Source organism: Streptomyces sp. CHD11 (genome assembly GCF_018638295.1).
Classification (GTDB): Bacteria; Actinomycetota; Actinomycetes; order Streptomycetales; family Streptomycetaceae; genus Streptomyces.
In genome coordinates this window covers 112,474-204,147 of the sequence record NZ_JABTTS010000027.1, presented here as the reverse complement: position 1 = coordinate 204,147, position 91,674 = coordinate 112,474, and the positions used below count along the sequence as shown (strand labels likewise).

The window sequence follows — 91,674 nt, the reverse complement described above, 5'->3', positions numbered from 1 at the left end:
GCAAGCACAGCCCGGTATCTCTGCTCGACAACCGACAACTCCACCAGAGCCAATCCCGGCCTCCTGCCACACGCCGCCACGACGTGCACAGAAAAGCCGATCACGGCCACCGTCAACCATCAGCTGGGATCGAAGTGTCAAGCATCTCCCGGGACCGGACACTCCCCTAGCGCGCCATCTCCTCCTTGAGCGCCGCCACGAAGGTGTCCACGTCGTCCTCTGTGGTGTCGAAGGCGCACATCCAGCGGACGTCGCCCGCCGCCTCGTCCCAGAAATAGAACCGGAACCGCTTCTGCAGGCGCTTGCTGACCTCGTGAGGCAGCCGCGCGAAGACGGCGTTGGCCTGCACGGGGTAGAGGATCTCCACGCCGTGGACGGCACGTACGCCCTCGGCCAGGCGCTGGGCCATCTCGCCCGCGTGCCGGGCGTTGCGCAGCCACAGGTCCCGGGCCAGCAGAGCCTCCAGCTGCACCGACACGAAGCGCATCTTGGACGCGAGCTGCATGGACAGCTTCCGCAGGTGCTTCATGTGCCGGATGCCGTCCGGGTTCAGGACGACGACCGCCTCGCCGAACAGCGCGCCGTTCTTCGTGCCGCCCAGAGAGAGCAGGTCGACGCCCGCCGCGGCGGTGAAGGTGCGCATCGGCACGTCCAGCGTGGCGGCGGCGTTGGCCAGCCGGGAGCCGTCGACGTGCACCTTCATGCCGTGCGCGTGGGCGTGCTCGCAGATGGCGCGGATCTCGTCCGGGGTGTAGACGGTACCCAGCTCGGTGGCCTGGGCTATGGACACGACCTGCGGCATCGCACGGTGCTCGTCGTCCCAGCCGTACGCCTGCCGGTCGATCAGCTCGGGGGTGAGCTTGCCGTCCGGGGTGGGCACGGTGAGCAGTTTGAGGCCTCCGACCCGCTCCGGCGCGCCGCCCTCGTCCACGTTGATGTGGGCGCTCTCGGCACAGATCACCGCACCCCAGCGGTCGACGACCGCCTGGAGCGCGACGACGTTGGCGCCGGTGCCGTTGAACACCGGGAACGCCTCGGCCGTGGGGCCGAAATGGCTGCGGATCACCTGCTGGAGGTTCTCCGTGTACGCGTCCTCGCCGTACGCGACCTGATGCCCGCCGTTGGCCACGGCCAGGGCTGCGAGCACCTCCGGATGGACTCCGGCGTAGTTGTCGCTGGCGAAACCGCGGACGTCCGGGTCGTGATGACGACGCGCGTCGGTCCTCGGCGGATTCACGGCTTCTCGGTCAGCCACAGACGGTTTCCGTTCACTTCCGCGGCGGGCTTGTCCCAGACTCCGACGATGGCCTCGGCCAGGTCCTTGACGTCCGTGAAGCCCGCGAACTTCGCGTTGGGGCGGTCGGCGCGCATCGCGTCGTGCACCAGCGCCTTCACCACCAGGATCGCAGCAGCCGACGTCGGCCCCCGCTCACCCCCCGCCTTGCGGAAGTAGTCGGCCATGGCGAGGGTCCACGCCTCGGCGGCGGCCTTGCCGGCCGCGTACGCGGCGTTGCCCGCGGTCGGCCTGGTGGCGCCGGCGGCGCTGATCAGGACGTAGCGGCCGCGGTCGCTGCGCTGGAGCGCCTCGTGGAAGGCGAGGCTGGTGTGCTGCACGGTACGCACCAGCAGCAGCTCCAGGAAGTCCCAGTCGTCCAGGCTGGTCTTGGTGAAGGTCTCGCTGCCGCGCCAGCCGCCGACGAGGTGGACCAGGCCGTCGACCCGGCCGAACTCCTTCTCGGTGCGGGCGGCCCACTCGCGGGTGGAGTCCGGATCCAGCAGGTCGACCGTGTCACCGGTGACGGTGGCGCCGCCGTGCGCGTAGCGCGCCGCGTCGACCGCTTCCGCCAGCCGCTCCGGGTCGTTGTCGGAGCCGACGACCGTCGCCCCCGCCTCGGCCAGCCTGAGCAGTGCCGCACGTCCCGCGGGTCCTCCCGCGCCGGCCACCGCGATCACCGCACCGTCGAGCGCCCCGTTCCCCATGATTCTCGCCTCCTGAGCAGTGTTGTGAACGAGATCGCTCACGCGGCGACCCGCTCGGCGCTGTCCGCGGTGATACCCCTGGTCGAGGCGATCACGTTCTTCAGCTTCTTGGACAGTGCCTCATAGAACATGCTCAGCGGAAACTCGTCCGGAAGCACGTCATCCACGAGTTTCCGCGGCGGCAGCGTCAGGTCGAGGGCGTCGGGACCCTTGGCCCACTTGGAGCCCGGGTGCGGGGAGAGGTAGGTGGAGACCAGCTCGTACCCGGCGAACCAGTGGACGATCTTGGGGCGGTCGATGCCGTCGCGGTACAGCGTCTCGATCTCGGCGCACAGCTGGTTGGTGACCCGCGGGGCGCGCTCCCAGTCGATGGACAGCTTGTTGTCGGTCCAGCGGACGACATCGTGTTTGTGCAGGTAGGCGAAGAGCAGCTGGCCGCCGAGGCCGTCGTAGTTCCGCTTGCGCTCACCGGTGACGGGGAAGCGGAACATCCGGTCGAAGAGCACCGCGACCTGTACGTCACGGGCCTGCGGGACGCCCTCGCCGGCGAGCTTCACGGCCTCCTTGAAGGCGGTGAGGTCGCAGCGCAGCTCCTCCAGGCCGTACATCCAGAACGGCTGGCGCTGCTTGATCATGAACGGGTCGAACGGCAGGTCGCCGTGGCTGTGGGTGCGGTCGTGGACCATGTCCCAGAGCACGAAGGCCTCCTCGCACCGCTTCTGGTCGTGCACCATGGCGGCGACGTCCTCGGGCAGTTCGAGTCCCAGGATGTCGACGGCGGCCTCGGTGACGCGGCGGAAGCGGGCGGCCTCGCGGTCGCAGAAGATGCCGCCCCAGGTGAAGCGCTCGGGCGCCTGGCGCACGGCGATGGTCTCGGGGAAGAGCACCGCGGAGTTGGTGTCGTAGCCCGAGGTGAAGTCCTCGAAGGTGATGCCGCAGAACAGCGGGTTGTCGTAGCGCGTGCGCTCGAGTTCGGCCAGCCAGTCGGGCCAGACCATGCGCAGCACGACCGCTTCGAGATTGCGGTCGGGGTTGCCGTTCTGCGTGTACATCGGAAAGACGACCAGGTGCTGGAGGCCGTCCGCGCGGCCCGCGGCGGGCTGGAAGGCCAGCAGCGAGTCGAGGAAGTCGGGCACCTCGAAGCCGCCCTCGGCCCAGCGGCCCAGGTCCTTGGCCAGCGCCTCATGGTAGGCCCGGTCGTGCGGCAGCAGCGGGGAGAGCTCCTCCACGGCGCCGATCACGGTCCGCACGGCCTGCTCGGCGTCCGCGCGGGCCGGGGCCCCGTCGGCGTCGAGATCGATCGACCCGTCCTTGGACTGCCAGGGCCTGATCCGCTCCACGGCATCCTTGAGCACAGGCCACGCCGGGTGCTCGACCACCCTGGTCACCGAAGAAACCTGCCCCTCGGCACCCACCTGCACAAGAATTTCCGTCATGCCCCATCCTCCACGGGAGAAACTAGCGTCTAGAGACCGTATACACAGAGGGATTCTCTCAGCAAGGGGCACCTCCGGAAAATATCCTGCCCCACCCCCGGCTTCGCCGCATTTTTTCCTGTGCGGTACCCCACCGAGCGACGCTCTGTGCGAGTCGATGTTCAGCCTCTGGACGCGGCGGGCAGAGGCGATACGGTCCAGGAGGGCCGTAGGGACGCGGCCCCCCGCCGCCGTCGACGGAAGCGAGTCGTCTCTTGAACTTCCTCACCATCGGTCACCGCGGAGTCATGGGTGTCGAACCCGAGAACACCCTCCGGTCCTTCGTCGCCGCGCAGGAGGCGGGTCTCGACGTCATCGAGCTCGATCTGCATCTGAGCAAGGACGGCGCGCTCGTCGTCATGCACGACAGGGAAGTGGACCGCACGACGGACGGCACCGGCGCCATCGCCGACAAGACACTCGCCGAACTGCGCGCCCTGGACGCCGGACGCGGTGAGCGCGTCCCGCTCTTCGAAGAGGTTCTGGACACCGTCCGAACCCCGCTCCAGGCCGAGATCAAGGACATCACCGCGGCCAGGGCGCTGGCCGCGGTGATGAACGAGCGGGGTCTGGCCGGCCGGGTCGAGGTCGCCTCGTTCCACGACGAGGCGCTCACCGAGATCGCCCGGCTGGTCCCCGGGGTGCGCACGGCCCTGGTCGCCGGCCGCTACGGCACCGACGTCGTGGACCGGGCGGTCGCGGCAGGAGCCTCGACCGTCTGCCTCAACATCCGCCGGCTCACGCTGGAGATCGTGGAGGGGGCACGGAAGGCGGACCTCACCGTCCTCGGCTGGGTGGTCAACACCCAGGATCACCTCAGACTCGTCCGCGCATTCGGACTCGACGGGGCGACCACCGACTACCCGGAGATCAAACGCACCGGCCGCTTCACCGCGTGACCTGCCCCGCGCCGCGCTGCCGTGGGGCCAGCTCCTTGACCAGCAGCTCGAACTGCAGATCGTCGCGCTGCGGGATCCCGAAGCGCTCGTCGCCGTACGGGAAGGGCGTCATCCTTCCCGTACGGCGGTAGCCTCGCCGCTCGTACCAGGCGATCAGGTCCTGCCGTACGGAGATCACGGTCATGTGCATCTCCTGCACGCCCCAGGTCTCGTGGACCCGGCGCTCCGCCTCGGCGATGATCGCCCTGCCGAGTCCCGCCCCCTGGAGCACCGGGCTGACCGCGAACATGCCGAAGTAGGCGTGCGGGCCACGGTGTTCGAGCTGGCAGCAGGCGACGATCCGGCCCTCGCGCTCCACCGTCAGCAGCGTGCTGTCCGGCGACTTGATGACCTCGAGCACCCCCTCCGGGTCGGTCCGCTGTCCCTGGAGGATGTCCGCCTCGGTGGTCCACCCGGCCCGGCTGGAATCCCCCCGGTACGCCGACTCGATCAGCACGACGAGCGCGTCCACATCGGCGTCGGTGGCGTCGCGGTAGGTCAGTGCGGAGTCGGTGGTGGATTCCATGGCCGGTCCCCTGGTTCGTGTGCGCCGCTTCGGGCGTGGTTCGGACGGGGACGAGATTAACCCGGGCACTACGCTCGGCCACATGGTGCATGTACTGAGCGGCCGTGTCCTGCTCCGCCCCACCGATCCCGACCGGTCCCGTGCCTTCTACGGCGAACAGCTCGGTCTCGCCGTCCACCGCGAGTTCGGTACCGGCCCGGAGCGCGGCACCGTCTACTTCCTCGGCGGCGGGTTCCTGGAACTCTCGGGCCGCTCCGGCTCCTCCCCGGCCGCGTCCCCGGACGTGCGGCTGTGGCTCCAGGTCGAGGACGTCGCGGCGGCGCACGGGGAGCTGGCGGCCAAGGGCGTGGACATCGTCCGCCCGCCGGTGCGGGAGCCGTGGGGACTGATCGAGATGTGGATCGCGGACCCGGACGGAACCCCGGTCGTCCTCGTCGAGGTCCCGGCCGGCCACCCGCTTCGGTACCGGCCGGGGATCTGAGCCCGGCCGGCCGGTCCGGGCCGCGCTCCCCGCCGCCGAGCGCCGGCCGCCGTCGCCCCGGATGGCCGGGCCCGGGGGCTGGGCTTAGCGTGCTGGAGGGACGGAAGGAGCGCCATGAGACTGTCCGCGCCGGTGACCGGCGGACCCTGCTGGACCGAACTGGGAACCACCGACCTGGAGTCCGCGAAACGGTTCTACACCCGGCTGTTCGGCTGGCGTCCCGAAACGGACCAGCGGCAGGAGGCGGGCGGCTACACGGTCGCGCACCTCGGGGACGCGCCGGTGGCCGCCCTGACGCCGCTGTACCAGGAGTCCCAGCCGGTCGCCTGGAACGTGTCGTTCGCGGTGACCGACTCCGACGCCGCTCTGCGCGCCGTGCGCACGGCGGGCGGGCAGCCGCTGCTCGGCTCCATGGACGTGTTCGACGTGGGCCGGTTCGCGGTGGCCGCCGATCCCACCGGCGCCGTCTTCCAGCTGTGGCAGGCGGGCACCTTCGCGGGTGCCGGAGTGTTCAACGTGCCCGGGTCGCTGGGCTGGGTGGAACTGCTGACTCGCGCGCCGCGGGAGGCGGTGTCCTTCTACACCACCGTGTTCGGCTGGACCGTGGACCCGTCCCTCCGCTCCCCCCAGTGGGCCGTCGACGGAGCGGCCTTCGGGGGCATGGTGGCGATGGACGACAAGTTCCCGCACGAGGTGCCGGCGCACTGGTTGCCCTACTTCGCCGTCGACGACGTGGACGCGGCGGCGGCGACGGCCACCACGGTGGGAGGCACGGTGCTGATGGAACCCGTCTCGCACCCGGACGGTCCGCGTATCGCGGTGCTCCGGGACCCGCAGGGAGCGATGTTCGGCGTGTACCGCGCGGCGGACGAGAAGTGAGCGCCGTCCACCCGCCGCGCCGTCAGGCACGCAGTGCGCCCAGGCGCCCTTCCAGCTGACCCAGCAGTTCCCCGAGCAGGGCGGCGAGCTCGCCGAGTTCCGGGCTGTCCAGGCCGGACAGTACGGCGTTCTCGTAGGCGAGCTGCGCGGGCAGGATGCCGTCGACCGTGTCGCGTCCGGCGTCGGTGAGGCGGACGTGGGCCACCCGGCGGTCGCGGGTGTCACCGCGGCGCTCCACCAGCCCCCGCTCGCTGAGGTGCTTGAGGCGTTTGGTGACGGCCGCGCCCGAGGAGAAGGTCTCCCGGGCCAGCTCGCTCGGCGTCAGCTCGTGTCCGGTGCGGCGCAGCGCGCCGAGCAGGTCGAACTCCGCCCGGGACAGTCCTGCCCGGCGCATCGGGGCGTCCTCCGCCTGCTGCAGGAGGGCGGCGCAGCGGTTGATGCGGCCGATGACCTCCATGGGGCCGGTGTCCAGGTCGGGATGGACGGCCCGCCACTGCCGGACGACGGCGGCGACGGTGTCACCCCGCCGCCCGGACGGCGCCCCGCCGGTGCCCCGGGGCCCCTCGTCGCCGGTCGCCGATGGTCCTTCGGTCGCCGTCATGGCCGTACGTCCTCCGTGTCCGTGCTCGCGCCGGGGAGCGGCCCCCTGCGTCGTACCGTCGCCGCGAGCGTACGGTGTCCCGCCTGCCCGGCGAGCACGACCCGCTCCCCGGCCGGCCGAGCCGGCCGGGGAGCGGTGGCCGGAACGGCGCGTGGGAGACGCCGGGCGGAGAGGGCGCTGCCCGTGGAGGACAGAGCCGACGGCTGCTTCGCTGGTGAAGCACGGGCCCTGACCTGCCTCGCTCCCCCGAACACTCCCCACGCACCCCTGTGCGCCCGCGTGCCCGCCGCCGCGGGCGGGCATCCCCTGACCGACCGCCGTACGGGGTCGAGGGGGGATTCGCGTGCACGGACCGGCATCGTCCGGCTGGCTGCTGGTCGCGCTTTGCGCGGCGACCGGCGCCTACTGTCTGCTGCGCATGCGCAGCCGCGTGGAGGAGCAGCGCCGTGCCGCGGGCGGCGAGGCGCTGATGGGGTTCGGCATGGCCGTGATGGCCGTACCCGCGACGGCGTTCGCCCCGCCCGCCTGGGCCTGGCCGGCCCAGGCGGCGGTCTTCGGCGCGGCGGGGCTGCACGCGCTGTGGGCGGCCCGCGCGGGCACGCGTCACCTGCACCATCTGATAGGGGCGGGGGCGATGGTGTACATGGCCGCGGCCATGGCCGTCTCCCCGGGAAGCGCGCATCGGCACGGCGGCTCGGGCATCCCTGCGCTGACCGGCGCCCTGCTGCTCTACTTCGTGGCGTACGTGCTGGTGACGGGGGTTCGCCTGGTGCCCGCGACCGCCGCCGTGCCGGGGGCCGGCCCGGTCCTCGGCTGGGGCGACCGGCCGGAGCTGGCCCGGGCCTGCCGGCTGTCCATGGCGATCGCCATGGTCGCGATGCTGCTCACGATGTGAGCGCCGCACCGGCCGGTACGCGTGGCCGCTCACCGGTCGCCCGCGGTGCCCGCTACCGTTGCCTGCGTCACTTCGGGCCCGAGGTGTGTGTCCCTGAGTGGCCCGCACTCCTAGGCTGAAGGCATGATCCTCCCCGCGGTCCTGCTGGTGCTCGGCCTTCTGACCGCTGTCGTGGGTCCCCGGCTGCTGGCCCGGGCGGACTGGCCCGACCGCGAACCGGTGGTGGCGCTGTGGGCGTGGCAGTGCGTGGTCGCGGCCGTGCTGCTGTGCTGCGCCCTGTCGATGACGTTCAGCGCGGCGGCCGCCTGGCACGCGGTGGGCGGGCGGGTGTTCGCCACCGCGCCCCGTGCGGTCGTGGAGGCGTACTCCCTCGGCACGGCAGGGCTCTGGGCGGCGACCACCGCGGTGGCGCTGGCATGCGGCGGGCTGTGGAGCGCGGCGATGCTGGTCCGGGAGATCGTACGGGCCCGCGCCCGGCGCCGGGCCCGCCGGGGCCAACTGCGCCTGCGGGCCCCGCTGCTGCCCGGGGAGGAGCCGGGCACCGACCGGCTGGTGGTCCTCGAGAGCGAGCGGCCCGACGCCTGGTGGCTGCCCGGCAGTCCGCCCCGACTGGTCGTCACCACGGCCGCGTTGCGAAGGCTGAAGGGACGGCAGCTGGATGCCGTCCTCGCTCACGAGCGGGGACACGCGCGGGCCCGGCACGACTGGCTGCTCAACTGTTCCTCGGCCCTGGCGGGCGGGTTCCCGCAGGTGCCGGTGTTCGCGGCGTTCCGCGACGAGATGCACCGGCTGGTGGAACTCGCCGCGGACGACACGGCCTCCCGGCGCTTCGGCCGGCTGACCACGGCCCTGGCGCTGGTCGGACTCAACGAAGGCCGCGGGGTGTTCGGCCCCTGTGCGGACTCACGGGCCGAGGTTCCGGCGCGGGTGCACCGGCTCCTGACCCCCGCGGACCGGCTCACCGCGGGGCGGCGGCTGCGGCTGACCGCCGTGGCGTCGCTGGTGCCGGTGATCCCGGTCCTGGTGGCGTTCGTACCCGGATTGCGGGCACTGGGATAGTCCGCGGACCGCAGAGGTCCGGCGGCGGGTGAGAGGACTGGCCCCGCGCATCGCCGGTCGGCAAGGATCACCCCATGCACACCCCCCGCACCGAGTCCCCGCACAGGCCCCCGCGGCAGCGTCCCGCCGCCCTGTCCACCGGCATGCTGGCGCTGTGCTCGGCGCTGCTGCTCGCGCTGGTCGCCACCGAGTGGGGGGCATTGCTCGCCCTGGACGGCGACATCTCCCGCGCCACCCACCGCTGGGCGGTGGCGGAGCCCACGCTGACCCGGACGGCCCGCATCCTGACGGACTGGGTCTGGGACCCGTGGACGATGCGGGTGCTGTGCGGCGTCGCGGCGGGACTGCTGGTGTGGCGGTACGCGGACCGGTGGACCGCGCTGTGGCTGGTGGTGACGGTGGCCGTCGCGACGGCTGTCCAGCAGGGGCTGAAGGCCGCGCTCGACCGTCCCCGCCCGGTCTGGCCCGACCCGGTCGACTCCGCCCACTACGCGGCCTTCCCGTCGGGTCACGCCATGACCGCGACGGTCGTCTGCGGCCTGCTGCTGTGGCTTCTGCACCGTCACGGCGTGCGCCGCGTCCTGTGGCGCACGGCGCTGATCACGGCGGTCGTCTCGGTGACCGGCGTCGGCCTCACCCGTGTCTGGCTGGGCGTCCACTGGCCGACGGACGTCCTGGGCGGCTGGATTCTCGGCGCGCTCGTGGTGAGGGCTGCGGTGGCCGTCCATCGACACCGTCATCCGGGCACCGCCGCACAGCCGCGGCCTTCCACACCGCGCCCGGGTATGCGGCGGGGCAGTGTGCACCGCCCGCGCGAGTGAGTCCGGCAGCGGGGAAGACACCCTGCGGACACCGGGCGGCGCGAACACCCTGGCCGCAGGCACCCAACGGCTGACGCCCATCGCCTCCGCCCCGTGGCGGGTCTACGAGTTCACCCCGTGCGCCGGCCTCCTTGGACGATCCCCCGCGTCGCCCAAGGAGGCCGGCAACCCGGGACGTGCCCAGGGCCCGTCCCGACGCGTTGAGTATAGTTGGCTGGCAGCCAGTCAACGCAGGAGTCCAGCATGTCCCCGCGCAGCGCCCTGGTCAATGAAGAGTTGCGGAGGCGTTCGAAGGAGCGGCTCCTGCACGCGGCGGTGGAGCTGGTCGACGAGCGCGGGTACGAGGCGACGACACTCGGCGACATCGCCGACCGGGCCGGTTCCGCGCGGGGCCTGGTGTCGTACTACTTCCCGGGAAAACGCCAGCTCGTACAGTCCGCGGTGCACCGGCTGATGCACCGCACCCTGGAGGAGGCCCTGGAGCGCGAACCGCGCGCGGAGGAGGGACGGGAGCGGATGGCGCGGGCCATCGACGCGATCCTCGGCCTGGCGCGGGAGCGGCCGGTACTGATGCGCCAGCACATGGCCGGACTGCTGCAGGCCGAGGGTTTCCTGCCCTGCCCCGAGCAGTGGCGCCTGGCCGAACTGCTGAGCGACACCGTCGCCCGGCACGGCTCCGACGACGTCGAGTCCGACTACCCCATGCTGCGCGCCCTGCTGATGGGCGCCGTGTACGCGGCGGTGATGCCCGGCGCGCCGCTGCCCGTGCCCGTACTGCGCGCGGAATTGTTCAAACGCTACCGGCTGGACTGGGAGATGGGTGTCCCGCCGGACACCGGAGCGCCCGGCGGGACGTGTGAGAAGGACCGGACGGACATGGCCCGGTTCTTCGCGACGGAGCCGGACGGTCAGTCGAAGTAGTCCGGCTGCGTCTGCACGTTGAGCTCGCGCATGTGGACCCAGCGGGCGGGGTCGGTGCGCCGGTCGTCGATCTTCAGGACGTCGAAGCCCTTGGCGATGTCGTTCGAGTAGATGTAGCCGTTGTAGTAGTACGCCGACCAGGAACCGCCGGTCACGATCCGGTCGGTGGTCAGCGGACCACGCTCGAAGTATGCGATCTCGCGGGGTTTCGAGGAGTTGGTGAAGTCCCAGACGGAGACGCCGCCCTGGTACCAGGCCTGGACCATCAGGTCCCGGCCCCGGACCGGGATGATCGAGCCGTTGTGGGCCACACAGTTCTCGGTGTCCGCCTGGTGGCGCGGGATCTTGAAGTAGCTGCGGAAGACCAGCTTGCTCCGCTCACCCTTGCCGACGATGTCGTAGATGCCGTCCGCGCCGCGGTCGGGGCCGATCTCCGCGTTGCAGGTGGCCGCGCCACCGCCGCCCAGCTCGTCGGTGAAGACGACCTTGCGGGCCGTCTGGTTGAAGGTCGCCGAGTGCCAGAACGCGAAGTTGACGTTGTCCTGCACCCGGTCGATCACCCGCGGACGCTCCGGGTTCTTGATGGAGAACAGGATCCCGTCGCCCATGCAGGCACCGGCGGCCAGGTCCCTGGAGGGCAGGACGGTGATGTCGTGGCAGCCGGTGGTCTTGGAGACACCCGGGTTGGTGGGCGCACCCGGGTTGCCGCCGCCGTCCGGACCCTCACCCGGGAACAGCACCGGGAAGCCCACGACCGCCGCCTTGTGCGGTGCCTTGCGCGGCACCTTGATCACGGAGATGCCGTCGTGCGGCGGCAGGCAGTCGGGGTACGCCGCGTTCGGCGAGTACGAGGAGACGTAGACGTAGACGTTTTTGCGCTCGGGCACCAGCGTGTGGGTGTGGGAGCCGCAGGCGGTCTCGACGGCGGCGACGTAGCGCGGGTTCCGCTTGTCGCTGATGTCGAAGACCTTCATGCCCTCCCACGAGGACTTCTCGGTCGCCGGCTGGGTGGTGCTGTTGCAACTGCTGTCGCTGCGCGAGGAGTCGGTGGACAGGAACAGCAGGTCACCGGAGACGGAGATGTCGTTCTGCGAGCCGGGGCACAGAACCTGGGCCACCGTCCTGGGGGCCCTGGGATTGCTGATGTCGAAGATGCGGAAGCCGTCGTAGTTGCCGGCGAAGGCGTACCGGCCCTGGAACGCCAGGTCCGAGTTGGTGCCGGCCAACACGTCCTTGGGGATGTTGGCCACGTGCCGGATGTTGCGAGAGTGGACGATCTCGTCCTGACCGGGTATCTCGCCACTCTCGATCGCCTTGCGGGCCTCGGCCTGGTCGCTGCGCGAGACCTCCTTCTGAGCGCTGGGCGCGTCCCCGGGGTCGGGGATCGCCGCGGCCGGCGAGGCGGTGAGCAGGGCGGCCAGCAGGCCGCCCGCCGCCGTGGCGACTCCCAGCCGTCTGCGCCGGGTTCGGGAACCTCTCAACAGGATCACTGTTTTCCTCCCTGGTTCCGTTCGCGTCGGAACGGTTTGGCTCCGGCAGTATCGTCTTCGACATGCACATACCAACAGAGGGCAACGCCGCCGCAACCAAGTTTTTCGATCAATGTCGCGCGGAAGCGTGCTAGGACGGTCGTCGACACTCACGAGGTGTCCCGTAACCCCCTGCCACAGGAGGTCCTTGTGCACTACCGCCGTGTGCCACCCCTGGCCGTCGCCGCCGCCGGGCTGACCGCCCTGGCCGTACTCGGACTGGTGGGCTGCGACTCCGGCACGGAGGACACCAAGTCCTCCGCGCGAAGCGGCCCTTCGGTCATCGCGCCCGGCGCGCCGGGCGAGGAGAACCGGACCCTGTCGGCCGAGGAGGCGTCGCGGCAGCGCGCGGAGGACGACTCCCCCAACTCGGCCGACGTGGACTACGCGCGGATGATGATCGGGCATCACGCGCAGGCCCTGGAGATGACCGCGCTCGTGCCGGACCGCGCCGAGTCGCCGAAGATCGTCAAACTGGCCGAACGCATCGCCGCCGCCCAGGGGCCGGAGATCCAGGCGATGAAGGGCTGGCTGAAGAGCCACGACAAACCGGAGCGGGACGGCGGGCACGGGCACGACCACGCGACGATGCCGGGGATGGCCACACCGGCCCAGCTGAAGCAACTGCGCGCGGCCGACGGCAAGGCCTTCGACCAGCTCTTCCTCACTCTGATGACGACTCATCACCAGGGGGCGGTCACCATGTCCACCGAGGTGAAGGGGCAGGGCAACAACATCTGGATCGAGGAGACGGCGGACGACGTGGTGGCCCAGCAGACGAGCGAGATCAACCGGATGCGCGACCTGCTGTGACGGCGCACCGCCCGGCGGGCGCGTCCGGCGGGCGCTCCGGCCGGCGGGCGGCGGGCGACGGGCGGCGCGGGGAGGACACCGGGCACCGGACCGCGGCGGCGCTCAGCGGCGGGCGTGCCGCGGGGACAGCAGGCCGGCGTCGCGCGTACGGCCGATGAGCCGGAGCGAGCCGCGCCTGCTGTACCCGGTCTCGTCCATCACGGCGAGGACCGGATCGGCCCCCCGCTCCTGCGCCTCGCGGTAGGCACGTGCCACGAGGCGCGCCTCCTGGGGCCCCCGCGGCCGGGCGGAGCCGTCACGGTGCGTGCCCGTACCGGCGTCCTCGCCGCCGGGATCCGGCTCGTCGCCGCAGGCCCGCGCCAGCGGGCCCTCGATCCAGTCGGCGAGCACGGCCAGGTCCTCCAGGGCGAGCGCCGGCCGGGCCTGTACGTCCTCCACACAGACCCACCCCTCGCACACCGTCGCGAGGGCGTCGATCCTGGCCCCGTCACCGAAGTCCAGTCGCACGTGGAGCCACCGGGTCGCCCGTTCCCCCTCCCGCACCTCCCATGCGGGCCACACGGACACCGCACCCTCCGCCGGAGAGCGATCGGAAAGATGAAGGAAAGATGCCTCGAGCACACACGCAACGTAACGGTGTGATCAGTTTCCCTCTGCGGGAACACGCGCCCCGCCCGGCGGACGGCACCCTGTCAGCGGAGCGCGGACCGTGCCGTCCGGGGGGACCTCAACGATCTCCGGCGGGCCCGGGGGTGAGAGAATCCGGCGCGCCGCGCCTCGAGGGGCGCCGGGCGGGAGCCGGCCGGAGCGCCCGTGTCCCGGCCGGGCAGCAGTACCCCGGCGCCCGGCCGCAGGAGGGAGCGGCTCACCCGCACCGGGGCGGAGGCGGCCTCTCGGCCCGGTGCGGGTGAGCACCCTCCGGCCGGGGACCGTCAGGGTGCGTCGTGGCGGCCGGCCTGGCGGATGGCCGCGGTGAGCAGGGCGTCGAGCAGGCCCGGGAAGAGGCCGTCCAGGTCGTCGCGGCGCAGAGCGTTCATCTTCGCGGTGCCCTCGTAGACCTGCCGGATCACACCGTTCTCGCGCAGCACCCGGAAGTGATGGGTGGAAGTGGACTTGGTGACCGGCAGATCGAAGTGCGAGCAGGAGAGCGCGGCCTCCTCGGCGGCGAGCTCGCGGACGATCCGCAGCCGGACGGGGTCGGAGAGCGCGTGCAGCACACCCTCCAGCCGGATCTCGTTCCGCGGGGGGTGCGGCAGATCACGGCTGCCGGGGACGGGTGCGGCGGTCGTCACGGCGGCGGCTCCACATTCGTTCCGGGAGGAATCTCCATTGTACGAGGGGCTTCGTAGTTTGACATGCGCCGTACTACGATGTTTATCGTACTACACGTCCAGTCCTCGCCGAATGGAGCCCACCGTGAGCACGCTGTTCCAGCCGTACACCCTGCGCGACGTGACGATCCCCAACCGGGTGTGGATGGCGCCGATGTGCCAGTACTCGGCCGCGCCCGACGGGCCCGGGGCCGGCGCCCCGGACGACTGGCACTTCGCGCACTACGCGGCTCGCGCCGCCGGCGGCACGGGGCTGATCGTCACCGAGGCCACCGCCGTGTCCCCGGAGGGCCGCATCTCGCCGTACGACCTCGGCATCTGGAACGACACCCAGGTCGAGGCCTTCCGCCGGATCACCCGTTTCCTCAGCTCACAGGGCACCGTTCCCGCCATCCAGCTCGCACACGCCGGCCGCAAGGCCTCGACCGAGCGCCCCTGGAAGGGCGGCGCGCCGATCGGTCCCGAGGCCCACGGCTGGCAGCCGGCCGCACCGAGCCCGCTCGCCTTCGCCGAGGGGCACCCCGTCCCCGACGAACTGACCGCCGAACAGATCCGGGAGATCGTCGGCCAGTTCCGCGACGCCGCCCGCCGGGCCCTCGCCGCCGGTTTCGAGATCGCCGAGATCCACGGCGCCCACGGCTATCTGATCAACGAGTTCCTCTCCCCGCACTCCAACCACCGCACGGACGCCTACGGCGGCTCGTACGAGAACCGGACGCGCTTCGCGCTCGAGGTCGTCGACGCCGTGCGTGAGGTCTGGCCGGACGACAAGCCGCTGTTCTTCCGCATCTCGGCCACGGAATGGCTGGAGGAATCGGGCTGGACCGCGGACGACACCGTCCGCTTCGCCTCCCCGCTGCATGACCACGGCGTCGACCTGCTCGACGTCTCCACCGGCGGCAACGCCACCGGTGTGCGTATCCCCTCCGAGCCGGGCTACCAGGTCCCCTTCGCCGCGCGGGTGCGCGCGGAGACGCCGATGCCGGTGGCCGCCGTGGGCCTGATCACCGAGGCCGGGCAGGCGGAGAAGATCCTCGCAGGCGGGGAGGCGGACGCGGTGCTCCTCGGCCGCGAGCTGCTCCGCGATCCCTCCTGGGCCCGGCATGCGGCCCGTGAGCTGGGCGCCGCGGTGCATGTGCCGGACCAGTACCACCGCTCCGTCTGACGCCGTCCGCCGCGCACCGTGATGGCGGCCCGGCTTCCCTGCCGGAGGTGCACCGGGAACGACTTGGCTGTTCTGTCCCGGGCGGCCCTGGCCCGACAGCACACGCTGTACGCGCACGCCGCCTGGCCTGTTCCACCGACAGCCCCGACGGGAACTGCCCTACGAGGCACCCCGCGCGGCGTCCCGTACGGCCGGCCGCTCCCCGCGCGGCCGCGCTGGCTCCTCGTCCCGCCCGCCCCGCCCGCCGTCACCGACGCCTTCCGCGCGACGCGGCTGGGCGGCGACCGGGGGCACTCCTCCGGCACGCTGCCCGCGGCGGCCGGGGTCGGCGGGATCGCGGGGCAGGTGCTGCCGGAGCGCGGCTGAACCCGTCACCGGGGCGGCCGCGCCCGGCGCGGGCGGCCCGCCGCCGGCCGCTTCGGCACACGGCACAGCCTGCGGCGCGGCCTGATCCACGGGTGACTGTCAGTGGTGGGGTACAGACTGGCCGGTGACCGAGACAAGGACGTCGAGGACGACGTCGCGGAGGTGATCGGCATGACCGAGGTACTGCTCGCCGTGGGCACCCGCAAGGGCCTGTTCATCGGGCGCCGACGAGGTGGCGCCTGGAAGTTCGACGAGAGTCCCCACTTCAACGCGCAGGCCGTGTACTCGGTCGCCATCGACACCCGGGGGCCGAACCCCCGGCTGCTGGCCGGCGGGGACAGCGCGCACTGGGGCCCGTCGGTGTTCCACTCCGACGACCTGGGCCGCACCTGGACCGAACCGGCCCAGCCGGCCGTCAGGTTCCCCAGGGACACGGGCGCGTCGCTGGAGCGGGTCTGGCAGTTGCACCCGGCCGCCGCCGAACCCGATGTGGTGTACGCGGGTACGGAACCGGCCGCGCTGTACCGATCGGAGGACCGTGGGGAGACCTTCGAACTGGTCCGACCGCTGTGGGAACACCCCACCCGCGACAAGTGGGTGCCGGGCGGCGGCGGTGAGGGGCTGCACACGGTACTGACCGACGAGCGCGATCCGCTGGCCGTGACGGTGGCCGTCTCCACCGCCGGGGTCTTCCGCACCCTGGACGGCGGCGCCGGCTGGGCGCCGTCCAACTCCGGGGTCTCCGCGGTCTTCCTCCCGGACCCGGACCCGGAGTTCGGGCAGTGCGTGCACAAGGTCGCCCGGGACGCGGTGAACCCTGACCGGCTGTACCTGCAGAACCACTGGGGGGTGTACCGCAGCGACGACGCGGGCGGACACTGGACGGACATCGGCGAGGGACTGCCGTCGACGTTCGGCTTCGCGGTGGTCGCGCACCCCCACCGGGCGGACACGGCCTACCTGTTCCCGATCACCGCCGACTCCGACCGGGTCCCGGCCGGCCGTCGCTGCCGGGTCTACCGGACGGCGGACGCGGGCGCGAGCTGGGAGCCGCTCACGGCCGGACTGCCGCAGGAGGACCACTACGGCACGGTGCTGCGCGACGCGATGTGCCACGACGGAGCGGACCCGGCCGGCGTCTACTTCGGCAACCGCAACGGCGAGGTGTACGCGTCGGCCGACGACGGCGACAGCTGGCGGCAACTGGCGTCGCACCTGCCGGACGTGCTGTGCGTACGGGCGGCGGTCGTCGGCTGATCCCGCCCGGGAGCCCCGCCTCGGGCGTTCGGGCGCACCGGACGCCCGAACCGCGTGCCCGCCCGGTGCCGCCACCGGCGGCCCGCCCGTCGAACCGCCCGCGGTGGACGGCCACGCCCCGGTGCCGAAACGGCCGACCGCCCCCGCATGCCCCGGCCGCCTCGCCGTCCGCGCGGGCTGGCGGGCCCGTTACGGCAGGCGCCATTCCACGGGTTGTGCGCCCTGGCGGGTCAGCAGGTCGTTGGTCCGGCTGAAGGGGCGTGAACCGAAGAAGCCCCGGTCGGCCGACATCGGTGACGGGTGGGCCGACTCGACGGCGGGGAGATCGCCGAGCAACGGACGGCAGTTGCGGGCGTCCCGTCCCCACAGAATGGAGACCAGGGGTTTGCCTCGCTCCGCCAGCGCGCGGATCGCCTGCTCGGTGACCTCCTCCCAGCCCTTGCCGCGATGGGCGGCGGGCTTGCGCGGAGCCGTCGTCAGCGCCCTGTTCAGCAGCAGCACACCCTGCTCGGTCCAGGGGGTCAGGTCGCCGTTCGACGGTCTGGGCAGCCCCAGGTCGGAGTTCATCTCCCGGAAGATGTTCTCCAGGCTCCCCGGCAGGGACCTCACCTCGGGCGCCACCGCGAAGCTCAGCCCGATCGCCATACCGGGCGTCGGGTAGGGGTCCTGGCCCACGATGAGGACACGGACGTCGTCGAACGGCTGCTGGAACGCCCGTAGGACATGAGGACCCGCGGGCAGGTACGTACGCCCTGCGGCTATTTCCGCCCGCAGGAAGTCGCCCATCGCCGCGACTCGGTCGGCCACCGGTTCCAGGGCCTTCGCCCAGCCCGCTTCCACCAGTTCATGCAAAGGTCTTGGTGCCACGCACGGACTCTAGCGACAACGGGGCCCGGACTCCTACCCGAGGCGTCCGCGGGCAGCGGCGCCGGGACGCTAGTGTTCGTCCTCGTCGTGAGCGGTCGGCCCACGACACCGTGCGGCCGGCCGGCAGAGGGTGAGGTGAAGCGCCGTGACGGGGCCCGCTTATCTCGCCGTGGACTCCGGAGGTTCCGGACTCCGGGTCGTCGTCGGGGCCGGCGGGCGGGGTCCGCTGGCCCGGTCCTCCTCGGGAGAACCGGTGCGGACCGGGGCGCGGGGCATCGACCCGGAGCACTTCATGGAGCAACTGGTGCCCATGGCACGGGCGCTGTGCGCGGAGGCCGGGACCGGGCAGCCGGCGGAGGCCGTCGTGGGCGCGGCCGGGATGGCCAGTCTGGGGGACGCGCTGCGGGCGGAGCTGCCGGACGCGCTGGGCCGTGAACTGGGGGTACGGCGGGTGGCGTTGGCAGCGGACGCGGTCACCGCGTACGTCGGCGCCCTCGGGCCGCGCCCCGGCGCGGTGGTCGCCGCCGGCACGGGACTCATCGCGACCGGCACCGATCTGACGGGCTGGCGCCGGGCGGACGGCTGGGGCCATCTGCTCGGGGACTGCGGGGGCGGCGCCTGGATCGGGCGGGCCGGCCTGGAAGCGGCACTGCGCGCGCACGACGGCCGGGAGGGCGGCTCGAAGCGGCTGCTGACGGCCGCCGAGGACGTGTTCGGACCCGTCACCGGGCTGCCGGGCCGGCTGTATCCGCGGGCCGACCGGCCGGCCGTGCTCGCGTCGTTCGCGCCGCGGGTGGGCGAGTGCGCGGCCGGCGGGGACCGGGTCGCCGTGGAGATCCTGCGGGCGGCGGCCCGGCACATGGCCGACACCGCGGCCGCGGTGTGCCCGGCGGAGGGCACGCCGTCGATCGCTCTCACCGGTGGCCTCTTCCGGATGGGAGCGCCCCTGCTCGGCCCCGTGGACGAGGAGCTGGCGAGGCGGCTGCCGGGGGCGCGGCGGGTGCGGGCCGAGGGGGACCCCCTGCACGGGGCGGTGCGGATGGCGGAGGACCTGACCAGCGGTTCGTTCACCCTTCCGGGCGACGCGACGCTGCTGTGCGTGACGGTCCCGGCAGGTGGGCAGGGCACACCCGCGGCGGACGCCCGTACGTAACTCATCCGACAAAACCGGACGGATACCGCTCACCTGCACCCTCCCCGAACAGGGGAGCCCAGGAAACCACTAACATGCCGCTACATGAGCACCCCCACTGGGCCCGCGTCCGGCCTGCCAGTACGAATGCCGCGCCCCCGTCAGCCCGGGCGGCACCGCCGTCCCGAGCCGCTGGTGGCTCCCGAGGACGCGCCCGCGCTCGTCCTCGCCGTGCCGGGTGCGCCCAGTAGTGCCACCCGCTCGCTCGCCGAAGAGGTCGTGAGCATCGCCCGTTCCGAGCTGCCCGGTCTGGACGCCCGGATCGGCTACCTCGACGGCGACGAGGAGCACCCCTCGCTGACGTCCCTGCTCGCGCACGCGGCCGAGGAGCGCACCGCCCGCTTCGAGCAGGCCCGTGCCGCCGGCGTGGACGTGAAGGAGCCCGACGGCCCCGTCGCCGTCGTCGTGCCGCTGCTCGCCGGTCCGGACAGCGCGCTGGTGCGCGCGATCCGCCAGGCCGTGATGGACAGCCGCGTCGCCGCCGAGCTGACCGATGTGCTGGGCCCGCACCCGCTGCTCGCCGAGGCGCTGCACGTGCGGCTGTCGGAGGCCGGTCTGGCCCGCGCCGACCGTGCCCGGCTGTTCACCGTGGCGACCGCCGCGGACGGCATCATCCTGGCCTCGGTGGGCGGTGACGAGGCCGTGCAGGCGGCCGGGATCACCGGCATGCTGCTCGCCGCGCGCCTCGCCGTGCCGGTGATCGCGGCGGCCCTGGACCAGGAGGGTTCCATCGCCTCCGTGGCCGAGCAGCTGCGCGGCGCCGGTGCGCAGCAGCTGGCGCTCGCGCCGTATCTGATCGGCCCGGAGATCGACGCGAGCCTCATCGAGGAGGCGGCTCGGGAGGCCGGCTGCTCCGCCGCCGAGGCGCTCGGCCCGTACCCGGCGATCGGGAAGCTGGCGCTGGCCAAGTACACGACCGCCCTCGGCATCGCCCCGCCGCAGGCGCAGAACACCCCGGCCCACTGACACGGCCGGCCGAGGCAGGACGCCGAGCGGGCCCGCTCCGGATTTCCGGGGCGGGCCCTTCGGCGTGTACGGGCCGGGCGCCCGGTCAGCGGGCGGCGAGCACCACGCAGGAGGCGGCGGGCACCGGGATCGACCCGCCGCGCCGCGGCACTCCCGTCTCCGGGTCGAGCGAGAACCAGGTCACGTCCCCGGAGCGCTCGTTGGCGACGTACAGGACGGCGTCCGAGGCGGTGATCGCCCGGGGCCAGTGGCCGCCGCACGGCACGGTGGTGAGCGGGGTCAGTCCCGCGCCCTGGCCCTCGGCCAGGAACACGGTCAGGACGTCCTCGCCGCGGGTCGCGGTCCAGACGAAGCGGCCGTCGGCCGAGACAGCCACACCGGACGGGAAGGCGTCGCCGGCCGGGGGGCCGGGCAGCACCGGGACCTCCGCGAGCGGCTTCAGCACACCGCCGGCGGCGTCCCAGCGGCAGACCACGAGGGTGGGGCTGAGCTCGTTGAGGACATAGGCGTACGAGCCGCCCGGGTGGAAGGCGATGTGCCGGGGGCCGGAGCCGGGGCGCAGCGCGATCTCCCGGTGCGGCACCAGGACACCGCCGGCCAGCGCGCACACCCGCACCGAGTCCGTGCCGAGGTCGACGCCGACCGCCCAGCGGCCGCTCGGGTCCGGCTGCACCTGGTGGGCGTGCGGGCCCTGCTGGCGCTGCGGGTGGGGGCCGGAGCCGCTGTGCCGGAGGACTCCGGAGACGGTCCGCGCGAGAGAGCCGTCCGCGCGGACCGGGACGGCGCTGACGCTGCCGGAACCGTAGTTCGCGGTGAGGAGATGCCCGGCGAAGAGGCTGAGGTGGGTCGGCCCGCTGCCGTCCACCGGCACCTCACGTCCGGCGGGTTCCGGACCGTCCGCGGTCACGCGGAACGCGGCGACGGCGCCCTCGGCCGTCTCACTGACCGCGTACAGCATGCGGCCGTCGGGTGACAGGGTCAGCCAGGACGGGTCGGCGACAGTGTTCACGGCGCCCAGGGGCGTCAGTGCGCCGCTGCCGGGCGTGACGGCGGCGGTGACGATACCCGGTCCTCCCGCCGCCGTGAACGACCCGATGAAAGCCCGCCGTCCGGCGTGCGTCACGACTGTCCCCTCTCGTCTGATCTCGTCCGATGCCGACCGGGTGACGGTAACAGCCGGTCACCCGGGGCCAGGTGCGCAGGACGCGCCGTGGCCGGCGGCTCGCGGGGTCAGGCCCCGACCAGCGGGGAACGGGAGGGGGTACGCAGCGGGGCGGCGAGCTCGGCGAGGGCCCGTTCCAGACCGTGGAGGTGGGCCAGGGCCGGTTCGGATGCCACCGCAGTCGTCCGTACGGCGATGTCGCGGCCGCCGGTGAGCGCCTCGACCGCGGCTTCCACCCGCCAGCAGGCGGCGGCGAGCCGGGCGTCGTGCGAGGCCTCCGGGTCGGCGGCGACGGCGACGAGACCGCGGATCTCCCGGGCGCAGTCGTCGAGCAGGGCGAGCACCTGGCGGGCGCGCCGCTTGCGCGCGCGCATGGGGTTCAGGGGGTGCACCAGCGGGGCCACCGCGAGGCGTACCCGGGCGAGCAACTGCTCCAGTTCGGCCACCATGGGCGCCGGGTCGGCGTCCACCGCTCCGGCCAGTCGCGCGGCCGCCTCCGCGGTGCAGGCGTGGACGCAGCGAAGGGCCCGCTGGATCCAGCCGTCGGTGACGCGGTGCGTGGTGACGGGCAGCACGAGCGCCACCGCCAGCACCGCGCCGAGCGCGCCGACGCCGGTCTCCACGGCCCGAAGCGCCAGCAGGCCGGGGGACAGCACCCCCAGCAGGCCGTAGAGCATGGCGGCGAGCAGGGTCACCCAGAGCATCATCCAGGTGTAGGACACGGCGGCGGTGTAGAAGATGCCGAAGACGGAGACGGCGACGACCAGGACCGTGACCGGCACCTGACCGTGCGCGGGGACGGCCACGAACAGCGCGAGCCCGATGCCGATGACCGTGCCCAGCACCCGTCGGAAACCGCGTACCAGGGTCTCGCCGCGCGAGGTGGTGTTGACGAAGACCCACCAGGTGGCACCGACCGCCCAGTACCAGCGCTCTCCCGACACCAGCTGGCCCACGACCAGGGCGAAGCCCGCGCCGGCGGTCGCCTGGACGGCCTGACGGGTGGTCACCCGGGCCAGTCCGGTACCGGCCGGCGGCGCCGGTGTCACGGGCGGAGGGAGACGGCGTTCGTAGCACCACAGTCCGAAGCGCGTGACGGCGGCGGCGAGCACGGACAGCACGACGGAGGCGTACAGCTCGGGCAGCTGCTCCGGCCGCGTGCGCAGGAACTGCGCCACGAAGTAGGTCATGAACGCGAAGACCCCGAGGCTGTGCCCGCGAGGTCCCCAGCGCCGGCTGTACACGCCCAGACCGACGACGGCGAGGAAGGTGAGGTCGCGGGCCACCGGCTGGTCCTGCAGAACAGCCGCCGCGGCCAGTACCGGCAGGCCGACGACGGGCAGCAGCGCGGTGGTGACGGCCTGTGCGCGGACCGTGGCGTCGGTGACGGTGAACAGCGCGAGGAGCGCGGCGAGCCCGCCGGTGACGACCCCGGTGAGCGAGTGTCCGGCCAGGCCGCAGACGACGACGGCCAGCCCGATACCGAGCACGGCGCGCGCCGCGAAGCGCAGCCGTGTCCGGCCCGGGTCCGGGGCCGTGAACACCCTCTTCAGCACCGCTTGCCCCCTGATCTCCCGTGTGGTGTACGCCGTGGGACGGGAAGTGCACGCCACGGCATGAGAAAGGCGCCGCGGAGGTCCGCAGCGCCATCGACATCCCCATATCAGCATCTCTTCCACCAGCGGCTCAACCGGCTCGATCCGGAGTGCGCCATTGGTACAGTATTCGCGGCACTTCTACGGCCATCGCCGTGCCAATGGCCGACACCGGGACCGGAGACCTCATGGCCGTGGACGAGCTGGACACCCGCATCCTGCGGTTGCTGCTGGAGCAGCCGCGCACCAGCGTGCGGGAGTACGCGCGGATTCTCGGGGTCGCCCGCGGCACCCTGCAGGCTCGGCTCGACCGCATGGAGCGCGAGGGCGTGATCACCGGCACCGGTCCCGCCCTCTCCCCTGCCGCGCTGGGCCACCCCGTGCTGGCGTTCGTGCACATCGAGGTCACCCAGGGACGGCTGGACGAGGTGGGCGACGCGCTGGCCGCCGTACCCGAGATCGTCGAGGCCTTCTCCATCACGGGCGGCGGCGATCTCCTGACCCGGGTGGTGGCGCGCGACAACGCCCACCTGGAGGACGTGGTCCAGAAGCTGATCAGTCTGCCCGGAGTGGTCCGCACCCGCAGCGAGGTGGCCCTGCGTGAGCGCGTCCCGCACCGGCTGCTGCCGCTGGTGGAGTCGATCGGCCGGACGGCTCGGACGTGAGCACTGACATGCTGGCCCCATGAGCACGCTCGGCACCCTCTCGGTCCTCTTCGATCTCGACGGAACACTCGTGGACAGCGAGCCGAACTACTACGAGGCCGGCCGGCGGACCCTCGCCGCGTACGAGGTCCCGGACTTCTCCTGGGCGGAGCACCAGCGGTACGTGGGAATCAGCACGCGCGAGACGATCGCCGACTGGCGGGAGCGCTACGGCCTGTCCGCGCCGGTGGAGGAACTGCTCGGGGTCAAGAACGGCCACTACCTGGAGCTGGCCGGCGCGTCGACCCGGGTGTACCCGCAGATGCGCGAGTTCGTCGGGCTGCTGGCGGCCGAGGGCGTCCCGATGGCCGTGGCCTCGGGTTCCTCACCCGAGGCGATCGGGGCGATCCTGGCGGGCACGGGCCTGGACAGGTATCTGCGCACCGTCGTCCCGGCCGACGAGGTCGCCCGCGGCAAGCCCGCTCCGGATGTGTTCCTGGAGGCGGCCCGCAGGCTCGGCGCGGACCCGGCCGACTGCGTGGTGGTCGAGGACGCCGCCCCGGGCGCCGCCGCCGCGCACACGGCCGGGATGCGCTGCATCGCGATCCCGTATGTGGCGGAGCAGGCCGACGCGCCTGAGTTCGCCACCGCCGGCCTGCTGCTGCGGGGCGGGCAGTCGGAGTTCACGTCCCGGGCGGCTTACACCTGGCTGGCGGACTCCGTCCGGCGCCCCTGACCGGAGCACCGCGCGCCCGCGCCCCTCGGGGCGCGGTGCGAAGATCACACCGCTCCCGGCCTCGTCGGCGCACGCCCTTCCGCGACACCCTTCCGCGACACCCGGAAGCGGTGTGATCTTCGACACGTCGCGCCGCCGGCGTCGGCGGCCCCGCCCGGGACGGCCGCGCCGCGCCGCTCGACGAGGACGCCTGGGCCGGTGCGCCCTCACACGGCGGGAGAACGCTGGTGACACGTGCGCGATCCGCGGTGGACGGCCGGGGGCAGGCCGGTTCGCAGGGCCGCGCCGACGGTGAGCGAGTGACGAGTACGGGCGCCACCCGCCTGGACCGTCCGAAAATTCTTTCCCGAACGGTGATTGTCTCGCGCCCGGCGTCCGTACTCCCTGCTGTTGGGCCGTTCATATCCCAGGAGGCACGATGCGCATCTCGCGCAGCACGGCAGGTACCGCGTTCGTGGGCGGAGCCATGATCCTCACCCTCACCGCGCTCGCCTATCCCACCATGCTGGGCGTACAGAACACATCGACCAAGCAGGACCGGGTGGTGGCCAACACGAACTACGGCCCGCTGACCGAGGCGGACCGCGACTTCGTGGTGAAGGTGCGCGCCGCCGGGCTGTGGGAGCACCCGCTGGGCCTGCTGGCGATGGAGCGGGGGACGACGCCGGAGATGAAGGAGGCGGGCGAGCACCTGGTCGTGGGGCACGGCCGGCTCGACGACTCGTGCCGCAGGATCTCGCTGGAGCTCGGCATCACGCTGCCGAACCAGGCGTCACCGCAGCAGCAGGGGTTCGTGGAGACCATCAAGTCCACCAACGGCAAGGAGTTCGACTCCTCGGCGGTGAACATCATGCGGGTGACGCACGGGCAGATCTTCCCGGCCATCGCCAAGATCCGTGCCAACACCAGGAACACCCTCGTCCGGCAGCTGGCGGACCAGGCCAACGACACCGTGCTCGACCACATCACGGTGCTGGAGGCGACAGGGCTGGTCAATCACGAGCAGGTCAACTTCCAGCAGACCAGCCCGCCGAAGATGCCGCGGGAAGCGGTGACGCCGCCGGCACCGCAGGCGGGTGCGCCGGTCGTCGCGCTGGAGATCCCCGAGGAGCTGAAGGACCTCAACACGGTCTCTCCGGCGCCGTCACCGTCCTCGACGGTCAAGTAACGCGGCGGAGGGGACGGTCACGACCCGCGGCGGGGCCTGCCCCGCCGCGGGTTCTTCGCCGTACCGCCCATGCCCGACCGGCGGCCCCGTCCGCCGGATCCGCCGCCCTGCCGGGTGCGCCGGGGGCCGGCGTCGGTCCGCTCGCGCTTCCTCTCCGGCGTCGGCTGCTGCTGGGTGCGGCCGCGGGTGCTGTTGACGGTCCGGCCCCGGACGATCCCGATGAAGTCCTCCACCCGGTCGGTCGTCGCCGCCTCCGGCCAGGCCAGCGCCACGCCCGACCCGGGAGCGGGTTCCAGCGGCCGGTGGGTGAGGTCCCTGCGGTGGTGCAGCCGGGCGAGCGACAGCGGCATCACCAGCACGCCGATCCCGGCCGCGACGAGTTCGACCGCGTCCGCGGTGGTGGCGGGCCGCTCCCGGGCGGGCCGCCCCGGCAGGCTCTCCCACTCGAGGACGTCGTCCAGGGGGTGCAGCAGGATCTCGTCGGCCAGGTCCTCCGGGGTGACCGCGTCGACGGCCGTGACGAGGTGGTCCCTGGGCACCACGACGACCGTCTGTTCGGTGTAGAGGGGAATCGCGCTGAGGACCGTACGGTCGACGGGCAGCCGGACGAGGCCCGCGTCCGCCTCGCCGCTCAGCAGCAGATCCTGCACCGCCGCCGCGGAGGCCTGGGCGAGGGCCAGCGGGACGGCGGGAAACCGCTCGTTCCAGATGCGTACCCATTTGCCGGGCATCACGCCGGGTACGTACGCGAGCCGGAACGAGGGGGGCACTGCCGAGCCTGTCACGCGGCCAGGTTACCGGCCGTGGTCGGCGGTCGCGCACACGCTCGATACCCTGGTCCCCATGACGCAACACCAGAGCACCCAGACGATGAAGCCCGCGACCGCGGCGAAGAAGCTGGGTGTGTACCTCGATGCCACCCCCGACGCGTTCCGGGAGGGTGTCGTCTCACGCGCCGAGCTGAACGCGCTCCAGGCGGACCCGCCGCAGTGGCTGCGGGACCTGCGGCGCGACGGCCCGCATCCCCGTCCGGTCGTCGCGGCGAAGCTCGGCGTCTCCATCGCCGGTCTGGCGCGCGGCGGAGTCACCGAGCCCCTGACCACCGAGGCGATCGAGGCGCTCAAGCAGGAGCGCCCCGAGTGGCTGGAGCGGGAGCGTGCCACCCAGGCCGAGGTCCGCAAGGAGACGGAACGGATCAAGAAGCGGGACGCGGAGCGCGCGGAGCGCGACGACTGATCCGTCCCGCCCAGCGCGTCGAACGCCCCCCCGACCGGTTCCCGATCCGGCTCCAGGGGGCGTTCTGGTTCCGGGGCGGTGCGGTCCCGGAAGCGGTGCGGTCCCGGAAGCGGTGCGGTCGCCGTGGCCGAAAACGCCAGCCCGCGCCACCCTTCCGGTGGATAGAAATATCTACGAGCATGACCCGTACCGCACGCGCCCGCAGCGGCGCACCGACCGCGCCCGGGGTGGGGACATGCACAGCGTCATGTGGAAGCAAGCCGTCGAGTGGCTGGCCGCATCGGCCACCGACCCGCAGGAGTGCAAGCGCGAGTGGGATCACGGCAAGGGGACGGCGCTGCTCGCAGCCGGCCGGTACTGGGACGTGCTCAGCGTGCCCGACCGGCTCGGGCTCCTCGCCCTGGACATCCTGTGGCGCGATCCCCTGAAGGCACCCGGGCCCACCCTGGTGGACATCACGGCCCGCAGAGTGGGGTTCTTCCTGCCGCCCGATCCGGTCACCGAGTGGGTCGGATTCGGGGTGCGGCACGTCGGCCGGGGGGCCTGGGTCGCCGTACCGCCGCCCTACCGGCCGGCGGGCCGGCTGGAGTGGCTCGTCCCCCCGGACGGCAGCGGCGCCCTGCACTCCCCCGGTCCGCTCGAGACGGCCCTGCGCAAGGCCACCGGCACGCTCGCCGTGCTGGCGCCGGTCAGCGCGGACCCGGCGGGGCCGGACGGCTGGTGAGCCGGCCGGCCCCGGCGGGCGGCCCCAGGAGGGGGAGCGGCACGAGGAAGGGCACCGGCGGGACCGTCGCGCGCTCGCTCACGGTCGGGGCGGCGAAAGTGGCCCACAGGCCGTCACGGTGCTCCGGCACCGTGTACCCCCTGGCCCGCCACTCCGCGACCAGCGCCGTGCAGATCGGCGTGTGGCCCCCGTACCCGCTGGTGAGTTCGGCGTACGGCCGGCGCGCGGCGTCGTGCCCGAGAAGGCGCCGCGCCGTCCCAGTGCTGTCCATGCCCGGCCAACGCGCCGCTGTGCGCCGGTGGTACGCCGTCGGCTCCGGGTCCGCCCGGTCGGATGAAGCCGTCACCCGCACGGCGCTGCGGGCCGGCTCGTGATCATGCATGATCCGGAGGACTTCTTGCTGATCATCGTGGGCGGGCTGCTCCCGGCGGGCGGCGTGTCCGGGTCCTCCGCCCTGTGGGGGGTGCTCCTCGGCTCGTTCCGGGCGGCCGCGTCGCGCACGGTCGGACCGGCCGTGTCCCGGGTCAGGACCCGCGGCCGGAACCGGGCGCGGTCACCGGCCGTCGTCCCGTCCCGGGCGGGGGTTGACCCTCGACCTTGTCGAGGGATCAGGGTCGTGGATGTGGAGAACGAGATGCGCAGCATTGGTGAGATGGCCCGGGACAGCGGGCTGGGTGTGAGTGCCCTGCGGTTCTACGACCGTGCCGGTGTCCTGGTTCCCGACCGGGTGGACCCGGTCAGCGGCTACCGCTGGTACGCGCCCGGACAGCTGGACGAGGCCCGGCTGCTGGCCCGGCTGCGGCGGGCCGGTATGCCGCTGGCGGACATCCGGCTGGTGCTGGCCGGCTGGGCGGGCGCCGACACCGATCTCGTGCGGCAGCTCCTTCAGGCGCATCTGCGCCGGCTGCAGCAGGGGCTGACCGACGCCCGTGACGAGTTCTCCGCACTCCTAGCCCTACTGGACCAGAGGGAGAACCTCATGACCTCACCCCGTACCGACACCACCGTCCGGCTGACCCTTCCCGGTCCCCGGCTGGCAGCCGCCCTGGACGCGGTCCGGTTCGCGGCCGGCACCGACCCGGAGCTGCCGATGCTCGGCGGGATCCATCTCGACCTCGACGACGGCCGACTGCGCGTGGTGGCCACCGACCGGTACCGGATGGCCGTGGCACACGTGCCCGCCGACGGGCACGACGGCCCCCGCGTACGGGGAACCGTTCCGCTGCCGCTCGCCGACGCGATGCGGGCGCTGCTGGACGGCGATCACGGCGCGCGGCTCGCCCTGGACGGCGACCGCGTGACCCTCGAGGCCGGGGACCGGCAGACGGCCGGCCAGTGCCTCGGCCACGACTTCCCGGACTACCGGCGCCTGGTCCGCCTCCCGGCCGGGCGGCGCGTCCCCGTGGACGTACCGGCGTTCCGGAAGGCGGTGCGCGGTGGTCCTGTACGTGAGCAGGACGCAGGAGCGGGCGACCTCAGCGTGCTGCGGGTGTCGGACGACGGCTCGGTCGCCGTCACCGGGGACGGGGCCACCGGCCAGGATCTCGTCGCCGTCAACCGGGCGTTCCTGCTGGAGGCGCTGGCCGCGGGTGCCCGCGACCGGCTGCTCCTCGAGTTCGGCGCCCCCACCGCGCCCCTCGCCGTCCGCCGCCCGGACGACGAGCACACGTTCTCCCTGCTGATGCCGGTCCGGCTGGAGAGCTAGGGACCGGACGGCGGCCTCTCGCTCCGCGGACGAGCCGTGTCCGGCGCGCGTCGACGCGGAGGAGGGCGCCGTCCGTTCCGCCGGACGGCGCCCTCCTCCGGGCGGTTCAGCGTTCGACTCCGCTGTCCTCCACCGGTTCCAGCGTCTCCGCGGCCGGCGCCGCGCTCGGGACGGGCACGGTGTCGGCCGACGCCGCTCGCAGTGCGGTCAGACGCAGGGCGATGGGCTCGGTGTAGCGGGCCGTGAGCGGTCCGAGGACGACCAGGACCAGGACGTACGCGGTGGCCAGCGGGCCGAGGTCGGGCTCGATACCGGCGGTGACCGCGAGTCCGGCGATGACGATGGAGAACTCGCCACGGGCCACCAGGGTGCCGCCCGCACGCCAGCGGCCCTTCACCGAGATCCCTGCCCGGCGGGCGGCCCAGTAACCGGTGGCGATCTTCGTCAGCACGGTGACGACGGCCAGCCCGAGGGCGGGGAGGATCACCGGCGGGATGGACTGCGGGTCGGTGTGCAGGCCGAAGAAGACGAAGAACACCGCGGCGAACAGGTCCCGCAGCGGCGCCAGCAGGTTGTGCGCCCCCTCGGCGACCTCACCGGACAGGGCGATACCCACCAGGAACGCGCCCACGGCCGCCGAGACCTGCAGCTGCTGCGCCAGACCCGCGACCAGCAGGGTGAGACCCAGCACGACCAGCAGCAGCTTCTCCGGGTCGTCGCTGGAGACGAACCGTGAGATGACCCGCCCGTAGCGGACGGCGACGAACAGCACCAGCCCGGCGACGCCCAGCGCGATGCCCAGGGTGACGCTGCCCGCGGCGATGGTGACGCCGGCCAGCAGAGCGGTGATGATCGGCAGGTAGACCGCCATCGCCAGGTCCTCGAGCACCAGGATGCTGAGGATCACCGGGGTCTCGCGATTGCCGAGCCGGCCGAGGTCGCCGAGCACCTTGGCGATGACACCGGAGGAGGAGATCCAGGTGACGCCGGCGAGTACCACCGCGGCGACCGGGCCCCAGCCGAGCAGCAGGGCCATGGCGGCGCCCGGCAGCGCGTTCAGCGTCATGTCCACGAGGCCGGCCGGGTACTGGGTCTTGAGATTGGAGACCAGGTCGCTGGCCGTGTACTCGAGGCCGAGCATGAGCAACAGCAGGATCACGCCGATCTCGGCGCCGATCGCCACGAACTCCTCACTCGCGCCGAGCGGCAGCAGCCCGCCCTCACCGAACGCGAGGCCGGCCAGGAGATAGAGGGGAATCGGGGAGAACTGCAGGCGTCCGGCGAGGCGGCCCAGCAGACCGAGCCCGAGGATGATCGCGCCGAACTCGATCAGGAAGATCGCGGAAGAATGCACGCGCTCACTCCCGACCCAGAATCGAAGCGGCGGTGTCGATGCCCTCGCGGGTGCCGATGAGGATCAGCGTGTCCCCTCCGGCCAGCCGGAAGTCCGGCGCGGGCGACGGGATGGCGTCGGCGCGCCGCAGCACGGCCACGATGGACACTCCCGTGTCGGTGCGCATCCGGGTCTCACCCAGCAGCCGGCCGTTCCAGTGTGAGACGGAGGACAGTTCGATGCGCTCGGCGACCAGCCCCAGGTCGGTGGTGTGCAGCAGGTTGGGGCTGTGGTGGGCAGGCATCAGCGCGTCGATGAGCGCCGCCGACTCGGCGACCGTCAGGCGCAGCGACCTGGCGCAGGCGTCCGGGTCGTCGGACCGGTAGACGTTGACCGTGCGGGCACCGTCGCGGTGCGCGATCACGGACAGGTGCTCGTGCTCACGCGTGGTGAGGTCGTATTTCACGCCGATGCCGGGCAGCGGCGTCGCGCTCATCCGTGGAGCAGGCACAGCCCGTCCCCTTCCCGATTCTTCTGATGTCATCCGGTGCGGGGTGTCGGACCGGCCGTTCCACGGCCCTGGTGGTCCACCCCCACGGGGGTAATGGTGCCATCCCGCCAAACGGCCGGAACATGGGTGTTGTCACGGATGGACAAGGCGCGCTGCGGCGGGAAAAGTTACGGGGAAACCGCGTGTCCGCAGCTCAGAGCGTTGCGGAACTACCGAGCACGCAGGGTGACGCGTACGCGGCGTCCGTCGTGGGTACTCGCACACCCGCTGCCGGTGACGGGAGTGTGACGTGGACAACACGGTGATCGTCGGAGTGGACGGTTCGCCGTCCAGCCTCGCCGCGGTGGATGTCGCGGCCCGGGAGGCCCGGCTGCGCGGCGCGCGGCTGCGGATCGTGCACGCCTTCAGCCGGCCGGCCGACCTGGACCCGATGGTCCACGGAGTGCTGGCGGAGGCGGAGCAGCGCGCCCACGACCGCTCGCCGGGTCTGGAGATCGGCCGGACCGTGGCGTCCGGCGACACACTGACGGTGCTGCGGAGCGAGGCGCGGCACGCGGTGCTGACGGTGGTCGGCGAGCGGGGACACGGCGGGTTCAGAGGACTGCTGCTGGGGTCGACCGCGGTCCAGCTGGCGGCGCACGGCCACGGTCCGTTGATGGTGGTCCGCGGCCGGGAGGACCCGCGGGGGTTCGTCCTGCTCGCCGTGGACGGCTCCCCGTCCGGTGACGCGGCGGCGTCCTTCGGTTTCGCCGAGGCAGCGCTGCGCGGGGCTCCGCTGGTCGCGCTGCACGTGTGGAACACCTGGGGCGAGCCGACGCCGTACGAGGCCCCGGCCGATCCGCTGAGCGTGGTGGTGGATCTCGACCAGCTCCAGGAGCGGCACCGGCGGCTGCTGGAGGAGGCGGTGGCACCGTGGCGGTCGGCGCATCCCGGGGTCCCGGTGGAGCTGCGCCTGGAGCGGGCCCGGGTGCGTCACACCCTGCTGGACGCGTCGCGGGAGGCGCAGTTGGTGGTGACCGGAGCCCGGGGACACGGCGGTTTCGCCGGAATGCTGCTCGGTTCGGTCAGTCAGGCGCTGCTCCATCATGCCGACTGTCCGGTCACCGTGGTCCGCGACTGAGGAGACCGCGCGTCCGCCTAGGTCTTCAGCCGAGGAGGACCGTGCGCCCGCTCCCGGATTCCGCGGCCGTTGAGTGCACGCCCTCGTGCGAGTCCGGCCCGGTGACGCCCACCGGTGCGGGGACGTGTGCGGCCCGCGTGCCGTCCGGCCCGTTCAGTGGGCGGGCCGCGCCGGACGCCGCCGGCCGCCGAGCGCCCGGCGGCCGGCACCGCGCCGGGTGGGGCGGGGCCGCCCCGGCATGCGTCAGCCGAGGAAGCTGAGCCTCACGCGACGGTCGGGGTTGTCCCTGTTCGTGTCGACCAGGCACACCGACTGCCAGGTGCCCAGCTCCAGGCGTCCGTCGACCACCGGGAGCGTCGCGTGGGGCGGCACGAAGGCGGGCAGGACGTGGTCGCGGCCGTGGCCGGGGGCGCCGTGCCGGTGCTGCCAGCGGTCGTCGGCGGGCAGCAGGGTGTGCAGGGCGGACAGCAGGTCGTCGTCGCTGCCGGCGCCGGTCTCGATGACGGCGATCCCGGCCGTGGCGTGCGGCACGAAGATGTTCAGCAGGCCGTCGCGGCCGGCCGCCGCCTCCCGCAGGAAGGACTCGCAGTCGCCGGTGAGGTCCACGACCCGCTCGTCGGAGCCGGTGGTGATGTTCAGGACTCGGGTGGTGAAGGCATCGGACATGCCCTCCATCCTGGCCGACCCGGCGGGCTTCGCGCGGCAGGGGCGGTGGGAAGATCCACGGCCTGGGCTCTGTTAGTAGAAGCGTGAACAACATGCGCGAGGTCGAGGTGGTCGTCGTGGGCGCGGGGCAGGCCGGGCTGGCGAGCGCCTATCACCTGCGGCGGACCGGCCTCGAGGCGGACCGCGACTTCGTGGTGCTGGACCACTCCCCCGGTCCCGGCGGCGCCTGGCAGTTCCGGTGGCCCTCGCTGACCTACGGCAAGGTGCACGGGATGCACGCGCTGCCCGGCATGGAACTCGTGGGTGCCGATCCGGCGCGGGCCTCGTCCGAGGTGATCAGTGAGTACTTCGACCGCTATGAGCGGACGTTCGACCTGCGGGTACTTCGGCCGGTGGACGTACGGGCGGTACGGGAGGGACCCGGCGGGCGTCTGCTGGTGGAGACCTCCGGCGGCGTCTGGGCCACCCGGGCGCTGATCAGCGCCACCGGCACCTGGGACCGGCCGTTCTGGCCGCGCTCTCCGGGTCAGGAGACGTTCCGCGGGCGCCAGTTGCACACCGTGCGGTATCCGGGGCCGGAGGCGTTCGCGGGGCAGCGGGTGGTCGTGGTGGGGGGCGGTGCCTCGGGCACCCAGCATCTGCTGGAGATCGCTCCGTACGCCGCGGCCACGACGTGGGTCACCCGGCGGCCCCCGGTGTTCCGTGAGGGCCCCTTCGACGAGGAGGCCGGGCGGGCGGCCGTGGCACTCGTCGAGGAGCGGGTACGGCAGGGGCTGCCGCCGCGCAGTGTCGTCTCGGTCACGGGGCTGCCGCTCAACGACGCGATCCGCGAGGGACTGGCCGCCGGCGTGCTCGACCGGCAGCCGATGTTCGACCGGATCACTCCGGACGGCGTGGAGTGGGGGGACGGACGGCGAGTGGCGGCCGACGTCATCCTGTGGGCCACGGGGTTCCGGCCCGCCGTCGGCCACCTCACGCCGCTGCGGCTGCGGGAGCCCGGCGGCGGCGTCCGGCTCGAGGGCACACGGGCGGCCGCCGATCCGCGCGTCCACCTGGTCGGTTACGGCCCCTCGGCGAGCACCATCGGGGCCAACCGGGCGGGACGCGCGGCGGTGCGGGACATCCGGCGGCTACTGGCCGGCCAGGAGCCGGCGGCGGCGTGACCGTGGGGACCGGCCGGTCGCGATGTGACCGTCGCGACGTGCCGGCCGCGGCATGACCCTCGGGGCCGGGCCGGGACGGGACGGGACCGCCCGTCCGGGTGGATCACTTCTTCGCCGCTTCGTCCGCCCTCTTCCGCTGGGCGTTGGACTCGGCCACGTCGCGCTCGTGTTCGGCGAAGTCCGCGGTGAAGCGGGTGTCGCCCGGCTTGACCGTGACGAAGTAGAGCCAGTCGCCCGGGGTGGGGCTGACGGCGGCCCGCACCGCGTCCTCGCCGGGGTTGTCGATCGGGGTCGGCGGCAGTCCCATGCGCTGGTAGGAGTTGTAGGGGCTGTCGATCTCGGTGTCCGCCGCCGTGCTCGGCGTCGAGCGGCCCAGCGCGTAGTCGACGGTCGAGTCCATCTGGAGCGGCATCCCGCGCTCCAGCCGGTTGAAGATCACGCGGGCCACCTTGCCCATGTCGCCCCTGGTGGGGGCCTCGGCCTGGACGATGCTGGCGACGGTGACCGCCTGATAGACGTTCATCGCGTTGCGCTGCGCACCGGCCGCGATCGGGGCTCCGTTGAACTTCTTGTCGGCCGTCTCGACCATCCGGGCCAGCAGTTTCTGCGGGGTGGCCTTCTCCGGAAGCGGATAGGTGGCCGGGAACAGATAGCCCTCCGGATTGCCCTCGGCCTCGTCCGGAAGCTTCAGGTCCGCCTTGGCGAGGGACTTCTTCGTGGAGCCCGCCGGCAGGTCGAGGGTCTTGTCGATGGCGGCGTACACCTGACTGGCCCGCCAGCCCTCCGGGACGATCAGGGTCCTGGGGCGGGACTCGTCGTCGCCGTTCACCATCAGCAGCGGCACCGCCACGGCGGTGCCGGCCACGACGGCCCCCAGCGCGGCGAGAGCGAGACGGCCCCGGCGCGTCAGTCGGATCGTGCTCCGTGACGGAGTGTTCGTCTGCATGCGGGCACGGTAACCCGCATAGCGCCGTAAACCCGGCATATCTTCATCTTGTCGGCTCCAGTCGGGCGTCCCGGCGCACAAGCGCCGCGTACCGCCCGTTCCGCTCCACCAGTTCCTCGTGCGTGCCGCGTTCGACCGCGCGGCCGGAGTCGAGGACCACGATCTGGTCGGCGCCGCGAACGGTGGACAGGCGGTGGGCGATGGTGAGCGTGGTGCGGTTGGCCGACAGTGCGTCCAGGGCCTGCTGGACGGCGGCCTCGGTCCGGGTGTCCAGGGCGCTGGTGGCCTCGTCGAGCACCAGGACGGGCGGGTCGCGCAGGATGGTGCGGGCGATCGCCAGGCGCTGCTTCTCGCCCCCGGAGAACCGGTGGCCGCGCTCGCCGACCACGGTGTCGTACCCGTCGGGCAGTGCGGCGATGTGGTCGTGGATCTGGGCGGCGGCGGCCGCCGCCCGCAGTTCCTCGTCGGTGGCGTCCGGCTTGGCGAACCGCAGGTTGTCCGCGATCGAGGCGTGGAAGAGGTAGGTCTCCTGGGAGACGACCCCGACCCCGCGGGCCAGCGTGCCGAAGTCGAGGTCCCGCACATCGACCCCGTCGAGGGTGACCCGGCCGCCCGTGACGTCGTACAGCCGGGGCACCAGATGACCGAGCGTCGACTTGCCCGCGCCGGTCGCGCCGACGACGGCGAGACCGCCTCCCGGCGGCACGGTGATGTCGATGCCGTCGAGCACGGGCCCGCTCTTGTCGCCGTAGCCGAAGGAGACGTTCTCGAAGCGGACCTCGCCCTTGATCCGGTCCAGGCGCACCGGGTCCTCGCGCTCGGTGATGTCGACGGGGAGGTCCAGGTACTCGAAGATGCGCTGGAAGAGCGCGAGCGAGCTCTGGATCTGGACACCGGTGGACAGCAGGCTCACGGCCGGGCGGAAGAGACCCTGCTGGAGCGAGACGAAGGCGACGATCGTGCCGATCGAGACCTCGGGACCGCCGGTCTGCAGGGCGATCCCGGCCGCCCAGTAGATGACGGCCGGCATCGCGGCCATGACGATGGTGATGACGGCCATCCGCCAGCGGCCGGCCATGTTCGACCGCACCTCGAGGTCGACCAGGCGCTCGGACTCGTCCGAGAAGGCACCGGCCAGTGAGTCGGAGCGGCCCATGGTGCGGCCGAGCAGGATGCCGCTGACCGAGAGCGACTCGGTGACCGTGGCGGCCATCGCCGCCATCTGTTTCTGGCGCTCGGTGGTGATCTTCCTGCGTTCGTTGCCGACGCGGCGGCTGATCCAGACGAAGACGGGCAGCAGCACCAGCGACACGACGGTCAGCCGCCAGTCGAGCACCAGCATCGCGACGACGGTGGCCACGACGCTGGTGAGATTGGAGACCAGGGAGGTCGCCGTCGAGGTCACGGTGGCCTGCATGCCGCCGATGTCGTCGGCGATGCGGCTCTGGACCTCGCCGGTGCGGGTGCGGGTGAAGAAGGCGAGCGACATGCTCTGGAGCCGCCCGTAGACGGCGGTACGCAGGTCGTGCATGACACGCTGGCCGACGGTCGTGGAGATCAGCGTCTGCAGGACGCCGAAGATGCTGGTGAGGACCGCGCTGAGGATCATGCCGAGCGCGAGCAGACTGAGCAGCCCGGTGCGGCCTTGCGGGATCGCGACGTCGAGAATCGCCTTCAGCAGGAACGGTGTGGCGACCGAGACCAGCGATGCGGCGCCGACCAGCAGGCCGACGATCGCGAGGCGCCCCCGGTAGGGGCGGAAGAGCCTCAGGATGCGCCGCACCTGCCGGGGTTGTTCCGTGGCGCCGGCGGGCGGGGTCCGGCCGGCTTCGTGATCGGGATGCATGGTCTCCTTCGGGACGGGCGCCCGGAGAGGGTGCCCCGGGGTGTACGGATGCCGGAACCCTGCTCATTGTTACCCATACTCACAATGAACGTCATCCTGATAATGTTCCCGCATGACCGTTCCCGATCCCGACGGCCAGCTGGCCGAGCAGCTGCTTCGGCTCACCCGCCGGGTCCATCGCATCCAGAAGCGCCATCTGGAACGGCGCGAACTCGGTATCACCCCTGCCCAGTCCCGGCTGCTGCGCACGCTCGCGCACTACGGCTCGCCGCCGCGCATGACCGATCTCGCCGAGCGGCTCGAGGTGGTCCCCCGGGCCGTCACCACGCTGGTCGACGGGCTGGAGACCGGCGGCAAGGTCCGCAGGGTGCCGGATCCGGCCAACCGACGGGTGATCCGGATCGAGCTCACCGACGACGGACGCGCGGCGCTGCGCGAACTGCGGGCGGCGCGCCGGACCGCGGCGGAGGAGATCCTGGCCCCGCTGGGTGAGGAGCAGCGCGAGGCACTGGGCGAGCTGCTGGACACCCTGGTCGACGGGAAGACCGCCCCGCAGTGCCGGGGTCCGTCCGTCTGAAACCCGTGGGGTGACGGGGGAGGGTGCGGCCGGGCGGACCGCCGGTTCCGCCCGGTGGCGTGGAAAACCGTTTGCCCTTCCGTCCCCGACGGCGTCAACCTGTCACGGTTTGCTGCTCGCCGTCCGCGGACGGTGCGCAGGCGTGCCGCGAACCCCCTCGCCGGCACCGCTCCTCCCCGCCGCGCCTCTCCCCACCGCCTCCACTGCCCCCTTCCGCCCTCCGCTCCCCCCGTCTCCCTTTCCGCCGCATCCTGATCCGAGCCACTGGGACGTCATGCAGATCCGAGACCTTCCGTATCCCGACCCGGGGGTGCCCGATGCGCGCTCGGGTCCCCGCTTCCTGTGGTGGCTCTTCCGCAACCAGCTCTCCGGGCAGCTCACGGCACTGGCCTGGGGCCTGTTGCACTTCGTCTCCGTCGCCTCGCTGCCGTTCTGCGTCGGTGTCGCCGTCCAGGCCGCGGTCGACGGCTCCGGCGGCCGGCTCGCCCTGGCGGGCGGACTGATGGCGCTGGCCTGCGCCGGCAACGCGGTCGGCGAGACCTTCCTGCACCGGGCCGCCGTCACCAACTGGATCACCGCCGCCGCCCGAGTGCAGCAACTGCTCGGCCGCAAGGCCGCGACACTGGGCTCCGCGCTGACCCGCCGGGTCGCCGCGGGGGAGGTCGTGGCCGTCTCCACCGGTGATGTCGAGAAGATCGGCTGGTTCGTGGAGGCCCTGTCGCGGTTCACCGCGGCGGCGGTCACGATCGTGCTGGTCTGCACCGGCCTGCTGATCTACCAGCCGGCGCTCGGAGTCGTCGTCAGCGTCGGACTGCCCCTGCTGGCGATCGCGGTGCTGCCGCTGCTGCCCCGCGCCACCCGGCGGGCGGACGTCCAGCGCGAGAAGGCGGGCCGGGCCACCGAGCTGGCCTCCGACACCGTGGCCGGGCTGCGTGTGCTCCGCGGCATCGGCGGCGAGGAACTCTTCCTCGACCGCTACCGCCGCGCCTCCCAGGAGGTACGCCACGCTGCCGTACGCAGTGCGCGCATGTGGTCGCTGATCGCCGCGATCCAGGTGCTGCTGCCCGGTCTGCTGCTGATCACCGTCGTCTGGTACGGGGTCCAGCTGGCCCGCGAGGGCCGGATCACCGTCGGTGAGCTGGTCACCGTCTACAGCTCGGTCATGCTGCTCACCTATCCGATCCGGCACTTCGAGGAGATCGCGATGGCGTACTCCTTCTCGCGCCCCTCGGCCAGGCGGGCCGCACGCGTGCTGGCGCTGGAACGGCCCACGGACACCGCGGGATCCCGTGCCGCCGGGGCCCCGTCCGGCGACCTGTACGACCCGGCGACCGGACTGCTCGCCCCCGCGGGCAGCCTCACCGCGGTGGTCTGCGGTGATCCCGACGCGGCGGGACGGCTGGCCGAACGGCTCGGCGGGCACGCCTCGGAGCAGGGAACGTCGGTGCTGCTCGGCGGAGTCCCCCTCGACGAGCTGCCGCTGGACTCCGCCCGCGAGGCCGTCCTGGTGCAGGACAAGGATCCGGTGCTGCTGTCCGGCACGCTGCTCGAGCTGCTCGACGTGCCCGCGTCCGGGGCGGTGGACCCCCGGGACGCGCTGCACGCCGCACAGTGCGGGGACGTGCTGACGGCGCTGGCACAGGGCGCGAAGGGCTCCGGGGACCCGATGGACGCCCGGATCACCGAACGCGGGCGGTCCCTGTCCGGCGGACAGCGCCAACGGCTCGCGCTGGCCAGGTCACTCGTCACGGACCCGCAGGTACTCGTCCTGGACGAGCCGACGTCGGCCGTCGACTCGCACACCGAGGCCAGGATCGCCGAGGGCGTGCGCGGACTGCGGGCGGGCCGCACCACGGTGGTGTTGACCTCGTCCCCCCTGCTGCTGGACCGCGCCGAGCGGGTGGTGTTCCTGCACGGCGACACCGTCGCGGCGGTCGGCGGCCACCGCGAGCTGCTGCGCACCGATCCCCGGTACCGGGCCGTGGTGACCCGCGAGACCGAGGACGACGGGGCGGCACCGGCCGGGGACCGGGTCCTGCACGCGGACGGGGTCCTGCTGAGACGGGAAGAACGGGAAGAGATCGAGGAGACGGCATGATCGGCGTCGCGCCACCGGCCTACGACCCGGCGGCACCCACGGCTGCCACCACCCTTCCCGTGGGCACGCCCGCCACCGTGCGCGCCTACGTCACGGAACTGCTGCGCCGGCACCGCCGGGCCTTCCTGCTGCTGGTCACGGTGAACACGGTCGCCGTGATCGCCTCGATGGTGGGGCCTTACCTGCTCGGCGGACTGGTGGAGGGGATGGCCGATCCCGGGCGGGAGCTGCGTCCGGGGCTCACCGCGGGGATCTTCGTGCTCGCGCTGGCCGTCCAGGCGGCTTTCGTCCGGCAGGTCCGGCTGCGCGGGGCGATGCTCGGTGAACGGATGCTGGCCGATCTGCGCGAGGATTTCCTGGTGCGGTCGGTCGGGCTGCCGCCGGGCGTGCTGGAGCGGGCCGGCACGGGTGATCTGCTGTCGCGGATCACGACCGACATCGACCGGCTCGGCAACGCGATGCGCGAGGCGGTGCCGCAGCTGGCCATCGGCGCGGTGTGGGTGGTGCTGCTGCTGGGCGGACTCGTCGTCACCGCGCCCGAGCTGGCACCGGCGGTGCTGGTGGCCGTGCCGCTGCTGGTGGCCGGCTGCCGCTGGTACTTCCGGCGAGCGCCGGCCGCCTACCGCTCGGAGGCCGCGGGGTACGCGGCCGTGGCCGCCGCGCTGGCGGAGACCGTGGACGCGGGGCGGACCGTGGAGGCGCACCGCCTCGGCACGCGCCGCGTGGCGCTGACGGACCAGCGGGTCGGGGAGTGGACGGCCTGGGAGCGCTACACGCTCTGGCTGCGGTCGGTGCTCTTCCCCGTCGTCAGCGTCACCCATGTGACCGTGCTGGCCTCGGTCCTGATGATCGGCGGGGTCTTCGTCCTGCAGGGCTGGATCGGTGTCGGTCAGCTGACCACGGGCGCGCTGATCGCGCAGATGCTCGTGGACCCGGTGGGGCTCATCCTGCGCTGGTACGACGAGTTGCAGGTGGCGCAGGTGTCGCTGGCCCGGCTGGTCGGGGTCCGGGACATCGAGCCCGACGCCGGGGACACCGCTCTGGCCCCCGACGGGCACCGGGTGCACGCGGACCGGGTGCACTTCGGCTACCAGGAGGGCGTGGATGTCCTGCGCGAGGTGTCCCTGGAGGTCCCGCCCGGGACCAGGCTGGCGCTGGTCGGTCCCTCGGGCGCGGGCAAGTCCACTCTGGGCCGCCTGCTCGCCGGGATCTACGCACCCCGGCAGGGACGGGTCACCCTGGGAGACGCCGAGCTGTCGCGGATGACCGCCGAACGGGTCCGGGAGCATGTGGCCCTGGTCAACCAGGAGCACCACGTGTTCGTGGGCTCCCTGCGCGACAATCTGCGGCTCGCCCGGGCGGACGCCGGGGACGCCGAGTTGTGGGCGGCGGTCGGGGCGGTCGACGCGGACGGCTGGGCACGCGCGCTCGAGGACGGCCTCGACACCGAGGTCGGCTCGGGCGGTTTCGCGCTCACCCCGGCCCAGGCCCAGCAGATCGCGCTGGCCCGGCTGGTGCTGGCGGACCCGCACACCCTGGTCCTGGACGAGGCGACCTCGCTGCTCGACCCCCGCGCGGCACGTCACCTGGAACGTTCCCTGGCCCGGGTCCTGGACGGCCGGACGGTGGTCGCCATCGCCCACCGGCTGCACACCGCCCACGACGCGGACGTCATCGCCGTCGTGGAGAACGGCCGCATCAGTGAGCTGGGCAGCCACGACGAACTCGTCGCGGCGGACGGCGCGTACGCGGCGCTGTGGCGGTCCTGGCACGGATGATGGCCCGCCGGCCGCCGGCTGAGCGCCCGCTCCGGTCGTTCGCACGACGGCCGGGCCGACGGCCGCCTCCTCCGGGGCGGCGCACTTCGCCTGGGGGTGCCGACCGGGCGGGGACGAGGCTCCCCGGCCCCCGGGAGCGGCCGGGGAGCCCGGCCCGGGAGGCGTCCCGTTGCGCGGTGGGGAACTCCGGTGGAAGGGTGGAGTCAGGCACCGGCTCGGGGAGCGCCCGGATCCGGACGGAACGGGAACGGGTGACGCCGGTGCCCGGTCCGTACCGCCCGGCGCGGGCCGCGGCGGGAACGGGCCCCATCCCCTGGAGGTAGCCGTGAACAGCGCCGACGGTTGGGGAGACGATGTCTACCAGCCCGACGGGTCCGAGATCCAGGACGACGCCGGACTGCTCGACGCCGAGGACACCCTGGAGAACGACGGCGTCGCCGATCCCCTCGACCGGGGCTGGTCGCCCCCGGAGCGGCCCCTGGCCGTGGAGCACTACGGCGTGACGGCGGCCGAGCGGCATGCGGGCGAGACACTCGACCAGCGGCTCGCCGAGGAGCAGCCGGATCCCGGCGCCTGGGACGGCGACGGGCTCGGCGATTCGCCGGGCACGGACGGGGAACTCCTGGACAACGAGGTCGGAGCCGTGCGCTCCGGCCGGCTCGTGGCCCCCGACGAAGGGGCGCACGAGGACGACGAGGAGGCCCTGGTGGCCACGGACGTCGGCATCGACGGCGCCGCCGCTTCCGCCGAGGAGGCCGCCATGCACGTCGTCGACGAGGACAGTCTGCCCGGCTGACCCCGCCCCTCCCCCGCCGCAGCGCGGGCCGAGTCGCCCGAGGAGCATTCATGCAGCAGGACAAGCATCCCGACTACCGTCCGGTCGTCTTCCGCGACCGTGCCGCCGGCTATGCCTTCCTCACACGGTCCACCGCGACCAGTGCCCAGACCATCGAGTGGGACGACGGCGAGACCTATCCGGTGGTGGACGTGGAGATCTCCTCGGAGAGCCACCCGTTCTACACGGGCAAGGCCCGCACGGTCGACACGGAGGGCCGGGTGGCCCGCTTCGAGCGCCGGTACGGCGGGGAGAACACCGGCTGAGGGCCGGTGAGCGGCGCCCCTCAGATCACGTTCAGCGCCGCCGCGCAGCCCACTCCGCCCAGCAGCATGAAGACGGGCATCAGCACCTTCAGCTCCACCCAGCTGCCCGCGCGAAAGCGCATCACCTTGGGCGGGCCTATCGGGTACCAGCGCCTGCGGCCCACCGGTATGGGCCACAGGACCGGGCAGCCGGAGACGGTCAGGGCGTCCCCGATGTCGTGCACCAGCGCGCCCAGCACGACCGGCAGCCCCAGCCACAGGTACTCCTGGCCGGGTGCGGTGAACAGCCAGTCCGAGCCGTTGCCCGGCTGGTCCAGAATGCCGGCGATGATCCAGGCGCTGGTCGCCGCCAGCAGCCACACCAGCACATCGCTGCTGGATCCGCGGGTCGCCCGCCACAGCAGGCCCTCGATGGCCAGCACCATGTGCACGAAGAGGATGGCCAGCACCGCCCAGCGCCCGCCGGTGACCGCCAGGGCCGCGGTGCCACCGCCGATCAGTACGGCCCAGAGCCAGGTGTGCGTGAGAGTGCGGTGCCCGCCGGAGCGGCGTGGGTCGCCCGGTTTTCTGGTGGCCTTGTAGACGGCGTACGACAGTTTGTCGACGATCTCGCACAGCCAGCGGGACAGGGGGCCGAAGGCGCGCGAGATGGTGGCCGCCTTGTGGTCCAGGTCCGGCGCGAGCGCGGCACCCGCGCAGATCAGGGCACCGGTCAGAAGCACCGGCCAGGGCATCGGCTGTCCGGCCGCGGCAGCCGCCGCGCCGACGCCGAGCCAGGCCGCGGCGCCCGATAGTGAGTGTGCTGGTCCCATCATCGCCGCTGCCCGCCCCATTCCTCGTTCGCCACTGTCCCGTTGACCGGTCGTATGGACGCCCCGCCGGCGACACAGCGTAGCGTTCGCGATCTTCGGCTCCGAAGCCGATTCCCGCATCGGGCGTGCGGGCAGGCAAGATGGGTGCGTGACCCTCATCGATCAGCTCCCGCCGACCGCCGACCCCGACGCCCTGTACGAGGCCTTCGAGTCGTGGACCCAGGAACGCGGCCTCACCCTCTATCCCCACCAGGAGGAGGCGCTGATCGAGGTGGTCTCCGGTGCGAACGTGATCGTGTCGACACCCACCGGTTCCGGCAAGAGCCTGATCGCGGCCGGCGCCCATTTCGCCGCCCTGGCCCGCGACCAGGTCACCTTCTACACCGCACCCATCAAGGCGCTGGTGTCGGAGAAGTTCTTCGAACTGTGCAAGATCTTCGGCACGGAGAACGTCGGCATGCTCACCGGCGACGCGTCCGTCAACGCGGACGCCCCGGTCATCTGCTGTACCGCCGAGGTGCTGGCGTCGATCGCGCTGCGCGACGGCAGGCACGCGGACGTGGGCCAGGTGGTGATGGACGAGTTCCACTTCTACGCGGAACCGGACCGCGGCTGGGCCTGGCAGATCCCCCTGCTGGAGCTGCCGCAGGCACAGTTCGTGCTGATGTCGGCGACTCTCGGCGATGTCTCCTTCTTCGAGCAGGACCTCGCCCGCCGCACCGGCCGCCCCGCCACCGTGGTCCGTTCGGCGACCCGGCCCGTTCCGCTGTCCTACGAGTACCGGTACACACCGCTCACCGAGACGCTCACCGATCTGCTCGCCGCCCGGCAGGCGCCGGTCTACATCGTGCACTTCACCCAGGCGCAGGCGGTGGAGCGTGCTCAGGCGCTGATGAGCATCAACATGTGCACGCGCGAGGAGAAGGAGCGGATCGCCGAACTCATCGGCAGCTTCCGTTTCACCACCAAGTTCGGCCGCAATCTGTCGCGTTACGTCCGGCACGGTATCGGTGTGCACCACGCCGGCATGCTGCCCAAGTACCGGCGGCTGGTGGAGAAACTCGCGCAGGCGGGTCTGCTGAAGGTCATCTGCGGCACCGACACGCTCGGTGTGGGCGTCAACGTCCCCATCCGCACCGTGCTGTTCACGGCCCTGACCAAATACGACGGCACTCGCGTACGCACCCTGCGGGCCCGGGAGTTCCACCAGATCGCGGGCCGCGCCGGACGCGCCGGCTTCGACACCGAGGGCTTTGTGGTGGCCCAGGCTCCCGAGCATGTGGTCGAGAACGAGAAGGCCCTGGCCAAGGCCGGCGACGATCCGAAGAAGCGCCGCAAGGTCGTGCGCAAGAAGGCACCCGAGGGGTTCATCGCCTGGAGCGAGCAGACCTTCGACAAGCTCATCGGATCCGAGCCGGAGCCGCTGAACTCCCGCTTCCGGGTCACGCACACCATGCTGCTGTCGGTGATCGCCCGGCCCGGAAACGCCTTCGAGGCGATGCGCCGGCTGCTGGAAAACAACCACGAGCCCCGCAGGCAGCAGCTCCGGCACATCCGGCGGGCGATCGCCATCTACCGCTCGCTGCTGGACGGCGGCGTCGTCGAGAAGCTCGACCGGCCGGACGCGGAGGGACGCATCGTGCGGCTGACCGTGGACCTGCAGCACGACTTCGCGCTGAACCAGCCGCTGTCCACGTTCGCGCTCGCCGCGTTCGAGCTGCTGGATCCGGAGTCGCCGTCGTACGCCCTGGACATGGTCTCCGTGGTCGAATCCACCCTGGACGATCCGCGCCAGATCCTCGCCGCCCAGCAGAACAAGGCGCGCGGGGAGGCCGTGGCCGCCATGAAGGCCGACGGGGTGGAGTACGAGGAGCGCATGGAGCGCCTCCAGGACGTCACCTACCCGAAGCCCCTGGAGGAGCTGCTCTTCCACGCCTACGACACCTACCGCAAGAGCCACCCGTGGGTCGGTGACCATCCGCTGTCGCCCAAGTCCGTGATCCGGGACATGTACGAGCGTGCGATGTCCTTCACGGAGCTGGTGTCCCATTACGAACTGGCCCGTACCGAGGGCATCGTGCTGCGCTATCTCGCCGGCGCCTACAAGGCGCTGGAGCACACCGTGCCCGACGACCTGAAGTCGGAGGACCTGGAGGATCTGATCGCCTGGCTGGGCGAGATGGTGCGTCAGGTCGACTCCAGCCTGCTGGACGAGTGGGAGCAGCTGGCCAATCCGCAGGAGATGACCGCCGAGGAGGCCCAGGAGAGGGCCGACCAGGTCAAGCCCGTCACCGCCAACGCACGTGCCTTCCGCGTGCTGGTCCGCAACGCCTTGTTCCGCAGGGTCGAGCTCGCCGCCCTCGACCAGGTGCGGGAGCTGGGGGAACTGGACGGGGACGGCGGCTGGGACGCCGACGCCTGGGGCGAGGCGATGGACAAGTACTGGGACGAGTACGAGGACCTGGGCACCGGCCCCGACGCCCGCGGCCCGAAACTGCTGCTGATCGAGGAGCAGCCGGAGAACCGGCTGTGGCGGGTCCGGCAGATCTTCGACGACCCGAACGGGGACCACGACTGGGGCATCAGTGCCGAAGTCGATCTCACCGCCTCCGACACGGAAGGCCGCGCCGTCGTCCGTGTCACCGATGTCGGCCAGCTGTGAACCCAGGAGAGACCCGCCCATGACCAATCCGGCCGAGAGCCTCGTCGCCCTGCTCGACCTGGAGCAGATCGAGGTCGACATCTTCCGTGGCCGCAGCCCGCAGGAGTCGTTGCAGCGGGTCTTCGGCGGGCAGGTGGCCGGGCAGGCGCTGGTCGCCGCCGGCCGCACCACCGAGGGCGACCGCCCGGTGCATTCCCTGCACGCGTACTTCCTGCGTCCCGGCCGGCCCGGGGTGCCGATCGTGTACCAGGTCGAACGGGTGCGGGACGGCCGGTCGTTCACCACCCGACGGGTCACCGCGGTGCAGCAGGGCCGCACGATCTTCAATCTGACCGCCTCCTTCCACAAGCCTGAACAGGGAAGTTTCGAACACCAGTTGCCGCCGGCCCGCAAGGTCCCGGACCCGGAGTCGCTGCCGACGGTGTCGGACGAGATCCGCGAGCATCTGGGCGTTCTTCCGGAGCAGCTGGAGCGGATGGCGCGTCGGCAGCCCTTCGACATCCGCTATGTCGACCGGCTGCGCTGGGACCCGGCCGAGGTCGAGGGCGCGGAGCCGCGCAGCGCGGTGTGGATGCGCGCGGTCGGTCCGCTCGGCGACGATCCGCTGGTGCACACCTGCGCCCTGACCTACGCCAGCGACATGACGCTGCTGGACGCCGTGCGGATCCCGGTGGAGCCGCTGTGGGGGCCGCGTGGCTTCGACATGGCGTCGCTGGACCACGCCATGTGGTTCCACCGCCCGTTCCGGGCGGACGAGTGGTTCCTGTACGACCAGGAGTCGCCGGTCGCCACCGGCGGACGGGGTCTGGCCCGTGGCCGGATCTACGACATCGAGGGCCGGATGCTGGTGTCCGTCGTGCAGGAAGGGCTGTTCCGGGCGCTGTAGGTCACCGGTTTCCGCGGCGCCGGCGGACGAGCAGGCACAGGGGGACCCGTGGGCCGGCCCGACGGCCGGGGCTGTCCGCCGGTGACCCGTGCCGGGGCTGCGGAAGGCGGGGCGGGGTCCCGGCCGGTGTCCCGTGCCTGACGCGTCAGCCGGGTCGGTTCGGACCGCAGCCAGGCGATCTCGTCCGGGTCGCGGGCCGTCATGAGGTCCCGCGCGAGAGGGGCGGCCGGTGAGCCCGGATCTCCGTGAGGGAACGGCGTCTCATGGAACCGGTCCGGACGGGACCGGTCGCAGGGGTCCGGGACGGTCGTCGAAACATGGAACGGGTCGAGCACCGACGCCACCGCACCGGCCCGCGCCCAGGGGCCGTCGGCCCGACGGAGCAGACATACCAGGTGACGGGTGCGCCAGTTACGCGGGCGCAGGTCGAGGCCGGTGTCGAGCCGGCTCCTGAGCCCCTCGGGCAGGCGCCCCGTCAGCAGCGGCGCGTTCTTGTCGTCGGTCCCGAACAGCCGTACTCCAGCGCCAGGTGGAGCCAGACGACGGCGCGGAGGCGGAGGCGGAGCCTCACCGGAACCAGCAGTCCCAGCCGCGCCAGGCGGATGAACCGGGTGCTGGGCACCTCCAGGAGCGCGGCGCCCTCCGCGGCCCCCACGGTCCGCACACTCCGGCTCAGGGTCCCGGGGGAATCCGGCCCTGCCCGCAGCCGCTCGATCTCGGCCCGGGCGACACGCCGGCCCTCTCCGCCGCCGCCCGCGTCCCTGCCGTCTCCGCCGTCCCCGCCGTCCCCGAAGGCCGTACGGATCCGGCCGAGATCCACGGCCAGGTCGAATTCGGAGCGCCGGAGGCCCAGTTCCCGGGCCACTCGGCCCGTGGTGATCCGGGAGTCAGGCTTCCCCGCGGCCCGCTCGGCGAGGGCGGTGCCGGTGACCTCGTGCGTCAGGTGCGTCAGGGTGTGGTGTCCGGGCATGCTCAGCTCCCCCGTGAAGTGTGCTCGGCCGGCGCCGGGTGCGCCCGCCGGGAAGAACCGTAGCCGTCCGGTCACGCTATGTGACAGACCTGTGGACAACTCCGCAGGGGAGAGCAGACCGCCAGGTCAGAAGTCGGTTCCGGGTTCCGGCTTGCGGGCATCCAGGTCCAGGTGCTCGCCGACGCGGTTGACCAGGAGCGTCATCTCGTAGGCGATGTGACCGATGTCCACCTCGGCGCCGCTGAGCACGCACAGACAGCTGCCGGTGCCGGCGGCGGTGACGAAGAGCACCGCGTCGTCGAACTCGATCATCGTCTGGCGCACCCCGCCCGCGCCGAAGTGCAGTCCCGAACCCTTGGCGAGGCTGTGCAGACCGGACGACACGGCGGCGAGGTGCTCCGCGTCCTCGCGGCGCAGCCCCGTGCTCGCACCCGTGACCAGCCCGTCGTTGGACAGGACCAGCGCGTGCCGAACGTGTTCGACCCGTTGGGTCAGGTCGTCCAGCAGCCAGTCGAGTCCCTGTTTCTGCCCCATGTCGTGAGTCCCCCTGATCTTGCCCTTGGTCTGCCCCGTATGTCGTCCCCTCCGCGCGGGAGGGTCCCCGCGCCAGCCTTCACCACGACCGGGCGCCGGGCAAGGAGGATGGAAGCCACGGGACACAAGATGACCGAGGAAGAGTGGCGGGAGTTCGTCTCGTACGGGACCCGCACCGCCGAGCTGTCCACCGTCCGTGCCGACGGCCGTTCGCCGGGGCGGTGAAGGCTCCGCGGACGGTGTCGCACACGGCCTCGCGGCGAGGATCCGGGCGCCGGCGGCGCTTCACGCCCGGGGCGTGGAGCGCGGGCAGGGAGTATTCCCCGGCAGCGGCCGGGATCCGACGCAGCCGGGGTGCGCGCGGCGGTGTCGCCCGCCCTGGTGGGGGATCATGCGGAGCATGAGCGACGACCACACACACGTCCAGGCGTTCTTCACCGCGCGGGCCGCGGACTGGGACCGCCGCTTCCCCGACGACGGGCCTGCGTACGCGACCGCGGTCGCCGCGCTCGGTCTGCGCGAGGGCGGCCGGGTGCTCGACGCGGGCTGCGGTACCGGGCGGGCCCTGCCTGCGCTGCGGGCGGCGGTGGGGCCCTCGGGCGTGGTTCTCGGCGCCGATCTGACCCCGGCCATGCTGCGGGCGGCGGCGCGGGCCGGACGGGACCGCGACGGGGCTTTGCTGCTGGCCGACGTCGCCGTGCTGCCGCTGCGCTCCGCCTCTCTGGACGCCGTGTTCGCGGCGGGACTGATCGCGCATCTGCCCGACCCGGCCGGGAACCTGCGGGAGATCGCCCGCGTGGTGCGGCCCGGCGGCGTGCTCGCGCTGTTCCATCCGGTCGGCAGGGCGGCGCTCGCCGCCCGTCAGGGGCGCACGATCACACCGGACGATCTCCGCGCGGAGCCGAATCTCCGTTCCCTGCTGACGCGTTCGGGCTGGCGCATGACGTCGTACACCGACGAGGACACCCGGTTCCTGGCGCTGGCCGTGTGCGCGGGCTGAGCCCCGCTGGGCGCCCGGTGGTCAGTCCGGGCGCCGTACCGGACAGCCACGCAGTCCGGGCACCGGAGTGGTGCCGAGGTCCGCCGTCCGGTAGCCGTCCGGATAGCTCCTGATCTCCCGGTTCTGCCGGGCGAAGTGCGGGGCCCGGCGGGGCGGCAGCAGCCGGACCGCGCGGCCCCGCAGCCTTACCGCACGGCGCACCCACGTACGCGTGGCCGCGCTCGGCGGCGTATAGCGGAAGGCACTCAGCAGGGGTGCGTCGAGCAGGGCGAGCGTGGCCGTGCGCAGTACGGGGGCGAGCGGGCGCGGGTACCAGGAAGCCATGAGATCGAGGGTGGCGTCCGAGACCCGCCGCGCTTCCTCGTCCCAGCCGAAGTGCGTCTCCTCGTAGGCGTCCAGGCAGCTCTCGAACTCCTCGTAGGACCCGGGGATGTCCTTGATGCCCATGTGCCGGCCCAGGGTCCGGTAGTGAACGGCGCCGGCGACCACCTCGTGCCGCGACAGCCTGCGCCATCCGTAGGCGTCGATCCACCGGCGGGGCATCACCACGAAGGTGCACAGGACGTACCGCATGTCGTCGTCGGGGATGTCGTAGGCCTGGTGCATCCGGTTGATGCGGCGGATCGCCGTCCTGCCCTGCTCGCTGCCGAATCCGTGCTCCACGACGGCGTCCAGGAGGAGTGAGGTGTCGTCATAGCGCTTCTGGGAGCGGTCGGTGAGCTCCCCGGTCATGGCCAGCAGGCGCCCGATCCGGGGAACGGCGTAGGTGCGGTAGAGGGCCAGCTCGAGAGCCCGGGTGTAGTCCCACGGGAACTCGTAGGCCGAGCTGAGCCGGTAGATCTCCGTGGCCTCCCGGCCGGGGTCCATTCGCCGGATCCGTTCCAGCCGTTCATAGCGTCGCACCGGGCCGCCCCCTCCTGCCGCCGAAGCGGCAACTATACGTTGAGTAGCGGGGTCCGCACGATCAGCGAGGTGGAGGGAGCGGGCCCTGGAAGCTCTCACACGGCCGCCACCGGGACCCAGGGGCGCCCGACCTGCCCGCGGGCGCCTGGCCGCTTCGCCCCGTCCGGCCGGAAACCCGCAGCTCCGGGTATGGCTGCAGGGCCGTGACAAGGGGCTCGGGATCGGCATATGGTGCGCGCCGACGGACCTACCGATGGGGAGGCTGGGATGGCCGGGACGGACGAGGAAGCCGTCGCCGCCGCGGACGACGCGCTCTATGTGCTGACGGCGGCGCTGCTCACGCCGGCGAAGTTCCCGAGCGTGCTGGGCGACGACTATCCGGAGGCGTGTGCGGCCCTCGGCCTTCCGCCTGTCGCGGACGGGTACGGGCTGGTGCTCGGCCAGGACGGCGAGGGCGCCCGGTGGACCGTCGTCGTCGACGACGTCTCGCTGGTCGCCGTCGCGATCGCCTCCTGGGACTGCGGCATGGAGCACGACCTGTCGCCGCAGGAGCGCACGGTCGTCACCGCACTGCCGGGCTGGCCCCTGGCGGTCGCCGTCGCGGCGCCGGGCGTGCCCGCGCCGCACGATCCCGGCCCGGACATCGCGGACGGGGCCCCGCTGACGCCGCCGGACGCCGCTGTCTGGGGTCCGGCGCAGCGCCGTCTGGGAGCGGACGAGATCGCGCTCCAGTGGGCGACCTGGCGAGAACAGGTCGACGACTCGGCGTTCCCGTCACCGGGCGGTCCGGCGGAGGCGGCCGGCGGCCGCGAGGACACCGCGGGGGACGGCGGGGCGGACGACACCGAGGACGAACGGAGCGGGACGAGCGACGGTGGGGACGGGCCGCCGGCCGGTCACAGCGGGATCCGGCGGGTGCTGGCCGAAGCGCGCGCCTATGTCGACTCACCGCCGCCGCTCGGCCGGGTCCGCTCGTCCTTCGCTCCGGGCGGTGCGCGCACGCTGCGCGCCGACGGGCCCGGCTGGTCGCTGGTGGCCAGGACGGACGACATCGCCTTCGTCCTGCTCGACGACGAACCCGGCGAGGTCCTCCCGGTGGGTCGTGGAGCGGAGCTGCCGGGTCTCCTCGAAGCGCTCGACCAGATGGCCGTACGACCGCTCTGAGCAGGCGCGGCCTTCGACGGAGGCACGGGTGCCGGACGTTAGCGTGTGCTGCGACCCCCGCGTGGGCGCCGTTCCGCAGGACACCGGCCGATGGGAGACGGCCAGGCCGGACGCCCTCACGGGGCGGTTCCGTGACCGTCCCCTCTCCCTCCCCCTCTCCCTTCCGCCGCCCGTCTCTCCGGAGGCCGTCATGCGTCCCTCTCATGGTGTTCCGCTGCTCGCCGCCGTCCTCACCGCGGTCGCCATGACCGCTCCGGCCCAGGCCGGTGCGGCCCGCGCGGCCGGGGACGGTCACTGTGCCCGCCAGGAGCAGGTACGCGTGCCCGGCGCGGCCCGTCAGCGCGGCGTCTGTCTTGCCGATCTGACCACCGCGGGTCTGGCCGGCACCCCGTACACCGACCTGGCCGACCAGGCAGGACTGACCGCCGCCGCCACCCGGTCGCCCTCCGGCGTGCCCGGAGTGCAGATCGACGGGTACTTCCCGGACTCCTCCCGCTTCAACGACACCCACGGCTGGGCGCACGACGCGCAGTTCGTGATCCGGCTGCCCGACCGCTGGAACGGAGGGCTGGTGGTCACCGGCGCACCGGGCAACCGCAAGCAGTACGCGACCGACGAGGCGATCTCCGACCACGTACTGGCGCGCGGCTACGCCTACGCGGCGACCGACAAGGGGAACAGCGGTGCCGACTTCCACCGGGACGGCCGGCGGCCGGGCGACGCGGTCGCCGAGTGGAACGCGCGGACCACCCAGCTGACCCGGGCGGCGCGACACGCCGTGGCACAGCGCTATGGGCACGCCCCGCGCCGCACGTACATGACGGGTGTGTCCAACGGCGGCTACCTCACGCGCTGGCAGCTGGAGAAACACCCGGAGCTGTACGACGGCGGGGTGGACTGGGAGGGCACGCTGTGGGCCGGTGAAGGGCGTCAGCCGCTGGCCTCCCTGCCGGTGGCGGTGGCATGGACGCTCGGCAGGGCGACCGACGACGACATGTACGCGGCGGGCTTCGCACGCGGGTCCGAGTTCCTGTGGCCGTACCACGCCCAGGCGTACTGGGGCGTCACGCAGAAGATCTACCGCGCCGAGTTCGACCCGGCCTACGACCCCGGCTGTCCCGGATCCTCCTCGGGGTCGGCACCGGAGGGCTTCCTCACGCCCTGCCCCTCCGACGCCGACTACGACTACAGCGCGCGCCCGGCGTCCGTGCACCGCGCCGTGAACCGGGTGGCGCTCACCGGGCGGATCGGCCGGCCCCTGATCACCCTGCACGGTGATCTGGACACGCTGCTGCCCAAGGCCGTCGACTCCGATGTGTACGACGACATGATCGAGGCGAGCGGGCGAGGGCGGCTGCACCGCTATTACACGGTGCGGGACGGCACGCATGTCGACGGTCTGTACGACACCCATCCGGACCGGCTGCGGCCGATCCTGCCCTGTTACCGCTCGGCCTTCGACGCTCTGACCGCCTGGGTGGAGCGCGGGGTCACGCCGCCCGCGGACCGGACGATCGAAAGGCCCGCGGACGGCGATGTGGTCGACTCCTGCGCGCTGGACTCCGGTGAGACGGTGACCCGGTAGCGCCTCAGCGGCCCAGCTCCTTGCGCGAGACGCGGCGCAGCCTGCGCCGCTGGGCGGGGTCGAGGGTGAGGTAGACGGCAGCCGGGACTCCCAGGATGATCAGAAGCACGGTCCACCAGGGCAGCCAGATGAGCAGGATGAGTCCGGCCGCCGCACCCCCTGCGGCAATCTTGGCGTTCTTCGACATGAGTGTCGCCTCCTTCGCGGCCACTGCCGCTCTCTGTCGTGACAACGGGCCCGCCCTTCCGGCGGTTCCGGACCGCGACCCTGAGACATCCCCGAGTTACGCCCCTCAGGGTCTCCCCGGGACCCGTCGGAGCCTCCTGACGACACACTCGACGGACTCCCCGGGCTCCCCGGGCCTCCCGGACTCGCGAAAGATCCACGGCGTGTCTCCATGGTGACTCGGCTCACAGCACACGCATACCCGGCCGACGTCGCTCATGTTGTACCGTCGACCGCTCCGGCACCACTAGTCAAGTTTGAGGAATCCCGTCATCGCTGCGCAGACGACTCCCCCGGCATCCGCCTCCGCGTTCGCCGAACTGATCCACTGCTCTGCCGTGTTCGTTCCCGGTGACCCGGCCCGCACGGGCCGGGTCGCCTTCTGGCGTCCGGACGGTTCCGTTCCGCCGTCCGTGGAACCGGCGTCGGCCGGGCGCCTGACGGTCGTCATGCCCGGCGACGACGGAATCGAGACCGTGCGGGTGCCGGCCGCCCTGCTGCCGCTGGACACCGCGGTTCCGGTCCTCGCGCGTGCGCGGGCCGCCGCCGGAGGGCACCGGGCCGCCCGCTTCTGGGGCGTCGCCGCCCTCCACGCCCTGCACCTGGTGGCGCGCGGTCTGCTGCTGCCCGGACTGTCCCGCGCCGACCACGACGCCTGGCGCGTCGGCCCGCTGGACGCGCCGGACATCGAGGCGATCCGCCGGCTCGCCGCCGCGATGCCGCCCGAGGCGCATGCCGTGCCCCTGACCGGCGCCGACAGCACCGGCGCGGCGCGTCTGCCCGAACCCGGGCAATTGCTGCGCGCCTTCCTCGACGCCGTCGCCGACACCCTCCCCCGCTCCCCCGCCGCGCACCTCGTGACCGGCACAGCGGCTTTCGCGGTGCCGGAACCGCAGCGGCTGCCCGGACTCCGGTCCTGGGCCTCCGACATCGCCGCGGGACACGACGCGGGCGTTCGGCTCTCGCTGCGGATCGAGGTGAGCGGACTGGCGGACGGGCCGGACGACGTCTCCGGCGAAGCGTTCGGCAGCGCGTCCGACACCGCGGACGTCTCGTTCCGGGCCGTCCTGCAGCTGCACGGTGTGAACGATCCCGCCCTCGTCGCGGACGCCGCCGACGTGTGGTCCGGGAACGCGGACGGGCCCTTCGGCCCCTCGGCGCGGATGACCGCCCTGCTGGCGCTGCGCCGCGCGGCACGGGCCTGGCCGCCCCTCGCCCCCCTGTTGTCGTCGACCGTGCCGGACGCCGTCGGCCTGGCGGAGGAGGAGGTCACGGATCTCCTCGGCGACGGCGGCCGGGCACTCGCCGGCTCGGGTGTCGACGTGCACTGGCCCAAGGGGCTCGTCCGCGAGTTCACCCTCCGCGCGGAGGTCGGCCCCGCCGACGACGGCCCGGGGTCCGCCGGGACCGGCATCGCGCAGGTGCCTTCGTTCCTGTCCGCCGACGCGCTGCTCGCCTTCGACTGGTCGTTCGCGCTGGGCGACCGGAGCCTGACCCGCGAGGAACTGGACCGGCTGGCCGAGCAGAACCGCCCCCTCGTCCGGCTGCACGACCAGTGGGTCCTGATCGACCCCCGGGAACTGGCCCGGGCCCGGGCGCACCGGAACCGGCGGATCGCCCCGCTCGACGCGCTCGGCGCGGCACTCACGGGCTCCGTGGAAGCCGGCGGAAGCCGGATCGAGGTACGGCCCACCGGGTGGCCGGCGGCTCTGCGGGACCGGCTCGCGGACCCCGAGGCGCAGGACCCGGTGGCCCAGCCGGCCGCCCTAGCCGCCACCCTGCGGGACTACCAGCGGCGCGCCCTGACCTGGCTGGTCCGGACGACGTCCCTGGGCCTGGGCTGCTGTCTCGCCGACGACATGGGCCTGGGCAAGACCGTCACCCTGATCGCGCTGCATCTGCACCGCCGGGGCGATCCCGCGTCCGAGGGGCCCACCCTGGTGGTCTGCCCGACCTCGCTGATGGGCAACTGGCAGCGGGAGATCGAGCGCTTCGCGCCCGGCACCGCGGTGCGCCGCTTCCATGGTGCCCGGCGTGCGCTGGACGGTCTCGGCGACGGCGAGGTCGTGCTCACCACGTACGGCACCATGCGGATGGACGCCGCCCGGCTGGCCGGGGTCCGCTGGGGCATGGTCGTCGCCGACGAGGCCCAGCACGTGAAGAACCCGTACTCGTCGACGGCCCGGCAACTGCGTTCCATCGGGGCACGCGCGCGCGTGGCGCTCACCGGTACACCGGTGGAGAACAACCTGTCGGAACTGTGGGCGATCCTCGACTGGACGACGCCCGGACTGCTGGGCCGGCTCGGCACCTTCCGCACGCGGTACGCGGACGCCGTCGAGAGCGGGCGGGATCCCGCCGCCGCGGACCGGCTGGCCCGGCTGGTCCGCCCGTTCCTGCTGCGCCGCCGCAAGTCGGATCCGGGGATCGCGCCCGAGCTGCCGCCGAAGACGGAGACCGATCACGCCGTGTCGCTCACCCAGGAGCAGACGGCGCTGTACGAGGCCGTGGCGCGCGAGGCGCTGGCCGGGATCTCCGGCGCCGACAGCATGACGCGGCGCGGCATGATCGTGAAACTGCTCACCGGTCTGAAGCAGATCTGCAACCACCCGGCGCAGTTCCTCAAGGAGGAGCGGCCGGTGGTCGCCGGACGGTCCGGGAAGCTGGAGCTGCTGGACGAGCTCCTCGACACGGTTCTCACCGAACAGGCCGGGGTGCTGGTGTTCACGCAGTACGTGCGGATGGCCCGGCTGCTGGAACGACATCTGGCCGCCCGGGGCGTACCGACGCAGTTCCTGCACGGCGGCACGCCGGTCGCCGCGCGCGAGGCGATGGTGCGCCGCTTCCAGGACGGCGGGGTGCCGGTGTTCCTGCTGTCGTTGAAGGCGGCGGGCACCGGGCTGAACCTCACCCGCGCGGAGCATGTCGTGCACTACGACCGCTGGTGGAACCCCGCCGTCGAGGCGCAGGCGACGGACCGGGCGTACCGCATCGGTCAGACCCGGCCGGTGCAGGTGCACCGGATCATCACCGAGGGGACCATCGAGGACCGCATCGCCGAGCTGCTGGTGCGCAAGCGGGAGCTGGCCGACGCCGTGCTCGGCTCCGGCGAGGCGGCGCTCACCGAACTCACGGACACCGAACTGGCGGATCTGGTCGAACTGCGAGGGGGACCGCGATGAACGCGTACGACGGTGACGAGACCGACGGGGAGCGCACCTTCGCGGCCCTGCCGCCCGCCCGGGGCCGCGGTTTCGCGCAGAGCTGGTGGGGGCGGGCCTGGGTGGACGCGCTGGAGGGCACGGCCCTGGACTCCGGGCAGCTGAAGGCGGGCCGCCGGCTCGCCCGCGCGGGAGCGGTCGGCGCGGTGTCCGTGCGGCCCGGCCGTATCACCGCGGTCGTACGCGACCGGGACCGTACGGCGCACCGCGCGGACGTCCTGTTGCGGGAGCTGTCCGGGCGGCAGTGGGACCGGTTCCTGGCCCTGGCCGTCGAGCGGGCCGGGCATGTGGCGGCGCTGCTCGACCGGGAGATGCCCCCGCATCTGGTCGAGGACGCGGAGTCGGCCGGCGTCGAACTGCTGCCGGGCCTCGGCGATCTCGAACCGGAGTGCGACTGCGGGGCCTGGGACCACTGCGGTCACACCGCGGCGCTCTGCTACCAGCTGGCCCGGCTGCTGGACCAGGACCCGTTCGTCCTGCTGCTGTTGCGGGGACGGGGTGAGAGCGCCCTGCTGGACGCCCTCCGCGCACCGGGCGACGCGGCCGCCGGACGGCCCGCGCGGGGTGCGGAAGGCGTGGACGCGGCCGAGGCGTACGCGGCCGGTGACATTCTGCCATCGCTTCCCGGCGCACCCGTGCTCCCCACGGAGCCCGGGGTCCCGCCGTCGCCCGGCACGGAGGACGCACCGCCGGAAGGCATCGATCCGGCCGCGCTGGAGTTCCTGGCCGCCCGGACCGCCGTGCGGGCCCACCGGCTGCTGGCGGAGCTGCTGCGGGAAGACCGGGAGGCGGACGCCGGGGAGCCGGGGACGACGGTGGCCCAGGACGCTGTCCGGCTGGCCGCCGGCGAGCCCTCCCGCGCGGTGGCGGACCGGCTCGCCGAAGGGTCGGGGCGCGGCCGGGAGGGTCTGGCCGTGGCGGTACGGGCCTGGCGGCACGGTGGTACGGCGGCGCTGGCCGTGCTCGACGAGGAGTGGACGGTGCGCGGGGACGGCCTCGCACGCGCGCGTGCCGCCCTGGAGTCCGCCTGGGACGGGGACGAACGGCCGGCTCTCCGGGCCCGGGCCAACCGCTGGACGGTCGTCGGCGCGCCCGTGCAGCTGCGGCTGGGCCGCGACGGACGGTGGTGGCCCTACCGGAAGGAGCGCGGCCGCTGGATCCCGGCGGGCGGCCCCGGCCCGGACCCGGCCGCCGCCCTCGCCTCGGCGGAGCACACCCGCGCCGAGTAGTACTCCTGCCGCGCCCCGGTCAGGGCAGTCCGACCTCCCCCAGGGACGGCAGCAGCGACTCGAGGCCGCTCGGAAGGTCGCTGGGCACCCCGCTCGGCAGTTCGGTCGGGAAGTCCGAGGGCAGTCCCGTCGGGAGACCGGAGGGCAGTCCCGTCGGGAGACCGGAGGGCAGCTCGGTCGGGAAGTCCGAGGGCAGCCCGCTGGGGAGGACGGAGGGCGGCCCGCCCGGGCCTGTGCTCGTCCCGCCGGGTTCCCTGTCCGGGGAGACGTCGTCGTCCGAGGCCATGAGCACGATGAGGGAGACGGCCGCCACGGCCGCGATCACGGCCGGCAGGACCAGCAGCAGCCTGCGTCCACCGGGTCCGCGTCCGGGGCCGCCACCGTGATCGCCGGGCGGCGGGGGCGGGGGGTCGCCTCCGCCCCCGTACGAGGGCGGGCCGAAGCCGCCGTCCGGGGGCGGTGTACCGCCCGGCGGGCCGGGCGGCTGCTGAGGCGGTACCGGTGGCGTGGCCATACGCACCACGGTGGCCGCGGACACCGTGCCCGCGCGAGGGCGCCGCGCGGGCGTTCACGCGGGGCGGGCTCGGGCGCCGTGACGACGGCGCACTCCGCTCGGAGAGGGCGCGGCGTGCCGCGCGGGAGCGCGCGGACGGGCGCGTGCGAGGTCGTCACGGCTGCGGCGCGGGAAGGCCGGACGTGCGCGCGGGAACCCGGTTACCGCGGCGAGTCGGCGGCGACGCTCCGTGGGCCGGCGGCCGTGCGCGCGGGATCACGGTCCCGCGCGCCTGTGCGGGAGCGGAGCCGTCCGTGCCCGCGCGTGGCGGAGGGCTGGGGTTCAGCCCCGGGCACCCAGCAGGTGGTCCATCGCCAGCTGGTCGAGACGCTCGAAGCCCATGCCCCGGGCGGCGGCCGCGTCCGGGTCGAAGTCCTCGAAGGCGGACCGGTCGCCGAGCAGGGCCTGGAGGCCCTCGCCGGCCGTGGGCTGCGCCAGTTCGTCCAGGCGGGCCGCGCGCAGCGCCTCCTGCACCTCCGGGTCCGCGCGGAACGCCGCCGCGCGCTCCTTGAGGATCAGGTAGTTGCGCATGCAGCCGGCCGCCGAGGCCCACACGCCGTCGAAGTCCTCGGTCCGCGGCGGCTTGAAGTCGAAGTGCCGCGGGCCCTCGTAACCGGCCGTCTCCAGCAGGTCGACCAGCCAGAACGCGGCACGCAGATCGCCCGCGCCGAAGCGGAGGTCCTGGTCGTACTTGATGCCGGACTGGCCGTTGAGGTCGATGTGGAACAGCTTGCCCGCCCACAGCGCCTGCGCGATGCCGTGCGGGAAGTTGAGGCCGGCCATCTGCTCGTGGCCCACCTCGGGGTTCACCCCGTACAGCTCCGGCCGCTCGAGGCGCTCGATGAACGCCAGGGCGTGACCGATGGTGGGCAGCAGGATGTCGCCGCGCGGCTCGTTCGGCTTGGGCTCGATGGCGAAGCGGATGTCGTAGCCCTGGGCGGTGACGTACTCCCCGAGCAGGTCGAAGGCCTCCTTCATGCGGTCGAGGGCGACGCGGACGTCCTTGGCGGCACCGGACTCCGCGCCCTCACGGCCGCCCCAGGCGACGTAGGTCTCCGCGCCGAGCTCGACCGCGAGGTCGATGTTGCGGATGGTCTTGCGCAGCGCGTAGCGGCGCACGTCGCGGTCGTTGGCGGTGAAGCCGCCGTCCTTGAACACCGGGTGGGTGAACAGGTTGGTGGTGGCCATCGGCACCTTCATGCCGGTGTCGTCCAGCGCCTGACGGAACCGCTTGATGTGCTCCTCGCGCTCGCTGCCGCTCGAGCCGAAGGGGATGAGGTCGTCGTCGTGGAAGGTGACGCCGTGGGCGCCCAGCTCGGCCAGACGCCGGACCGACTCGGCCGGGTCGAGGGCGCTGCGCGTGGCGTCACCGAAGGGGTCCCGTCCCTGCCAGCCGACGGTCCACAGGCCGAAGGTGAACTTGTCCTCGGGGGTGGGCTGGTAGTTCATGCCGCGGCTCCTTGCTCACTGAGACTATTTCGTCATGGCGGTTTACAAATTAGTATGCAGGAACAGATCTGGGAAGAGACACACCCCGCCGGTGGCGGAAGAGGGAGAGACCGATGTCAGCAGCCGAAGGTCCGCTCGTCGTCGGCGTGGACACATCCACCCAGTCCACCAAGGCCCTGGTCGTCGACGTGGCGACCGGCAGGGTCGTCGCGAGCGGCCAGGCCCCGCACACGGTGACCTCGGGCGCGGGCCGGGAAAGTGATCCGCGCCAGTGGTGGGACGCCCTGTCCGAGGCACTGCGCCAGTGCGGCGAGGCCGCGCACGAGGCCGCCGCGGTGTCGATCGGCGGACAGCAGCACGGCCTGGTGACCCTGGACGGGCAGGGGGATCCGGTCCGGCCCGCGCTGTTGTGGAACGACGTGCGTTCCGCGCCGCAGGCGGCCCGGCTGGTCGAGGAGCTGGGCGGCGCGAAGTTCTGGGCCGAACGCACGGGAAGCGTGCCGGCCGCCTCCTTCACGGTCACCAAGTGGGCGTGGCTGGCGGAGCACGAGCCGGACGCGGTACGCGCCACCAGGGCGGTCCGGCTCCCGCACGACTACCTCACCGAGCGGCTCACCGGTGAGGGCACGACCGACCGCGGCGATGCCTCCGGCACCGGATGGTGGGCGTCCGGGACCGAGGCGTACGACGAGGAGATCCTCGCGCGGGTGGGCCTCGACCCGGCGCTGCTGCCGCGCGTGGTGCGGCCCGGCGAGGTCGCCGGCACCGTGCGCGACGGTCACGACCTGCCGTTCTCCAAGGGCACCCTGGTGGCATGCGGCACCGGCGACAACGCCGCCGCCGCGCTGGGGCTCGGAGTGCGTCCGGGCACGCCGGTGATGAGCCTCGGCACGTCGGGCACCGTGTACGCCGTGTCCCGGCACCGGCAGGCCGACCCGACCGGCACCGTGGCGGGCTTCGCCGACGCGCGCGGCGACTGGCTGCCGCTGGCCTGCACCCTCAACTGCACGCTCGCCGTGGACCGGGTCGCGGCCCTGCTGGGACTGGACCGCGAGGCCGTCGAGGCGGGTCACGGCGTGACGCTGCTGCCCTTCCTGGACGGCGAGCGCACCCCGAACCTCCCGCACTCCTCCGGCCTGCTGCACGGGCTGCGGCACGACACCACCGGGGGCCAGCTGCTCCAGGCGGCCTACGACGGCGCCGTGTACTCCCTGCTGGCCGCGCTGGACCTCGTCCTCGACGAGGACGCCGACCCGTCGGCGCCCCTGCTGCTGATCGGCGGCGGAGCCCGGGGCACGGCCTGGCAGCAGACCGTACGACGGCTGTCGGGACGGCCCGTGCAGGTGCCCGAGGCCAGGGAACTGGTCGCGCTCGGCGCGGCGGCGCAGGCGGCCGGGCTGCTCACCGGTGAGGACCCGGCCGCGGTCGCCCGGCGCTGGAACACGGCGGCGGGCCCGGTGCTGGACGCGGTGGAGCGGGACGAGGAGACCCTGTCGAGGCTGGCCGGGGTACTCTCCGACGCGGCCCCGCTGCTGGAGCGCGCCACGGACGCCGGCTGACGGCGACCCACGGGCCCCGGCACGCCTGCCGGCGTCCACCGGCACGGCGTCGGTGGTCCGGGCCGCCCCGCCCGACGGCCCGGCGCCAACGGGCGGACACGGACACACGGACCGGACAGCCGGGCGCGGGTCCGCCACCGGAACGACCGGCCGGCACCGGTCCACGGGCAGCAGCCCAGGGGCGCGGGCCGGCCGGCACCGGCCGCAGGCACGGGACCAGCCGGCGGCGACCGGCACACACCGACGACCGCAGAGACCGAGGAACGACGGAGGAATGAGCGCACCGCCGCACAGAACCCGGCCGGCCGGCACGGAACGCGCGCTGCCCGACACCCAGCAGGGCATGCGCCGCCGCAACCTCGCGCGGGTGATGCACACCGTGAGCGCCCAGGGGCCGCTGTCCCGGGCCGCCGTCGCCTCACGCATCGGCCTGACCCGCGCGGCGGTGTCCACACTGGTCGACGAACTCATCCGATCGGGTCTGCTGGAGGAACTGGGACCCGAGCGGCCCGGACGCGTGGGCCGGCCCGGTTCGGCCCTCGCGGTCAGCGGGCACGGCCCGGCGGGCATCGGCGCCGAGGTCGGCGTCGACCATCTCGCGGTCTGTGCCGTCGACCTGCGCGGAGAGGTCCGGGCGCGGGCGGTTCGGCACGTGCCGAACCGGGACCGCTCCCCCGAGCCGGTCCTCGGAGAGCTCACCGAACTGCTCCACCAGGTCGTCGCCGAGGCGGAGAGCCAGGGACTGTGGCCGGCGGGGCTGGCCGTCGCCGTACCGGGCCTGGTGGCCCGCGACGCACGGACCGTGGTGCGCGCCCCGAACCTCGGCTGGCTCCACACGGATCTCGGTGATCTGCTCCCTGCGCGGCTCCCGCTCACCGTGGCCAACGAGGCCAACTTCGGCGCGCTGGCGGAGCTGTGGCTCGGCGAGGACACCCCGCGCGACTTCCTCCATGTGTCGGCCAAGATCGGTATCGGTGCGGCGGTCGTGGTGGACGGGCGACTGCTGCACGGCAACCGCGGCTTCGCGGGCGAACTGGGTCACGTACCAGTGTGGCCCGACGGGCCGGCGTGCGCCTGCGGCGGACGGGGCTGCCTCGAGCAGTACGCCGGCGAGGAGGCGGTGCTGCGCGCCGCCGGGCTGGACGCGGGCGAGGACCGGGTCGGTCTCCTCGCGGGCCGCGCCGGGCAGGACGACGCCGGTGTACGACGTGCCCTGCACGACGCGGGAACGGCACTCGGGATCGCCCTGACCGGGGCGGTGAATCTGCTGGACCCGGAGAGCGTGGTGCTGGGCGGGGCCCTGTCCGGGCTGGCGCCCTGGCTGCTGCCCTCCCTGCGGTCCGAACTGGCCCGCAGGACCGCGGGACCGGCCTGCCCCGTCTCCGTGTCCACACTGGGTCCCGAGGGCCCGCTGCTGGGGGCGGCGCACTCGGTCGTCCGGGGAATACTGGACGATCCGGCGGCCGTGGCGGAGCAAGCCTGACACCCGGGCCCGGGGCGCGCCCCGGGCGACGCGCCCCGGGCGGGCAGGCCGACCCGGGAACACCCCGCGCACCCGACACCAGGGACGCCGACGGGACCCGGACACGGGCCGGGTGTCACGTCAGCGCGCGACCCCGGGCCGGGGGACGCCGCGGTACCCGGCCGCAGCGGCCGCCCCCGCCGGGCACCCCGGAACGCCTCGTCGGACCGGTGCCAGACGCTCCTCGAGGGCGGCGTGGTGGGTACGAAGCACACCCGGGTGCCGCGGTCGGCCTCGCGCACGAGGTCGCGCAGCGTGTCCCTCCGCGCCACCCGGGAGGAGATGTCTCCGACTGTCCCCGGCGGTCACCGGCGGTCACCGGCGGTTCCGGTAGCCGGCGACCTTCTGCACCACGTCCCCGGCAGCGCCGGAGCGCGGGAAGAAGGAGGAGCCGGCCATCCGCTCCACCGGAACGGCCGCCAGGCCGGCGTGACCGCCCAGGACACCGCCGATCAGAAGGGCGGTCTCGCCGCCTGCGGAGTGACGAGACGGTTGGCCGGCATGATCTGAGCCCACGTCAGGGGCCGCCTCCGGCCGGGCTTCGGCCGCTCGGCCACCTCACCACTCGGTCACGAACCGTCCAACTGCTGGTGTACAGAGGTTGAGCAGGCAACGATGGGGGCATGACACCGGCACAGCGAGCCATGGAGCGACTGCTCACCTGGCCCGATCTCTCGGCCGCTCCGGCCGGATGCGGCACGGGGCAGGCGCTCCGTACCGCCGGGGAAGAGATCGTCCACTTCCACTCCCCGCGGAGTGTGGATCTTCACCTCACCCACCGCGCGATCCAGCGCTTCCACCACGACCTGGGCGGATCGAGCGCGATCAGGGTCGTCCCCGGATCCTGCTGGGTGACGGTGCATCTGGACTGCGCCACAGACGTGGACCTGCTGCTGAGTCTGGTGAGCGTGGCCCTGAAGGCGCATCAGAACCGGCCCCCGTCCGCGCCGCGGGCGGAGTACGGGTGCAACTTCCGCCGCGTCACCGTGCTTCCCCGCGACGCGGCGGCCGGCCGCTGAGCCGGGGCCGGCGGCGCGGACTCACGGCCGCAGCCCGCCGACGATGTCGGCGGTCGCGGTGAGGCCGCTGTGGATCGTGGGCGCGATACTGGTACCGGCCAGATAGAACCCGAGCAGCAGACAGACCAGCGCGTGGGAGACCTTGAGTCCGCTGTTGCGCAGGAAGATCACCGCCAGGACCGAGAGCAGCAGCACCACTGAGATGGATACGGCCATCGTCAACCTCCTCCGCCACATCCGTTTCGCGGCGTTCGGCCGCAAGTGTGGCGTAACGGAGGGTTCGTCCGGGCTGCTGACCTGTCCGCCGAACGTGTGGTGTCACGTCCCGCGGTGGACGTCGAGGAAGGATTCCAGCCCCGCGAGGTCGTCGGTGTTGAGGTGGTCGACGTCCGCCGCGACCAGTTCGCCCCACAGCGCGTCACGGGCGGGGCCCGGCACATCGGGCGTGGCCCAGAAGCGCACCCGCTGTCCGCGCGTGTGTGCGGTGCGCACGATGCCGCGCAGTTTCCGGCGCTCGTCGGAGGGGAAGGCGCCAACACCCTGCCAGGTGAAGTTGAGTGTCCAGTTGTCGCTGATCAGCGGGACGAAGGAGGCCGGGGCGGGGGTGGCGAGGTCGGTGAGCCGGCCGTCGTAGAAGGCGCGGCGTACCCGCTGGGCCTCCATGGGCGCGCGGGCGGCGCGGTCGCCGGAGACGACGGCCGTGACGGGACCGGGGAACACCCTGCCGTGCGCCCAGGTGGTGAACAGGTGCCGGTACCGGCGCAGACGGTGGTCGAGTTCGAGATAGGTGGACGAGCCCTCGGTCTTGATGTCGATCAGCAACTGGAGCGGCCTTCGGTGCCCGCGGTACACGGAGCCGCGGTGCGCGCGGACGCGGGCGGCGAGAGGGTCGAGGTAGAGCGATTCCAGGGTGCGGGACGGGTCGAGGTCCTCGGGGTCGTGCGCGACGAGGAGTTGGCCGCCGACGAGGAAGACGTCCGCCTCGACGCTGCCGAAGCGGTGGCCGAGGGCGTCGAGAAGGGGGCGGGGGTGTTCGTAGTCGTTGTGGGCGTGGGCGCGCCACAACGGGCGCGGACGGTGCTCCTGTTCGCCGGCCAGCGCCTGGGCCGCCGGGAGGGCGACGGTACCGGTGAGGGCGGCGCCGAGGGTGGTGAGGGCTCTGCGGCGGGTGGTGAGGGCCATGCTCTGCCTCCCTGGAAGTGCCGTACGGGGTCCCCGTGAGTATGGGGTCCCGGACAGCCCAAGGAGCAAGGCCTCGCGGTGAGTTGGCCGATCCGCCGTCGCGTGTTCATCTCATCGGCGCGGCGTGCGCGGGAGGAGCCCGCCCCTGCGGGGCGGGCTCCTGCGCCGGCCGGTCAGGGGGCCCGCAGGCCGACCAGTTCGGCGAGCGCTTCGCGGTGGGCACCCGCCGTCCCGTAGGCGATCGAGTCGGCCTTGGCCCGCTTGAGATGGAGGTGGACCGGGTGCTCCCAGGTCATACCGATGCCGCCGTGCAGTTGCAGGGCCTCCTCGGCGGCACGGACCGCGACGGGTGCGGCGTAGGCCTGGGCGACGGTGACCGCCACGTCGGCGTCCTCACCGGTCGCGAGCGCGTCGGCGGCGTTGCGGGCGGCCGCGCGCAGGCCGGCCACGTCCAGCCACATCTGGGCGAGCCGGTGCTTGAGTGCCTGGAAACCGCCGACGGGCCGGTTGAACTGCTTGCGGTCCTTCAGATAGCGGACGGTCTCGGTCAGCGACCACTCCGCGAGTCCGAGCTGTTCCGAGGCGAGCAGTGCGGCTCCGGCCCGCAGCGCGCGGCGTACGGCGGGCCCCGCCTCGCCGAGCCGGCGGCCCGGGGCGCCGTCGAGGACGACCGTCGCCACCGGCCGGGTCAGGTCCAGGGACGTCCGGGGGACGACGGTGACGGCGGCGGCGTCGACCGCGTACAGACCGCCGTCGTCGGCGGGCACCAGCAGTACGTCGGCGACGGCCGCGTCCGCGATACCGCTCAGTTCGCCGTGCAGGCCGCCGTCCTGGAACCGTGCGACCTGGTGGGCGCCGCCGGCCGGGACGTTCAGGGCGACGGCGAGCGCGCCGATCACCGTGGCGGACGCGAGCCGGGACAGCAGGTCGTCGGCCCCGCACTCCAGCGCGGCCTCGGTGGCGACGACGGCACTGGTCAGATACGGGACGGGCGCGACCGTCCGCCCCAGTTCCTCGAGGACGACCGCCGCCTCCCGGTGCGTGGCCCCCTGTCCGTCCAGCTCCTCCGGGATCAGCAGGCCCGCGAGACCCATCCCGCCGGCGAGCGCCTTCCACAGCGCGAGGTCGTGCGGGGCGTCCGACTCGGTACGGGCGATCACGCCCGCCGCGTCGCAGTGGTCGGTGAGCAGATCCCGGAGGGCCGCGCGCAGCGCCTCTTCCTCCTCCGAGTACAGAAGGTCACTCATCGGGCCAGATCCTTCCAGGCGACGTCCTTGTCGGTGCGCGGCTCGGCCGGCAGGCCCAGGACGCGCTCGGCGACGATGTTCAGCAGGACCTCGCTGGTCCCGCCCTCGATGCTGTTGCCCTTGGAGCGGAGGTACCGGTAGCCGGCGTCACGTCCGGTGAAGTCGACCAGTTCGGGGCGGCGCATGGTCCAGTCGTCGTACAACAGGCCCTCCTCGCCCCTCAGTTCCACCTCCAGGCCGCTGATCTCCTGGTTGAGGCGGGCGAAGCCCAGCTTCATGCCGGCGCCCTCGGGGCCCGGCTGTCCGGCGGTGAGCTGCTGGCGCAGACGTTCGCCGGTGAGCCGGGCGACCTCGGCGTCGACCCACAGCTTCAGCAGCCGCTGGTGCAGGTCGTGGGTGCGCAGTTCCGGGCGTTCGCGCCAGGTCCTCGAGACCGGGCCGATCATTCCGCCCTCGCGGGGCAGCCGCATGCCGCCGATGGCGACGCGCTCGTTGTTGAGCGTGGTCTGCGCGACCCGCCAGCCGTCGCCGACCTCGCCGAGCCGGTGGGCGTCGGGGATCCGGACGCCGGTGAGGAACACCTCGTTGAACTCGGCCTCACCGGTGATCTGACGCAGCGGCCGCACCTCGACACCGGGGTCGGTCATGTCGCAGACGAAGTAGGTGATGCCCCGGTGTTTGGGCGCGTCGGGGTCGGTGCGGGCGATGAGGATGGCCCAGCGGGCGAGATGCGCGCTGGACGTCCACACCTTCTGCCCGTCGACCCTCCAGTCCCCGCCGTCCTCACGCACGGCGCGGGTGCCGAGCGCCGCCAGATCGGATCCGGCACCCGGCTCGCTGAACAGCTGGCACCAGACCTCCTCCCCGGTCCACAGGGGCCGCAGGAAGCGCCGCTTCTGCTCCTCGGTGCCGTACTGGAGGATCGTCGGCGCCGCCATGCCCAGTCCGATACCGATACGGCGCGGATCGTTGTCCGGGGCTCCGGCGGCCTCCAGTTCGGCGTCCACGACGGCCTGGAGGGAACGCGGGGCGCCGAGGCCGCCGAGGCCTTCGGGGAAGTGCACCCAGGCGAGTCCCGCGTCGAAGCGGGCGCGCAGGAAGTCACGGCGGCCGGTGTCGCCGGGGCTTGCGGGCGAGGGCGGTGCGGGGAGGCTGGCGGGCGGGTGCGCGGCAAGCAGCTCCCGGGTACGGCGGCGCAGCTCGGCGGCGTCGGTCATGCGTCGGCTCCGTTCTCCAGCGAGGGCAGCACGGCGACGCGTCCGGTGGTGACACCGTCGGCGACCCGCTGTACGGCGTCGGCGGCCGCGGTGAGCGGGACGCGCTCACTGACCAGCGGCTTGACAGCGCCCCGTGCGGCGAGGTCGGTGAGCTGTTCGTGGCACTGCCGGACCAGCTCGGGCTTCCTGGTGTTGTACAGGCCCCAGTGCAGGCCGAGGATCGCGTAGTTCTTGACGAGGGCGTGGTTCAGGGCGGGACTCGGGATCGTTCCGCTCGCGAAGCCGACCACGACGATCCGGCCCTCGAAGGCGACGGTCTTGGCGGACTGGGCGTAGGCCTGTCCGCCGACGGGGTCGTAGATCACGTCGGCGCCCCGCCCGCCGGTGGCCTCCTTCACGGCGGCCACGACATCCTGCTCACGCCGGTCGATCACGACGTCGCAGCCCAGTTCGCGGGCGACGGCCGTCTTTCCGGCCCCGCCGACCACACCGATGACGGTGGCACCCGCCGCCTTGCCGAGTTGCACGGCCGCGCTGCCGACGCCGCCGGCGGCGGCGTGGACGAGCAGCGTCTCGCCGGCCCGCAGGGCCGCCCGGCGGTGCAGACCGAACCAGCCGGTCTGGTAGCCGATGTGCAGGGCCGCCGCCTCGGCGTCGTCCAGCGCCTCCGGAGCGGGCAGCAGCGTTGCGGCGTCCGCGACCGCGTACTCGGCGAAACCGCCGTGCGGCAGCGCGGGGTTGGCGATCACCCGGCGACCGTCCTCGGTCTCGCCGCAGATCTCGACGCCGGGGGTGAACGGCAGCGGGGGCCTGACCTGGTAGTGGCCCCGGCACATCAGCGCGTCCGGGAAGTTGATGTTGGCGGCGCGCACCTTCAGCAGGACCTGCCCCGCGCCGGGCGCGGGCCGCTCGGCGTCCGCCAGGCGCATCACCTCGCCCGGCTCGCCGAGCTCGTGTACTTGCCATGCCTGCATGCGGGGCCTCCACGGGGCTGTGAACGTCGTGTTCGCCTGACCGGGTCCACCGCATACTAAGCGGTCGCTTGCCCATCAGGGAACCGTCTCGTCCGTCACGCCCGGCGAGCCCTGCGGTCAGCCCTGCGGTCAGCCCTGCCTGGGCCGCGCCCGTACGTGCATCCGCTCCCCCTGCGGACCGAACAGACTGAGGAACTCCACGGGCCCCTCCCCGGTCGACCCGAACCAGTGCGGCACCCGTGTGTCGAACTCCGCCGCCTCCCCCGCCGCCAGCACCACATCGTGCTCACCGAGCACCAGCCGCAACCTCCCGGACATCACATACAGCCACTCGTAACCCTCGTGCGTGCGCGGTTCCGGTTCCAGCCGCCGCTTCGGTTCGAGCACCTTGTAGGCCTGGAGCCCGCCGGGCTGGCGGGTGAGCGGCCAGTGGGTACGGCCGTACCGCACGATCGGCTCGGACGCGCGGATGCGCGGATCGCCGACCGGCGGCGCGCCCACCAGTTCGTCCAGCGGGACCTGATGGGCCTGCGCGATCGGCAGCAGCAGCTCCAGACTGGGTCTGCGCAGCCCGGACTCCAGCCGCGAGAGGGTGCTCACGGATATGCCGGTCGCCTCCGACAGCGCCGCGAGAGTCACCTCCCGGTCCTTCCTGATCCGCCGCAGCCGGGGGCCCACATCCGCGAGAACTTCGTCCGTCGTCACCCTCCTATTGCAGGATCGGCAAAGTTGTTTGTCAATACCGCACCGGTTCGGCGACTGTGGCCGTGGAGGTGGTCACGATGAACACAACGGACCGCAGCGAGATCTACGACGTGGTCGTCGTCGGCGGTGGAGCGGCAGGGCTCTCCGCCGCCCTGGTACTGGGCCGGGCCCGGCAGCGGGCGCTGGTCGTCGACGCGGGCGAGCCGCGCAACGCGCCGTCGCCGCACATGCAGGGGTATCTGACCCGGGACGGAATGTCACCGGCCGAGTTCCTGGCGCTGGGCCGGGAGGAGATCGACCGCTACGGCGTCGAACTGGTCCGGGACCGGGTCTCGGACGTGACCAGGGACGGGGACTTCACCGTCGCACTCGGGGCGGGAGGGGCCGTGCGCGCCCGGCGGCTGATCGTCGCCACCGGGCTGAAGGACGAACTGCCGGACGTCCCCGGGGTCGCCGAGCGCTTCGGGAAGGACGTACTGCACTGCCCGTTCTGCCACGGCTGGGAGGTGCGCGACGAGCCCTTCGGAGTGCTCGCGGCGAGCGCGATGAGTGTGCACCAGGCGCTGATGGTGTCCCAGTGGTCGAAGGACGTCACTCTCTTCCTGCACCGGGTCGCCGAGGCCGAGCTGACCGACCAGGACCTGCGGCGGCTGGCCGCCGCCGGGGTCGGCGTGGTGCCCGGTGAGGTCGCCGGGCTGTTGGTGGAGGACGACCGGCTCGCCGGGGTCCGGCTGGCCGACGGCACCACGCACGCACGCTCCGTGCTCTTCACCGCGCCCCGTCCGCTGCCGCAGACGGGTCTGCTGGAGCGTCTTGGCGCCGAGATGAACGAGACCCCGTTCGGCGCGTACCCGGTCGTCGACCCGACCGGCCTGACCACGGTGCCCGGGGTCTGGGCCGCGGGCAACGCGATCGGCTTCGCCGAGCAGGTCGTGCACGCGGCGAGCGGCGGCTACCGCGCCGCGTCCGCGATCGTCGGCGACCTGCTGATGAGCCGCCTGGACGCCGCGGTGGACGGATAGGGACCGAACGGCCGGGGTGTGGAGCGCCCTCCTCCGTAGCACCATGGCTGCATGCTGCTGTCCCGGCTGGCCCGTGTGTCCCAGGAGGTCGCCGCCACCTCGGCGCGGTCCCGGAAGATCGCCCTGCTCGCCGAGCTGTTCCGGGAGGCGGCGGCGGACGACGTGCCGGTCGTCATCCCCTATCTGGCGGGCCGGCTGCCACAGGGGCGCATCGGCGTCGGCTGGAAGGTACTGAGCCGTCCGGTCGCGCCGGCCGCCGAGCCGTCCCTGACCGTGCGCGAGGTCGACGCCCTGCTCACCACGCTGGGCGAGGTGTCCGGTCCGGGCTCGCAGGGCGAGCGGGCCCGGCTGGTGGGTGAGCTGCTCGGCGCGGCCACCGAGGACGAGCAGCGGTTCCTGTCCGGGCTGCTCACCGGCGAGGTCCGCCAGGGGGCCCTGGACGCGGTCGCGGTGGAGGGACTGGCACGGGCGACGGGGGCCGCGTCGGCCGATGTGCGGCGGGCGGTGATGCTGGCCGGTTCGCTGCAGTCGGTGGCCGAGGCGCTGCTCGCGGACGGCCCCGGGGCGCTGGAGCGGTTCCGTCTCACCGTCGGGCGCCCGGTGCTGCCGATGCTGGCGCACAGCGCCTCCTCGGTCGCCGAGGCGGTCGCGAAGCTGGGGCCCTGCGCGGTCGAGGAGAAGCTCGACGGCATCCGGGTCCAGGTCCACCGCGACGGCGACACCGTGCGCGTGCACACCCGCACCCTCGACGACATCACCGGCCGGCTGCCGGAAGTGACGGCGGCGGCCCGGGAGTTGCGGGGCGAGCGGTTCATCCTGGACGGGGAGGTCATCTCCTTCGGCGGCGACGGGCGCCCCCGCTCGTTCCAGGAGACCGCCGGACGGGTCGGCTCCCGGGTGGACGTCGCCACTGCGGCCCGGGAGGTGCCCGTCTCCCCCGTCTTCTTCGACGCGCTCTCCGTCGACGGCCGTGACCTGCTGGACCTGCCGTTCTCCGAGCGGCACGCGGAACTGGCCCGGCTGGTCCCGGAACCGATGCGGGTGCGGCGCACCGTGGTGTCCGGCCCCGGGGACCTGGACGCGGCGGAACGGTTCCTGGCCGAGACGCTCGAGCGCGGCCACGAGGGCGTCGTGGCCAAAGGGCTGGACGCCCCCTACAGCGCGGGCCGGCGGGGCGCGTCCTGGCTGAAGGTCAAGCCCGTGCACACGCTCGACCTGGTGGTGCTGGCCGCCGAGTGGGGCCACGGCCGCCGCACCGGCAAGCTCTCCAATCTGCACCTGGGCGCGCGTACCGCCGACGGCGGCTTCGCCATGCTCGGCAAGACGTTCAAGGGCATGACCGACGCGGTGCTGGAGTGGCAGACCGAGCGGCTGCGGGAGCTGGCGGTCGGCGAGAGCGGCTACGTCGTGACGGTGCGCCCCGAGCTCGTCGTGGAGATCGCCTACGACGGCCTCCAGCGCTCCACCCGGTACCCGGCCGGTATCACCCTCCGCTTCGCCCGTGTGATCCGCTACCGCGAGGACAAGCGCCCCGAGGAGGCGGACACCGTGGAGGCCCTGTTCGCCGCGCACCCCGGGGTACGGCCGTGAAGGGCTCCCGGAGCGCCGGCCTGTTGTTGTTCCGGCACACCCCTCAGGGTCTCGAGGTACTGCTCGGTCATATGGGCGGCCCGTTCTTCCGGAAGCGGGACACCGGGGCGTGGACCGTGCCGAAGGGCGAGTACGACCCCGGGGAGCCGGCCCGGGAGGCGGCGCGCCGCGAGTTCCGGGAGGAGCTGGGGCTCCCGCCGCCGGACGGGGAGACCGTACCGCTCGGGGAGGTGCGGCAGGCCGGCGGGAAGACCGTGACGGCCTGGGCGGTCGAGGCCGACCTCGATCCGGCGGCGGTGGTCCCCGGCACCTTCGAGATGGAGTGGCCGCCGAGGTCGGGGCGGATGCGGGAGTTCCCGGAACTGGACCGGGTCGCCTGGTTCACCCTGGACCGGGCCCGGAAAGTGATCGTCTCCGCGCAGGCCGCGTTTCTCGACCGCCTGGCGGAGCACTCGTCCTGAGGAACCTCCCGCGTTGCGCCGCCCACCGCCGCGCGGGAAGGTCGGAAGGCACAGCGCGTCCCCAGGGAGGTCAGCGATGCACATCGCCACGGTGAATCCGGCGAACGGCGAGACCGTCAAGACGTACCACCCCATGGACGAGGAGGAGCTGGAACGCCGGCTCCGGCTCGCGGAGGCGACGTTCCGCACGTACCGGACGACGACGTTCGACGAGCGTGCCCGCCTGCTGCACCGGGCCGCCGAGATCCTCGACGAGGACCAGGGGACCGTCGGCCGGATGATCACCACGGAGATGGGCAAGCCGGTCCGGCAGGCCCGCGCGGAGGCCGCGAAGTGCGCCAAGGCGATGCACTGGTACGCCGACCACGCGGCGGAGCTCCTCGCCGACGAGGAGCCGGCCGCGGACGACGTGAAGGACTCCGGCGCCTCCCGGGTCCTGGTGCGCTACCGGCCGCTGGGCCCGGTGCTCGCCGTGATGCCGTGGAACTTCCCGCTGTGGCAGGTGGTGCGGTTCGCCGCGCCCGCGCTGATGGCGGGCAACGTGGGACTGCTGAAGCATGCCTCGAACGTGCCGCAGACGGCCCTGTATCTGGAGGACCTCTTCCACCGCGCGGGCTTCACCGAGGGCTGCTTCCAGACCCTGCTCATCGGCTCGGCCGCGGTCGACGACCTCCTGCGGGACGAACGGGTCAAGGCGGCCACGCTCACCGGGAGCGAGCCCGCGGGCCGCGCGGTCGCCTCCACCGCCGCGGAAATGATCAAGAAGACGGTGCTGGAACTGGGGGGCAGCGACCCCTACGTGGTGATGCCCTCCGCCGACCTGGACCGGGCCGCGGAGGTCGCGGTCACCGCGCGGACGCAGAACACCGGGCAGTCCTGCATCGCCGCCAAGCGGTTCATCGTGCACACCGACGTCTACGACGCCTTCGCCGAACGCTTCACCGCTGGCATGAAGGCGCTGAAGGTCGGCGACCCGATGGACGAGGACACGGATGTCGGGCCGCTCTCCAGCGAACGGGGCCGCGACGATCTGGAGGAACTGGTCGACGACGCCGTACGGGGCGGTGCCACCGTACTGTGCGGCGGCGAGCGCCCCGAAGGTCCCGGCTGGTTCTACCCGCCGACGGTCCTGGCCGGTATCGGCCGGGAGATGCGCATCCACCGGGAGGAGGCCTTCGGACCGGTCGCCACGCTGTACCGGGCGGCGGACCTGGACGAGGCGGTCCTGATCGCGAACGACACCGACTTCGGGCTCAGCTCCAATGTCTGGACCCGCGACGAGGCCGAGGTCGACCGCTTCGTCCGGGACCTCGAGGCGGGCAGTGTGTACGTGAACGGCATGACGGCGTCCCACCCGGCGTTCCCGTTCGGCGGAGTGAAGCGGTCCGGGTACGGACGTGAGCTGTCCGGGCACGGAATCCGCGAGTTCTGCAACATCACCACGGTTTGGCAGGGTGCGTGATGTCCGCGCGGCTACGATCCCGACTGTGAACCGCGAAGTGACTCTGCCTCTGATCGTCGACGACCGCGGGACCTTGCAGGTGGCCGCCGCCGATGTCAGCAAACTGCTGCGTACGGTGGGCGGGCGGTGGGTGCGGCTGGTCGAGGCGGGGGAGGACGGGCTCGACGAGGACACGGTCGCGGCGCTGACCATCGAGCTTGCGAAGCTTGCCGATCGGATCGACGTGGCGTGCATCGCCCACAGCAGCGGGGGCGCCCCTTAGGGCCGGGTGCGGGCCCGTTGTGGTTGGTCGCGCGGTTCCCCGCGCCCCTGACCGTGTTCCCCGAGCGTTGCCCAGAACATCGCCTCGTACGTCTGAAGCACCTGGGCATACGCGTGTGCGCGGTTCTCGTCGAGGCGTCCCTCGTCCAGGGCGGTCCGCACTGCTTCCGTGGCGGCCTCGTCCAGAGCCGGGGCCGGCTCGGCGAAGAAGTCGAAGAAGGCACAGGCGTCGTCGGCGAAGCCGTAGCGGGTGCGCAGGGCCTCGGCGATCGTGGCGCAGTAGCCGCCCCAGGCCGAGAAGTTGACGGTCAGGGCGAGGACGGCGTCGGCGGGCTCAGCGTTGAGGGCCAGCCAGGCGACGTACGCGGGGTAGGCCTGACAGCCCGTCCGGGGCTCGTACGCGGCGGCCCGCGCTTCGCCCACACCGCATGCGGCCGTGAACGTCTCCAGGTGTTCCGCCGCCAGGGCCTCGCCCTCGGCCAGGGCGGCGAAGTACGCGGCCGAGAGCGGGGCGGCCCGCTCCGCCAGGTGCAGGAAGGCGCGGCGGTCCGCCGGGATCACCCAGCGCTGTTCCAGGGCGAGTGCGGTCAGGACGGCCCGGTCGGCCTCGCCGCGGGCGATCAGCGGGACCACCGGGTTGGACCGCGGGTCCGGGGCCAGTTCCCTGGTGGCCGTCTCCAGCAGTTCCCGGGCCGTGGGTCTCATCGCGTCCTCCGTCGCGTCGGTCACACAGAAGCGTTGCCCGGGGAGGCGGCACGGGCAACCCGGCGTGCACGGGTCACCCGGCGGTGCTTCCGCACCGCCGGGCGTCCGGGTGGCCGGCCTTCAGCGGATGGGCATGCCCGACAGGGTGCGGGCGATCACCAGGCGCTGGATCTCGCTGGTGCCCTCGAAGATCGTGTAGATCGCGGCGTCGCGGTGCATCCGCTCGACCGGGTACTCACGCGTGTAGCCGTTGCCGCCGAGGATCTGGATCGCCTGGCCGGTGACCTTCTTGGCCGTCTCGCTGGCGAACAGCTTGGACATCGAGCCCTCGGCCGCCGTGAACTGCTTGCCGTTGACCGCCATCCAGGAGGCGCGCCACACCAGGAGGCGGGCGGCGTCGATCTGTGTGCGCATGTCGGCGAGCTGGAAGGCGACACCCTGGTTGTCGATGATCGGGCGGCCGAACTGCTCACGCGTGGTGGCGTACTCGAGGGCGACCTCGTAGGCCGCGCGGGCGGTACCGACCGCCATGGCTCCGACCGCGGGGCGGGACGCCTCGAAGGTGGCCATGGCGGCGTTCTTGACGCGCTCACCACCCTTCCTGGCCTTCTCCCGGGCACGGGCGAGGCGCTCGTCCAGCTTCTCCTTGCCGCCGAGCAGACAGGAGCCGGGAACACGCACGTTGTCCAGGATGACCTCGGCGGTGTGCGAGGCCCGGATGCCGTGCTTCTTGAACTTCTGGCCCTGGGAGCAGCCCGGGGTGCCCGGCGGGATGATGAAGGAGGCGTGGCCCTTGGAGCCGAGGTCCGCGTCGACGACCGCGACCACGACGTGGACGTTGGCGATGCCGCCGTTGGTGGCCCAGGTCTTGGTTCCGTTGATCACCCACTCGTCCTTGGCCTCGTCGTACACCGCGCGGGTGCGCATCGAGGCCACGTCGGAGCCCGCGTCGGGCTCGGAGGAGCAGAACGCGGCGACCTTGACGTCATTGGCATCGCCGTACATCTGGGGGATCCAGGTGCCGATCTGTTCCTCGGTGCCGTTGGCGAGGACGCCGACCGCGGCGAGACCGGTGCCGACGATCGACAGGGCGATGCCCGCGTCGCCCCAGAACAGCTCCTCCATCGCCATGGGGATGCCGAGGCCGGTCACGTCGAAGTACTGCTGGGCGTAGAAGTCCAGGGAGTAGATGCCGACCTTGGCGGCCTCCTGGATGACCGGCCAGGGAGTCTCCTCACGCTCGTCCCATTCGGCGGCCGCGGGGCGGATCACGTCGGCGGCGAAGCCGTGCAGCCAGTCGCGGACCTCCTTCTGTTCGTCGTTGAGCTCCATGGTGAACTCGGCCATGACCCCTCCAGCTGCAGCGCATGCGCGTGTTACTTACGGTAACACCGAGTCTGTTACCGGTCGGTAGGGAAAGTCAACTCCCCAGGACCGGCCGGTATCCCGTTCGATGACCACAGGACCTTCAGTGTTAGTTTGCGCAGGCGTCACCGAACCAGCACGGGTGGGGAGAGCTCATGGACACCACACAGCGGACCGATCAGCAGCGGTCCGCCGACCGACGACGGCGCGAGCTGTTGGAGGCCGCCGACCGGGTGGTGCTGCGCGACGGCCCGGGGGCCTCGATGAACGCCATCGCCGCCGAGGCCGGCATCACCAAGCCCATCCTCTACCGGCACTTCGGCGACAAGGGAGGACTGTACGCGGCTCTGGCCACCCGGCACACCGACGCGCTGCTGGATTCGCTGCGGGCCGCCCTGGACGCCCCCGCGGAGCGGCGCGAGCGGGTCGAGGCCACGCTGGACACCTATCTGTCGGCGATCGAGGCGCGGCCCCAGGTGTACCGGTTCCTGATGCATCCGGCGGAGGGGACGCCGGGCGACCAGGGCTTCGACGTCGGCAAGCACTCGGCGCCACTGCTGCGGCGGATGGGCGAGGAACTGGCCCAGGTGATCGGGGAGCGGCTGGACATGGGGCCGGGCAGCCAGCAGCTGGCCCGGGTGTGGGGACACGGCATCGTCGGCATGATGCACGCGGCCGGTGACTGGTGGCTCGGCGAACGTCCCTGCTCCCGGGCGGAGTTGGTGGGCAGCCTGGCGGACCTGCTGTGGGGGCGGCTGGCGGCGGCCGGCGACAAGGCCGGCGGCCCGGGCTTCTGACCCACCGCCCCGCACGCCACCGCGGCCCCGGGCGGCATCGAGGACGCACCGTCGCGGGGCCCCCGTCCACCGGGCGCACGGACGCCCCTCCGACGCCCGGCGCCGGGGTCTCAGCCCTGCCGGTTCCAGGAGGCCCGGCCGGCCCGGCGCATGAGTCTGCGGTGGCGCCATCCGGCCAGACGGTCGGCGTAGATCCGGCCCTCGAGGTGGTCGTACTCGTGTTGCAGGCAGCGGGCGAAGAAGCCTGTGCCGTGGACGGTGACCGGTTCTCCGGTCACCGTGAAACCCTCGACGACGGCGTGGTCGTACCGCTCTGTCCCCGCCTCCAGACCGGGCAGTGACAGACAGCCCTCCGGGCCGCGCACCACCACTCCGTCCGTCTCGACCAGCCGCGGGTTCACCAGATGCCCCCGGTGCCGGACGTCCTCGTCGTCCGGGCAGTCGTAGACGAACACCCTCAGCGGCTCGCCGACCTGGTTGGCCGCCAGGCCCACCCCCTGGGCCGCGTACATCGTCGCGAACAAGTCCTCCACCAGGCGGGCGAGTTCCGGACCGAAGCCGGCCGCCTCCCGGCAGGGCGCGTGCAGCACCGGGTCGCCGAGCAGGGTGAGGGGCCGAACGCGTCCCTGGACGCCGGGGATGGAGCCGTGTCGCATGGCGGCAAGGGTACGGTCCTCCCAGCAATGCCCGTCTCACAACGGTGCCGCGGTTCTGGAGTGCGAACGGACCTCGATAGGCTGAGGTCTCACCACGTGGCCGTCAGGCACAGACGCGGCGCGTACGCAAGGAGGATCGAGAACTGATGGCAGGCAACTCGGACCCGCTCTCGCCGCGGGCCAAGCTGGCCGTGACCGCGGGCAAGGCGGTCGCGGCGGCCTCCCGCGCCGCCGGACGAGGCAGCGGCTCGGTGATCGGCGGCCGGGTGGCACTCAAACTGGACCCCGATCTCCTCGCCCGGCTCGCGCAGAACCTGGACTGTGTCCTGGTCTCGGCGACCAACGGCAAGACCACGACGACCAGGCTCATCGCCGAGGCACTGCGCGCCGCGGGACCGGTCGTGTCCAACGCGCTCGGCGCCAACATGCCGGCCGGCATCACCTCGGCGCTCGCGGGCGGCTCGGAGTCGAAGTTCGGCGTGATCGAGGTCGACGAGAAGTACCTGGCCGGTGTGGCCCGGGACACCGACCCGAAGTGCATCGCCCTGCTCAACCTCTCCCGCGACCAGCTCGACCGCGCCGCCGAGACCCGGATGCTCGCGGAGAACTGGCGCGAGGGACTGGCCGGCTCCAAGGCCGTCATCGTCGCCAACGCCGACGACCCGCTGGTGGTGTGGGCCGCGTCCTCCTCCCCCAACGTGATCTGGGTCGCCGCCGGCCAGATGTGGAAGGACGACGCCTGGTCCTGCCCGTCCTGCGGCGGTGTGATGCAGCGCCCGGGCGACGACTGGTTCTGCGGCGAGTGCGGATTCCGCCGGCCGACCCCGAGCTGGGCGCTCTCCGGCGACCACGTCCTCGACCCGCACGGCTCCGCCTGGCCGATCCACCTCCAGTTGCCGGGCCGCGCCAACAAGGCCAACGCCGCGTCCTCCGCGGCCGTCGCCGCCGTCTTCGGGGTGCCGCCGCAGGTCGCCCTGGAGCGCATGTACCAGGTGCAGGCGGTGGCCGGCCGCTATGACGTGGTCCAGTTCGAGGGCCGTGATCTGCGCCTGCTGCTCGCCAAGAACCCCGCGGGCTGGCTGGAGACGTTCTCGCTGATCGACCCGCCGCCGACTCCGGTGATCCTCTCGGTGAACGCGCGCGGCGCCGACGGCACCGACACCTCCTGGCTGTGGGACGTCGACTACACGCGGCTGACCGGCCACCCGATCTGCGTCGTCGGCGACCGGAAGCTGGACCTCGCGGTGCGGCTGGAGGTCGCGAACCAGCAGTTCCAGGTCTGCGAGAACCTCGACCAGGCGGTGCAGCTCTGCCCGCCGGGCCGGATCGAGGTCATCGCCAACTACACCGCGTTCCAGGACCTGCGCCGCCGCGTCGGCAACTGACCACGACACCTCAGGGGACTTGAAGTGAGTGACAACCAGCTGCGGGTCGTCTGGATCTATCCGGACCTGCTCAGCACCTACGGCGACCAGGGCAACGCCCTCGTCGTCGAGCGCCGGGCGCGCCAGCGCGGCCTGGACGTGGCGCGACTCGACGTGCGCAGCGACCAGCCCATCCCGACCTCCGGCGACATCTATCTGATCGGCGGCGGCGAGGACCGTCCGCAGCGGCTGGCCGCCGAGCGGCTGCGCCGGGACGGCGGACTCCACCGCGCGGTGGAGAACGGCGCGATCGTCTTCTCGGTGTGCGCCGGCTACCAGATCCTCGGCCACGAGTTCATCAACGACCTCGGCCAGCGCGAGCCCGGTCTCGGTCTGCTCGACGTGGTCTCGGTGCGCGGCGAGGGCGACCGGTGCGTGGGCGACGTGCTGGGGGACATCAACCCGCAGCTGGGACTGCCCCCGCTGACCGGGTTCGAGAACCACCAGGGCGTCACCCATCTGGGTCCCTCGGCGCGCCCGCTCGCCCAGGTGCGCTTCGGCAACGGCAACGGCACCGGGGACGGCACCGAGGGCGCGTTCAACGGCACCGTCTTCGGCACGTACATGCACGGCCCCGTACTCGCCCGCAACCCGCAGATCGCCGACCTGCTGCTGAAGCTGGCGCTGGACGTCAACGCGCTGCCGCCGACGGACGACCGCTGGTACGAGGCCCTGCGGGGCGAGCGGATCGCGGCGGCCCAGCAGCCCGCGTGAGGCGTCCGCGCGCCCGTGGCCACCGGGCGTCGGACGGGTCCGGGCGGCCCGTCTGACGCCTGCTCCGCACAGGTGAGCGGGGTCGTCCAGCAGGCGGACGCCGGATGCGGCCGGGCCCCTCGGAGCCGCTAGGGTGGCGGGGATCGAGCCGGACAGCGCGGTCCGGTCCGGCCCACATCGAGAAGGTTGTTTCGGGCTATGCGCATTGGTGTCCTCACGTCCGGCGGCGACTGCCCCGGTCTGAACGCCGTCATCCGGTCCGTCGTGCACCGTGCCGTCGTCGACCACGGCGACGAGGTCATCGGCTTCCGCGACGGGTGGAAGGGCCTGCTGGAGGCCGACTACCTCAAGCTCGACCTCGACGCGGTGAGCGGCATCCTCACCCGCGGCGGCACCGTCCTCGGCTCCTCGCGGGTACGCCCCGAGCACCTGCGGGACGGTGTGGAGCGGGCCCGGGGACACGTCCGGGAGCTGGGCCTCGACGCGATCATCCCGATCGGCGGTGAGGGCACCCTGAAGGCGGCCCGGCTGCTGTCCGACAACGGCCTGCCGATAGTCGGTGTGCCGAAGACCATCGACAACGACATCGCCGGCACCGACGTCACGTTCGGCTTCGACACGGCCGTCGGGGTGGCGACCGAGGCCCTCGACCGGCTGAAGACCACCGCCGAGTCCCATCAGCGGGTGCTGATCGTGGAGGTCATGGGCCGGCACACGGGCTGGATCGCACTGCACTCGGGCATGGCGGCGGGCGCGCACGCCGTCGTCGTACCGGAGCGGCCCTTCGACATCGACGAGCTGACCGCGAAGGTCGGCGAGCGGTTCTCGGCCGGCAAGCGGTTCGCGATCGTGGTCGCGGCGGAGGGCGCCAAGCCGAGGCCCGGCACGATGGACTTCGACGAGGGCGGCAAGGACGTCTACGGGCATGAGCGGTTCGCCGGGATCGCCCGGCAGCTCTCCCTCGAGCTGGAGGAACGGCTCGGCAAGGAGGCGCGGCCGGTGATCCTCGGGCATGTACAGCGTGGCGGGACGCCCACCGCGTACGACCGGGTGCTGGCGACCCGGTTCGGATGGCACGCGGTGGAGGCGGTGCACCGGGGGGAGTTCGGCCGGCTGACCGCGCTGCGGGGCACGGACATCGTGACGGTGCCTCTCGCGGAGGCGGTGGAGACGCTGAAGACGGTGCCGGACTCGCGGTACGCGGAGGCGCAGTGCGTGCTGTGAGTGCGCGGCGCCGATAAGGGCTCGGCTGGGTTCGCTGCGGACCGCGGGGCGTACGACCGACCCCGGTCACCGGTGTGGCCGGGGTCGGTCGTACTCTGAGCGCGGACGGATCGGGTACAACCTGCACGAAAAGGGAGCCGGCGGATGGATCACAGCGGGCACGGCATGACGATGGATCTGCCGCCGTTCACGCTGGGACGGGGGCTCGCCTGGTCGGCCGACCCGTTCTTCCTCGTCGCGTGTCTGCTGGGACTGGCGCTGTACGGCTACGGAGTGGTGCGGCTGGTGCGGCGCGGTGACAAGTGGCCGGTGGGGCGGACCGTCGCGTTCGGCACCGGCGTGCTGAGCATCGGGCTGATGATGTGCACGGCGCTGAACGACTACGGCATGGTCATGTTCAGCGTGCACATGGTCCAGCACATGATGATCAGCATGGTGTCCCCGATTCTGATCCTGCTCGGCGCCCCGATCACCCTGGCCCTGCGCGCGCTGCCGCCGGCCGGGCGGGGCCGCAAGGGGCCGCGTGAACTGCTGCTGATGCTGCTGCACAGCCATTACATGCGGATCGTCACCCATCCCGTGTTCACCATCCCGCTGTTCATCGCCAGCCTGTACGGCCTGTATTTCACACCTCTGTTCGACTTCCTGATGGGCTCCCAGGTGGGCCACATCGCGATGATGGTGCACTTCCTCGCCGTGGGCCTGGTCTTCTTCTGGCCGATCATGGGCGTGGACCCGGGTCCGCACCGCCCCGGCCACCTGATGCGCATGCTGGAATTGTTCGCGGGCATGCCGTTCCACGCCTTCTTCGGCATCGCGCTGATGATGGCGTCGACACCGATGATCACGACCTTCGACAACCCGCCCGGCTCGCTCGGCATCGACGCGCTGTCCGACCAGAACGCGGCCGGCGGCATCGCCTGGGCGTTCAGCGAGGTTCCCTCCGTACTGGTCCTGATCGCACTGCTGTTCCAGTGGTACGCCTCGGACCAGCGGCAGGCGAAGCGACAGGACCGTGCCGCCGAGCGGGACGGGGACAGGGAGCTCCAGGCGTACAACGCCTATCTCGCCTCTCTGAACACCCCCGGGCGCTAGAGGTCGCCCCGTCCCCCGCGACCGCTCCCGGGGCGGTTGCCCCGCCGGCCGGGGCGGGGCGTCACGGAACCCCCGGCGGACACGGACCGTGGCGATGGCGATGCTCCGCGTGACGACGGGGTCGCCTGTGACCGCGTACGCCCTAAAAGCGCGGAACGGGGGCACCATGGAGACAGCCGAACCATGAGGAGGGTGTTGCGATGCCCAGTACCACGAACGGTTCCACGTCGACGAAGACCATGGGAGCACTCACCGTAGGCGCGCTGGTCGCCGTGACCGCGTACACGGTGGCGCTCGGCAGCAACGGCTGGCTGTGGTTCGGCTGGGTCGTCCTGGGCCTGATCACCTTGGGAATGGTGGCCACCCGCAGCGCCTGAGCCGTGCCCGGGGCGGCCGGCCTCATTTCGGGGACAGCCGACCCGCCAGGTGCACACCCGGCTGGTACTTCGGCAGCCGGACGGTGATCTTCATGCCCGCCCCCACGGCCGTCTCGATGACGAGCCCGTGGTCGTCGCCGTACACCTGGCGGAGCCGGTCGTCGACGTTGGACAGTCCGATTCCGCCGGTGGGGCTGACCTCGCGGGCGAGGATCCGGCGGAGCAGGACGGGGTCCATGCCGGCGCCGTCGTCCTCGATGACGACGAGAGCCTCGGCGCCGGCGTCCTGTGCGGTGATCTGGATGTGGCACCGGTCGGCCTTGCCCTCCAGCCCGTGCTTGACGGCGTTCTCCACGAGCGGCTGGAGACAGAGGAAGGGCAGCGCGACCGGCAGCACCTCGGGGGCGATCTGCAGGGTGACGGAGAGGCGGTCGCCGAAGCGGGCCCGGACCAGTGCCAGGTAGTGGTCGATGGCGTGGAGCTCGTCGGCCAGGGTGGTGAAGTCGCCGTGCCGGCGGAACGAGTAGCGGGTGAAGTCGGCGAACTCGAGCAGCAGCTCCCGGGCACGCTCCGGATCGGTGCGCACGAACGAGGCGATCACGGCCAGCGAGTTGAAGATGAAGTGCGGGGAGATCTGCGCCCGCAGCGCCCTGATCTCGGCCTCGATGAGACGGGTGCGGGACTGGTCGAGGTCGGCGAGTTCCAGCTGGACGGAGACCCAGCGGGCGACCTCCCCGGCGGCCCGGACCAGGACGGCGGACTCGCGGGGCGCGCAGGCGACGAGGGCGCCGAGCACCCGGTCGTCGACGGTGAGCGGGGCGACGACCGCCCAGCGCACCGAGCAGTCGGGGGTGTCACAGGTGAGCGGGAATGCCTCGCCCCGGCCGGTGTCGAGGGGGCCGGTGAGGCGTTCCATGATCTCGGTGCGGTGGTGGGCGCCGGCGCCGTCCCAGGCGAGCACCTGATCGCGGTCGGTGAGGCACAGCGCGTCCGTGCCCAGCAGTGAGCGCAGCTTGCGGGCGGATCGTCCGGCGGTCTCCTCGGTCAGTCCCGCCCGGAGCGGGGGTGTGGCCAGTGAGGCGGTGTGCAGGGTCTCGAAGGTGGCGTGCTCGACGGGGGTGCCGAGCCCGACGAGGCTGGTGGGCCGGGCGGTGCGCCGGCCCAGCCAGAATCCGGCGGCCAGCAGGGGCAGGACGGCGACGAGCAGACCGGCGAGGAAACCACTCACGCCGACACCTCCGTGCGCCGTTCCTCCGAGCGCAGTTCCTCCGGGAGGTGGAAGCGGGCCAGCACCGCCGCCGTGCCTGGAGGTACGCGGCCGGGGGTGGCCAGGGACACCAGGACCATGGTGAGGAAGCCCAGCGGCACCGACCACAGCGCGGGCCAGGCGAGCAGGGCGTGCCAGGGACCCTCGCCCGGGTAGCCGGTCATGGTCGCGGCGACGGCGAGGAAGGCGGAACCGCCGCCCACCAGCATCCCGGCGGCGGCGCCCGGCGGGGTCAGCCGGCGCCACCAGATGCCGAGGACGAGCAGCGGACAGAACGAGGAGGCCGAGACCGCGAAGGCGAGACCCACCGCGTCGGCCACCGGAAGACCGCCGACCAGGACGCTCGCCCCGAGCGGTACGGCCATCGCGAACACGGTGCCGAGCCGGAAGTGCCGGACACCGCGGGAGGGCAGCACGTCCTGCGTGAGGACCCCGGCGACGGCCATGGTGAGCCCGGAGGCCGTCGAGAGGAACGCGGCGAAGGCGCCCCCGGCGACCAGCGCGCCCAGGAGGTCGCCGCCCACTCCCCCGATCATCCGGCCGGGCAGCAGCAGCACGGCGGCGTCCGCGCTCCCGGTGAGGGTCAGCTCGGGGGCGTACAGCCGGCCCAGGGCGCCGTAGACCGGCGGCAGCAGGTAGAAGGCGCCGATCAGGCCGAGGACGGCGACGGTGGTGCGGCGGGCGGCCACTCCGTGCGGACTGGTGTAGAAGCGGACGACCACGTGGGGCAGGCCCATGGTGCCGAAGAAGGTGGCGAGAATCAGCCCGTACGTGGCGTACAGGGGGCGTTTCTCGCGGGATTCGGCGCGGGAGGGCGAGAGGGCGTCGTCGGCGCCGCGGCCGGCGGCGGGGACCTCGGCGCCCCGGGCGAAGGTGAGCCGTGTGCCGCCGTCGATGCGGTGGGTGCCGGCGGACAGGCCGACCTCGGTGCCGTCGTGGTCCCGGCCGTCCACGGTGCCCTCCACGGTCACGGTGAGGGGCCGGGCGAGCCTCAGGTCGAGGGTGTCCTCGATGCGGACCGTCCGCTGTTCGCGGAAGGCGGCGGGCTCGTCGAAGGCGTGGCTGGGCGCGCCGTCGCTCTGCCAGGCGAGGATGAGGAAGAGGGCGGGGACGAGCAGGGCGGTGAGTTTCAGCCAGTACTGGAAGGCCTGGACGAAGGTGATGCTGCGCATGCCGCCGGCGGCGACGATGACGGTCACCACGACGGCGACGATGACCCCGCCGAGCCAGTCGGGCGCGCCGGTGAGGACGGTCAGGGTGAGCCCGGCGCCCTGGAGCTGGGGCAGCAGGTACAGCCAGCCGACCCCGACGACGAAGGCTCCGGCGAGCCGCCGCACCGTCTGCGAGGCGAGCCGGGCCTCGGCGAAGTCGGGCAGCGTGTAGGCGCCGGAGCGGCGCAGCGGGGCGGCGACGAACAGCAGCAGCACCAGATAGCCGGCGGTGTAGCCGACCGGGTACCAGAGCATGTCGGGCCCCTGGACCAGGACCAGGCCCGCGATGCCGAGGAAGGAGGCGGCGGAGAGGTACTCACCGCTGATGGCGGCGGCGTTGAGGCGGGGGCCGACGGTGCGGGAGGCGACGTAGAAGTCGGACGTGGTGCGGGATATGCGCAGGCCGAAGGCGCCGACGAGGACCGTCGAGAGGACGACGAGCGCGACGGCGGTGACGGCGTAGGTGTAGTTCACGGCGCTGGTGGTCCCCGGGTCCCTAGCGGTCCTCGACGAGGCGCACGAAGTCGCGTTCGTTGCGTTCGGCGCGGCGTACGTACCAGCGGGCGAGCAGGACCAGCGGGGGGTACAGCCCGAAGCCGAGTATCGCCCACTCCAGGCGGCGGGCGTCGGGGGCGACCGCGAAGACCAGCGGGAGCGGGCCGATGAGCAGGGCGAGGACGGCGAAGACGGTGAGGCCGGCGCGCAGCTGGATACGCATCAGGGAGCGGACGTAGGTGTGTCCGAGGGTGGTCTGCTCGTCGATCTCGGTGCGCGGCCGGTAGTAGCCGGAGGTCCGGCGGGCGCGCCGGGGCGGGCCGGTGACGACCACCCGGCGTTCGGTCGGGTCCTGGGCCATGCGTGTGCTTCCCCTAGCTCGTGGTCCGGCGCATCAGCAGGTCCCGCAGTTCGCGCGCGTGCCGTCTGCTGACCTGGAGTTCCTCGGAGCCGATCCGGACGCTCACGGTACCGGCGTCGAGCCGGAGTTCGCCGATGTGCCGCAGGGCGGCCAGATGGCGGCGGTGGATGCGCACGAAGCCCCGGGAGCGCCAGCGTTCCTCCAGGGTGGACAGCGGAATCCGGACGAGATGGCTGCCGCGGTCGGTGTGCAGCCGGGCGTAGTCGCCCTGGGCCTCGACATGGGTGATGTCGTCGACGGCGACGAAGCGGGTGACGCCGCCGAGCTCGACGGCTATGTGGTCCGGGTCGGGCTCGTGCACGGGGATGCGCGGGGTGGTGTCGCGATGGGTGGTGTCGCGCGGTGCCGCGTCCCGCCGGGTGGTGTCGCGCTGCGCGGCGGCGCGGCGGACGGCTTCCGCCAGCCGTTCCTTGCGGACGGGTTTGAGTATGTAGTCGACGGCCTTGAGATCGAAGGCCTGGACGGCGAAGTCCTCGTGGGCGGTGACGAACACGATGAGCGGCGGCCGGGCGAAGCCACCGAGCAGCCGGGCCAGGTCGAGGCCGTCGAGTCCGGGCATCTGGATGTCGAGGAAGACGACGTCGATGGCCTCGGGCCCGTCGGGGCCCGATTCCAGGGCGCGGTTGATGCGGCGCAGCGCCTCGGTGGCGTCGCCCGCGCCCTCGGCACTGCCGATGCGCGGGTCCGCGTTCAGCAGGTACAGCAGCTCCTCCAGCGAGGGGCGTTCGTCGTCGACGGCGAGGGCGCGCAGCATGAAGGTGGAGTGTAGGGGTGTTTCGCCCGTGTGCACACGTGCCGGACAAGGGCGTCGACGGCCGGACGCGGTGCGCGGGGCGGCCGGCCGCCGCTGGATACAGTGCCCGCATGAGCAGCAGGCCCACGCCGTTCGACGAGCTCGACCGGAAGATCGTCACGGCTCTGATGGCGAACGCCAGGACGTCCTTCGCGGAGATCGGCGCGGCCGTCGGGCTGTCGTCGACGGCGGTCAAGCGCCGGGTGGACCGGCTGCGCGAGACCGGGGTGATCACCGGGTTCACGGCGACGGTCCGGCCGGCGGCGCTGGGCTGGCGCACGGAGGCCTATGTCGAGGTGTACTGCGAGGGGGCGGCACCGCCCCGGCGGCTGGCGGAGGTGGTGCGCAACCATCCGGAGATCGCCGCGGCGATGACGGTGACCGGAGGCGCGGACGCGCTGCTGCACGTACGGGCCCGGGACGTGGAGCACTTCGAGGAGGTGCTGGAACGGATCCGCCAGGAGCCGTTCATCCGCAAGACGATCAGTGTGATGGTGCTGTCCCATCTGCTTCCGGACAGTCCCGAGGCGGGAGTGAGCCAGCCCGCGCCGGACGGCGCAGCAGACGTGCGCCGGGCGATGTGAACACGCAGTGATCCTGCGTGGGCGCGCAGCTCTTGTTCCTTGTCGTCCGTCCCCGTGGGTTCCTACCGTGGAAGCACCCCCAGTCGGCACCGCGTGGAAGCGGAGGAACCCCTCTGTGCCCGGATCCCGTGTGGCGAGCCGGCGGCGCTACCTCGTCTGCGAACCCAGACATTTCGCCGTCCGGTACGCGATCAACCCCTGGATGCGTCCCGACCGTCCCGTCGACGTCTCCCTCGCCCGGCGTCAATGGCGGACGCTGGTCGACACCTACCGCGACCACGGTCATACCGTGGAGACCGTGAAGCCCGAGCCCGGACTGCCCGACATGGTGTTCGCCGCGAACGCGGCGGTCGTCGTGGAGGGCCGTGTCCTCGGCTCCCGCTACCTCGCCCCCCAGCGGCGCCCGGAGTCGGTGCCGTACGAGGCCTGGTTCAAGGCCCAGGGCTTCGACGTCCAGCACCCGGAGTCGGTGTGCGAGGGCGAGGGCGACCTGGTGCCCGCGGGGCCCTGGATCCTCGCCGGTACCGGGTTCCGCACCACCCGGGAGGCGCATCGCGAGGCGCAGGAGTTCTTCGGCGTGCCGGTGATCGGTCTGACGCTGGTGGATCCGTACTTCTACCACCTGGACACGGCGCTGTTCGTGCTGGACGAGCGGAACATCGCGTACTTCCCTGAGGCGTTCTCGCCGGGCAGCCGCGAGGTACTCGCCCGGCTGTATCCGGACGCGGTGCTCGCCACGCGCGAGGACGCGATGGCGTTCGGTCTGAACTCCGTCTCCGACGGACGCCATGTGTTCGTCTCGCCGGGAGCCGCGCACCTCGCCGGGCTGCTCGCCGACCGCGGTTACGTTCCCGTCCCCGTCGACCTGTCCGAGTTCCACAAGGCGGGCGGGGGCATCAAGTGCTGCACTCAGGAGATCCGCTCATGACCTCTGTCGTCCCCGCGCGTACGTCCGCCGAGCTGATCGGCGCGGAGGAACCGGTCCTCGCGCACAACTACCATCCACTGCCCGTGGTCGTCTCCCGTGCGGAAGGCACCTGGGTGGAGGACGTGGAGGGCCGGCGGTATCTCGACATGCTGGCCGGCTACTCGGCGCTGAACTTCGGCCACCGCCACCCCGCGCTGGTCGAGGCCGCGCACCGCCAGCTGGACCGGCTCACGCTGACGTCGCGGGCCTTCCACAACGACCGGCTCGCGGAGTTCGCGCAGCGGCTGGCGGCGCTGACCGGGCTGGACATGGTGCTGCCGATGAACACCGGCGCGGAGGCCGTGGAGAGCGCCGTGAAGGTGGCGCGCAAATGGGCCTACGACGTGAAGGGCGTCCCGGACGGCCGGGCGACGATCGTGGTGGCGGCGGACAACTTCCACGGCCGTACGACGACGATCGTGAGCTTCTCGACGGACGAGACCGCGCGCTCCGGGTTCGGGCCGTTCACCCCGGGCTTCCGGGTGGTCCCGTACAACGATCTGGCGGCGCTGGAGGAAGCGGTCGACGAGACGACCGCGGGGGTGCTGATCGAGCCCGTCCAGGGCGAGGCCGGGGTGATCATTCCGGACGACGGCTATCTCGCCGGGGTGCGGGAGCTGACCCGTCGCGAGGGATGCCTGTTCATCGCGGACGAGATCCAGTCGGGCCTCGGCCGCACCGGGCGGACGCTCGCCGTGGAGCACGAGGCGGTCGTCCCCGACATGGTCCTGCTCGGCAAGGCGCTGGGCGGCGGCATCGTCCCGGTCTCGGCGGTGGTGGCCCGGCGTGAGGTGCTCCAGGTACTGCACCCCGGTGAGCACGGGTCGACGTTCGGCGGCAATCCGCTGGCCGCGGCGGTCGGCACGGCCGTGGTGGAACTGCTGGAGACGGGTGAGTTCCAGCGCCGGGCCGCGGAACTGGGCGAGGTGCTGCGCGAGGGTCTGCGGGCGCTGACCGGCAGGGGGATCGTCGGCTTCCGCAGCCGTGGTCTGTGGGCGGGCGTGGACGTCGACCCGGCGCTCGGTACCGGCCGCGAGGTCAGCGAGCGCCTGATGCGGGAGGGCGTCCTGGTCAAGGACACCCATGGCTCCACCATCCGGCTGGCCCCGCCGCTGACCATCACGGCGGGGGAGCTCCGGGGCGCCCTCGGCACCCTGGAGAAGGTACTCGGCGACGCCTGAACCGCCCCGCCGTCCTCCGCCGCCCCGGTGGGGGACGGCACCGCCCCGGCTCCTCCGGGAGCCACCGCCCGGCTCCAAGGGTGAAGATGGGGACAAGAGGTGGTAGACCACTGTCAGCGACAGAGAGGTCGGCCGTGGGCGGACGCAAGGAGCAGGACGGCACCCGGCAGGGGTTCGACGTGGCCGACGCGGCTCCCCTGTTGCTCGATCCGCACGGCATGGTGTCGGGCTGGACCGCTCACGCCGAACGGCTGCTGGGGTACCGCCCGGCCGAGGTGGTGGGCCGGAAGTTCGGGGAACTGCTGACCCCCGACGACGCCGAGCGGGTGCCGGACACGGTCGAGCGGTGCCGGTCCGACGGGGACTGGGCGGGGCTGATGACCGCCCTGCACCGGGACGGGCGCCGGATCCCGGTGATGGTGCGGCTCACCCGGGCCGTGGAGCCCGAGGGCGGCACGTCCCTGCTGGTCCTGCTCTCCGAGCTGGCCGGCTCCGCCGGCTGGGACATGAGCCGCTCCCTGCTGGAGCAGATGGTCGCCCGGACCCCGATCGGCATCGCGATCGTCGACACGGACCTGCGCTACGTGTGGTCCAACGCGGCGCTGGAGCAGTTCGGCGGCGGCCCGGCCGAGCGGCGGCTGGGACTGCGGATCGGCGACGTCCAGCCTGGTCTGGACGCCGACCCCGTGGAGGCGCAGATGCGCCACACGCTCGAGACCGGCGAACAGGTGATCGGTTACGAGCACGTCGGCCGTGTGCGGTCGGCACCTCTGCGGGAGACCGCGCACATGCTGTCGTTCACCCGCCTCGACGACGACCGGGGCAGCCCGATGGGCGTGTACTACACGGTCGTGGACATCACGGAGCGTCACCGTGCCCGTCAGCGGCTCGCCCTGCTCGACCGGGCCGGTCAGTACATCGGCCGCACACTGGACATCATGAACACGGCGCAGGAGCTGGCCGACGTCGCCGTGCCGGGGCTCGCGGACTTCGTGACCGTGGACCTGCTGGAGACGGTGCTGAGGGGCGCCGAGCTGCCGTCGGGCCCGCTCGGTGATGCGGAGCGGGTGCCCCTGCGCCGAGCGGGGCACCGCTCACGGTACGAGGACCTGCCGCGGACGGTCATGGAGACCGGTGCGGTCGTGAGCTACCTGGCGGATTCACCGCCCGCACGCTGTCTGACCACGGGCCGGTCCTGGCGTCAGGAGCAGCTCGACCCGCTGGCCCTGGAGTGGGCCACGGGTGCGCCGGGCGACCGGGAGTCCACCTTCCTGGAGCTGGGACTGCAGAGCGTGATGATCGTCCCGATCCGGGCGCGGGGCGTCACGCTGGGCGTCACCACGTTCTTCCGCCGCCGTCGCGAGGACCCCTTCGACACCGGCGACCTCGCACTGGCCGAGGACCTCGTGTCCCGTGCCGCCGTCAGTGTGGACAACGCCCGGCGCTACACCCGGGAGCGGGACGCCGCGCTGGTCCTCCAGCGCAGTCTGCTTCCCCGCAGGCTGCCGGAGCAGGACGCCGTGGAGGTCTCGGCGTGCTACCGCCCGGCCGACGAGCTGACCGGTCTGGGCGGCGACTGGTACGACTTGATCCTGCTCTCGGGCGCCCGCGTCGCCCTGGTCGTCGGCGAGGTGCCGGGACACGGCATCGACGCCGCCGCGGCCATGGGGCGGCTGCGCACGGCCGTACGGACGCTGGCCGCGATCGATCTGCCGCCCGAGGAGGTGCTCGCCCACCTGGACGACCTCGCCTCCCGTTCGGCGCGGGACGGCGGCGAGGGGGAGCCCGGGGCCGACGCTCCCGGACGGTCCCTCGGTTCCGGCTGTCTCTACGTGGTCTACGACCCGGTGGGCGGCCAGTGCACGATGGCCGCCGCCGGGCACCCCGCGCCGGCGGTGGTGGCACCGGACGGCACGGTCACCTTCGTGGATCTGCCGCAGGGCCCGGCGCTGGGTGTGGGCGGCCAGCCGTTCGAGGCGGTGGAGCTGAACCTGGCCGAGGGCAGCACCCTCGCCCTGCACACGGACGGTCTGCTGGCCGGTGAGGGCCCCCGGTCCGGCGGCACGGGCCGCGAACGGCTGCGGCAGGCGCTCGCCGGGGCCCCGACGGCGCTCGGCCCGAGCTGCCGGGCCGTCATCGACGCGCTGGTGCCGGCCCGCCCCGACGACGATGTCGCTCTCCTGATGGCGCGTACCAAGCGTCTCGCCCCGGAACAGGTCGCGGTCCATGACCTGCCCGCTGATCCGGCCGTGGTGGCCGAGGCCCGGCGGACCGCCACCCGGCAGCTGACCCGCTGGGGGCTGGAGGAGCTGGTGCTCACCACGGAGCTGATCGTCAGCGAACTGGTCACCAACGCCATCCGGCACGCCTCGGGCCCCGTCCGGCTGCGGCTGATCCACGAGCGCGCGCTGGTGTGCGAGGTGCGCGACGGCGGCGCCACCGCACCCCATCTGCGCCATCCGCGCGCGATGGACGAGGGTGGGCGCGGACTGCTGCTGGTCTCCCAGCTTGCGCAGCGGTGGGGCACCAGGTTCGTTCCCGAGGGGAAGATCATCTGGGCGGAGCAGTCCCTGACCCCGCCCCCGGAGTGATCCGGGGGCGGCGGCCGGGGTGCCGCGTCCGTCAGGTGCCGGTGCGCGCGCGGTCGAGCCGTGCGGTCCGTTCCACGTTCCGCCGGTCCTCGGGGTCGTCGCTGGGCGAGGCCGCGAACCAGGCGTCGAGGATCTCCCTCAGCAGCGGCGGGGAGGTCAGCCGCAGGCTGAGGGCGAGCACGTTGGCGTCGTTCCAGCGGCGGGCGCCGTCCGCCGTGTAGG

The 91,674-nt window shown here is 72.8% G+C and carries 90 protein-coding genes and 2 pseudogenes (1 of these 92 only partly in view); 52 read left to right on the top strand and 40 right to left on the bottom strand.

The genetic code is table 11. From position 1 onward, the window contains the following. Nucleotides 1-166: 166 nt before the first annotated feature. From HTV45_RS24950 to HTV45_RS24940, 3 genes are read right to left on the bottom strand one after another with little or no spacing between them, the layout of a single operon-like run. On the bottom strand, nt 167-1,237 hold the full coding sequence (locus HTV45_RS24950) for a low specificity L-threonine aldolase (protein WP_215208118.1): 1,071 nt from the start codon (nt 1,235-1,237) through the stop codon (nt 167-169). Next, nucleotides 1,234-1,980 (bottom strand): SDR family NAD(P)-dependent oxidoreductase, encoded by a 747-nt coding sequence (locus HTV45_RS24945; RefSeq protein WP_215208104.1) that lies wholly within the window; start codon nt 1,978-1,980, stop codon nt 1,234-1,236. Before HTV45_RS24945 ends, HTV45_RS24950 begins: the two co-directional genes overlap by 4 nt. A 38-nt stretch (nt 1,981-2,018) precedes the next feature. After that, a complete protein-coding gene (locus HTV45_RS24940) occupies nt 2,019-3,416 on the bottom strand; it encodes a DUF6421 family protein (protein ID WP_215208103.1) in 1,398 nt (465 codons plus the stop codon). Nucleotides 3,417-3,670: 254 nt separating this feature from the next. On the opposite strand from HTV45_RS24940, the gene HTV45_RS24935 reads away from it, so the two are divergent. Continuing rightward, entirely contained in the window at nt 3,671-4,354 is a 684-nt protein-coding gene (locus HTV45_RS24935; protein ID WP_215208102.1) for a glycerophosphodiester phosphodiesterase family protein, read from the top strand. Here the strand turns inward: HTV45_RS24935 and HTV45_RS24930 are convergent. Further along, a complete protein-coding gene (locus tag HTV45_RS24930) occupies nt 4,344-4,919 on the bottom strand; it encodes a GNAT family N-acetyltransferase (RefSeq protein ID WP_215208101.1) in 576 nt (191 codons plus the stop codon). The genes HTV45_RS24935 and HTV45_RS24930 overlap by 11 nt on opposite strands. A gap of 82 nt (nt 4,920-5,001) precedes the next feature. On the opposite strand from HTV45_RS24930, the gene HTV45_RS24925 reads away from it, so the two are divergent. Together HTV45_RS24925 and HTV45_RS24920 are read left to right on the top strand one after the other, a co-directional pair. Further along, a complete protein-coding gene (locus HTV45_RS24925) occupies nt 5,002-5,400 on the top strand; it encodes a VOC family protein (RefSeq protein ID WP_215208100.1) in 399 nt (132 codons plus the stop codon). Between the two features lie 114 nt (nt 5,401-5,514). Next, the gene (locus tag HTV45_RS24920; protein WP_215208099.1) at nt 5,515-6,279 is read left to right on the top strand and encodes a VOC family protein; all 765 of its coding nucleotides are present in this window, start codon (nt 5,515-5,517) and stop codon (nt 6,277-6,279) included. Nucleotides 6,280-6,301: 22 nt separating this feature from the next. On the opposite strand, the gene HTV45_RS24915 is transcribed toward HTV45_RS24920, so the two are convergent. Beyond that, complete coding sequence (locus HTV45_RS24915; protein ID WP_215208098.1) at nt 6,302-6,880, bottom strand: MarR family winged helix-turn-helix transcriptional regulator; 579 nt, start codon at nt 6,878-6,880, stop codon at nt 6,302-6,304. Between the two features lie 343 nt (nt 6,881-7,223). Between HTV45_RS24915 and HTV45_RS24910 the strand changes: the two genes are divergently transcribed. From HTV45_RS24910 to HTV45_RS24895, 4 genes are all read left to right on the top strand, one after another. Next, on the top strand, nt 7,224-7,775 hold the full coding sequence (locus HTV45_RS24910; RefSeq protein ID WP_215208097.1) for a DUF5134 domain-containing protein: 552 nt from the start codon (nt 7,224-7,226) through the stop codon (nt 7,773-7,775). A 123-nt stretch (nt 7,776-7,898) separates the two neighbouring features. After that, nucleotides 7,899-8,834 (top strand): M56 family metallopeptidase, encoded by a 936-nt coding sequence (locus HTV45_RS24905; RefSeq protein ID WP_215208096.1) that lies wholly within the window; start codon nt 7,899-7,901, stop codon nt 8,832-8,834. 74 nt (nt 8,835-8,908) lie between these two features. Beyond that, on the top strand, nt 8,909-9,655 hold the full coding sequence (locus tag HTV45_RS24900; protein WP_215208095.1) for a phosphatase PAP2 family protein: 747 nt from the start codon (nt 8,909-8,911) through the stop codon (nt 9,653-9,655). A 243-nt stretch (nt 9,656-9,898) separates the two neighbouring features. Beyond that, entirely contained in the window at nt 9,899-10,576 is a 678-nt protein-coding gene (locus HTV45_RS24895; protein WP_215208094.1) for a TetR/AcrR family transcriptional regulator, read from the top strand. Here HTV45_RS24895 and HTV45_RS24890 read toward each other — a convergent pair. Next, nucleotides 10,564-12,066 carry an LVIVD repeat-containing protein gene (locus tag HTV45_RS24890; RefSeq protein ID WP_215208093.1) on the bottom strand — a complete coding sequence of 501 codons (1,503 nt, stop codon included), beginning with the start codon at nt 12,064-12,066 and terminating at the stop codon, nt 10,564-10,566. The two genes, HTV45_RS24895 and HTV45_RS24890, sit on opposite strands and share 13 nt — an antisense overlap. Before the next feature lie 189 nt (nt 12,067-12,255). On the opposite strand from HTV45_RS24890, the gene HTV45_RS24885 reads away from it, so the two are divergent. Further along, nucleotides 12,256-12,918 carry a DUF305 domain-containing protein gene (locus HTV45_RS24885; RefSeq protein WP_215208117.1) on the top strand — a complete coding sequence of 221 codons (663 nt, stop codon included), beginning with the start codon at nt 12,256-12,258 and terminating at the stop codon, nt 12,916-12,918. A gap of 102 nt (nt 12,919-13,020) precedes the next feature. Here the strand turns inward: HTV45_RS24885 and HTV45_RS24880 are convergent, their stop codons facing one another. Both HTV45_RS24880 and HTV45_RS24875 read right to left on the bottom strand, forming a co-directional pair. Continuing rightward, nucleotides 13,021-13,485: a DUF6214 family protein gene (locus tag HTV45_RS24880; RefSeq protein ID WP_215208092.1), complete on the bottom strand. Its 465-nt coding sequence runs from the start codon at nt 13,483-13,485 to the stop codon at nt 13,021-13,023. A gap of 365 nt (nt 13,486-13,850) precedes the next feature. Then, on the bottom strand, nt 13,851-14,210 hold the full coding sequence (locus HTV45_RS24875; RefSeq protein ID WP_215208091.1) for a helix-turn-helix transcriptional regulator: 360 nt from the start codon (nt 14,208-14,210) through the stop codon (nt 13,851-13,853). A gap of 124 nt (nt 14,211-14,334) precedes the next feature. Between HTV45_RS24875 and HTV45_RS24870 the strand changes: the two genes are divergently transcribed. The 3 genes from HTV45_RS24870 (at nt 14,335) to HTV45_RS24860 (ending at nt 17,037) form a co-directional block, all read left to right on the top strand. Beyond that, complete coding sequence (locus HTV45_RS24870) at nt 14,335-15,414, top strand: NADH:flavin oxidoreductase/NADH oxidase (protein ID WP_215208090.1); 1,080 nt, start codon at nt 14,335-14,337, stop codon at nt 15,412-15,414. 63 nt (nt 15,415-15,477) lie between these two features. Beyond that, the gene (locus tag HTV45_RS24865; protein ID WP_215208089.1) at nt 15,478-15,780 is read left to right on the top strand and encodes a hypothetical protein; all 303 of its coding nucleotides are present in this window, start codon (nt 15,478-15,480) and stop codon (nt 15,778-15,780) included. Nucleotides 15,781-15,882: 102 nt separating this feature from the next. Next, complete coding sequence (locus HTV45_RS24860) at nt 15,883-17,037, top strand: sialidase family protein (protein WP_215208088.1); 1,155 nt, start codon at nt 15,883-15,885, stop codon at nt 17,035-17,037. Between the two features lie 189 nt (nt 17,038-17,226). On the opposite strand, the gene HTV45_RS24855 is transcribed toward HTV45_RS24860, so the two are convergent. Further along, a complete protein-coding gene (locus tag HTV45_RS24855; protein WP_215208087.1) occupies nt 17,227-17,904 on the bottom strand; it encodes a uracil-DNA glycosylase in 678 nt (225 codons plus the stop codon). Between the two features lie 145 nt (nt 17,905-18,049). On the opposite strand from HTV45_RS24855, the gene HTV45_RS24850 reads away from it, so the two are divergent. Together HTV45_RS24850 and HTV45_RS24845 are read left to right on the top strand one after the other, a co-directional pair. After that, nucleotides 18,050-19,057: a BadF/BadG/BcrA/BcrD ATPase family protein gene (locus tag HTV45_RS24850; protein ID WP_215208086.1), complete on the top strand. Its 1,008-nt coding sequence runs from the start codon at nt 18,050-18,052 to the stop codon at nt 19,055-19,057. 84 nt (nt 19,058-19,141) lie between these two features. Next, nucleotides 19,142-20,062, top strand: a complete 921-nt coding sequence (locus tag HTV45_RS24845; RefSeq protein WP_215208085.1) for a sirohydrochlorin chelatase — start codon at nt 19,142-19,144, stop codon at nt 20,060-20,062. An 85-nt stretch (nt 20,063-20,147) separates the two neighbouring features. Here HTV45_RS24845 and HTV45_RS24840 read toward each other — a convergent pair whose 3' ends face one another. After that, nucleotides 20,148-21,185, bottom strand: coding sequence for a lactonase family protein (locus tag HTV45_RS24840; RefSeq protein ID WP_215208084.1), 1,038 nt, complete (start codon nt 21,183-21,185; stop codon nt 20,148-20,150). Between the two features lie 107 nt (nt 21,186-21,292). Continuing rightward, nucleotides 21,293-22,780, bottom strand: coding sequence for an FUSC family protein (locus HTV45_RS24835; protein ID WP_215208083.1), 1,488 nt, complete (start codon nt 22,778-22,780; stop codon nt 21,293-21,295). Between the two features lie 227 nt (nt 22,781-23,007). Between HTV45_RS24835 and HTV45_RS24830 the strand changes: the two genes are divergently transcribed. From HTV45_RS24830 to HTV45_RS24820, 3 genes are all read left to right on the top strand, one after another. Further along, nucleotides 23,008-23,484, top strand: coding sequence for an Lrp/AsnC family transcriptional regulator (locus HTV45_RS24830; protein ID WP_215208116.1), 477 nt, complete (start codon nt 23,008-23,010; stop codon nt 23,482-23,484). A gap of 19 nt (nt 23,485-23,503) precedes the next feature. Continuing rightward, nucleotides 23,504-24,199 (top strand): HAD family phosphatase, encoded by a 696-nt coding sequence (locus tag HTV45_RS24825; protein ID WP_215208082.1) that lies wholly within the window; start codon nt 23,504-23,506, stop codon nt 24,197-24,199. Between the two features lie 418 nt (nt 24,200-24,617). Further along, on the top strand, nt 24,618-25,367 hold the full coding sequence (locus HTV45_RS24820; protein ID WP_215208081.1) for a DUF4142 domain-containing protein: 750 nt from the start codon (nt 24,618-24,620) through the stop codon (nt 25,365-25,367). 17 nt (nt 25,368-25,384) lie between these two features. Here the strand turns inward: HTV45_RS24820 and HTV45_RS24815 are convergent, their stop codons facing one another. After that, nucleotides 25,385-26,152 carry a LysR family transcriptional regulator substrate-binding protein gene (locus HTV45_RS24815; RefSeq protein WP_215208080.1) on the bottom strand — a complete coding sequence of 256 codons (768 nt, stop codon included), beginning with the start codon at nt 26,150-26,152 and terminating at the stop codon, nt 25,385-25,387. 58 nt (nt 26,153-26,210) lie between these two features. Here HTV45_RS24815 and HTV45_RS24810 point away from each other — a divergent pair, with 58 nt between their 5' ends. Both HTV45_RS24810 and HTV45_RS24805 read left to right on the top strand, forming a co-directional pair. After that, the gene (locus HTV45_RS24810; RefSeq protein WP_215208079.1) at nt 26,211-26,603 is read left to right on the top strand and encodes a DUF5997 family protein; all 393 of its coding nucleotides are present in this window, start codon (nt 26,211-26,213) and stop codon (nt 26,601-26,603) included. Between the two features lie 235 nt (nt 26,604-26,838). After that, nucleotides 26,839-27,327 (top strand): hypothetical protein, encoded by a 489-nt coding sequence (locus tag HTV45_RS24805; RefSeq protein WP_215208078.1) that lies wholly within the window; start codon nt 26,839-26,841, stop codon nt 27,325-27,327. Here HTV45_RS24805 and HTV45_RS24800 read toward each other — a convergent pair. Next, nucleotides 27,293-27,709 carry a hypothetical protein gene (locus HTV45_RS24800; protein ID WP_251692673.1) on the bottom strand — a complete coding sequence of 139 codons (417 nt, stop codon included), beginning with the start codon at nt 27,707-27,709 and terminating at the stop codon, nt 27,293-27,295. The two genes, HTV45_RS24805 and HTV45_RS24800, sit on opposite strands and share 35 nt — an antisense overlap. A gap of 252 nt (nt 27,710-27,961) precedes the next feature. On the opposite strand from HTV45_RS24800, the gene HTV45_RS24795 reads away from it, so the two are divergent. Beyond that, complete coding sequence (locus HTV45_RS24795) at nt 27,962-29,032, top strand: MerR family transcriptional regulator (protein ID WP_251692672.1); 1,071 nt, start codon at nt 27,962-27,964, stop codon at nt 29,030-29,032. Nucleotides 29,033-29,138: 106 nt separating this feature from the next. Here the strand turns inward: HTV45_RS24795 and HTV45_RS24790 are convergent, their stop codons facing one another. Continuing rightward, on the bottom strand, nt 29,139-30,386 hold the full coding sequence (locus HTV45_RS24790; RefSeq protein WP_215208077.1) for a cation:proton antiporter: 1,248 nt from the start codon (nt 30,384-30,386) through the stop codon (nt 29,139-29,141). A gap of 4 nt (nt 30,387-30,390) precedes the next feature. Further along, on the bottom strand, nt 30,391-30,861 hold the full coding sequence (locus tag HTV45_RS24785) for a cation:proton antiporter regulatory subunit (RefSeq protein ID WP_215208076.1): 471 nt from the start codon (nt 30,859-30,861) through the stop codon (nt 30,391-30,393). Nucleotides 30,862-31,165: 304 nt separating this feature from the next. On the opposite strand from HTV45_RS24785, the gene HTV45_RS24780 reads away from it, so the two are divergent. Next, entirely contained in the window at nt 31,166-31,996 is an 831-nt protein-coding gene (locus tag HTV45_RS24780; protein ID WP_215208075.1) for a universal stress protein, read from the top strand. Between the two features lie 243 nt (nt 31,997-32,239). Here HTV45_RS24780 and HTV45_RS24775 read toward each other — a convergent pair whose 3' ends face one another. Continuing rightward, on the bottom strand, nt 32,240-32,662 hold the full coding sequence (locus HTV45_RS24775; protein WP_215208074.1) for a secondary thiamine-phosphate synthase enzyme YjbQ: 423 nt from the start codon (nt 32,660-32,662) through the stop codon (nt 32,240-32,242). A gap of 83 nt (nt 32,663-32,745) precedes the next feature. Between HTV45_RS24775 and HTV45_RS24770 the strand changes: the two genes are divergently transcribed. Beyond that, nucleotides 32,746-33,825, top strand: a complete 1,080-nt coding sequence (locus tag HTV45_RS24770) for an NAD(P)-binding domain-containing protein (RefSeq protein ID WP_215208073.1) — start codon at nt 32,746-32,748, stop codon at nt 33,823-33,825. Nucleotides 33,826-33,928: 103 nt separating this feature from the next. Here HTV45_RS24770 and mltG read toward each other — a convergent pair whose 3' ends face one another. Further along, entirely contained in the window at nt 33,929-34,771 is an 843-nt protein-coding gene (gene mltG / locus HTV45_RS24765) for an endolytic transglycosylase MltG (protein WP_215208072.1), read from the bottom strand. Nucleotides 34,772-34,814: 43 nt separating this feature from the next. Next, nucleotides 34,815-36,617 carry an ABC transporter ATP-binding protein gene (locus HTV45_RS24760; RefSeq protein WP_215208071.1) on the bottom strand — a complete coding sequence of 601 codons (1,803 nt, stop codon included), beginning with the start codon at nt 36,615-36,617 and terminating at the stop codon, nt 34,815-34,817. A 112-nt stretch (nt 36,618-36,729) separates the two neighbouring features. Here HTV45_RS24760 and HTV45_RS24755 point away from each other — a divergent pair, with 112 nt between their 5' ends. The 5 genes from HTV45_RS24755 to HTV45_RS24735 all read left to right on the top strand — a co-directional run bounded on the left by HTV45_RS24755 (nt 36,730) and on the right by HTV45_RS24735 (nt 42,171). Continuing rightward, the gene (locus HTV45_RS24755; protein ID WP_215208070.1) at nt 36,730-37,194 is read left to right on the top strand and encodes a MarR family winged helix-turn-helix transcriptional regulator; all 465 of its coding nucleotides are present in this window, start codon (nt 36,730-36,732) and stop codon (nt 37,192-37,194) included. Nucleotides 37,195-37,468: 274 nt separating this feature from the next. Further along, complete coding sequence (locus HTV45_RS24750) at nt 37,469-39,292, top strand: ABC transporter ATP-binding protein (protein WP_215208069.1); 1,824 nt, start codon at nt 37,469-37,471, stop codon at nt 39,290-39,292. Next, nucleotides 39,289-41,070 (top strand): ABC transporter ATP-binding protein, encoded by a 1,782-nt coding sequence (locus tag HTV45_RS24745; protein ID WP_215208068.1) that lies wholly within the window; start codon nt 39,289-39,291, stop codon nt 41,068-41,070. Before HTV45_RS24750 ends, HTV45_RS24745 begins: the two co-directional genes overlap by 4 nt. Nucleotides 41,071-41,395: 325 nt before the next feature. Then, nucleotides 41,396-41,866 carry a DUF5709 domain-containing protein gene (locus HTV45_RS24740; protein ID WP_215208067.1) on the top strand — a complete coding sequence of 157 codons (471 nt, stop codon included), beginning with the start codon at nt 41,396-41,398 and terminating at the stop codon, nt 41,864-41,866. A gap of 50 nt (nt 41,867-41,916) precedes the next feature. Further along, entirely contained in the window at nt 41,917-42,171 is a 255-nt protein-coding gene (locus HTV45_RS24735; protein ID WP_215208066.1) for a type B 50S ribosomal protein L31, read from the top strand. A 20-nt stretch (nt 42,172-42,191) separates the two neighbouring features. Here the strand turns inward: HTV45_RS24735 and HTV45_RS24730 are convergent, their stop codons facing one another. After that, nucleotides 42,192-42,986 (bottom strand): metal-dependent hydrolase, encoded by a 795-nt coding sequence (locus tag HTV45_RS24730; RefSeq protein ID WP_215208065.1) that lies wholly within the window; start codon nt 42,984-42,986, stop codon nt 42,192-42,194. Between the two features lie 115 nt (nt 42,987-43,101). Here HTV45_RS24730 and HTV45_RS24725 point away from each other — a divergent pair, with 115 nt between their 5' ends. After that, a complete protein-coding gene (locus tag HTV45_RS24725) occupies nt 43,102-45,645 on the top strand; it encodes a DUF3516 domain-containing protein (RefSeq protein WP_308309746.1) in 2,544 nt (847 codons plus the stop codon). A gap of 19 nt (nt 45,646-45,664) precedes the next feature. Further along, on the top strand, nt 45,665-46,531 hold the full coding sequence (locus HTV45_RS24720; RefSeq protein ID WP_215208064.1) for an acyl-CoA thioesterase II: 867 nt from the start codon (nt 45,665-45,667) through the stop codon (nt 46,529-46,531). Here the strand turns inward: HTV45_RS24720 and HTV45_RS34485 are convergent. Next, nucleotides 46,468-47,501: pseudogene (locus HTV45_RS34485) on the bottom strand (DUF6397 family protein). The gene HTV45_RS24720 and the pseudogene HTV45_RS34485 overlap by 64 nt on opposite strands. 126 nt (nt 47,502-47,627) lie before the next feature. Next, complete coding sequence (locus HTV45_RS24710; protein WP_215208062.1) at nt 47,628-48,035, bottom strand: roadblock/LC7 domain-containing protein; 408 nt, start codon at nt 48,033-48,035, stop codon at nt 47,628-47,630. 108 nt (nt 48,036-48,143) lie between these two features. Between HTV45_RS24710 and HTV45_RS24705 the strand changes: the two are divergent. Both HTV45_RS24705 and HTV45_RS24700 read left to right on the top strand, forming a co-directional pair. Further along, nucleotides 48,144-48,242: pseudogene (locus HTV45_RS24705) on the top strand (PPOX class F420-dependent enzyme); the annotation flags it as partial. A 193-nt stretch (nt 48,243-48,435) separates the two neighbouring features. After that, complete coding sequence (locus HTV45_RS24700; RefSeq protein ID WP_215208061.1) at nt 48,436-49,035, top strand: class I SAM-dependent methyltransferase; 600 nt, start codon at nt 48,436-48,438, stop codon at nt 49,033-49,035. A gap of 21 nt (nt 49,036-49,056) precedes the next feature. On the opposite strand, the gene HTV45_RS24695 is transcribed toward HTV45_RS24700, so the two are convergent. Continuing rightward, the gene (locus tag HTV45_RS24695) at nt 49,057-49,938 is read right to left on the bottom strand and encodes an oxygenase MpaB family protein (RefSeq protein WP_215208060.1); all 882 of its coding nucleotides are present in this window, start codon (nt 49,936-49,938) and stop codon (nt 49,057-49,059) included. A gap of 267 nt (nt 49,939-50,205) precedes the next feature. Between HTV45_RS24695 and HTV45_RS24690 the strand changes: the two genes are divergently transcribed. Then, nucleotides 50,206-51,102: a hypothetical protein gene (locus HTV45_RS24690; RefSeq protein WP_215208059.1), complete on the top strand. Its 897-nt coding sequence runs from the start codon at nt 50,206-50,208 to the stop codon at nt 51,100-51,102. A gap of 190 nt (nt 51,103-51,292) precedes the next feature. Beyond that, complete coding sequence (locus tag HTV45_RS24685) at nt 51,293-52,687, top strand: tannase/feruloyl esterase family alpha/beta hydrolase (RefSeq protein ID WP_215208058.1); 1,395 nt, start codon at nt 51,293-51,295, stop codon at nt 52,685-52,687. 4 nt (nt 52,688-52,691) lie between these two features. Here HTV45_RS24685 and HTV45_RS24680 read toward each other — a convergent pair whose 3' ends face one another. After that, a complete protein-coding gene (locus HTV45_RS24680) occupies nt 52,692-52,874 on the bottom strand; it encodes a hypothetical protein (protein WP_215208057.1) in 183 nt (60 codons plus the stop codon). A gap of 487 nt (nt 52,875-53,361) precedes the next feature. On the opposite strand from HTV45_RS24680, the gene HTV45_RS24675 reads away from it, so the two are divergent. Then, nucleotides 53,362-56,094 carry a DEAD/DEAH box helicase gene (locus HTV45_RS24675; protein ID WP_251692705.1) on the top strand — a complete coding sequence of 911 codons (2,733 nt, stop codon included), beginning with the start codon at nt 53,362-53,364 and terminating at the stop codon, nt 56,092-56,094. Then, nucleotides 56,091-57,362, top strand: a complete 1,272-nt coding sequence (locus HTV45_RS24670) for an SWF or SNF family helicase (RefSeq protein ID WP_215208056.1) — start codon at nt 56,091-56,093, stop codon at nt 57,360-57,362. The genes HTV45_RS24675 and HTV45_RS24670 overlap by 4 nt, the downstream gene beginning before the upstream one ends. 19 nt (nt 57,363-57,381) lie before the next feature. Here HTV45_RS24670 and HTV45_RS24665 read toward each other — a convergent pair whose 3' ends face one another. Both HTV45_RS24665 and xylA read right to left on the bottom strand, forming a co-directional pair. Continuing rightward, nucleotides 57,382-57,876, bottom strand: a complete 495-nt coding sequence (locus HTV45_RS24665; protein ID WP_215208055.1) for a hypothetical protein — start codon at nt 57,874-57,876, stop codon at nt 57,382-57,384. A gap of 321 nt (nt 57,877-58,197) precedes the next feature. Further along, nucleotides 58,198-59,364, bottom strand: a complete 1,167-nt coding sequence (xylA, locus tag HTV45_RS24660) for a xylose isomerase (protein ID WP_215208054.1) — start codon at nt 59,362-59,364, stop codon at nt 58,198-58,200. A gap of 113 nt (nt 59,365-59,477) precedes the next feature. Between xylA and xylB the strand changes: the two genes are divergently transcribed. Together xylB and HTV45_RS24650 are read left to right on the top strand one after the other, a co-directional pair. Then, the gene (gene xylB / locus HTV45_RS24655) at nt 59,478-60,923 is read left to right on the top strand and encodes a xylulokinase (protein WP_215208053.1); all 1,446 of its coding nucleotides are present in this window, start codon (nt 59,478-59,480) and stop codon (nt 60,921-60,923) included. Nucleotides 60,924-61,197: 274 nt separating this feature from the next. Beyond that, nucleotides 61,198-62,406: an ROK family transcriptional regulator gene (locus HTV45_RS24650; RefSeq protein ID WP_215208052.1), complete on the top strand. Its 1,209-nt coding sequence runs from the start codon at nt 61,198-61,200 to the stop codon at nt 62,404-62,406. A 354-nt stretch (nt 62,407-62,760) separates the two neighbouring features. On the opposite strand, the gene HTV45_RS24645 is transcribed toward HTV45_RS24650, so the two are convergent. Then, complete coding sequence (locus HTV45_RS24645) at nt 62,761-62,961, bottom strand: hypothetical protein (RefSeq protein ID WP_215208051.1); 201 nt, start codon at nt 62,959-62,961, stop codon at nt 62,761-62,763. Nucleotides 62,962-63,068: 107 nt separating this feature from the next. On the opposite strand from HTV45_RS24645, the gene HTV45_RS24640 reads away from it, so the two are divergent. After that, on the top strand, nt 63,069-63,464 hold the full coding sequence (locus tag HTV45_RS24640) for a luciferase family protein (protein ID WP_215208050.1): 396 nt from the start codon (nt 63,069-63,071) through the stop codon (nt 63,462-63,464). A gap of 21 nt (nt 63,465-63,485) precedes the next feature. On the opposite strand, the gene HTV45_RS24635 is transcribed toward HTV45_RS24640, so the two are convergent. The 6 genes from HTV45_RS24635 to HTV45_RS24610 all read right to left on the bottom strand — a co-directional run bounded on the left by HTV45_RS24635 (nt 63,486) and on the right by HTV45_RS24610 (nt 68,789). Beyond that, complete coding sequence (locus tag HTV45_RS24635; RefSeq protein ID WP_215208049.1) at nt 63,486-63,680, bottom strand: hypothetical protein; 195 nt, start codon at nt 63,678-63,680, stop codon at nt 63,486-63,488. A gap of 102 nt (nt 63,681-63,782) precedes the next feature. After that, nucleotides 63,783-64,646 (bottom strand): phosphatidylinositol-specific phospholipase C/glycerophosphodiester phosphodiesterase family protein, encoded by an 864-nt coding sequence (locus HTV45_RS24630; RefSeq protein WP_215208048.1) that lies wholly within the window; start codon nt 64,644-64,646, stop codon nt 63,783-63,785. Between the two features lie 173 nt (nt 64,647-64,819). Continuing rightward, complete coding sequence (locus HTV45_RS24625) at nt 64,820-65,893, bottom strand: acyl-CoA dehydrogenase family protein (RefSeq protein ID WP_215208047.1); 1,074 nt, start codon at nt 65,891-65,893, stop codon at nt 64,820-64,822. After that, the gene (locus HTV45_RS24620) at nt 65,890-67,110 is read right to left on the bottom strand and encodes an acyl-CoA dehydrogenase family protein (RefSeq protein ID WP_215208046.1); all 1,221 of its coding nucleotides are present in this window, start codon (nt 67,108-67,110) and stop codon (nt 65,890-65,892) included. The genes HTV45_RS24625 and HTV45_RS24620 overlap by 4 nt, the downstream gene beginning before the upstream one ends. Then, complete coding sequence (locus HTV45_RS24615) at nt 67,107-68,084, bottom strand: NADPH:quinone oxidoreductase family protein (protein ID WP_215208045.1); 978 nt, start codon at nt 68,082-68,084, stop codon at nt 67,107-67,109. Before HTV45_RS24615 ends, HTV45_RS24620 begins: the two co-directional genes overlap by 4 nt. Nucleotides 68,085-68,213: 129 nt before the next feature. Then, on the bottom strand, nt 68,214-68,789 hold the full coding sequence (locus tag HTV45_RS24610) for a helix-turn-helix domain-containing protein (RefSeq protein ID WP_215208044.1): 576 nt from the start codon (nt 68,787-68,789) through the stop codon (nt 68,214-68,216). A gap of 77 nt (nt 68,790-68,866) precedes the next feature. Between HTV45_RS24610 and HTV45_RS24605 the strand changes: the two genes are divergently transcribed. From HTV45_RS24605 to HTV45_RS24585, 5 genes are all read left to right on the top strand, one after another. Next, on the top strand, nt 68,867-69,811 hold the full coding sequence (locus HTV45_RS24605; RefSeq protein ID WP_215208043.1) for an NAD(P)/FAD-dependent oxidoreductase: 945 nt from the start codon (nt 68,867-68,869) through the stop codon (nt 69,809-69,811). Between the two features lie 51 nt (nt 69,812-69,862). Beyond that, on the top strand, nt 69,863-71,401 hold the full coding sequence (locus tag HTV45_RS24600) for an ATP-dependent DNA ligase (RefSeq protein ID WP_215208042.1): 1,539 nt from the start codon (nt 69,863-69,865) through the stop codon (nt 71,399-71,401). Then, on the top strand, nt 71,398-71,862 hold the full coding sequence (locus HTV45_RS24595) for an NUDIX domain-containing protein (RefSeq protein WP_215208041.1): 465 nt from the start codon (nt 71,398-71,400) through the stop codon (nt 71,860-71,862). Before HTV45_RS24600 ends, HTV45_RS24595 begins: the two co-directional genes overlap by 4 nt. 76 nt (nt 71,863-71,938) lie before the next feature. Continuing rightward, the gene (locus HTV45_RS24590; RefSeq protein ID WP_215208040.1) at nt 71,939-73,324 is read left to right on the top strand and encodes an NADP-dependent succinic semialdehyde dehydrogenase; all 1,386 of its coding nucleotides are present in this window, start codon (nt 71,939-71,941) and stop codon (nt 73,322-73,324) included. A 25-nt stretch (nt 73,325-73,349) separates the two neighbouring features. Further along, the gene (locus tag HTV45_RS24585) at nt 73,350-73,586 is read left to right on the top strand and encodes a DUF6213 family protein (protein ID WP_004991175.1); all 237 of its coding nucleotides are present in this window, start codon (nt 73,350-73,352) and stop codon (nt 73,584-73,586) included. Here the strand turns inward: HTV45_RS24585 and HTV45_RS24580 are convergent. Together HTV45_RS24580 and HTV45_RS24575 are read right to left on the bottom strand one after the other, a co-directional pair. Further along, nucleotides 73,583-74,290 (bottom strand): transcriptional regulator, encoded by a 708-nt coding sequence (locus HTV45_RS24580; RefSeq protein ID WP_251692671.1) that lies wholly within the window; start codon nt 74,288-74,290, stop codon nt 73,583-73,585. The two genes, HTV45_RS24585 and HTV45_RS24580, sit on opposite strands and share 4 nt — an antisense overlap. A 120-nt stretch (nt 74,291-74,410) precedes the next feature. After that, nucleotides 74,411-75,637, bottom strand: a complete 1,227-nt coding sequence (locus HTV45_RS24575) for an acyl-CoA dehydrogenase family protein (protein ID WP_215208039.1) — start codon at nt 75,635-75,637, stop codon at nt 74,411-74,413. A gap of 173 nt (nt 75,638-75,810) precedes the next feature. Here HTV45_RS24575 and HTV45_RS24570 point away from each other — a divergent pair, with 173 nt between their 5' ends. Next, nucleotides 75,811-76,452, top strand: a complete 642-nt coding sequence (locus HTV45_RS24570; protein ID WP_215208038.1) for a TetR family transcriptional regulator — start codon at nt 75,811-75,813, stop codon at nt 76,450-76,452. A gap of 110 nt (nt 76,453-76,562) precedes the next feature. Here HTV45_RS24570 and def read toward each other — a convergent pair whose 3' ends face one another. Further along, on the bottom strand, nt 76,563-77,108 hold the full coding sequence (gene def / locus HTV45_RS24565; protein ID WP_215208037.1) for a peptide deformylase: 546 nt from the start codon (nt 77,106-77,108) through the stop codon (nt 76,563-76,565). Between the two features lie 146 nt (nt 77,109-77,254). On the opposite strand from def, the gene HTV45_RS24560 reads away from it, so the two are divergent. From HTV45_RS24560 to HTV45_RS24540, 5 genes are all read left to right on the top strand, one after another. After that, complete coding sequence (locus HTV45_RS24560) at nt 77,255-78,493, top strand: MurT ligase domain-containing protein (protein WP_103544453.1); 1,239 nt, start codon at nt 77,255-77,257, stop codon at nt 78,491-78,493. Nucleotides 78,494-78,517: 24 nt separating this feature from the next. Continuing rightward, on the top strand, nt 78,518-79,246 hold the full coding sequence (locus tag HTV45_RS24555) for a type 1 glutamine amidotransferase (protein WP_215208036.1): 729 nt from the start codon (nt 78,518-78,520) through the stop codon (nt 79,244-79,246). 198 nt (nt 79,247-79,444) lie between these two features. Continuing rightward, the gene (locus HTV45_RS24550) at nt 79,445-80,470 is read left to right on the top strand and encodes a 6-phosphofructokinase (RefSeq protein WP_215208035.1); all 1,026 of its coding nucleotides are present in this window, start codon (nt 79,445-79,447) and stop codon (nt 80,468-80,470) included. 144 nt (nt 80,471-80,614) lie between these two features. Further along, nucleotides 80,615-81,565, top strand: a complete 951-nt coding sequence (locus HTV45_RS24545; protein WP_215208034.1) for a cytochrome c oxidase assembly protein — start codon at nt 80,615-80,617, stop codon at nt 81,563-81,565. 200 nt (nt 81,566-81,765) lie between these two features. Next, a complete protein-coding gene (locus HTV45_RS24540) occupies nt 81,766-81,942 on the top strand; it encodes a hypothetical protein (protein WP_215208033.1) in 177 nt (58 codons plus the stop codon). A gap of 22 nt (nt 81,943-81,964) precedes the next feature. Here the strand turns inward: HTV45_RS24540 and HTV45_RS24535 are convergent, their stop codons facing one another. The 4 genes from HTV45_RS24535 to HTV45_RS24520 are packed head-to-tail and all read right to left on the bottom strand — an operon-like array spanning nt 81,965 to nt 86,090. Continuing rightward, a complete protein-coding gene (locus HTV45_RS24535; protein WP_215208032.1) occupies nt 81,965-83,170 on the bottom strand; it encodes a sensor histidine kinase in 1,206 nt (401 codons plus the stop codon). Then, the gene (locus tag HTV45_RS24530; RefSeq protein WP_215208031.1) at nt 83,167-84,894 is read right to left on the bottom strand and encodes a cation acetate symporter; all 1,728 of its coding nucleotides are present in this window, start codon (nt 84,892-84,894) and stop codon (nt 83,167-83,169) included. The genes HTV45_RS24535 and HTV45_RS24530 overlap by 4 nt, the downstream gene beginning before the upstream one ends. 22 nt (nt 84,895-84,916) lie before the next feature. After that, nucleotides 84,917-85,276 carry a hypothetical protein gene (locus tag HTV45_RS24525; protein ID WP_215208030.1) on the bottom strand — a complete coding sequence of 120 codons (360 nt, stop codon included), beginning with the start codon at nt 85,274-85,276 and terminating at the stop codon, nt 84,917-84,919. Between the two features lie 13 nt (nt 85,277-85,289). Next, on the bottom strand, nt 85,290-86,090 hold the full coding sequence (locus HTV45_RS24520) for a LytTR family DNA-binding domain-containing protein (protein ID WP_215208029.1): 801 nt from the start codon (nt 86,088-86,090) through the stop codon (nt 85,290-85,292). Between the two features lie 110 nt (nt 86,091-86,200). On the opposite strand from HTV45_RS24520, the gene HTV45_RS24515 reads away from it, so the two are divergent. The 4 genes from HTV45_RS24515 to HTV45_RS24500 all read left to right on the top strand — a co-directional run bounded on the left by HTV45_RS24515 (nt 86,201) and on the right by HTV45_RS24500 (nt 91,452). Then, complete coding sequence (locus HTV45_RS24515) at nt 86,201-86,713, top strand: Lrp/AsnC family transcriptional regulator (protein WP_215208028.1); 513 nt, start codon at nt 86,201-86,203, stop codon at nt 86,711-86,713. Nucleotides 86,714-86,828: 115 nt separating this feature from the next. Continuing rightward, nucleotides 86,829-87,641, top strand: coding sequence for a dimethylargininase (ddaH, locus tag HTV45_RS24510; RefSeq protein ID WP_215208027.1), 813 nt, complete (start codon nt 86,829-86,831; stop codon nt 87,639-87,641). Next, nucleotides 87,638-88,861 carry an ornithine--oxo-acid transaminase gene (gene rocD, locus HTV45_RS24505; protein ID WP_215208026.1) on the top strand — a complete coding sequence of 408 codons (1,224 nt, stop codon included), beginning with the start codon at nt 87,638-87,640 and terminating at the stop codon, nt 88,859-88,861. The genes ddaH and rocD overlap by 4 nt, the downstream gene beginning before the upstream one ends. A gap of 134 nt (nt 88,862-88,995) precedes the next feature. Continuing rightward, nucleotides 88,996-91,452, top strand: a complete 2,457-nt coding sequence (locus HTV45_RS24500; RefSeq protein ID WP_215208025.1) for a SpoIIE family protein phosphatase — start codon at nt 88,996-88,998, stop codon at nt 91,450-91,452. A 31-nt stretch (nt 91,453-91,483) separates the two neighbouring features. Here HTV45_RS24500 and HTV45_RS24495 read toward each other — a convergent pair whose 3' ends face one another. Continuing rightward, on the bottom strand, nt 91,484-91,674 hold the final stretch of the coding sequence (locus HTV45_RS24495; protein ID WP_215208024.1) for an RpiB/LacA/LacB family sugar-phosphate isomerase. It continues 265 nt past the right edge of the window; only the last 191 of its 456 coding nucleotides appear in the window; the start codon falls outside the window, past its right edge — the gene reads right to left on this strand; the stop codon is at nt 91,484-91,486.

Bases quoted from the DNA above. Each gene is read 5' to 3' on its own strand.
- HTV45_RS24945 (WP_215208104.1), bottom strand. From the start codon at position 1,980: ATGGGGAACGGGGCGCTCGACGGTGCGGTGATCGCGGTGGCCGGCGCG.
- HTV45_RS24940 (WP_215208103.1), bottom strand. From the start codon at position 3,416: ATGACGGAAATTCTTGTGCAGGTGGGTGCCGAGGGGCAGGTTTCTTCG.
- HTV45_RS24930 (WP_215208101.1), bottom strand. From the start codon at position 4,919: ATGGAATCCACCACCGACTCCGCACTGACCTACCGCGACGCCACCGAC.
- HTV45_RS24925 (WP_215208100.1), top strand. From the start codon at position 5,002: ATGGTGCATGTACTGAGCGGCCGTGTCCTGCTCCGCCCCACCGATCCC.
- HTV45_RS24920 (WP_215208099.1), top strand. From the start codon at position 5,515: ATGAGACTGTCCGCGCCGGTGACCGGCGGACCCTGCTGGACCGAACTG.
- HTV45_RS24915 (WP_215208098.1), bottom strand. From the start codon at position 6,880: ATGACGGCGACCGAAGGACCATCGGCGACCGGCGACGAGGGGCCCCGG.
- HTV45_RS24905 (WP_215208096.1), top strand. From the start codon at position 7,899: ATGATCCTCCCCGCGGTCCTGCTGGTGCTCGGCCTTCTGACCGCTGTC.
- HTV45_RS24900 (WP_215208095.1), top strand. From the start codon at position 8,909: ATGCACACCCCCCGCACCGAGTCCCCGCACAGGCCCCCGCGGCAGCGT.
- HTV45_RS24895 (WP_215208094.1), top strand. From the start codon at position 9,899: ATGTCCCCGCGCAGCGCCCTGGTCAATGAAGAGTTGCGGAGGCGTTCG.
- HTV45_RS24845 (WP_215208085.1), top strand. From the start codon at position 19,142: ATGAGCACCCCCACTGGGCCCGCGTCCGGCCTGCCAGTACGAATGCCG.
- HTV45_RS24830 (WP_215208116.1), top strand. From the start codon at position 23,008: ATGGCCGTGGACGAGCTGGACACCCGCATCCTGCGGTTGCTGCTGGAG.
- HTV45_RS24825 (WP_215208082.1), top strand. From the start codon at position 23,504: ATGAGCACGCTCGGCACCCTCTCGGTCCTCTTCGATCTCGACGGAACA.
- HTV45_RS24820 (WP_215208081.1), top strand. From the start codon at position 24,618: ATGCGCATCTCGCGCAGCACGGCAGGTACCGCGTTCGTGGGCGGAGCC.
- HTV45_RS24810 (WP_215208079.1), top strand. From the start codon at position 26,211: ATGACGCAACACCAGAGCACCCAGACGATGAAGCCCGCGACCGCGGCG.
- HTV45_RS24805 (WP_215208078.1), top strand. From the start codon at position 26,839: ATGCACAGCGTCATGTGGAAGCAAGCCGTCGAGTGGCTGGCCGCATCG.
- HTV45_RS24800 (WP_251692673.1), bottom strand. From the start codon at position 27,709: ATGCATGATCACGAGCCGGCCCGCAGCGCCGTGCGGGTGACGGCTTCA.
- HTV45_RS24795 (WP_251692672.1), top strand. From the start codon at position 27,962: ATGCGCAGCATTGGTGAGATGGCCCGGGACAGCGGGCTGGGTGTGAGT.
- HTV45_RS24785 (WP_215208076.1), bottom strand. From the start codon at position 30,861: ATGAGCGCGACGCCGCTGCCCGGCATCGGCGTGAAATACGACCTCACC.
- HTV45_RS24775 (WP_215208074.1), bottom strand. From the start codon at position 32,662: ATGTCCGATGCCTTCACCACCCGAGTCCTGAACATCACCACCGGCTCC.
- mltG (WP_215208072.1), bottom strand. From the start codon at position 34,771: ATGCAGACGAACACTCCGTCACGGAGCACGATCCGACTGACGCGCCGG.
- HTV45_RS24760 (WP_215208071.1), bottom strand. From the start codon at position 36,617: ATGCATCCCGATCACGAAGCCGGCCGGACCCCGCCCGCCGGCGCCACG.
- HTV45_RS24755 (WP_215208070.1), top strand. From the start codon at position 36,730: ATGACCGTTCCCGATCCCGACGGCCAGCTGGCCGAGCAGCTGCTTCGG.
- HTV45_RS24750 (WP_215208069.1), top strand. From the start codon at position 37,469: ATGCAGATCCGAGACCTTCCGTATCCCGACCCGGGGGTGCCCGATGCG.
- HTV45_RS24745 (WP_215208068.1), top strand. From the start codon at position 39,289: ATGATCGGCGTCGCGCCACCGGCCTACGACCCGGCGGCACCCACGGCT.
- HTV45_RS24735 (WP_215208066.1), top strand. From the start codon at position 41,917: ATGCAGCAGGACAAGCATCCCGACTACCGTCCGGTCGTCTTCCGCGAC.
- HTV45_RS24730 (WP_215208065.1), bottom strand. From the start codon at position 42,986: ATGATGGGACCAGCACACTCACTATCGGGCGCCGCGGCCTGGCTCGGC.
- HTV45_RS24720 (WP_215208064.1), top strand. From the start codon at position 45,665: ATGACCAATCCGGCCGAGAGCCTCGTCGCCCTGCTCGACCTGGAGCAG.
- HTV45_RS24710 (WP_215208062.1), bottom strand. From the start codon at position 48,035: ATGGGGCAGAAACAGGGACTCGACTGGCTGCTGGACGACCTGACCCAA.
- HTV45_RS24700 (WP_215208061.1), top strand. From the start codon at position 48,436: ATGAGCGACGACCACACACACGTCCAGGCGTTCTTCACCGCGCGGGCC.
- HTV45_RS24690 (WP_215208059.1), top strand. From the start codon at position 50,206: ATGGCCGGGACGGACGAGGAAGCCGTCGCCGCCGCGGACGACGCGCTC.
- HTV45_RS24685 (WP_215208058.1), top strand. From the start codon at position 51,293: ATGCGTCCCTCTCATGGTGTTCCGCTGCTCGCCGCCGTCCTCACCGCG.
- HTV45_RS24680 (WP_215208057.1), bottom strand. From the start codon at position 52,874: ATGTCGAAGAACGCCAAGATTGCCGCAGGGGGTGCGGCGGCCGGACTC.
- HTV45_RS24675 (WP_251692705.1), top strand. From the start codon at position 53,362: ATGCCCGGCGACGACGGAATCGAGACCGTGCGGGTGCCGGCCGCCCTG.
- HTV45_RS24670 (WP_215208056.1), top strand. From the start codon at position 56,091: ATGAACGCGTACGACGGTGACGAGACCGACGGGGAGCGCACCTTCGCG.
- HTV45_RS24665 (WP_215208055.1), bottom strand. From the start codon at position 57,876: ATGGCCACGCCACCGGTACCGCCTCAGCAGCCGCCCGGCCCGCCGGGC.
- xylA (WP_215208054.1), bottom strand. From the start codon at position 59,364: ATGAACTACCAGCCCACCCCCGAGGACAAGTTCACCTTCGGCCTGTGG.
- xylB (WP_215208053.1), top strand. From the start codon at position 59,478: ATGTCAGCAGCCGAAGGTCCGCTCGTCGTCGGCGTGGACACATCCACC.
- HTV45_RS24650 (WP_215208052.1), top strand. From the start codon at position 61,198: ATGAGCGCACCGCCGCACAGAACCCGGCCGGCCGGCACGGAACGCGCG.
- HTV45_RS24640 (WP_215208050.1), top strand. From the start codon at position 63,069: ATGACACCGGCACAGCGAGCCATGGAGCGACTGCTCACCTGGCCCGAT.
- HTV45_RS24635 (WP_215208049.1), bottom strand. From the start codon at position 63,680: ATGGCCGTATCCATCTCAGTGGTGCTGCTGCTCTCGGTCCTGGCGGTG.
- HTV45_RS24630 (WP_215208048.1), bottom strand. From the start codon at position 64,646: ATGGCCCTCACCACCCGCCGCAGAGCCCTCACCACCCTCGGCGCCGCC.
- HTV45_RS24625 (WP_215208047.1), bottom strand. From the start codon at position 65,893: ATGAGTGACCTTCTGTACTCGGAGGAGGAAGAGGCGCTGCGCGCGGCC.
- HTV45_RS24620 (WP_215208046.1), bottom strand. From the start codon at position 67,110: ATGACCGACGCCGCCGAGCTGCGCCGCCGTACCCGGGAGCTGCTTGCC.
- HTV45_RS24615 (WP_215208045.1), bottom strand. From the start codon at position 68,084: ATGCAGGCATGGCAAGTACACGAGCTCGGCGAGCCGGGCGAGGTGATG.
- HTV45_RS24605 (WP_215208043.1), top strand. From the start codon at position 68,867: ATGAACACAACGGACCGCAGCGAGATCTACGACGTGGTCGTCGTCGGC.
- HTV45_RS24600 (WP_215208042.1), top strand. From the start codon at position 69,863: ATGCTGCTGTCCCGGCTGGCCCGTGTGTCCCAGGAGGTCGCCGCCACC.
- HTV45_RS24590 (WP_215208040.1), top strand. From the start codon at position 71,939: ATGCACATCGCCACGGTGAATCCGGCGAACGGCGAGACCGTCAAGACG.
- HTV45_RS24580 (WP_251692671.1), bottom strand. From the start codon at position 74,290: ATGAGACCCACGGCCCGGGAACTGCTGGAGACGGCCACCAGGGAACTG.
- HTV45_RS24575 (WP_215208039.1), bottom strand. From the start codon at position 75,637: ATGGCCGAGTTCACCATGGAGCTCAACGACGAACAGAAGGAGGTCCGC.
- HTV45_RS24570 (WP_215208038.1), top strand. From the start codon at position 75,811: ATGGACACCACACAGCGGACCGATCAGCAGCGGTCCGCCGACCGACGA.
- def (WP_215208037.1), bottom strand. From the start codon at position 77,108: ATGCGACACGGCTCCATCCCCGGCGTCCAGGGACGCGTTCGGCCCCTC.
- HTV45_RS24560 (WP_103544453.1), top strand. From the start codon at position 77,255: ATGGCAGGCAACTCGGACCCGCTCTCGCCGCGGGCCAAGCTGGCCGTG.
- HTV45_RS24550 (WP_215208035.1), top strand. From the start codon at position 79,445: ATGCGCATTGGTGTCCTCACGTCCGGCGGCGACTGCCCCGGTCTGAAC.
- HTV45_RS24545 (WP_215208034.1), top strand. From the start codon at position 80,615: ATGGATCACAGCGGGCACGGCATGACGATGGATCTGCCGCCGTTCACG.
- HTV45_RS24540 (WP_215208033.1), top strand. From the start codon at position 81,766: ATGCCCAGTACCACGAACGGTTCCACGTCGACGAAGACCATGGGAGCA.
- HTV45_RS24525 (WP_215208030.1), bottom strand. From the start codon at position 85,276: ATGGCCCAGGACCCGACCGAACGCCGGGTGGTCGTCACCGGCCCGCCC.
- HTV45_RS24520 (WP_215208029.1), bottom strand. From the start codon at position 86,090: ATGCTGCGCGCCCTCGCCGTCGACGACGAACGCCCCTCGCTGGAGGAG.
- HTV45_RS24515 (WP_215208028.1), top strand. From the start codon at position 86,201: ATGAGCAGCAGGCCCACGCCGTTCGACGAGCTCGACCGGAAGATCGTC.
- rocD (WP_215208026.1), top strand. From the start codon at position 87,638: ATGACCTCTGTCGTCCCCGCGCGTACGTCCGCCGAGCTGATCGGCGCG.